Annotated in this window: 110 protein-coding genes, 1 tRNA gene, 10 pseudogenes and 15 other annotated features (1 of these 136 running past the window's edge); of the genes and pseudogenes, 70 read left to right on the top strand and 51 right to left on the bottom strand. The window is 49.8% G+C overall.

Annotation, left to right across the window (positions count from 1 at the left end):
* The first annotated feature begins 148 nt into the window (after positions 1-148).
* On the top strand, positions 149-622 hold the full coding sequence (gene ykfE, locus SF0270; RefSeq protein NP_706223.1) for a C-lysozyme inhibitor: 474 nt from the start codon (positions 149-151) through the stop codon (positions 620-622).
* A gap of 42 nt (positions 623-664) precedes the next feature.
* Here the strand turns inward: ykfE and yafH are convergent, their stop codons facing one another.
* Positions 665-3,145, bottom strand: a complete 2,481-nt coding sequence (gene yafH, locus SF0271) for an acyl-CoA dehydrogenase (protein NP_706224.4) — start codon at positions 3,143-3,145, stop codon at positions 665-667.
* Between the two features lie 203 nt (positions 3,146-3,348).
* Between yafH and gmhA the strand changes: the two genes are divergently transcribed.
* Together gmhA and yafJ are read left to right on the top strand one after the other, a co-directional pair.
* Entirely contained in the window at positions 3,349-3,927 is a 579-nt protein-coding gene (gene gmhA, locus SF0272) for a phosphoheptose isomerase (protein ID NP_706225.2), read from the top strand.
* 205 nt (positions 3,928-4,132) lie between these two features.
* On the top strand, positions 4,133-4,900 hold the full coding sequence (yafJ, locus tag SF0273) for an amidotransferase (protein NP_706226.2): 768 nt from the start codon (positions 4,133-4,135) through the stop codon (positions 4,898-4,900).
* Here the strand turns inward: yafJ and yafK are convergent.
* Positions 4,871-5,611, bottom strand: coding sequence for a hypothetical protein (yafK, locus tag SF0274; RefSeq protein ID NP_706227.1), 741 nt, complete (start codon positions 5,609-5,611; stop codon positions 4,871-4,873). The genes yafJ and yafK overlap by 30 nt on opposite strands.
* 350 nt (positions 5,612-5,961) lie before the next feature.
* Positions 5,962-6,516, top strand: a sequence feature (Similar to Escherichia coli K12 lipoprotein gi: 1786421 (250 aa). BLAST with identity of 93% in 176 aa. This CDS has been truncated. The sequence has been checked and is believed to be correct.).
* Between yafK and yafL the strand changes: the two are divergent.
* Positions 5,962-6,516: pseudogene (gene yafL / locus SF0275) on the top strand. Its footprint overlaps the feature before it by 555 nt.
* A 175-nt stretch (positions 6,517-6,691) precedes the next feature.
* Positions 6,692-7,189 (top strand): hypothetical protein, encoded by a 498-nt coding sequence (yafM, locus tag SF0276; RefSeq protein ID NP_706228.1) that lies wholly within the window; start codon positions 6,692-6,694, stop codon positions 7,187-7,189.
* A 216-nt stretch (positions 7,190-7,405) separates the two neighbouring features.
* On the opposite strand, the gene fhiA is transcribed toward yafM, so the two are convergent.
* Entirely contained in the window at positions 7,406-9,145 is a 1,740-nt protein-coding gene (gene fhiA / locus SF0278; RefSeq protein ID NP_706229.1) for a flagellar biosynthetic protein FlhA, read from the bottom strand.
* Here fhiA and mbhA point away from each other — a divergent pair.
* From mbhA to SF0284, 7 genes and pseudogenes are all read left to right on the top strand, one after another.
* Positions 9,090-9,875 carry a hypothetical protein gene (gene mbhA, locus SF0277; RefSeq protein NP_706230.2) on the top strand — a complete coding sequence of 262 codons (786 nt, stop codon included), beginning with the start codon at positions 9,090-9,092 and terminating at the stop codon, positions 9,873-9,875. The two genes, fhiA and mbhA, sit on opposite strands and share 56 nt — an antisense overlap.
* 70 nt (positions 9,876-9,945) lie before the next feature.
* A complete protein-coding gene (gene dinP / locus SF0279) occupies positions 9,946-11,001 on the top strand; it encodes a DNA polymerase IV (protein NP_706231.1) in 1,056 nt (351 codons plus the stop codon).
* A gap of 51 nt (positions 11,002-11,052) precedes the next feature.
* On the top strand, positions 11,053-11,346 hold the full coding sequence (yafN, locus tag SF0280; RefSeq protein ID NP_706232.1) for an antitoxin of the YafO-YafN toxin-antitoxin system: 294 nt from the start codon (positions 11,053-11,055) through the stop codon (positions 11,344-11,346).
* Between the two features lie 2 nt (positions 11,347-11,348).
* Complete coding sequence (yafO, locus tag SF0281; protein NP_706233.1) at positions 11,349-11,747, top strand: toxin YafO; 399 nt, start codon at positions 11,349-11,351, stop codon at positions 11,745-11,747.
* A 9-nt stretch (positions 11,748-11,756) separates the two neighbouring features.
* The gene (gene yafP, locus SF0282; protein NP_706234.1) at positions 11,757-12,209 is read left to right on the top strand and encodes an acyltransferase; all 453 of its coding nucleotides are present in this window, start codon (positions 11,757-11,759) and stop codon (positions 12,207-12,209) included.
* Positions 12,210-12,454: 245 nt separating this feature from the next.
* On the top strand, positions 12,455-13,498 hold the full coding sequence (locus tag SF0283) for a hypothetical protein (protein NP_706235.2): 1,044 nt from the start codon (positions 12,455-12,457) through the stop codon (positions 13,496-13,498).
* Positions 13,499-13,559: 61 nt separating this feature from the next.
* Positions 13,560-14,174 (top strand): annotated as a pseudogene (locus SF0284).
* Positions 14,175-14,230: 56 nt separating this feature from the next.
* Here the strand turns inward: SF0284 and pepD are convergent.
* Positions 14,231-15,688 carry an aminoacyl-histidine dipeptidase gene (pepD, locus tag SF0285; RefSeq protein ID NP_706237.1) on the bottom strand — a complete coding sequence of 486 codons (1,458 nt, stop codon included), beginning with the start codon at positions 15,686-15,688 and terminating at the stop codon, positions 14,231-14,233.
* A 261-nt stretch (positions 15,689-15,949) separates the two neighbouring features.
* On the opposite strand from pepD, the gene gpt reads away from it, so the two are divergent.
* From gpt to crl, 3 genes are all read left to right on the top strand, one after another.
* Positions 15,950-16,408, top strand: coding sequence for a xanthine-guanine phosphoribosyltransferase (gene gpt / locus SF0286; RefSeq protein NP_706238.1), 459 nt, complete (start codon positions 15,950-15,952; stop codon positions 16,406-16,408).
* 91 nt (positions 16,409-16,499) lie between these two features.
* Positions 16,500-17,744 (top strand): fermentation/respiration switch protein, encoded by a 1,245-nt coding sequence (gene frsA / locus SF0287; protein NP_706239.1) that lies wholly within the window; start codon positions 16,500-16,502, stop codon positions 17,742-17,744.
* 57 nt (positions 17,745-17,801) lie between these two features.
* Positions 17,802-18,203 (top strand): DNA-binding transcriptional regulator Crl, encoded by a 402-nt coding sequence (gene crl / locus SF0288; RefSeq protein NP_706240.1) that lies wholly within the window; start codon positions 17,802-17,804, stop codon positions 18,201-18,203.
* Between the two features lie 38 nt (positions 18,204-18,241).
* Here the strand turns inward: crl and phoE are convergent, their stop codons facing one another.
* Positions 18,242-19,297, bottom strand: coding sequence for an outer membrane phosphoporin protein E (gene phoE / locus SF0289; RefSeq protein ID NP_706241.2), 1,056 nt, complete (start codon positions 19,295-19,297; stop codon positions 18,242-18,244).
* A 120-nt stretch (positions 19,298-19,417) separates the two neighbouring features.
* Positions 19,418-20,185 (top strand) — a mobile genetic element.
* Here phoE and insA point away from each other — a divergent pair.
* The 5 genes from insA (at position 19,473) to SF4443 (ending at position 22,919) form a co-directional block, all read left to right on the top strand.
* A complete protein-coding gene (gene insA, locus SF0290; protein NP_706242.1) occupies positions 19,473-19,748 on the top strand; it encodes an insertion element IS1 protein InsA in 276 nt (91 codons plus the stop codon). Its footprint overlaps the feature before it by 276 nt.
* A complete protein-coding gene (insB, locus tag SF0291; protein ID NP_706243.1) occupies positions 19,775-20,170 on the top strand; it encodes an insertion element IS1 protein InsB in 396 nt (131 codons plus the stop codon). (Lies within the feature at positions 19,418-20,185.)
* Positions 20,186-20,360: 175 nt before the next feature.
* Entirely contained in the window at positions 20,361-21,464 is a 1,104-nt protein-coding gene (proB, locus tag SF0292) for a gamma-glutamyl kinase (RefSeq protein NP_706244.2), read from the top strand.
* Positions 21,465-21,475: 11 nt separating this feature from the next.
* On the top strand, positions 21,476-22,729 hold the full coding sequence (gene proA / locus SF0293; RefSeq protein ID NP_706245.1) for a gamma-glutamyl phosphate reductase: 1,254 nt from the start codon (positions 21,476-21,478) through the stop codon (positions 22,727-22,729).
* A gap of 114 nt (positions 22,730-22,843) precedes the next feature.
* Positions 22,844-22,919 (top strand) — tRNA-Thr (locus tag SF4443).
* A 14-nt stretch (positions 22,920-22,933) separates the two neighbouring features.
* Here SF4443 and SF0294 read toward each other — a convergent pair.
* The 8 genes and pseudogenes from SF0294 to SF0301 all read right to left on the bottom strand — a co-directional run bounded on the left by SF0294 (position 22,934) and on the right by SF0301 (position 27,447).
* Complete coding sequence (locus SF0294; protein ID NP_706246.1) at positions 22,934-23,398, bottom strand: phage integrase; 465 nt, start codon at positions 23,396-23,398, stop codon at positions 22,934-22,936.
* Positions 23,383-24,645, bottom strand: a mobile genetic element. (Overlaps the previous gene by 16 nt.)
* A complete protein-coding gene (locus SF0295) occupies positions 23,425-24,243 on the bottom strand; it encodes an insertion sequence element IS600 protein (RefSeq protein ID NP_706247.1) in 819 nt (272 codons plus the stop codon). (Overlaps the previous feature by 819 nt.)
* Positions 24,279-24,581, bottom strand: coding sequence for an insertion sequence element IS600 transposase (locus SF0296; protein NP_706248.1), 303 nt, complete (start codon positions 24,579-24,581; stop codon positions 24,279-24,281). (Lies within the feature at positions 23,383-24,645.)
* On the bottom strand, positions 24,638-25,363 hold the full coding sequence (locus tag SF0297; RefSeq protein NP_706249.1) for a phage integrase: 726 nt from the start codon (positions 25,361-25,363) through the stop codon (positions 24,638-24,640).
* Before the next feature lie 226 nt (positions 25,364-25,589).
* Positions 25,590-25,895 carry a hypothetical protein gene (gene yfdT, locus SF0298; protein ID NP_706250.1) on the bottom strand — a complete coding sequence of 102 codons (306 nt, stop codon included), beginning with the start codon at positions 25,893-25,895 and terminating at the stop codon, positions 25,590-25,592.
* Positions 25,895-26,272 carry a bacteriophage protein gene (locus SF0299; protein ID NP_706251.1) on the bottom strand — a complete coding sequence of 126 codons (378 nt, stop codon included), beginning with the start codon at positions 26,270-26,272 and terminating at the stop codon, positions 25,895-25,897. The genes yfdT and SF0299 overlap by 1 nt, the downstream gene beginning before the upstream one ends.
* Positions 26,196-27,501 (bottom strand) — a mobile genetic element. Its footprint overlaps the gene before it by 77 nt.
* Positions 26,238-27,121 (bottom strand): annotated as a pseudogene (locus SF0300). Its footprint overlaps the feature before it by 884 nt. Before SF0300 ends, SF0299 begins: the two are co-directional and overlap by 35 nt.
* Complete coding sequence (locus SF0301; RefSeq protein ID NP_706253.1) at positions 27,121-27,447, bottom strand: insertion sequence element IS629 protein; 327 nt, start codon at positions 27,445-27,447, stop codon at positions 27,121-27,123. Its footprint lies within the feature at positions 26,196-27,501. Before SF0301 ends, SF0300 begins: the two are co-directional and overlap by 1 nt.
* A gap of 124 nt (positions 27,502-27,625) precedes the next feature.
* Positions 27,626-28,889 (top strand) — a mobile genetic element.
* On the opposite strand from SF0301, the gene SF0302 reads away from it, so the two are divergent.
* The 5 genes from SF0302 to gtrII all read left to right on the top strand — a co-directional run bounded on the left by SF0302 (position 27,690) and on the right by gtrII (position 32,255).
* Positions 27,690-27,992 carry an insertion sequence element IS600 transposase gene (locus tag SF0302; RefSeq protein NP_706254.1) on the top strand — a complete coding sequence of 101 codons (303 nt, stop codon included), beginning with the start codon at positions 27,690-27,692 and terminating at the stop codon, positions 27,990-27,992. It overlaps the preceding feature by 303 nt.
* Positions 28,028-28,846, top strand: a complete 819-nt coding sequence (locus SF0303; RefSeq protein ID NP_706255.1) for an insertion sequence element IS600 protein — start codon at positions 28,028-28,030, stop codon at positions 28,844-28,846. Its footprint lies within the feature at positions 27,626-28,889.
* A 620-nt stretch (positions 28,890-29,509) precedes the next feature.
* Positions 29,510-29,872, top strand: coding sequence for a flippase (gtrAI, locus tag SF0305; protein ID NP_706257.1), 363 nt, complete (start codon positions 29,510-29,512; stop codon positions 29,870-29,872).
* On the top strand, positions 29,869-30,798 hold the full coding sequence (gene gtrBI / locus SF0306) for a bactoprenol glucosyl transferase (RefSeq protein ID NP_706258.1): 930 nt from the start codon (positions 29,869-29,871) through the stop codon (positions 30,796-30,798). Before gtrAI ends, gtrBI begins: the two co-directional genes overlap by 4 nt.
* Positions 30,795-32,255 carry a glucosyl transferase II gene (gene gtrII / locus SF0307; protein ID NP_706259.1) on the top strand — a complete coding sequence of 487 codons (1,461 nt, stop codon included), beginning with the start codon at positions 30,795-30,797 and terminating at the stop codon, positions 32,253-32,255. The genes gtrBI and gtrII overlap by 4 nt, the downstream gene beginning before the upstream one ends.
* 389 nt (positions 32,256-32,644) lie before the next feature.
* Here the strand turns inward: gtrII and SF0308 are convergent, their stop codons facing one another.
* Complete coding sequence (locus SF0308; protein NP_706260.1) at positions 32,645-33,835, bottom strand: hypothetical protein; 1,191 nt, start codon at positions 33,833-33,835, stop codon at positions 32,645-32,647.
* Positions 33,801-33,917 (top strand) — a mobile genetic element (partial). It overlaps the preceding gene by 35 nt.
* A 368-nt stretch (positions 33,918-34,285) precedes the next feature.
* Between SF0308 and SF0309 the strand changes: the two genes are divergently transcribed.
* Positions 34,286-35,335: a hypothetical protein gene (locus tag SF0309; RefSeq protein NP_706261.1), complete on the top strand. Its 1,050-nt coding sequence runs from the start codon at positions 34,286-34,288 to the stop codon at positions 35,333-35,335.
* Positions 35,336-36,107: 772 nt separating this feature from the next.
* Here the strand turns inward: SF0309 and SF0310 are convergent.
* The 4 genes from SF0310 to SF0313 form a co-directional block, all read right to left on the bottom strand.
* A complete protein-coding gene (locus SF0310; protein NP_706262.1) occupies positions 36,108-36,542 on the bottom strand; it encodes a phage tail fiber protein in 435 nt (144 codons plus the stop codon).
* Positions 36,514-37,164 (bottom strand): bacteriophage protein, encoded by a 651-nt coding sequence (locus SF0311; protein NP_706263.1) that lies wholly within the window; start codon positions 37,162-37,164, stop codon positions 36,514-36,516. Before SF0311 ends, SF0310 begins: the two co-directional genes overlap by 29 nt.
* Before the next feature lie 9 nt (positions 37,165-37,173).
* Positions 37,174-38,437, bottom strand: a mobile genetic element.
* Complete coding sequence (locus SF0312) at positions 37,217-38,035, bottom strand: insertion sequence element IS600 protein (RefSeq protein ID NP_706264.1); 819 nt, start codon at positions 38,033-38,035, stop codon at positions 37,217-37,219. (Overlaps the previous feature by 819 nt.)
* A complete protein-coding gene (locus SF0313) occupies positions 38,071-38,373 on the bottom strand; it encodes an insertion sequence element IS600 transposase (RefSeq protein NP_706265.1) in 303 nt (100 codons plus the stop codon). (Lies within the feature at positions 37,174-38,437.)
* Positions 38,438-38,558: 121 nt before the next feature.
* On the opposite strand from SF0313, the gene SF0314 reads away from it, so the two are divergent.
* Together SF0314 and SF0315 are read left to right on the top strand one after the other, a co-directional pair.
* Positions 38,559-39,722, top strand: a complete 1,164-nt coding sequence (locus tag SF0314; RefSeq protein ID NP_706266.1) for a phage integrase — start codon at positions 38,559-38,561, stop codon at positions 39,720-39,722.
* A 348-nt stretch (positions 39,723-40,070) separates the two neighbouring features.
* Positions 40,071-41,243: an acyltransferase gene (locus tag SF0315; RefSeq protein NP_706267.1), complete on the top strand. Its 1,173-nt coding sequence runs from the start codon at positions 40,071-40,073 to the stop codon at positions 41,241-41,243.
* A gap of 761 nt (positions 41,244-42,004) precedes the next feature.
* Positions 42,005-43,188: a mobile genetic element (partial), on the bottom strand.
* Here the strand turns inward: SF0315 and SF0317 are convergent.
* The 4 genes and pseudogenes from SF0317 to SF0320 all read right to left on the bottom strand — a co-directional run bounded on the left by SF0317 (position 42,047) and on the right by SF0320 (position 44,438).
* Positions 42,047-42,865 carry an insertion sequence element IS600 protein gene (locus SF0317; protein NP_706269.1) on the bottom strand — a complete coding sequence of 273 codons (819 nt, stop codon included), beginning with the start codon at positions 42,863-42,865 and terminating at the stop codon, positions 42,047-42,049. (Overlaps the previous feature by 819 nt.)
* A complete protein-coding gene (locus tag SF0318; RefSeq protein ID NP_706270.1) occupies positions 42,901-43,263 on the bottom strand; it encodes an insertion sequence element IS600 transposase in 363 nt (120 codons plus the stop codon).
* Positions 43,187-44,492: a mobile genetic element, on the bottom strand. It overlaps the preceding gene by 77 nt.
* A pseudogene (locus tag SF0319) lies at positions 43,229-44,112 on the bottom strand. (Overlaps the previous feature by 884 nt.) The gene SF0318 and the pseudogene SF0319 overlap by 35 nt, the downstream one beginning before the upstream one ends.
* Positions 44,112-44,438, bottom strand: coding sequence for an insertion sequence element IS629 protein (locus tag SF0320; protein NP_706272.1), 327 nt, complete (start codon positions 44,436-44,438; stop codon positions 44,112-44,114). (Lies within the feature at positions 43,187-44,492.) Before SF0320 ends, SF0319 begins: the two are co-directional and overlap by 1 nt.
* Positions 44,493-44,588: 96 nt before the next feature.
* Here SF0320 and adrA point away from each other — a divergent pair.
* Entirely contained in the window at positions 44,589-45,704 is a 1,116-nt protein-coding gene (gene adrA, locus SF0321) for a diguanylate cyclase AdrA (protein ID NP_706273.1), read from the top strand.
* 16 nt (positions 45,705-45,720) lie between these two features.
* Here adrA and proC read toward each other — a convergent pair whose 3' ends face one another.
* Positions 45,721-46,530 (bottom strand): pyrroline-5-carboxylate reductase, encoded by an 810-nt coding sequence (proC, locus tag SF0322; protein NP_706274.1) that lies wholly within the window; start codon positions 46,528-46,530, stop codon positions 45,721-45,723.
* 119 nt (positions 46,531-46,649) lie between these two features.
* On the opposite strand from proC, the gene yaiI reads away from it, so the two are divergent.
* From yaiI to SF0329, 7 genes are all read left to right on the top strand, one after another.
* Positions 46,650-47,108: a hypothetical protein gene (gene yaiI / locus SF0323; RefSeq protein ID NP_706275.4), complete on the top strand. Its 459-nt coding sequence runs from the start codon at positions 46,650-46,652 to the stop codon at positions 47,106-47,108.
* A 182-nt stretch (positions 47,109-47,290) separates the two neighbouring features.
* Positions 47,291-47,815, top strand: coding sequence for a shikimate kinase II (aroL, locus tag SF0324; protein ID NP_706276.2), 525 nt, complete (start codon positions 47,291-47,293; stop codon positions 47,813-47,815).
* A 49-nt stretch (positions 47,816-47,864) separates the two neighbouring features.
* Positions 47,865-48,056, top strand: a complete 192-nt coding sequence (yaiA, locus tag SF0325; RefSeq protein NP_706277.1) for a hypothetical protein — start codon at positions 47,865-47,867, stop codon at positions 48,054-48,056.
* A gap of 257 nt (positions 48,057-48,313) precedes the next feature.
* Complete coding sequence (aroM, locus tag SF0326; RefSeq protein ID NP_706278.1) at positions 48,314-48,991, top strand: hypothetical protein; 678 nt, start codon at positions 48,314-48,316, stop codon at positions 48,989-48,991.
* Positions 48,992-49,062: 71 nt separating this feature from the next.
* Entirely contained in the window at positions 49,063-49,347 is a 285-nt protein-coding gene (yaiE, locus tag SF0327) for a hypothetical protein (RefSeq protein NP_706279.1), read from the top strand.
* A gap of 208 nt (positions 49,348-49,555) precedes the next feature.
* Positions 49,556-49,837: a hypothetical protein gene (locus tag SF0328; RefSeq protein ID NP_706280.1), complete on the top strand. Its 282-nt coding sequence runs from the start codon at positions 49,556-49,558 to the stop codon at positions 49,835-49,837.
* Positions 49,834-50,289, top strand: a complete 456-nt coding sequence (locus tag SF0329) for a hypothetical protein (RefSeq protein ID NP_706281.1) — start codon at positions 49,834-49,836, stop codon at positions 50,287-50,289. Before SF0328 ends, SF0329 begins: the two co-directional genes overlap by 4 nt.
* Positions 50,290-50,366: 77 nt before the next feature.
* Here the strand turns inward: SF0329 and rdgC are convergent, their stop codons facing one another.
* Positions 50,367-51,278, bottom strand: coding sequence for a recombination associated protein (gene rdgC, locus SF0331; RefSeq protein ID NP_706282.2), 912 nt, complete (start codon positions 51,276-51,278; stop codon positions 50,367-50,369).
* Between rdgC and yajF the strand changes: the two genes are divergently transcribed.
* Together yajF and SF0332 are read left to right on the top strand one after the other, a co-directional pair.
* Positions 51,265-52,311, top strand: a complete 1,047-nt coding sequence (gene yajF / locus SF0330; RefSeq protein NP_706283.3) for a NagC-like transcriptional regulator — start codon at positions 51,265-51,267, stop codon at positions 52,309-52,311. The genes rdgC and yajF overlap by 14 nt on opposite strands.
* Positions 52,290-52,431 (top strand) — a sequence feature (Similar to Escherichia coli K12 conserved hypothetical protein gi: 1786594 (81 aa). BLAST with identity of 97% in 47 aa. This CDS has been truncated. The sequence has been checked and is believed to be correct.). (Overlaps the previous gene by 22 nt.)
* Positions 52,290-52,431 (top strand): annotated as a pseudogene (locus SF0332). (Overlaps the previous feature by 142 nt.) The gene yajF and the pseudogene SF0332 overlap by 22 nt, the downstream one beginning before the upstream one ends.
* Before the next feature lie 22 nt (positions 52,432-52,453).
* Here the strand turns inward: SF0332 and araJ are convergent.
* The 3 genes from araJ to sbcD all read right to left on the bottom strand — a co-directional run bounded on the left by araJ (position 52,454) and on the right by sbcD (position 58,103).
* A complete protein-coding gene (gene araJ / locus SF0333) occupies positions 52,454-53,635 on the bottom strand; it encodes an MFS transport protein AraJ (protein NP_706284.2) in 1,182 nt (393 codons plus the stop codon).
* 125 nt (positions 53,636-53,760) lie between these two features.
* Positions 53,761-56,904, bottom strand: coding sequence for an exonuclease SbcC (gene sbcC / locus SF0334; protein ID NP_706285.1), 3,144 nt, complete (start codon positions 56,902-56,904; stop codon positions 53,761-53,763).
* Positions 56,901-58,103: an exonuclease SbcD gene (gene sbcD / locus SF0335; RefSeq protein NP_706286.1), complete on the bottom strand. Its 1,203-nt coding sequence runs from the start codon at positions 58,101-58,103 to the stop codon at positions 56,901-56,903. Before sbcD ends, sbcC begins: the two co-directional genes overlap by 4 nt.
* A 189-nt stretch (positions 58,104-58,292) precedes the next feature.
* On the opposite strand from sbcD, the gene phoB reads away from it, so the two are divergent.
* The 5 genes from phoB (at position 58,293) to malZ (ending at position 65,482) form a co-directional block, all read left to right on the top strand.
* Positions 58,293-58,982, top strand: coding sequence for a transcriptional regulator PhoB (gene phoB, locus SF0336; protein ID NP_706287.1), 690 nt, complete (start codon positions 58,293-58,295; stop codon positions 58,980-58,982).
* 57 nt (positions 58,983-59,039) lie between these two features.
* Positions 59,040-60,335, top strand: a complete 1,296-nt coding sequence (gene phoR / locus SF0337; protein ID NP_706288.1) for a phosphate regulon sensor protein — start codon at positions 59,040-59,042, stop codon at positions 60,333-60,335.
* Positions 60,336-60,741: 406 nt separating this feature from the next.
* A complete protein-coding gene (gene brnQ, locus SF0338; RefSeq protein ID NP_706289.1) occupies positions 60,742-62,061 on the top strand; it encodes a branched-chain amino acid ABC transporter in 1,320 nt (439 codons plus the stop codon).
* A 75-nt stretch (positions 62,062-62,136) separates the two neighbouring features.
* Positions 62,137-63,510 carry a permease gene (proY, locus tag SF0339; RefSeq protein ID NP_706290.2) on the top strand — a complete coding sequence of 458 codons (1,374 nt, stop codon included), beginning with the start codon at positions 62,137-62,139 and terminating at the stop codon, positions 63,508-63,510.
* A 154-nt stretch (positions 63,511-63,664) separates the two neighbouring features.
* A complete protein-coding gene (gene malZ, locus SF0340; RefSeq protein ID NP_706291.1) occupies positions 63,665-65,482 on the top strand; it encodes a maltodextrin glucosidase in 1,818 nt (605 codons plus the stop codon).
* A gap of 4 nt (positions 65,483-65,486) precedes the next feature.
* Here the strand turns inward: malZ and SF0341 are convergent.
* Positions 65,487-66,060 (bottom strand): annotated as a pseudogene (locus SF0341).
* Positions 66,061-66,152: 92 nt separating this feature from the next.
* Here SF0341 and queA point away from each other — a divergent pair.
* The 6 genes from queA (at position 66,153) to yajD (ending at position 72,093) form a co-directional block, all read left to right on the top strand.
* Positions 66,153-67,223: an S-adenosylmethionine:tRNA ribosyltransferase-isomerase gene (gene queA, locus SF0342; RefSeq protein ID NP_706293.1), complete on the top strand. Its 1,071-nt coding sequence runs from the start codon at positions 66,153-66,155 to the stop codon at positions 67,221-67,223.
* Positions 67,224-67,277: 54 nt separating this feature from the next.
* Positions 67,278-68,405 (top strand): queuine tRNA-ribosyltransferase, encoded by a 1,128-nt coding sequence (gene tgt / locus SF0343; RefSeq protein NP_706294.1) that lies wholly within the window; start codon positions 67,278-67,280, stop codon positions 68,403-68,405.
* Positions 68,406-68,427: 22 nt separating this feature from the next.
* The gene (gene yajC, locus SF0344; protein NP_706295.1) at positions 68,428-68,760 is read left to right on the top strand and encodes a preprotein translocase subunit YajC; all 333 of its coding nucleotides are present in this window, start codon (positions 68,428-68,430) and stop codon (positions 68,758-68,760) included.
* A gap of 27 nt (positions 68,761-68,787) precedes the next feature.
* Positions 68,788-70,635, top strand: coding sequence for a preprotein translocase subunit SecD (gene secD, locus SF0345; protein ID NP_706296.1), 1,848 nt, complete (start codon positions 68,788-68,790; stop codon positions 70,633-70,635).
* Between the two features lie 10 nt (positions 70,636-70,645).
* On the top strand, positions 70,646-71,617 hold the full coding sequence (secF, locus tag SF0346) for a preprotein translocase subunit SecF (RefSeq protein ID NP_706297.2): 972 nt from the start codon (positions 70,646-70,648) through the stop codon (positions 71,615-71,617).
* 128 nt (positions 71,618-71,745) lie between these two features.
* On the top strand, positions 71,746-72,093 hold the full coding sequence (gene yajD, locus SF0347; RefSeq protein NP_706298.1) for a hypothetical protein: 348 nt from the start codon (positions 71,746-71,748) through the stop codon (positions 72,091-72,093).
* 176 nt (positions 72,094-72,269) lie between these two features.
* Here the strand turns inward: yajD and tsx are convergent, their stop codons facing one another.
* Together tsx and yajI are read right to left on the bottom strand one after the other, a co-directional pair.
* Positions 72,270-73,154, bottom strand: a complete 885-nt coding sequence (tsx, locus tag SF0348; RefSeq protein NP_706299.2) for a nucleoside-specific channel-forming protein Tsx — start codon at positions 73,152-73,154, stop codon at positions 72,270-72,272.
* A gap of 297 nt (positions 73,155-73,451) precedes the next feature.
* On the bottom strand, positions 73,452-74,051 hold the full coding sequence (gene yajI, locus SF0349) for a hypothetical protein (RefSeq protein ID NP_706300.3): 600 nt from the start codon (positions 74,049-74,051) through the stop codon (positions 73,452-73,454).
* Between the two features lie 90 nt (positions 74,052-74,141).
* On the opposite strand from yajI, the gene nrdR reads away from it, so the two are divergent.
* From nrdR to pgpA, 6 genes are all read left to right on the top strand, one after another.
* On the top strand, positions 74,142-74,591 hold the full coding sequence (gene nrdR, locus SF0350) for a transcriptional regulator NrdR (protein ID NP_706301.1): 450 nt from the start codon (positions 74,142-74,144) through the stop codon (positions 74,589-74,591).
* Positions 74,592-74,594: 3 nt separating this feature from the next.
* Positions 74,595-75,698: a bifunctional diaminohydroxyphosphoribosylaminopyrimidine deaminase/5-amino-6-(5-phosphoribosylamino)uracil reductase gene (ribD, locus tag SF0351; protein ID NP_706302.1), complete on the top strand. Its 1,104-nt coding sequence runs from the start codon at positions 74,595-74,597 to the stop codon at positions 75,696-75,698.
* Between the two features lie 88 nt (positions 75,699-75,786).
* The gene (ribH, locus tag SF0352; protein NP_706303.2) at positions 75,787-76,257 is read left to right on the top strand and encodes a 6,7-dimethyl-8-ribityllumazine synthase; all 471 of its coding nucleotides are present in this window, start codon (positions 75,787-75,789) and stop codon (positions 76,255-76,257) included.
* A 19-nt stretch (positions 76,258-76,276) separates the two neighbouring features.
* The gene (nusB, locus tag SF0353) at positions 76,277-76,696 is read left to right on the top strand and encodes a transcription antitermination protein NusB (RefSeq protein NP_706304.1); all 420 of its coding nucleotides are present in this window, start codon (positions 76,277-76,279) and stop codon (positions 76,694-76,696) included.
* A 77-nt stretch (positions 76,697-76,773) separates the two neighbouring features.
* A complete protein-coding gene (gene thiL, locus SF0354; RefSeq protein ID NP_706305.1) occupies positions 76,774-77,751 on the top strand; it encodes a thiamine monophosphate kinase in 978 nt (325 codons plus the stop codon).
* Positions 77,729-78,247, top strand: coding sequence for a phosphatidylglycerophosphatase A (gene pgpA / locus SF0355; RefSeq protein ID NP_706306.2), 519 nt, complete (start codon positions 77,729-77,731; stop codon positions 78,245-78,247). Before thiL ends, pgpA begins: the two co-directional genes overlap by 23 nt.
* Before the next feature lie 110 nt (positions 78,248-78,357).
* On the opposite strand, the gene SF0356 is transcribed toward pgpA, so the two are convergent.
* Genes SF0356 through xseB form a run of 4 tightly spaced genes read right to left on the bottom strand, consistent with a single transcriptional unit; the run spans position 78,358 to position 82,358 of the window.
* Positions 78,358-79,275 carry a reductase gene (locus SF0356; RefSeq protein ID NP_706307.1) on the bottom strand — a complete coding sequence of 306 codons (918 nt, stop codon included), beginning with the start codon at positions 79,273-79,275 and terminating at the stop codon, positions 78,358-78,360.
* A 54-nt stretch (positions 79,276-79,329) separates the two neighbouring features.
* Entirely contained in the window at positions 79,330-81,192 is a 1,863-nt protein-coding gene (dxs, locus tag SF0357) for a 1-deoxy-D-xylulose-5-phosphate synthase (protein ID NP_706308.1), read from the bottom strand.
* 24 nt (positions 81,193-81,216) lie between these two features.
* Entirely contained in the window at positions 81,217-82,116 is a 900-nt protein-coding gene (ispA, locus tag SF0358; RefSeq protein ID NP_706309.1) for a geranyltranstransferase, read from the bottom strand.
* A complete protein-coding gene (gene xseB, locus SF0359; protein NP_706310.1) occupies positions 82,116-82,358 on the bottom strand; it encodes an exodeoxyribonuclease VII small subunit in 243 nt (80 codons plus the stop codon). Before xseB ends, ispA begins: the two co-directional genes overlap by 1 nt.
* Before the next feature lie 205 nt (positions 82,359-82,563).
* On the opposite strand from xseB, the pseudogene SF0360 reads away from it, so the two are divergent.
* Positions 82,564-84,013 (top strand): annotated as a pseudogene (locus tag SF0360).
* A gap of 53 nt (positions 84,014-84,066) precedes the next feature.
* On the opposite strand, the gene thiJ reads toward SF0360, so the two are convergent.
* Both thiJ and apbA read right to left on the bottom strand, forming a co-directional pair.
* Positions 84,067-84,663, bottom strand: a complete 597-nt coding sequence (gene thiJ, locus SF0361; protein ID NP_706312.1) for an oxidative-stress-resistance chaperone — start codon at positions 84,661-84,663, stop codon at positions 84,067-84,069.
* A complete protein-coding gene (gene apbA, locus SF0362; protein NP_706313.1) occupies positions 84,620-85,531 on the bottom strand; it encodes a 2-dehydropantoate 2-reductase in 912 nt (303 codons plus the stop codon). The genes thiJ and apbA overlap by 44 nt, the downstream gene beginning before the upstream one ends.
* 167 nt (positions 85,532-85,698) lie before the next feature.
* Between apbA and yajQ the strand changes: the two genes are divergently transcribed.
* Entirely contained in the window at positions 85,699-86,190 is a 492-nt protein-coding gene (gene yajQ / locus SF0363) for a nucleotide-binding protein (RefSeq protein ID NP_706314.2), read from the top strand.
* 59 nt (positions 86,191-86,249) lie between these two features.
* Here the strand turns inward: yajQ and SF0364 are convergent, their stop codons facing one another.
* Together SF0364 and SF0365 are read right to left on the bottom strand one after the other, a co-directional pair.
* Complete coding sequence (locus SF0364) at positions 86,250-87,980, bottom strand: hypothetical protein (RefSeq protein ID NP_706315.1); 1,731 nt, start codon at positions 87,978-87,980, stop codon at positions 86,250-86,252.
* A 52-nt stretch (positions 87,981-88,032) separates the two neighbouring features.
* Entirely contained in the window at positions 88,033-90,186 is a 2,154-nt protein-coding gene (locus tag SF0365) for a hypothetical protein (RefSeq protein NP_706316.2), read from the bottom strand.
* A gap of 95 nt (positions 90,187-90,281) precedes the next feature.
* Positions 90,282-91,049 (top strand) — a mobile genetic element.
* On the opposite strand from SF0365, the gene insB (SF0366) reads away from it, so the two are divergent.
* On the top strand, positions 90,531-91,034 hold the full coding sequence (gene insB, locus SF0366) for an insertion element IS1 protein InsB (protein ID NP_706317.1): 504 nt from the start codon (positions 90,531-90,533) through the stop codon (positions 91,032-91,034). Its footprint overlaps the feature before it by 504 nt.
* On the opposite strand, the pseudogene SF0367 reads toward insB (SF0366), so the two are convergent.
* The 11 genes and pseudogenes from SF0367 to yajG all read right to left on the bottom strand — a co-directional run bounded on the left by SF0367 (position 91,045) and on the right by yajG (position 101,011).
* Positions 91,045-91,631 (bottom strand): annotated as a pseudogene (locus tag SF0367).
* Entirely contained in the window at positions 91,615-91,926 is a 312-nt protein-coding gene (locus SF0368; RefSeq protein ID NP_706319.2) for a hypothetical protein, read from the bottom strand. Before SF0368 ends, SF0367 begins: the two are co-directional and overlap by 17 nt.
* A 183-nt stretch (positions 91,927-92,109) precedes the next feature.
* Entirely contained in the window at positions 92,110-92,997 is an 888-nt protein-coding gene (cyoE, locus tag SF0369) for a protoheme IX farnesyltransferase (RefSeq protein NP_706320.2), read from the bottom strand.
* Between the two features lie 14 nt (positions 92,998-93,011).
* Entirely contained in the window at positions 93,012-93,341 is a 330-nt protein-coding gene (gene cyoD / locus SF0370; protein NP_706321.1) for a cytochrome o ubiquinol oxidase subunit IV, read from the bottom strand.
* Positions 93,341-93,955, bottom strand: a complete 615-nt coding sequence (cyoC, locus tag SF0371; protein ID NP_706322.1) for a cytochrome o ubiquinol oxidase subunit III — start codon at positions 93,953-93,955, stop codon at positions 93,341-93,343. The genes cyoD and cyoC overlap by 1 nt, the downstream gene beginning before the upstream one ends.
* Positions 93,945-95,936 (bottom strand) — a sequence feature (Similar to Escherichia coli K12 cytochrome o ubiquinol oxidase subunit I gi: 1786634 (664 aa). BLAST with identity of 99% in 663 aa. This CDS contains an in-frame stop codon. The sequence has been checked and is believed to be correct.). (Overlaps the previous gene by 11 nt.)
* Positions 93,945-95,936 (bottom strand): annotated as a pseudogene (gene cyoB, locus SF0372). (Overlaps the previous feature by 1,992 nt.) The gene cyoC and the pseudogene cyoB overlap by 11 nt, the downstream one beginning before the upstream one ends.
* A gap of 21 nt (positions 95,937-95,957) precedes the next feature.
* Positions 95,958-96,455, bottom strand: a sequence feature (Similar to Escherichia coli K12 cytochrome o ubiquinol oxidase subunit II gi: 1786635 (316 aa). BLAST with identity of 98% in 165 aa. This CDS has been truncated. The sequence has been checked and is believed to be correct.).
* Positions 95,958-96,455: pseudogene (gene cyoA / locus SF0373) on the bottom strand. Its footprint overlaps the feature before it by 498 nt.
* Positions 96,456-97,303 (top strand) — a mobile genetic element (partial).
* Positions 97,296-98,524 (top strand) — a mobile genetic element (partial). (Overlaps the previous feature by 8 nt.)
* Positions 97,424-97,771: an insertion sequence element ISSfl4 ORF2 gene (locus SF0375; RefSeq protein ID NP_706324.1), complete on the bottom strand. Its 348-nt coding sequence runs from the start codon at positions 97,769-97,771 to the stop codon at positions 97,424-97,426. (Overlaps the previous feature by 348 nt.)
* Complete coding sequence (locus tag SF0376; protein ID NP_706325.1) at positions 97,768-98,442, bottom strand: insertion sequence element ISSfl4 transposase; 675 nt, start codon at positions 98,440-98,442, stop codon at positions 97,768-97,770. It lies within the feature at positions 97,296-98,524. The genes SF0375 and SF0376 overlap by 4 nt, the downstream gene beginning before the upstream one ends.
* A 287-nt stretch (positions 98,525-98,811) precedes the next feature.
* Positions 98,812-100,287 (bottom strand): muropeptide transporter, encoded by a 1,476-nt coding sequence (gene ampG / locus SF0377; RefSeq protein NP_706326.1) that lies wholly within the window; start codon positions 100,285-100,287, stop codon positions 98,812-98,814.
* Positions 100,288-100,330: 43 nt separating this feature from the next.
* A complete protein-coding gene (gene yajG / locus SF0378; RefSeq protein NP_706327.4) occupies positions 100,331-101,011 on the bottom strand; it encodes a polymerase/proteinase in 681 nt (226 codons plus the stop codon).
* Positions 101,012-101,180: 169 nt separating this feature from the next.
* On the opposite strand from yajG, the gene bolA reads away from it, so the two are divergent.
* From bolA to ybaW, 10 genes are all read left to right on the top strand, one after another.
* Positions 101,181-101,531 carry a murein genes regulator gene (gene bolA / locus SF0379; RefSeq protein ID NP_706328.3) on the top strand — a complete coding sequence of 117 codons (351 nt, stop codon included), beginning with the start codon at positions 101,181-101,183 and terminating at the stop codon, positions 101,529-101,531.
* Between the two features lie 8 nt (positions 101,532-101,539).
* Positions 101,540-101,728 (top strand): hypothetical protein, encoded by a 189-nt coding sequence (locus tag SF0380; RefSeq protein NP_706329.2) that lies wholly within the window; start codon positions 101,540-101,542, stop codon positions 101,726-101,728.
* Positions 101,729-101,874: 146 nt separating this feature from the next.
* The gene (gene tig, locus SF0381) at positions 101,875-103,173 is read left to right on the top strand and encodes a trigger factor (protein NP_706330.1); all 1,299 of its coding nucleotides are present in this window, start codon (positions 101,875-101,877) and stop codon (positions 103,171-103,173) included.
* Between the two features lie 246 nt (positions 103,174-103,419).
* Positions 103,420-104,043 (top strand): ATP-dependent Clp protease proteolytic subunit, encoded by a 624-nt coding sequence (gene clpP / locus SF0382; RefSeq protein NP_706331.2) that lies wholly within the window; start codon positions 103,420-103,422, stop codon positions 104,041-104,043.
* Positions 104,044-104,168: 125 nt separating this feature from the next.
* The gene (clpX, locus tag SF0383) at positions 104,169-105,443 is read left to right on the top strand and encodes an ATP-dependent protease ATP-binding subunit ClpX (protein ID NP_706332.1); all 1,275 of its coding nucleotides are present in this window, start codon (positions 104,169-104,171) and stop codon (positions 105,441-105,443) included.
* Between the two features lie 187 nt (positions 105,444-105,630).
* On the top strand, positions 105,631-107,985 hold the full coding sequence (gene lon, locus SF0384) for a DNA-binding ATP-dependent protease La (RefSeq protein NP_706333.2): 2,355 nt from the start codon (positions 105,631-105,633) through the stop codon (positions 107,983-107,985).
* A gap of 208 nt (positions 107,986-108,193) precedes the next feature.
* The gene (gene hupB / locus SF0385) at positions 108,194-108,466 is read left to right on the top strand and encodes a transcriptional regulator HU subunit beta (protein NP_706334.1); all 273 of its coding nucleotides are present in this window, start codon (positions 108,194-108,196) and stop codon (positions 108,464-108,466) included.
* 191 nt (positions 108,467-108,657) lie between these two features.
* Complete coding sequence (gene ybaU / locus SF0386; RefSeq protein NP_706335.1) at positions 108,658-110,529, top strand: periplasmic folding chaperone; 1,872 nt, start codon at positions 108,658-108,660, stop codon at positions 110,527-110,529.
* A 150-nt stretch (positions 110,530-110,679) separates the two neighbouring features.
* Entirely contained in the window at positions 110,680-111,051 is a 372-nt protein-coding gene (gene ybaV / locus SF0387) for a hypothetical protein (protein NP_706336.1), read from the top strand.
* Positions 111,052-111,144: 93 nt separating this feature from the next.
* Complete coding sequence (gene ybaW, locus SF0388; RefSeq protein ID NP_706337.1) at positions 111,145-111,543, top strand: hypothetical protein; 399 nt, start codon at positions 111,145-111,147, stop codon at positions 111,541-111,543.
* Between the two features lie 51 nt (positions 111,544-111,594).
* Here the strand turns inward: ybaW and ybaX are convergent, their stop codons facing one another.
* Entirely contained in the window at positions 111,595-112,290 is a 696-nt protein-coding gene (gene ybaX, locus SF0389; protein NP_706338.1) for a 7-cyano-7-deazaguanine synthase QueC, read from the bottom strand.
* Positions 112,291-112,354: 64 nt separating this feature from the next.
* Positions 112,355-113,779 (bottom strand): transporter, encoded by a 1,425-nt coding sequence (locus SF0390; protein NP_706339.3) that lies wholly within the window; start codon positions 113,777-113,779, stop codon positions 112,355-112,357.
* Positions 113,780-114,134: 355 nt separating this feature from the next.
* On the opposite strand from SF0390, the gene cof reads away from it, so the two are divergent.
* Complete coding sequence (cof, locus tag SF0391) at positions 114,135-114,965, top strand: thiamin pyrimidine pyrophosphate hydrolase (protein ID NP_706340.1); 831 nt, start codon at positions 114,135-114,137, stop codon at positions 114,963-114,965.
* 66 nt (positions 114,966-115,031) lie between these two features.
* Positions 115,032-115,343 carry the 5' portion of an LRP-like transcriptional regulator gene (ybaO, locus tag SF0392; RefSeq protein ID NP_706341.2) on the top strand. Its footprint extends 234 nt past the window's final position, so 312 of the gene's 546 nt are visible here — the first part of the coding sequence; the start codon lies at positions 115,032-115,034; the stop codon falls past the right edge of the window.

Raw genomic sequence — 115,343 nt, forward strand, 5'->3', positions numbered from 1 at the left:
ACAACTCCTTTATGCGAAGGGTTTTATAACTTTAACACCTTATCAGGCAGTTGCCTTAGCGCAGAATAAATTGATAACAAATGCTGATATTGGAAATATCTGATTTGCAAATTATCGTGTTATCGCCAGGCTTTAGGAGGTTAATAACATGGGCAGGATAAGCTCGGGAGGAATGATGTTTAAGGCAATAACGACAGTCGCCGCACTGGTCATCGCCACCAGTGCAATGGCGCAGGATGATTTAACCATTAGCAGCCTTGCAAAGGGCGAAACCACCAAAGCTGCGTTTAATCAGATGGTGCAAGGGCATAAGCTACCTGCATGGGTGATGAAAGGCGGTACTTATACTCCCGCACAAACCGTAACGTTGGGAGATGAGACGTATCAGGTGATGAGCGCGTGCAAACCGCATGACTGTGGCTCGCAACGTATCGCTGTGATGTGGTCCGAGAAATCTAATCAGATGACGGGGCTGTTCTCGGCTATTGATGAGAAAACGTCGCAAGAGAAACTCACCTGGCTGAATGTGAACGATGCGCTTTCGATTGATGGTAAAACGGTGCTGTTCGCGGCGTTGACCGGCAGCCTGGAAAACCATCCGGATGGCTTTAATTTTAAATAATTAGCGGATAAAGAAACGGAGCCTTTCGGCTCCGTTATTCAATTACGCGGCTTCAACTTTCCGCACTTTCTCCGGCAACTTTACCGGCTTCGTCGCCAGCTCTTCCGGATCAAAGTCATCAACGTTAATACTGCGCAGACGGCTTTCTTCCGCTTTCACCAGAATAGCGGCTTCATCTTTATCAATCAGCCCCTTCGTCAGCGCGTTGTGCGCCAGTTCATCCAGACGGGTAAATGGCAGATTTTTACCCAGCTCTTTACAGATCCGCTGATGAATCGGGTCGGCGGCAATCACATCCACCAACGCCTCTTCCAGTAAACCAACCGGGTTATGCTCGCTTGGCGTCAGGTACTGACCGCGACCAATACGTGAACGAGTGGCGTTCGGCACTTGTAAAATCTTCGCCATTTTATGATCCAGCTTGTCAGACGGTGCCAGATAATGACGTCCGGTCGGGAAGATCACCACATTCAGCAGCCCGGCAACCACGCGGTTCGGGAAGTTTTGCAGTAAATTGTCCATTGCCTGTTCTGCCTGATACAGCGCATCCTGTACGCCCCAGTGCACCAGCGGCAGATCGGCTTCATTACGGCCTTCGTCGTCATAACGCTTCAGAACGGCAGAGGCGAGGTAAAGCTGGCTTAAAATATCCCCCAGACGTGCCGAGATACGCTCACGACGTTTCAGGCTGCCGCCCAGCAGTGCCATCGAGACATCAGAAAGCAGGGCGAGGTTGGCGCTCAGGCGGTTCAGGTGCTGATAGTAGCGTTTAGTGGCATCGCCGGTTGGCGTGCTGCTGGTTAAACCGCGCGTCAGGCCCAGCCAGAAGCTGCGAACTTTGTTGCTACCGACGTGACCGATATGTTTGAACAACAGTTTATCGAACGCGTTGACGTCATTGTTCTTCGCCGCTTCCATCTCTTCCAGCACGTACGGATGGCAACGAATCGCTCCTTGTCCGAAGATCATCATGCTGCGGGTCAGAATGTTAGCCCCTTCAACGGTGATGGCAATCGGTGCGCCCTGGTAAGCACGCGCCAGGAAGTTGCTTTGCCCGAGCATAATGCCTTTACCGCCGGTAATATCCATCGCATCAATAATCGACTGCTGCCCGCGGTGGGTACAGTGATACTTAACGATAGCCGACAGCACGGCAGGTTTTTCGCCGAGCATAATGCCGTAGGTAATCAGCGATGCCGCAGCATCCATTACATAAGCGTTCCCGGCAATACGCGCCAGCGGCTCTTCAATCCCTTCCATCTTACCGATAGAGATTTTGAACTGACGGCGAATGTGAGAATACGCGCCCGTTGCCAGCGCTACCGATTTCACGCCGCCGGTTGAGTTGGAAGGCAGGGTGATGCCGCGGCCTACCGAGAGGCACTCCACCAGCATCCGCCAGCCTTGCCCGGCCATTTTCGGCCCGCCGATGATGTAATCGATCGGCACGAAGACATCTTTACCGCGCGTCGGTCCGTTCTGGAACGGTACGTTCAGCGGGAAGTGGCGACGACCAATTTCCACGCCCGGCGTGGTGGTTGGGATCAGCGCACAGGTAATGCCTAAATCTTCTGCACCGCCGAGTAATTTTTCCGGGTCGGAGAGTTTAAACGCCAGCCCAAGCACGGTCGCAATCGGTGCCAGCGTAATGTAGCGTTTGTTCCAGGTCAGACGCATCCCCAGCACCTGCTGGCCCTGCCATTCGCCCATGCAGACAATCCCGGTGTCCGGAATCGCGCCCGCATCGGAACCCGCTTCCGGGCTGGTCAGTGCAAAGCAGGGGATCTCCTGACCACGCGCCAGACGCGGCAGATAGTGATCTTTCTGCTCGTCAGTGCCGTAATGTTGCAACAGTTCGCCCGGGCCTAATGAGTTTGGCACGCCGACGGTAATCGCCAGGATCCCGCTCACGCCAGAGAGTTTTTGCAGCACACGAGACTGGGCATAAGCTGAGAACTCCAGTCCGCCGTACTCTTTTTTGATAATCATCGCGAAGAAGCGATGCTCTTTAAGGTACGCCCACAACTCCGGTGGCAGATCCGCCAGCTCATGAGTAATCTGGAAATCATTCGCCATCCGGCAGGCTTCTTCTACCGGGCCGTCGAGAAACGCTTGCTCTTCAGCGGTCAGGCGCGGCTGCGGATAGTTATGCAGCTTTTTCCAGTCCGGCTTGCCCTGGAACAAGTCGCCCTCCCACCAGGTGGTGCCCGCATCAATCGCTTCTTTCTCAGTGCGCGACATCGGCGGCATCACCTTACGGAAACCGCGAAATACCGGCGCGGAAATCATCGACTTACGCATAGGCGCAAAGTTAAATGGCACGAGGATAATGGTCAGAGGCACCAGTACCCACGCCGACCACAGACCAGCAACGCCGAGGGCGGCTGTCCAGGCGAGCAAAATCAGACTGCTGATAAATAAGCTCACGCGGTGATAGAACAACGCGCCGAGCAGGACAACCGTAGCGAGAATACTCAAAATCATCATAACGAAAAGCCCCTTACTTGTAGGAGGTCTGACCACTTGTGATGATATGGTTGTAGTGGATGTAAAAACATTAAGCAATGTGTTTACAATATAATTACAACAAAGCTCACATTGTTGCTGTTTTTATCCGCACTTCAGGTCAAAAAGTCCTGGTCATAGCACCTGCCCGTACTTCTCGCTTTTGGCGGTATCCGGTACACTGCATTTTGTCTATTACATTTATGCTGAAGGATATCCTCATGTACCAGGATCTTATTCGTAACGAACTGAACGAAGCGGCGGAAACGCTGGCTAACTTTTTAAAAGATGACGCCAATATTCACGCCATTCAGCGCGCGGCGGTCCTGTTAGCAGACAGCTTTAAAGCCGGTGGCAAAGTGCTTTCCTGCGGCAACGGCGGTTCCCATTGCGACGCTATGCACTTTGCCGAAGAGTTGACCGGTCGCTACCGTGAAAACCGTCCGGGCTACCCGGCGATTGCTATTTCTGACGTTAGTCATATTTCCTGCGTCGGTAATGATTTCGGTTTCAATGATATTTTCTCCCGCTACGTTGAAGCGGTAGGTCGCGAAGGCGATGTACTGCTGGGGATCTCCACCTCCGGTAACTCTGCAAACGTGATCAAAGCGATCGCAGCGGCGCGTGAGAAGGGGATGAAAGTGATCACCCTGACCGGTAAAGACGGCGGTAAAATGGCTGGCACGGCGGATATCGAAATTCGCGTTCCGCACTTTGGTTATGCCGACCGCATTCAGGAGATTCACATTAAAGTGATCCATATCCTGATCCAGTTAATTGAAAAAGAGATGGTTAAGTAAGTCTGGCGTAGGCCGGATAAGGCGTTTACGCCGCATCCGGCACTTGTGCGCTGATGCCTGATGCGATGCTGACGCGTCTTATCATGCCTACAAATCTGTACCCGAACCGTAGGCCGAATAATTCGTTTACGCCGCATCCGACCTGAAAATTCTTAAATCAATCTTCGCCGGGGTCCATGCGCTCCCGCTGTTGTGGAGGTTACCCATGTGCGAATTGCTCGGGATGAGCGCCAACGTCCCTACCGATATCTGCTTTAGTTTCACCGGACTTGTACAGCGTGGTGGTGGAACCGGGCCACATAAAGATGGCTGGGGCATTACCTTTTACGAAGGTAAAGGCTGTCGCACATTTAAAGATCCACAACCCAGCTTTAATTCCCCCATCGCCAAACTTGTCCAGGACTACCCGATAAAATCCTGTTCGGTGGTGGCTCATATTCGCCAGGCTAATCGGGGCGAGGTGGCGCTGGAAAATACTCACCCATTTACCCGCGAGTTATGGGGGCGTAACTGGACTTATGCCCATAACGGACAACTGACGGGCTACAAATCACTGGAAACCGGCAACTTCCGCCCGGTCGGTGAAACCGACAGCGAAAAAGCCTTTTGCTGGCTGCTGCATAAATTAACGCAGCGTTACCCGCGCACGCCGGGCAACATGGCGGCAGTGTTTAAATATATCGCCTCACTGGCGGATGAACTGCGGGCGAAGGGCGTTTTCAACATGCTGCTTTCGGACGGGCGCTATGTAATGGCGTATTGCTCGACTAATTTACACTGGATCACCCGCCGCGCGCCGTTTGGCGTGGCAACGTTGCTGGATCAGGATGTGGAAATCGACTTCAGCTCGCAGACCACACCGAATGATGTGGTCACGGTGATTGCGACACAGCCGCTGACGGGCAATGAAACCTGGCAAAAAATTATGCCAGGCGAATGGCGCTTATTTTGCCTCGGGGAGCGTGTAGTTTGATGCCAGTTGTGGCTGCACCACTTCGTGGCTTAACGGCTTGCTGACCACGTAACGGCCATTGGCCACAGAAACGGTCGGTGGCTTACGGGTTTGCTCAAAGTAGTCGTAGCCCGGCTTCAGCTGCTCCCAGAAGTCCTTAAAGTTGGAATATTTATGGCGCTTCATATTGGCGTCGGTCATGCGGAATGGGTAAATACTCACCTGCACGCTCGGCTGACCAAACACCAGCGCACCAGTAACGAACTGGAAGATCTCATCAATACCCTGATTGGTCATTGCGTAGCAGCCGATGGATACACAATCGCCGTGGATCATCAGGTATTTCCCTTCATAACCATGCGCACGGTCATAAGCATTGGGGAATCCAATATTAATCGCTTTGTAGTAACGGCTGTCTGGTTTTAACTGATTACGCTGGACGCTATAAAACCCTTCCGGGCTTTTGAAATCGCCCTGACGCTGTTTTGGCCCTAAGCCGCCGGAATATTTACAGATTTTATAACTGTCGAGCAGTTGATATTGCTCGCCCATTTTGACGTAAAGATCGAGCGTACGTTCTTCCTTGAAGATCTGGATGTAGACAGGGGATCCCATCAACTGCTGCTTATACTCTTTGCTCACTGGCGTGGTCGAGCTACTGCTGCCCAGCAAACCGGCAAACGAAACGCACGGGATCAACAACATCGCAAGAATTAATGCGATTTTACGCATACTGCTTATTCCTTGATAAAACGGTTACACACGCCAGGACGGCAAAATGGATCCCAAATCGGAATAGTCTGGATTTGGAAGGCTCACATTATCACCAAAAGAGTTTTACGCAAGCCTGTCGGCGCTGGGTTTACAAATTTAGCACAGGGGCAGTTTTCAATAGTCCGAAAAGCGCATGTATCATTTATTTCCTAATATTATGAAATCTCAATAGTAATATGCAAATAAGCAATTAATAATCCCGTTTACTCCTCCGGTCTTTTAAAATTCTCACCTTCATTCAGCCGGTTTATGTCTTTCATGTCTTCGTTCTTGCTCGGCAGATTTTTGCATCCAGGCGTGTTTTCGTTATGCGTTTTGCTCCCTTTACTCGCCAGCGCCACCACAACCGGGAGCAGATAAAACAGCATCCAGAATGGTTTCCTGCGCCGCTCAAGGCGAGTGACAGACGCTGGCAGGCGCTGGCGGAAAACAACCACTTTTTAAGCAGCGATCACCTGCATAACATCACCGAAGTGGCGATTCACCGCCTGGAGCAGCAGCTTGGCAAGCCTTACGTCTGGGGCGGCACGCGGCCCGATCAAGGCTTCGATTGTAGTGGGTTAGTTTTTTATGCCTACAACAAGATCCTTGAGGCGAAACTCCCGCGCACGGCCAATGAGATGTACCACTACCGTCGGGCAACGATTGTGGCGAATAACGACCTGCGCCGGGGAGATTTGCTATTTTTCCATATCCACAGCCGCGAGATTGCCGACCATATGGGGGTGTATCTGGGCGACGGTCAGTTTATTGAGTCACTGCGCACCGGGGAAACCATTCGGGTAAGCCGGTTAGCCGAACCTTTCTGGCAGGACCATTTTTTAGGCGCGCGCAGGATTTTGACGGAAGAGATGATTTTGTAGGCCGGATAAGGCGTTTACGCCGCATCCGGCGGTTGTGCACGGATGCCTGATGCGACGCTGACGCGTCTTATCATGCCTACAAATCTGTGCGTTTTTGCGAGCCGCTTTCCCGATATAACACAGCGTCATTGTCGGCCTTTCCTTTTCCTCTTACCGTTGAGAAAAAGGAGTCGCTATGTCGGAATATCGTCGTTATTACATCAAGGGGGGAACATGGTTTTTCACGGTAAATTTACGCAATCGTCGAAGCCATCTTCTGACCACCCAGTTCCAGACGCTCCGTAACGCCATTATTAACGTTAAGCGAGACAGACCTTTTGAAATTAACGCCTGGGTCGTTTTGCCGGAGCATATGCATTGCATATGGACATTACCCGAAAGCGATGATGATTTTTCCTCTCGCTGGCGGGAGATTAAAAAGCAGTTCACCCATGCTTGCGGATTGAAAAATATCTGGCAACCGCGTTTTTGGGAGCATGCCATTCGCAATACAAAAGATTATCGCCATCATGTTGATTATATTTATATAAATCCAGAGAAACATGGCTGGGTAAAGCAGGTGAGTGATTGGCCATTCTCAACGTTCCATCGCGATGTCGCGCGAGGGTTATATCCCATCGATTGGGCGGGAGACATAACGGATTTAAGTGCCGGGGAGCGTATCATTTTATAACTGTGCGCTGGTGCCGGATGCGCTTACGCTTATCCGGCCTACAAATCGTGCTTTAACGGTAGGCCGGATAAGGCGTTCACGCCGCATCCGGCAGTTATGCGCAGATGCCTGATGCGACGCTGGCGCGTCTTATCATGCCTAAAAACTTGTGCCTGAACGGTAGGCCGGATAAGGCGTTTACGCCGCATCCGGCAATTGTGCACCGATGCCGGATTCTTACATCAACGCCCCCATAATCTTCAACTCCAGCTCATCCGGCACTTCGTTATACGACAGCACATGCAGCCCCGGCGCAAACAACCTTGCATAACGCGGCAGCAAAGGGCGTAGCTGCGGCGGCACCAGCAGCACCGGATCTTTCCCCGCCGCTTTCATCTGCTCTTTCACCTGTGGCATCGTGCTCTGGAACTGGTTGAGCATATTCGGGTCAACCGGCACGCTGTCGAGCATCACTTTGCCGGCCTGTTGCGCCTGATTCACTACGTTGGTCAGCAGATTTTCCAGCTCATTATTCAGCGTATACACCGTCAGCTCCTGCTTGCGAACGAACGGATGAGTAATGCTGCGCCGCAGCGCCAGGCGCACATCGGCCGCCAGCAGAATATGATCTTTAGTCACCGTGCTACTGGCGACCAGCACGGTGGCGATGGTGACGATATCGCGCAGGGAAACGCCTTCGGTCAGCAGCGCCCGGTACACTTTCAGCAATTGGCTGTAATTGAGCGCCGCGCTTAAATCCTCCGCCAGGCGCGGTGCCATCGACGACAAACGGTTATGCAACTGCGTGATGTCATCATAGTTAAACAAATCAGGAATATAGCTGCGCACAATCTTGTTCACATGGGTGGCAATCACACTGGCGCTGTCGATCACCTGATACCCCATATTCAGAGCCTTCGCTTTCTGCGCAGGCTGGATCCAGGTGACCGGTATCCCGTACGCCGGGTCGTTCCCCAGCACGCCGTCAATCTCGCCGTAGGTTTCGCTGGAGGGCAGCGCCATCAGTTTATCCGCCGGAATATCCGCTTCATCAGCCTCAATGCCGTTGATGAAAATAGCGTACTGGCTGGGCTTGAGGCGGAAGTTTTCCCGAATGCGGATCTCCGGCAGCAGCACGCCGTTACCGTCGGAAATCACCTGCCGAACGCCGCGAATCCGCTGGGTGAGCGGGTTGCCCTGCGCTTTGTCCACCAGCGCCACCAGCTTGTAGCCGAGGCTTAAGCTGATGGGCTCGATCAGCGGAATAGTTTCCCAACTGACCTGTTGTTCGCTGGTTTCAGTGATGGTGCGGGTCAGCGTTTCGAGGCTTTTCTCTTCCGCCTCCGCCGCCTGCGGGCGTTTGCTCATCCGCCAGCCGGTAAAGCCAAGCAGGGCGCTGAACAGCAAAAACGGCAGATGCGGCATCCCCGGCACCACCGCCAGCACGAACATGATCCCGGTGGCGGTGTAGAGCACCGACGGGCTTGCCAGCAACTGGTGGCGCACGTCATGGGCGATATCGCCGTTGTCGCTGACGCGGGTGACGATAATCGCCGCCGCGGTGGAGAGCAGCAGGGAAGGGATCTGCGCCACCAGGCCGTCGCCGATGGTCATCAGCACGTATTGCTGGAAGGCGGCGTCGGCGCTCAGGTTGTATTTGAAGATGCCGATACAGACGCCGCCGCTCAGGTTGATCGCCAGAATCATCATCCCGGCGATGGCGTCTCCGCGTACAAACTTCGATGCCCCGTCCATCGCGCCGTAGAAATCGGCCTCGCTGGCAACATCTTTACGCCGGGTTTGCGCCTGCGCCTGGTTGATCAATCCGGCGTTAAGATCGGCGTCAATCGCCATCTGTTTGCCGGGCATCGCGTCCAGGGTAAAGCGGGCAGAAACCTCGGAAATACGCTCGGCCTCTTTGGTGACGACGATAAAGTTGATTGTCAACAGCGTCAGTAAATCCGAGCGTGAAAGCATTATCGCCGCGCTGCACGGGCAGTCGATTTTTAACGGTGGTGGGCTGTCGCCGTTAAATAAAATCAGCCCGTCTCATCCGCCAAAACCTGCCACCGTGGCGGTGCCGGAAGAGACGGAGAAAAAAGCGCGTGATGTGAATGAGAAAACGGCGCTGCTGAAGAAGAAATCCGCCACCGAGCTTGGCGAGTTGGCAACCAGTATCAACACCATTGCCCGTGATGCGCATATGGAAGCGAATCTGGAGATGGAGATTGTTCCCCAGGGATTACGCGTGCTGATTAAAGACGACCAGAATCGCAATATGTTCGAACGCGGCAGCGCGCAGATTATGCCGTTCTTTAAAACTTTGCTGGTGGAGCTCGCGCCAGTGTTCGACTCGCTCTATAACAAAATTATTATTACCGGGCATACCGATGCGATGGCCTACAAAAACAATATCTACAACAACTGGAACCTTTCGGGCGATCGCGCGCTTTCAGCTCGTCGGGTGCTGGAAGAGGCCGGAATGCCGGAAGATAAAGTGATGCAGGTAAGCGCAATGGCGGACCAGATGCTGCTGGACGCGAAGAATCCGCAAAGCGCGGGCAATCGGCGTATTGAGATTATGGTGCTGACCAAAAGTGCGTCCGATACGCTGTATCAATACTTTGGTCAGCATGGGGATAAAGTGGTGCAGCCGCTGGTGCAAAAGCTGGATAAGCAGCAGGTGCTTTCGCAGCGAATGCGCTAAATGCTGAATCTTTACGCATTTCTCAAAACCTGAAATCACTGTATACTTTACCAGTGTTGAGAGGTGAGCAATGCGTAAAATCATTCATGTGGATATGGACTGCTTTTTCGCAGCGGTGGAGATGCGCGACAATCCCGCTCTGCGCGATATCCCTATTGCTATTGGCGGCAGCCGCGAACGTCGGGGGGTGATCAGCACCGCCAATTATCCCGCGCGTAAATTTGGCGTACGTAGCGCTATGCCTACTGGGATGGCGCTCAAATTATGCCCACATCTCACCTTGCTTCCGGGGCGCTTTGACGCCTACAAAGAAGCCTCAAATCATATCCGTGAAATCTTCTCGCGCTACACCTCGCGCATTGAACCGTTGTCACTGGATGAGGCTTATCTCGATGTCACCGATAGCGTCCATTGCCACGGTTCTGCGACCCTCATCGCCCAGGAAATCCGCCAGACGATCTTCAACGAGCTGCAACTGACGGCATCTGCGGGCGTGGCACCAGTAAAGTTTCTCGCCAAAATCGCCTCCGACATGAATAAACCCAACGGTCAGTTTGTGATTACGCCGGCAGAAGTTCCGGCATTTTTACAAACCTTACCACTGGAAAAAATCCCCGGCGTCGGCAAAGTCTCGGCGGCAAAACTGGAAGCGATGGGGCTGCGGACCTGCGGTGATGTACAAAAGTGTGATCTGGTGATTCTGCTTAAACGCTTTGGCAAATTTGGCCGCATTTTGTGGGAGCGTAGTCAGGGGATTGACGAGCGCGACGTTAACAGCGAACGGTTACGAAAATCCGTCGGCGTGGAACGCACGATGGCGGAAGATATTCATCACTGGTCTGAATGTGAAGCGATTATCGAGCGGCTGTATCCGGAACTTGAACGCCGTCTGGCAAAGGTAAAACCTGATTTACTGATTGCTCGCCAGGGGGTGAAATTAAAGTTCGACGATTTTCAGCAGACCACCCAGGAGCACGTCTGGCCGCGGCTGAATAAAGCTGACTTAATCGCCACCGCGCGTAAAACCTGGGATGAACGCCGCGGCGGGCGCGGTGTGCGTCTGGTGGGGCTGCATGTGACGTTGCTTGACCCGCAAATGGAAAGACAACTGGTGCTGGGATTATGATGTATACTATTATGTATATTCTGGTGTGCATTATTATGAGGGTATCACTGTATGCATCGAATTCTCGCTGAAAAATCGGTCAATATCACTGAGTTACGTAAAAACCCAGCTAAATACTTTATTGATCAACCAGTTGCGGTTCTTTCTAATAATCGCCCCGCAGGATATCTCTTAAGTGCCAGCGCATTCGAAGCGTTAATGGACATGCTTGCTGAACAAGAGGAGAAAAAGCCCATAAAGGCGCGCTTTCGTCCAAGTGCTGCAAGATTAGAGGAAATTACACGCCGCGCTAAACAATATCTTAATGATATGACGGATGATGATTTCAATGACTTTAAGGAATAAGGATGCGGGTATTCAAAACAAAACTTATTCGCCTGCAACTTACAGCAGAGGAACTTGATGCGTTAACGGCGGATTTTATTTCCTATAAGCGTGACGGTGTTTTGCCAGATATATTTGGTCGCGATGCACTCTACGACGACTCGTTTACCTGGCCATTAATCAAATTTGAGCGAGTTGCTCATATTCATCTGGCAAATGTGAATAATCCATTTCCGCCACAGTTGCGCCAATTCAGCAGAACGAATGACGAAGCGCATTTGGTATATTGTCAGGGTGCGTTTGATGAGCAAGCATGGTTGCTCATTGCCATTCTGAAGCCTGAACCTCATAAACTGGCTCGAGATAACAACCAAATGCATAAAATTGGAAAAATGGCAGAAGCGTTTCGCATGCGTTTTTGAATTTATATTATGAATAACATACAAATAAGAGATTATCAGCCTGGCGATTTTCAGCAACTATGCGCTATTTTCATTAGAGCGGTTACGATGACCGTCAGTCAGCATTATTCACTACAACAAATTGCCGCCTGGGCGCAGATTGACGAATCTCGCTGGAAGGAGAAACTCGCGAAATCACAAGTGCGGGTTGCAGTTATTAATGCAAAACTGGTCGGCTTTATTACCTGCGTTGAACACTATATCGATATGTTATTTGTTGACCCTGAATACACCCGCCGTGGGGTTGCCAGCGCTTTGTTAAAACCTTTTATTAAGTCTGAATCCGAACTTACGGTGGACGCAAGCATAACCGCAAAACCCTTTTTTGAACGTTATGGTTTTCAGACAGTTAAGCAGCAGCGCGTTGAATGCCGGGGAGCGTGGTTTATTAATTTTTATATGCGTTATAAACCGCAACATTAAATCCAGCTTGCAATGAAAATAACGCCCGCCTAGTATGTGCGCGTTTTCTTATTCCACAAACTGCAAGGAGGTAAATCATGACAAATCCTTTATCAATGACTCTTTGCAGACCTTTCCAGGATTAATTCTTTTTTTCTTGCCCTGGATTCGTCTGCCATTTCCTGATTTTTTAATTGTTACTCTCAATAATTCAAGTCGCAGCACATGCAACTTGAAGTATGACGAGTCTATTTACGGAATGGTATATGGGCAATTATATTCGTCCCTTATCCGATGCGGTATTTACCATCGCATCTGATGACCTGTGGATCGAGAGTTTAGCGATCCAACAATTACACACCACGGCAAATTTACCCAACATGCAGCGCGTAGTGGGGATGCCAGATTTACACCCCGGACGCGGCTACCCGATTGGCGCAGCGTTCTTCTCCGCAGGCCGTTTTTACCCAGCACTGGTCGGCAATGATATCGGCTGTGGCATGGCGCTATGGCAAACAGATATTCTCGCTCGCAAATACAACGCCGATAAGTTTGAAAAGCGATTATCAGCTTTGGATGACGTTGCTGAAGAAAGCTGGCTGGAGGAAAACCTGCCGTCAGCATTTGCACAGCATCCGTGGCGCAGCTCGCTTGGCTCTATCGGTGGTGGCAATCATTTCGCTGAACTGCAACAAGTTGATCAAATCATCAACGCTGAACTGTTTGCACTGGCAGGTCTGGATGCGCAGCATCTGCAACTGCTGGTTCATAGCGGCTCGAGGGGGCTAGGGCAGTCTATTTTACAGCGGCATATTGCCTCGTTTTCGCATCATGGTTTGCCTGAAGGCAGTGACGACGCGCTGGCGTTTGCGCGTTTTAATCGCCACCTGATCGCTTTGCGCATAATGCAACAGGTTAAGGCCACCGGAAGTCCGGTTCTGGATGTGGCGCATAACTTTGTTAGCGCGTGTCGAATCGGTGATCAACAAGGGGTCTTACATCGTAAAGGTGCCACGCCTGATGACTGTGGTCTGGTGGTTATTCCCGGTTCACGCGGTGATTACTCCAGGCTGGTTCAGCCCGTCAGGAGTGAGGAAACATTGCATTCGCTGGCGCATGGGGCTGGGCGTAAATGGGGGCGCACCGAGTGTAAAGGGCGTCTGGCAGCGAAATACACAGCGACGCAACTCTCGCGTACTGAACTTGGCAGTCGGGTAATTTGTCGCGATAAACAACTCATCTTCGAAGAAGCGCCACAAGCCTATAAATCGGCTGAAAGTGTGGTGCAATGTCAGGGCAGGCCGGATTAATTATTCCTGTCGCGCGGCTGCGTCCGGTGCTAACGCTCAAAAACAGTGGAGGGAAAAAAGGATGATCTTGCTATAACTCTCCTCAGCGCAGGGGCCGGAAGAATGTTGTCTCGCAGTGAAAAAGGCGCTGGACAGGCTAATTAAAGAAGCTGCCCGACAAGACGTCGCGGTAACGGTGCTGGAAACAGAAACAGGCCGCTACTCTGACACGCTGCGTTCGGCGCTGATTTCTCTGGATGGCGACAACGCATGGGCGTTAAGCGAAAGCTGGTGTGGCACTATTCAGTGGATTTGCCCGAGCCCGTATCGCCCACATCACGGGCGTAAAAACTGGTTTCTGGGCATTGGGCGTTTTACCGCTGATGAGCAGGAGCAATCCGATGCGATCCGGTATGAGACGCTGCGTTCGTCGGGGCCGGGCGGTCAACATGTCAATAAAACCGACTCGGCGGTACGCGCCACGCATTTGGCATCCGGTATTAGCGTGAAGGTTCAGTCAGAGCGCAGCCAGCATGCTAACAAACGGCTGGCGCGATTGCTGATTGCCTGGAAGCTGGATCAGCAGCAATAGGAAAATAGCGCGGTGCTGAAATCACAGCGGCGAATGTTCCATCACCAGATTGAACGTGGCAACCCGCGACGAACGTTTACAGGGATGGCTTTTATCGAAGGATAATGAAGGATGAAACTGCCGGAAGGCGATTAAACGCCATCCGGCAGCAAATCAAATAATTACTTCGCCGGAATTTCTTTCAGCAGTTCAGTCAGCAGTGTCCAGTAATGACCTACGCTTTCGATGTGAACTTGCTCATCCGGAGAGTGTGGACCGGTGATAGTTGGCCCGATAGAAACCATGTCCATTTCCGGATACGGTTTTTTGAACAGACCACATTCCAGGCCCGCGTGGATAATCTGGATGTTCGGCGTCTTGTTGAACAGGCGCTGATAGGTTTCACGTACCAGATGCATCACCGGAGAATTAGCGTCCGGCTGCCAGCCAGGATATGCGCCTTTCGCTTCGGTTTTCGCGCCAGCCAGTTTACCCAGCGAATCCAGCATGCTCACCACGTAGTCTTTACCGCTGTCGATTAGTGAACGGATCAGGCAGTGAATTTCTACGTTATTGTCAGTCATGGTCACCACACCGACGTTCAGGGAGGTTTCGACCACACCTTTTGCCACGTCGGAATTGCGGATCACACCGTTCGGGGTGGCGTTCAGCAGACGAATAAAGGTATCGCGAGATTTCGCAATCAGGGCAGCTTTATCGTTCGCTACAGAGTCCAGCAACAAGGCCAGATTTTTCTCTTTCTCTGCCAGCTCGTTTTTCAGGATCTCCTGATAGGTATTCACCAGAGATTTCAGTGCGTCGACTTTATCAGCTGCGACAGCAATGGTCGCAAAGGCTTCACGCGGGATGGCGTTACGCAGTGTGCCGCCGTTGAAATCGATAAGGCGCAGGTCCAGTTCTTCTGCATGACCCGCCAGGAAGCGCACCAGCAGTTTGTTGGCATTACCCAGGCCAACGTGGATTTCACCGCCGGAGTGACCGCCTTTCAGACCTTTTAAGGTTAACTTGAAGGTTTCAAAACCAGCTGGAACCGCTTCACGATCTAAATGCAGGTTGGAGGTGAAGTCGATACCCCCCGCACAACCCATGTAGATTTCACCTTCTTCTTCGGAGTCGGTGTTAATCAGAATATCAGCCTGCAACCAGTTGCTCTGTAAGCCGAACGCACCGTCCATACCGGCTTCTTCGGTCATGGTCAGCAGCACTTCCAGCGGGCCGTGAACCACGTTTTCGTCAGCCAGAACCGCCAGTGCAGAGGCCATACCAATGCCGTTATCCGCACCCAGCGTGGTGCCGCGCGCTTTAACCCATTCGCCATCAATATAAGGCTGGATAGGATCTTTCGTGAAGTCATGCACGGTGTCGTTATTTTTCTGCGGCACCATATCGAGGTGGGCCTGTAAGACGACCGGTTTACGATTTTCCATACCTGCGGTAGCAGGTTGACGAATCAGGATATTACCTACCTGATCGCGTTCGACATGGAAACCTTTCTCTTTTGCCCAACCAACAATGTATTCAGCGAGTTGCTCTTCATGATAGGACGGGTGAGGAATAGAACAGATTTTGGCAAAAATATCCCACAGCGGCTGTGGAGATAATTGAGACAGTTCAGACACGTTAAGTCTCCTTGTCGATCACCCGCAAAACAGTATTGCAGGTCACAGGGTTAGCAGAAAATGTTGTCAACACAAGACAGGCTTGCGAGATATGTATTGAGAATACCACTTTATCCCGCGTCAGGGAGAGGCAGTGCGTAAAAAGACGCGGACTCATGTGAAATACTGGTTTTTAGTGCGCCAGATCTCTATAATCTCGCGCAACCTATTTTCCCCTCGAACACTTTTTAAGCCGTAGATAAACAGGCTGGGACACTTCACATGAGCGAAAAATACATCGTCACCTGGGACATGTTGCAGATCCATGCACGTAAACTCGCAAGCCGACTGATGCCTTCTGAACAATGGAAAGGCATTATTGCCGTAAGCCGTGGCGGTCTGGTACCGGGGGCGTTACTGGCGCGTGAACTGGGTATTCGTCATGTCGATACCGTTTGTATTTCCAGCTACGATCACGACAACCAGCGCGAGCTTAAAGTGCTGAAACGCGCAGAAGGCGATGGCGAAGGCTTCATCGTTATTGATGACCTGGTGGATACCGGTGGTACTGCTGTTGCGATTCGTGAAATGTATCCAAAAGCGCACTTTGTCACCATCTTCGCAAAACCGGCTGGTCGTCCGCTGGTTGATGACTATGTTGTTGATATCCCGCAAGATACCTGGATCGAACAGCCGTGGGATATGGGCGTCGTATTCGTCCCGCCAATCTCCGGTCGCTAATCTTTTCAACGCCTGGCATTGCCGGGCGTTGTTCTTTTTAACTTCAGGCAGGTTACAATAGTTTCCAGTAAGTATTCTGGAGGCTGCATCCATGACACAGGCAAACCTGAGCGAAACCCTGTTCAAACCCCGCTTTAAACATCCTGAAACCTCGACGCTAGTCCGCCGCTTTAATCACGGCGCACAACCGCCTGTGCAGTCGGCTCTTGATGGTAAAACCATCCCTCACTGGTATCGCATGATTAACCGTCTGATGTGGATCTGGCGCGGTATTGACCCACGTGAAATCCTCGACGTCCAGGCACGTATTGTGATGAGCGATGCTGAACGTACCGACGATGATTTATACGATACCGTGATTGGCTACCGTGGTGGCAACTGGATTTATGAGTGGGCCACCCAGGCGATGGTGTGGCAACAAAAAGCCTGTACGGAAGAAGATCCGCAACTCAGTGGTCGACACTGGCTGCATGCGGCTACGTTGTACAACATTGCCGCCTATCCTCATCTGAAAGGAGATGACCTGGCCGAGCAAGCGCAGGCTTTATCAAACCGCGCCTATGAAGAGGCCGCCCAGCGTCTGCCGGGCACGATGCGGCAGATGGAGTTTACCGTACCCGGCGGTGCGCCCATCACCGGCTTTTTGCATATGCCGAAAGGCGATGGCCCGTTCCCGACAGTATTAATGTGTGGTGGTCTGGATGCGATGCAGACGGACTATTACAGCCTGTATGAACGTTATTTTGCGCCGCGCGGCATTGCGATGCTGACTATTGATATGCCGTCGGTGGGCTTTTCTTCAAAATGGAAGCTCACCCAGGACTCCAGCCTGTTGCATCAGCACGTCTTAAAGGCGCTGCCTAACGTACCGTGGGTGGATCACACTCGCGTCGCGGCCTTTGGTTTCCGTTTCGGCGCTAACGTTGCCGTGCGTCTGGCATACCTTGAATCGCCGCGTCTGAAAGCGGTTGCCTGTCTTGGTCCGGTAGTTCATACCCTGTTGAGTGATTTTAAGTGCCAGCAACAGGTGCCGGAAATGTATCTTGACGTTCTGGCGAGTCGTTTGGGGATGCATGATGCTTCCGACGAAGCGTTACGCGTGGAGCTGAATCGCTATTCATTAAAAGTGCAAGGATTGCTGGGGCGTCGCTGCCCAACGCCAATGTTATCAGGCTACTGGAAGAACGATCCGTTCAGCCCGGAAGAGGACTCACGCTTAATCACCTCATCATCTGCTGACGGTAAATTATTAGAGATCCCATTTAACCCGGTGTATCGGAATTTTGACAAAGGTCTTCAGGAAATCACCGGCTGGATCGAAAAACGCTTGTGTTAAAAATTTGCTAAATTTTGCCAATTTGGTAAAACAGTTGCATCACAACAGGAGATAGCAATGACGTTACCGAGTGGACACCCGAAGAGCAGATTGATCAAAAAATTTACCGCACTAGGCCCGTATATTCGTGAAGGTAAGTGCGAAGATAATCGATTCTTTTTCGATTGTCTGGCTGTATGCGTCAACGTGAAACCGGCACCGGAAGTGCGTGAATTCTGGGGCTGGTGGATGGAGCTGGAAGCGCAGGAATCCCGTTTTACCTACAGCTACCAGTTTGGTCTGTTCGATAAAGCAGGCGACTGGAAGAGTGTTCCGGTAAAAGATACTGAAGTGGTTGAACGACTGGAGCACACCCTGCGTGAGTTTCACGAGAAGCTGCGTGAACTGCTGACGACGCTGAATCTGAAGCTGGAACCGGCGAATGATTTTCGTGATGAACCGGTGAAGTTAACGGCGTGAGTGAAATGTGCCGGATGCATCACATCCGGCAATATTCATTAAAACTGATACGTCATCCCAACCGCGACAGTATCATCATTATTAATATTCAGCTTATTATCGCTATCCAGTTGGTTGATTTTATAATCAACAAACGCTGACATATTTTTGTTGAAATAATACGTAGCACCGACGTCGATATAATTGACCAGATCTTCATCACCGATGCCCTCAATATCTTTCCCTTTCGATAAGACATAACCCAGCGATGGACGCAGACCAAAGTCAAACTGGTATTGAGCGACCGCTTCAAAGTTCTGTGTCTTATTGGCAAAGCCGCCAGTTATTGGCGTCATTTTGCGTGTTTCAGAATAGAAAGTTGCCAGATAAATATTATTGGCATCGTATTTCAGACCTGTTGCCCATGCTTCTGCACGCTTGCCTGTGCCACGGCTTTGCAGGTTCTGCTCGTTGGTGCGATCTGAGTTGGTATAGGCCCCACTAATGGCGAAATCGCTGCCGCCAAAGTCATATGTCAATGACGTGCCGAAGCCATCGCCGTTTTGCTTTTTAACGTCGCGGTTTTCGTTTTTCCCTTGATATTGCAGGGTTAAGTTCAGGCCATCGATAACGCCGAAGAAGTCGGTGTTCCGATACGTCGCCAGACCGCTGGCGCGTTTGGTCATAAAGTTGTCGGTCTGCGCCGAGGAATCGCCACCAAATTCCGGGAACATATCGGTCCAGGCTTCCACGTCATACAACGCGCCCAGGTTACGACCATAATCGAAAGAACCCAAATCTTTATATTTCAACCCGGCAAAAGCGAGACGCGTTTTTTGCTGTGCAGTATCACTCTCCGCTTTATTTCCGGCAAACTCCGCTTCCCACCGACCATAACCAGTCAGTTGATCGTTAATTTGAGTTTCACCTTTAAAACCAAAACGGATATAACTCTGGTCGCCATCTTTACTGGCGTTATCACTCATATAATGCATGGCTTTAACTTTGCCATAGACATCCAGTTTATTACCGTCTTTATTATATATTTCTGCAGCCTGTACAGATGCAGATGCCACAATGCCCATCACCACTAATGCCAGAGTGCTCTTTTTCATTTTCATTCCTGATTTTAATTAACGCGCGAATATTCAGCGGGAGAGCCCCGTTGAAAACAGGAAAGTTTTTAACCTGAGATTGTTAAAGATATATTACAGATTAATGATATTCTGAAAATGGGTAATGCTGCCAACTTACTGATTTAGTGTATGATGGTGATTTTAAGGTGCTTGCGTGGCTTCCATTTCCATCAGATGTCCTTCCTGCTCCGCTACTGAAGGCGTGGTGCGTAACGGCAAAAGCACTGCCGGACATCAGCGCTATCTCTGCTCTCATTGCCGTAAAACATGGCAACTACAGTTCACTTACACCGTCTCTCAGCCCGGTACGCACCAGAAAATCATTGATATGGCCATGAATGGCGTCGGATGTCGCGCCAGTGCACGCATTATGGGCGTTGGCCTCAACACGGTTTTACGTCACTTAAAAAACTCAGGCCGCAGTCGGTAACCTCGCGCATACAACCGGGCAGTGATGTGATTGTCTGCGCTGAAATGGACGAACATTGGGGCTACGTCGGTGCTAAATCACGTCAGCGCTGGCTGTTTTACGCGTATGACAGGATACGGAGGACGGTTGTGGCGCACGTCTTCGGTGAACGCACTCTGGCCACACTGGAGCGTCTTCTGAGCCTGCTGTCGGCCTTTGAGGTCGTGGTATGGATGACGGATGGCTGGCCGCTGTATGAATCACGCCTGAAGGGAAAGCTGCACGTTATCAGCAAGCGTTACACTCAGCGCATTGAGCGACATAATCTGAATCTGAGACAACATCTGGCAAGGCTGGGACGGAAGTCACTGTCGTTCTCAAAATCGGTGGAGCTGCATGACAAGGTCATCGGGCATTATCTGAACATAAAACACTATCAGTAAGTTGGAGTCATTACCTGAAAATGTGGTAATTTATTAAATCTGTAATAAAAGCGTAAACAACTGCCGCTACGCTTGCTGATCCCGCGCAACAAAACGCCATGCTTTGCTCGCAGATGGTTGGCAACCGACGACAGTCCTGCTAAAACGTTCGTTTGATATCATTTTTCCTAAAATTGAATGGCAGAGAATCATGAGTGACAGCCAGACGCTGGTGGTAAAACTCGGCACCAGTGTGCTAACAGGCGGATCGCGCCGTCTGAACCGTGCCCATATCGTTGAACTTGTTCGCCAGTGCGCGCAGTTACATGCCGCCGGGCATCGGATTGTTATTGTGACGTCGGGCGCGATCGCCGCCGGACGTGAGCACCTGGGTTACCCGGAACTGCCAGCGACTATCGCCTCGAAACAACTGCTGGCGGCGGTAGGGCAGAGTCGACTGATTCAACTGTGGGAACAGCTGTTTTCGATTTATGGCATTCACGTCGGGCAAATGCTGCTGACCCGTGCTGATATGGAAGACCGTGAACGCTTCCTGAACGCCCGCGACACCCTGCGTGCGTTGCTCGATAACAATATCGTTCCGGTAATCAATGAGAACGATGCTGTCGCTACGGCAGAGATTAAGGTCGGCGATAACGATAACCTTTCTGCGCTGGCGGCGATTCTGGCGGGTGCCGATAAACTGTTGCTGCTGACCGATCAAAAAGGTTTGTATACCGCTGATCCGCGCAGAAATCCGCAGGCAGAACTGATTAAAGATGTTTACGGCATTGATGACGCACTGCGCGCGATTGCCGGTGACAGCGTTTCAGGCCTCGGAACTGGCGGCATGAGTACTAAATTGCAGGCCGCTGACGTGGCTTGCCGTGCGGGTATCGACACCATTATTGCCGCGGGCAGCAAGCCGGGCGTTATTGGTGATGTGATGGAAGGCATTTCCGTCGGTACGCTGTTCCATGCCCAGGCGACTCCGCTTGAAAACCGTAAACGCTGGATTTTCGGTGCGCCGCCGGCGGGTGAAATCACGGTAGATGAAGGGGCAACTGCCGCCATTCTGGAACGCGGCAGCTCCCTGTTGCCGAAAGGCATTAAAAGCGTGACTGGCAATTTCTCGCGTGGTGAAGTCATCCGCATTTGCAACCTCGAAGGTCGCGATATCGCCCACGGTGTCAGTCGTTACAACAGCGATGCATTACGCCGTATTGCCGGACACCACTCGCAAGAAATTGATGCAATACTGGGATATGAATACGGCCCGGTTGCCGTTCACCGTGATGACATGATTACCCGTTAAGGAGCTGGCCGATGCTGGAACAAATGGGCATTGCCGCGAAGCAAGCCTCGTATAAATTAGCGCAACTCTCCAGCCGCGAAAAAAATCGCGTGCTGGAAAAAATCGCCGATGAACTGGAAGCACAAAGCGAAATCATCCTCAACGCTAACGCCCAGGATGTTGCTGACGCGCGAGCCAATGGCCTTAGCGAAGCGATGCTTGACCGTCTGGCACTGACGCCCGCACGGCTGAAAGGCATTGCCGACGATGTACGTCAGGTGTGCAACCTCGCCGATCCGGTGGGGCAGGTAATCGATGGCGGCGTACTGGACAGCGGCCTGCGTCTTGAGCGTCGTCGCGTACCGCTGGGGGTTATTGGCGTGATTTATGAAGCGCGCCCGAACGTGACGGTTGATGTCGCTTCGCTGTGCCTGAAAACCGGTAATGCGGTGATCCTGCGTGGTGGTAAAGAAACCTGTCGCACTAACGCGGCAACGGTGGCGGTGATTCAGGACGCCCTGAAATCCTGTGGCTTACCGGCGGGTGCCGTGCAGGCGATTGATAATCCTGACCGTGCGCTGGTCAGTGAAATGCTGCGTATGGATAAATACATCGACATGCTGATCCCGCGTGGTGGCGCTGGTTTGCATAAACTGTGCCGTGAACAGTCGACAATCCCGGTGATCACAGGTGGTATAGGCGTATGCCATATTTACGTTGATGAAAGTGCAGAGATCGCTGAAGCATTAAAAGTGATCGTCAACGCGAAAACTCAGCGTCCGAGCACATGTAATACGGTTGAAACGTTGCTGGTGAATAAAAACATCGCCGATAGCTTCCTGCCCGCATTAAGCAAACAAATGGCGGAAAGCGGCGTGACATTACACGCAGATGCAGCTGCGCTGACACAGTTGCAGGCAGGCCCTGCGAAGGTGGTGGCGGTTAAAGCCGAAGAGTATGACGATGAGTTTCTGTCATTAGATTTGAACGTCAAAATCGTCAGCGATCTTGACGATGCCATCGCCCATATTCGTGAACACGGCACACAACACTCCGATGCGATCCTGACCCGCGATATGCGCAACGCCCAGCGTTTTGTTAACGAAGTGGATTCGTCCGCTGTTTACGTTAACGCCTCTACGCGTTTTACCGACGGCGGCCAGTTTGGTCTGGGTGCGGAAGTGGCGGTAAGCACACAAAAACTCCACGCGCGTGGCCCAATGGGGCTGGAAGCACTGACCACTTACAAGTGGATCGGCATTGGTGATTACACCATTCGTGCGTAAATAAAACCGGGTGATGCAAAAGTAGCCATTTGATTCACAAGGCCATTGACGCATCGCCCGGTTAGTTTTAACCTTGTCCACCGTGATTCACGTTCGTGAACATGTCCTTTCAGGGCCGATATAGCTCAGTTGGTAGAGCAGCGCATTCGTAATGCGAAGGTCGTAGGTTCGACTCCTATTATCGGCACCATTTAAATCAATAAGTTACACATCATTAGTACCTTCCTTATTTCTTGACTGGGACAAATTTGGGACCGATGGGTTCAGAATCAAGTCTATTTGCCGTGCGTGTTCGGTAAGGTGATTAGGTGCGAGGTGAGCATATCGACGAACCATTTCGATAGACTCCCAGCCTCCCATTTCCTGTAACACTGATAACGGGACTCCGGCTTGAACCAGCCAACTTGCCCAGGTGTGTCTCAAGTCGTGAAATCTGAAATCATCAATACCAGCCCGTCTCAGCGCCGCTTTCCAGGCTGTGTTTGCGTCATACCGCATCTTCCTTACTGTTGGCGCTTTCGTTCCGTCTGGTTTGGTACAGCTTTCCTTGTACACAAATACCCAACGGTGATGATTTCCGATTTGTTTTTTCAATACGCGACATGCAGTATCATTCAGCGCAACGCCAATTGCGCGGTTTGATTTACTCTCTTTGAGGTGTACTGGCAATAGCGGACACTACCATTTGTTCTTTTTTAAGCAGCCATCTGATGATATTTTTCCCTGAAGGCTGCCGGGGAGATATTCCCCAGACGAGAGTGACGACGCTGACGATTGTAGAAAATCTCAATGTATTCCCGTATTACTGAGATGGCTTCATCCCGGTTATTAAAACGATAGTGGCTCAGGCTCTCATTTTTCAGCGTTCCCCAGAAGCTTTCCATCGGAGCGTTGTCGTAACAGTTACCTTTACGCGACATTGATGTTTTCAGACCAGACTGCTCCTGTATGACCCGGTAATCGTATGCGCAGTACTGTGAACCTCGATCAGAGTGGTGGATTAGCCCGGCAGGTGGGCGCTGGCTCCTGAGCGCCATAAACAGGGCTTTACCTGTCAGCTCTTTTGTCATGCGCTCTCCCATGGCGTAGCCGACAATTTCGCACGTATAAACATCTTTGATGCCAGCGAGGTACAACCATCCCTCCTGTGTGGCAACATACGTCAGGTCCGCCACCCAGACCTGATTTGGTGCTGTAGGAGCGAACGTCTGGTTCAGCAGATTTGGCGCAACTGGCAGATTGTGGTTCGGGTTCGTAGTCGCTCTGAACTTGCGTTTCTGCTTACAGCGTAGCCTTAGCTCCTTACGAAGACGTGCCAGTCGGTCACGACCAACGATGATGCCATTCTCTGCCAGCTCCGTCTGGAGCCGCCGGGTTCCATATGTTTCGCGAGTGCGGATATGTGCCACCTTAATCTCCAGTTTTAGCCGCTCATCACTTTGTTTTCTGTCTGAGGGTTCATGCTGTACCCAGTTGTAATAACCGCTCCTGGATACACCAAATACCTGACACATCGCTTCAATGGGAAATTGTTGTCGCCATTGTTCGATTAACGCGTATTTTTCAGCGACTCCTGTGCAAAATACGCTGTTGCTTTTTTTAATATATCTCGCTCAAGGCGAGCTTCATTTAACGCCTTACGCAGTTGCAGAATTTCAGATTCCAGTTCAGCCACCGTGCGGGAACCAGGAGTACCGAGCCCTTTTCTGGCGGCGGTAACCCATTGTCCTAAAGTGCCTTCAGGAAGGGATAATCGGGAAGCGCCTTCACTGATCGAAAGTTGATTTTCAAGAACCGTTCTGACAGCTTCGGCTTTGAACTCTTTAGAGTAACGTTGGGTTTTTCTGCTCATTATTAGCTCCTTCTGATGCCATTCTATTTCAGGAAGGAGTGTCCGTTAAACTCAGGCTACCTCACTTCCGGGTTTATCCATGCCACCCGGCGCTGCATATTTATTTGTTGCCATTCAAGGTTGATGATGTTCGAGCGTCTTAAGCCTGTTGCCAGTGCAAATTCAACAACAGACTTTAATGGCTCCGGACATTCATCAATCAGCCTTTGTGCTTCATGGGGCTCCAGCCAGCGGATCCGTTTATTCTTTGGTTGAGGCACTTTAATAATTGGTGCCTTATCCAGCATTTTCCATTCACGCTCTGCGGCTCTTAGTAGGGCCTTTATAAATGAAAGATGCGTAGCCTTCGTTGCAACGGACGCTGGTTTTGGCGTGTATTCTGGAACAGGTTTCCCTTTTTTTCTGCATGATTCTGCCCTGAGTTTCCAGTTTTCCTCATGACGCCGGTTCGTCATTTTCTGCATTGCTGAATAAATTTTTGATTCAGTAATGTCTCTTAGTTGTATTCCTGCGAAATGTTGAAGCCAGAATCCGATCCGGCTTTTGTCATCGTCCAGTGATTTTTTATGTGCTTTCTCTTCAAGCCACCTGACACACGCTTCCTCGAACGTTATATCAGGTATTTCACCAAGTTTGCTGACCCGCCATGCTTCAGCCTTTAGCTTGTCATGGAGTTCTGTCGCCTGCCTTTTGTCCTTTGTTCCAAGAGACTGTTTAAATCTTTTACCGTTCGGCAATGTGAAACTGGCGTACCATATTTCACCTCTGCGGAAGAGTGACATTTTCTTTCCTCTGTTATGCCATCACCCGCGCTCACCTGGACAGTATGCAGCGGAGACTGAAGAGCCGCAATGCAGGCTTGTCGTGTTGTGAGGTAAGGAGATTTATTCTTAGTGGGATCTTTGCGTGTTGCCTGAAGACGCCCTGTGCGTATCCAGTTAATGGCAGTCGGTCTGGATATCTTGAGAAAATGACAGGCCTCATCGAGTGTGAGGCTGTATGGCTCCATTATTTCACCTCTTGCTGTGACATTGTTGAGAAATGGATACCAGCTCGTTGCTGCCAGACGATCCAACCGAGAGTCATATCCCATGCCATGTATTCGTTATCGCCGTTTTTTGCTCTCCGACGATCTACTAAGTCACCAAAACGCTTTTCCATGAATAATTCATAAGCTTCGCGTTCATCTGGTTCTACTTCCAGAGATAGGAGTGCGATTTCATAAGCACGGCGCTCAATATCGTCTCGCACGTCAAGGCTGCTGATACGCTCTTTAATTTCTTTAATCAGTTCTTTGTCGGTAAAAGTGGTCATTATGCTCCAGCCTCCGGTGCTTTTGGCATTACTGCCCAGTGAGTGATATTGACGTTTTCAAGGTCCCCGACCTGAAATGTCCACTGCCATTCTCCGGTTTCTTTTTGTCCCCAGGTGTACCAGAGAGAACGCCAGCCAATTAGCCAGCCTTCTCCGTTAGCATCGAATAACAAAACACTTTCATTTGCTGGTGGCAGTTCAGTTGACACTGGTATTACTTTGTTTTCCTGTGCTGCACATTTAGCTTCAAGCTCATCGAATTTACGCACCAGGTATTCAGCATCTGTTTCATTTACTTTCTGAACCGCCCCGGGTTTCCTGGAGAGTGTTTTATCTGTGAACTCAGGCTGACAGATCATCGTTTCCGATGGAAGCATAATAAGCTTTTTCTGCTTCTGCCGGAGGGATGTGGCCCAGCCTTTCCGGCAATCGTCGATTGTTATACCAGTCCACCCACGTTAGTGTGGCCAGTTCCACTTCTGCACAGTTTTTCCAGCTCTTACGGTGTATTACCTCCGCTTTGTAAAGACCATTGATGCTCTCCGCCATCGCGTTGTCATACGAGTCGCCTGTACTTCCTGTTGATGCCAGTAATCCGGCTTCCTTAAGCCGCTGTGTGTAGGCCAGCGATACATACTGAGAACCTTTATCACTGTGATGGACCGTGCCGGACGGTCGACGGGCCCATAACGCCTGCTCCAGTGCATCCAGCACGAATGTCGTTTCCATGGACGATGAGACCCGCCACCCCACGATGTATCCGGCAAACACATCAATGATGAACGCCACATAGACGAAGCCCCGCCATGTGCTGACGTAAGTAAAATCAGCCACCCACAGCTGGTCAGGTCGTTCTGCCACGAACTGACGGTTTACGCGGTCGCCTGCGGCAACGGCTTTCCGGCCGATGGTCGTACGGACCTTTTTACCCCGGAGAACACCGGCAAGTCCCATAACCGCCATGAGACGTGCCACAGTGCATCTGGCCACTCTGATACCTTCCCGTAACAACTGACGCCAGACTTTACACCGTATACCTTGTGATTTTCATCGTATACGCGCTGTATCTCTTTCTTCAGCCAGTCATCGCGCTGCGCACGGGCACTGCATTTATCCGGATGATGTCGCTGTTGCTGACAGTGGTAATACGTTGACGGGGCAATATGCAGTTCGCTGCATAGCGGTCCGCCCCCGTACTGCTCACGCAGCTTATCCAGCAGTGGCATCATTTTTTCCAGAGGCGGTCGAACTCCGCCTTCGCAAAATAAGCGGAAGCCTGGCGAAGGATATCGTTACTGCGGCGCAGTTCACGATTTTCACGCTCCGGCTCTTTCAGACGCTGACGTTCAGCGGTGGTGAGCCCTCCATCACCGCCCCCGGTATCCCGCTCATGCTGGCGACCCCAGACACGCAGAGTCTCCGGCGTACAGCCAATCTTTGGAGCAATGGAACAAATTGTCGCCCATTGTGAGTCATATTCGCCCTGACTTTCCAGAACCATACGGACTGCCCGTTGACGGACTTCGGGGGAAAAACGAGTATTTTTAGTCATCCTGTTTACCTCTTTCTCAGGAAGTTTAGTCTCCAGGATTCCCGGGGCGGTTCATAAGCGACAGTAATCGATTCTTTGTGAACATCTAACCCGACGTACAATGTGTTATTGTTGTTCATGCTGGCCTCCGTGGTGGAAATACCGGGGTGTAGCAACAGCTCACCCATGCGGCTCTGACTGAGGTAGCCTGAGTTTAACGGACACTCCTTCCTGAAATAGAATGGCATCAGAAGGAGCTAATAATGAGCAGAAAAACCCAACGTTACTCTAAAGAGTTCAAAGCCGAAGCTGTCAGAACGGTTCTTGAAAATCAACTTTCGATCAGTGAAGGCGCTTCCCGATTATCTCTTCCTGAAGGCACTTTAGGACAATGGGTTACCGCCGCCAGAAAAGGGCTCGGTACTCCTGGTTCCCGCACGCTGGCTGAACTGGAATCTGAAATTCTGCAACTGCGTAAGGCGTTAAATGAAGCTCGCCTTGAGCGAGATATATTAAAAAAAGCAACAGCGTATTTTGCACAGGAGTCGCTGAAAAATACGCGTTAATCGAACAATGGCGACAACAATTTCCCATTGAAGCGATGTGTCAGGTATTTGGTGTATCCAGGAGCGGTTATTACAACTGGGTACAGCATGAACCCTCAGACAGAAAACAAAGTGATGAGCGGCTAAAACCGGAGATTAAGGTGGCACATATCCGCACTCGCGAAACATATGGAACCCGGCGGCTCCAGACGGAGCTGGCAGAGAATGGCATCATCGTTGGTCGTGACCGACTGGCACGTCTTCGTAAGGAGCTGAGGCTACGCTGTAAGCAGAAACGCAAGTTCAGAGCGACTACGAACCCGAACCACAATCTGCCAGTTGCGCCAAATCTGCTGAACCAGACGTTCGCTCCTACAGCACCAAATCAGGTCTGGGTGGCGGACCTGACGTATGTTGCCACACAGGAGGGATGGTTGTACCTCGCTGGCATCAAAGATGTTTATACGTGCGAAATTGTCGGCTACGCCATGGGAGAGCGCATGACAAAAGAGCTGACAGGTAAAGCCCTGTTTATGGCGCTCAGGAGCCAGCGCCCACCTGCCGGGCTAATCCACCACTCTGATCGAGGTTCACAGTACTGCGCATACGATTACCGGGTCATACAGGAGCAGTTTGGTCTGAAAACATCAATGTCGCGTAAAGGTAACTGTTACGACAACGCTCCGATGGAAAGCTTCTGGGGAACGCTGAAAAATGAGAGCCTGAGCCACTATCGTTTTAATAACCGGGATGAAGCCATCTCAGTAATACGGGAATACATTGAGATTTTCTACAATCGTCAGCGTCGTCACTCTCGTCTGGGGAATATCTCCCCGGCAGCCTTCAGGGAAAAATATCATCAGATGGCTGCTTAAAAAAAGAACAAATGGTAGTGTCCGCTATTGCCAGTACACCTCAGGGTGTTTGTCCACACCAAACCTGCCTACCGAAGCGACGGAACAAAAACAGCAGCGGTAAGGAAGATGAGAACCGACAGCAACAAGGCATGGAAGGGAGCGTTAAAGCGGGCAGGCATTAGCAACTTCCGCTTCCATGACCTGAGGCATACCTGGGCAAGCTGGCTGGTTCAGTCCGGTGTCTCTCTTCTTGCGCTTAAAGAGATGGGAGGATGGGAAACTCTCGAAATGGTTCAAAGATACGCCCACCTTTCAGCCGGGCATCTTACCGAGCACGCGAGCAAAATCGATGCGATTATAAGTCGCAATGGCACAAATACGGCACAAGAGGAGAACGTAGTTTACTTAAATGCGAGGTAACTTATTGATTTAAATGGTGCCGATAATAGGAGTCGAACCTACGACCTTCGCATTACGAATTATAAGAATCCGCTTGTAATTCAAAGGATTATCCCATCAACACTGCGCTCACACGTCCCACCACATCAAAACATGTAAAGCCTTGCAAGCCATTGTGAGGCCTTATGTGTCTCAGTTTTGTCTCATCAGACATAGCAAGTATCGATCAATTGAGACTTGGATGATAGACTTCATGCCTTTCAGAGCTCATTGATTAAATAAATGTTAAAGTTATTTGTAAAGTACACATCTATAGGTGTGCTGAACACACTTATACACTGGGTGGTTTTTGGTGTATGTATCTATGCCGCACATACCAGTCAGGCTCTGGCAAACTTCACAGGTTTCGTAGTGGCTGTGAGCTTTAGCTTCTTCGCGAATGCAAGATTCACATTCAAAGCATTGACTACAGCGATGCGCTACATGTTATACGTGGGATTTATGGGAATATTGAGTGTGATTGTTGGTTGGGCAGCTGATAAATGCTCACTTCCTCCAATAGTCACTCTTATCACCTTCTCCGCCATCAGTCTGGTGTGCGGTTTCGTCTATTCAAAGTTCATTGTCTTTAGGGATGCGAAATGAAAATATCTCTTGTCGTTCCTGTCTTCAATGAAGAAGAAGCGATACCTGTTTTCTATAAAACGGTACGTGAATTCCAAGAGTTGAAGCCATATGAAGTAGAAATTGTATTCATAAATGACGGAAGTAAAGATGCCACAGAGTCAATTATTAACGCGCTGGCTGTTTCAGACCCGCTAGTTGTTCCGCTGTCATTTACACGCAACTTTGGTAAAGAACCAGCCTTATTTGCAGGGTTAGACCATGCAAGCGGCGATGCTGTAATTCCTATTGATGTCGACCTGCAAGACCCAATTGAGGTTATCCCTCATCTTATTGAAAAGTGGCAGGCAGGTGCTGACATGGTGCTTGCTAAACGTTCAGACCGCTCAACTGATGGACGACTGAAACGTAAGACAGCTGAGTGGTTCTATAAATTACACAACAAAATAAGCACCCCAAAGATCGAGGAAAATGTCGGAGATTTTCGACTCATGTCTCGTGAGGTTGTGGAGAACATTAAACTGTTGCCTGAGCGCAATCTTTTCATGAAAGGCATACTGAGCTGGGTGGGTGGTCAGACGGATGTCGTTGAATATGTACGCGCAGAGCGTGTTGCTGGCATCTCAAAATTTAATGGCTGGAAATTATGGAATCTGGCACTGGAAGGTATCACAAGTTTTTCAACCTTTCCTCTTCGCGTATGGACTTATATAGGCTTGTTTGTTGCAAGCATTTCATTTTTATATGGTGCATGGATGATTATAGACACCCTTGTCTTTGGTAACCCAGTACGCGGGTATCCCTCCCTGCTTGTATCAATACTTTTCTTGGGTGGAGTGCAACTGATCGGGATTGGTGTTCTCGGAGAATATATAGGTAGAATCTATATTGAAGTAAAAAATAGACCCAAATACATCATAAAAAAATCTCATCGAGGTAACCCATGATTAAAATTAATTTATTAAAAAATGCAAATCTCCTTGCCTTCATATCATGTTTTGCAATATCAATTTATTGTTATTGGGGGTGGTTGTACGATGGAACACTTAATATTGATGGCGAGTTTACAAATAATTTTTATCAAACAATCACGCTTGGGCGGTGGTTTCACACTTTTTTGCGACATTACTTTCTCCCTGAGCCTTTTTCACTTTATATAACACCATTAATAGCCTTATCTTTTATCATCATTTCAGCATTTATAATCTGCAGATCGCTAAAGCTAGAATCTTATGAATTATTGATAGGTATGTTAGTATTTATTACCTTCCCTCAGATCTCCTATCAATTAGAGTTTCTTAACCAAGCTGATACTGTGGGAATTGCTTTTCTACTGGCAGCGATATCAGCAATTATTTTTCACTCGCAAAAAAATAGGATTGTGATATTTTCTGGTATAGTACTGTCCATTCTTTCAATGGCAATCTACCAAACATTCGTAACATATATTATTGCATTCGTCATTGGGTTGCAGATAAATTCGATAATACGAAATGAGAAAAATATTCGTGAATCTTTTTATAGTTCATGTTTATCTCTATCCCTCATAGCTTTATCTACCTTAATTTACCTGCTATTAACCAAAGCTATCAAGCATTATTTTTCGCTTGAATCGAACGAGTACATCTCAAATTATATACAAAATGCAAGCGATATTAAATGGCTTGTTAAATCAGCCATAGATAATATATATAACTTCTATAACAATCCTCCCACTGGTTTAAACCTATACAAGTGGTTACTGATTCCTTTATTAATTCTGATGTTTACCCTAACATATAAATTAAAAACAAGATCAATTTATTTGATTTCATCAATCATTTTCATTTATATACTTCCGGTTATATTTATCGTTGTTGTTGGCTCAGGGGCGCCACCTCGCCTGTTTGTTTTAATGCCTATAGTAGCAGTAATTTTGTTTTCTTGCTTAAGCAATTTTCGCTCTATAAAATACCTAAACTGCATGTTTTTTTTATTTATTATATTTAATGGCGTTTCAACATCCAAAAATCTATTTTTGAATGATACTCTCGCAAGACAGAAAGATATCTCTTTAGCTAAAGAAATATCATACACATCTCAAACAAAAGGCATTTCCCTTAACGGAAAATATATATATATATATGGTTCAAACGACTCAGGAAATATGCTCTCCATGAGCGCAGACACTTTTGGAAAATCTTTTTTTTGGTGGGATGGTGGCAACTATTTTAGGATGGTTGCATTTATGAATTACTATGGAATCTGTAATTGCAAACCAGCAAATAAAGAACAAATAGAGAAGATTTATCCAATTGTGAAGAGTTTACCTTCCTGGCCGAATCCAGATTCGATAGCTGAAATAAATGGTTTGGTGATAATAAAACTATCAGAGAAAAAAGGGTGGCTTCCATTTAATATTTAGCTTTGATAGATTTATTTATTATTAAAGAGCGCCTCCCTTTTTCAAGCTCAAAATAATACACACATCAATGGATGCAATCACAAATAGACGGAGGGGCTGAATGCCCCTTTAAATACCTTACACTCAAATATCTATATACAATCACACTAACCGTTTCTAATATTAGTCAATTAAAAAATTAGCAATACCATTTACAAGCGTTTACCCAAACTTAACACTGAGAATTGAAGTTTAACCGCCTAATTACATAACACTAGCGACTCTGCTTTTGGGAGGCATGGGTCACTCAGGCCAAATGACATCCGACGGTTTCACGATGAACTACGGCAAAAGAATATCAGAGCCCTCATTCCTCCCCGAAAGGCTGAGGGATCCCCAGAAAATTTTCATCAGTAAGCCAGCACCATACTTCGGTAAGTGCTGGCCAACCGGCACAATATCTTTTCAGGTTGTGCTCGTCGTAGAAGTTCAGGGTTAAATCTCAGGACGTTTTCAGCCAGCGTCAGAAAAGACAATACTCTTCGTTTTTTGAGACTATTAGCCTGATACTTTAAATGAAATCCTTTATTTTCAAAATGATAACCAAGTAGCCAGAGTACGATACTGGCCAGTGTAACCAGTAGACTTAATACCAGAAAACGCTCTCCCCTCCGACTTCTGCTCGCCCGAAGGCCAAAACCAAAGCGTTCACTTTTTTCATCCCGAAAGTTTTGCTCTATCTGCATTCTTCGACTGTACAGTTTCATGATTTTTTTGGCATTAAACTCAGCTGTATTGCTGAATATTAACCATGGTTCTCTGCCTGCGGCTTTTTGTTCTTTTTCCGTTGTTGGTAAGCCCGGCCTCCCTCTGGCACGCCTGCTTTTTCTGCCTTTAGGTGAATGTTTATAAAGATAAAAATGTCCTTCACACTGCGAGCGTTTTTTCCGGGCCAGGGTTCCCGTCCCCAGGTATTTTGCCTCTGAACTCCCCCTGCACATTTTTATGTCCAGCCACTTATCTTTGTCACTATCCAGCCTGAACTTCACTACCCCCCTGATACGACCAATAAAATCCCATCCCTGTGATTTGATATGACGGAACCATGCACTTTGAAAACCAGCATCAGTAACAATAACAACACGAGTCCGGGGAGAAATGGCCCCGGAAAGCGCATCCAGAAAAGCGATTTCCACCGCCTCGTTATTTTTTTTTGACGGGAAGACCTGACTCATCAGGGGGATAGAGCGACCGTCGCAGAGGAGGCTGGCACGAAGGACATGATATTCCTGAAAAGGGTAACCGCTCCAGTCAACAGCGATAACACACCACGACAGTTTATTTGTCATCATGGATGTAATATTTTTGAATATCAGAGGGATATCATTATGAAGTCGTTTATTACCCAACAGACAGTCAACGCGTTTTATTTTATCTTTCACGCGAGCAGGACCGGGTAAATGCCGGCCAATGCTGGTAAGAGAAAGAGATGCGCCACCGACTAAAGCAGCAGCAGAATCAATAATGGCATTTTGTCGATACTGATGCGTGGAAGCTAAAGCATTACGGAAAAAAGTCTGGCATACTTTACGGGCAGGCATAGAGGTGATCTCATTGAATTTGTTAGCGCAATCAGTAGATCACAAAACTCTATGCCTGTCTTCTTTTCTGGGGATTCCTCAGCCTAAAAGGGAGCGGGCTCTGGTCTGGTGAGTATGCAGATCGTAAAGGCTATGACCATGGTGCGAGAGTGGCAGGTATGCCAGAAAGAGGATGTATTGCCTGAAACTCTAACCTGATGCAGAGACGATTATCTTGAACCTGATTTATTCAACAAAGCCGCTGGCAGAATGTTACGAAAGTTATCGCGGCCGCAGGCTGATTTGATATCGATACTATCGGTGGTACTGCGGAAGTAAATGCCTATATAGTGCGACTTTGAAAAATAATAAATTAATATTGAACTCGTTGATTAATAATCATAAACTTTCAGGCATTCATATTTGCAATGAGTGTTTAAAAATCACACAAAACTGGAGAGCCTACTTTAAATGTATAATAACAAAATCGACAGCAACAGAAAAATAAGACATGATTGGGTTGATGCTTTAAAATTTCTCGGTATTTTTGCTATATATTTAGGTCACCTTGGGTTGGGGGCTGGCAAATTGTATCCTTTTGTTTTTAGTTATCACGTCCCACTATTCTTTTTCGCTGCTGGTTTTTTTACTATCAAAAAAAATGACTTATCTGTTTTCGATTATATCAAGTCAAAGTTTTACAGATTAATGATTCCATATTTCACTTTTGCATTTTCTATATTAATAATAAACACAATTAACTCAGGTGAGACGATTGATTATATATACAACCACATTTATGATATAATATATGGTGTTAGAAATAACCAATTCGTAGGAACAATATGGTTTATAAACTGCCTTTTTGTTATAATAGCAATTGATGCAATCTTTAGAGAAATAGTCAAGAACAATATAGTGATTTTAATCATATCACTGTTATCGTTCATGTTGTCACAAACAGTGCTCAATCATAACCCATTACTAGATCCTCAATGGTTTTGGAACATAGACTCCGCTATGGCATACTGGTGGTTATTGCCTCTCGGTAGATGTATGTTTTTAGAATTAACACGTGACAGGTTTTTTGGAAAATCTAAAATTGGTTTCATTGTCTTCTCAATTACCGCTATAATGAGTGCGTATCAACTACTTAACCAGAAACCTTTACTTTTTAAGATTATCTCAATATTCAATGCAGACATAATATCAAGTAGTTATATTCAAGCTATTAATACTATTATCACCACGGTAGGCTTGATAATCTTTAATATTTTCATAGCAAAAATAATTTGTGGAAATGACTTTATTGTAAGAGCTGGAAGAAATACTCTTAACATATGTGGAATGGAGTATATCACCAAATTATTTATCCCTATGGCTTTAGCAATTATAGGCTTCAGCGTGACTATTCCAAATCCTATCTGCGCAATCATATATACCTGTATTTGTGTATATGTATCAGATAAAATTGGCCATTGGCTATCGAGGACAGTCGGTGGGCCATTTTTGATAAAATGATAAAAAGGCGCAATTAATTGCGCCTTTTTATAGATATATAGCGCATATTTATGCTCAGATTATACTGTTAAAATTAATGCGCAAATGTTACGGTTTTCTTTCCTAGCAACTGAAGGGAATGTTCGAAGTGCAAACATAAAATTACCCCTTCACTGAACAGATATTCAGTCGACCAACACATGAGAAAGAAATACACCAGATGAATTAAAATATCATATACTTATTAATCAAAGAAATAAAAGCATAAACAGTAGGTGGTGACGCTGATAAACTGGCTATAAACAACCTGGAAGGTGATGAGCTATCGCAATATAATTTATTGGCGAATTATTTGAAGCCAATTGATAACACCAGTGCTCAAAAGACTCCCCCCGGTAACCATAAGTAGCTAATATCTAGTACAGTTTCGATATCTATTATCGTTACTGCGTCGATATAGTCTAAATAGCTGCACCTAATTCTGCCACACTTGTCGTTTACAGATGGGTAATGTGTTGCGTATGGGCAACAAAACTCAAGCCAGATATAACACAACCTAGCTGAGAACGCCTTCCTGATGCTTCGCCCAGCAAGGGCTGAGCGAAAGTGGAGCACTTTTCTGCGCAGCTATTTAGGACAGTATTGAGTCATATTGTTTATGTATGAGTTAAGTTTCGTAATATCAATTAAATAAAATAAGTTGAAATCATTGTAGAAGTGAGCATTATACCCAGGCTACCTGAACCTACTGAAAAACGAGTATTATTCCAACAATTATCCTAGATTAACAAGTCTATTTATTTGGATGCATAGGCCACTCGGGTTTTACTACATTAACACGCATAAGCAGCACCCGATATTTTTTCCATGCCAGTAACAGTTTCGTTTCATCATCTGTTGCCATACCTAAATCAACCGCATCCTGAAGCGGAGCTATTACATTCGTTGCCTCTGCTATCAGTGCAGATTTCTTTTCATCATTTATTAAGGCTAATTGTTCTGGTGTTGGAGAAGGACGGTCAACAATGACAGGATGACCGTTCTCACCACAGGTAATCATTTTTGTTACACTCTGTGCATTAATCAGTGTTTTCCACTCTGATTCCGAGATTTCCACTGCATCATCAGGAATATTGGTGCCGTGAAATTCAGTCGAATAAAATCCGTTTGTCGATGCAGAATAAAAATATGACATTTTGTTAATATCCCATTGCAATGTAATACGCATCAGCAGATGAACCGTATCCTGAACCGGGCGACACAGTAATATTAAATCCAGTGTTCTGGACACTTGTCGCCGATACAGTCGGCTGCCCAGCCGCGCCAGTAACGTTCAATGTAACTACGACAGCAATTACTCTTGAGAACGTCATCGGGAACCTCATCCCGTATGTTGAAGATACATTCGGGGCACCATTCAACTGACCGCACTGTAAAATTAATCCAGACGGAAATTTTTGCGCAGCAGCCGTTACGGTATTAATTGACGCGAACAGGCTCATATCAGGTATCTGATTCGCCCCTGTACCTACATTCCTTTTAGCTGCTTCTCCCAAACCAAGGTTTTCGAGAGCCGTTTTCACCGTGCCATCCGATTTGATATCGCCAAACGGATTCTTGCGGCTTAACAGCAGCGCGCGAAGTGCGGTAAGCAACTGATCGTGCCGCCCCTTCTCCAGGCTGGCACCGGATGCCTCCACCACGCTGCAAAGCTCCTCCTGCAACATGTCAAAGTAGTCATCATCCAGATCGGTGGCAGGCGTGCCAGTCTGGGGGTTACCACGGGTAAAACCGTTCTTACCCGCGCCGAACTTATCCTTCTTCGCGGTTTTCGTGTCTATACGATGCATGGATTACTCTGAGGTGTACTGGCAATAGCGGACACTACCATTTGTTCTTTTTTTAAGCAGCCATCTGATGATATTTTTCCCTGAAGGCTGCCGGGGAGATATTCCCCAGACGAGAGTGACGACGCTGACGATTGTAGAAAATCTCAATGTATTCCCGTATTACTGAGATGGCTTCATCCCGGTTATTAAAACGATAGTGGCTCAGGCTCTCATTTTTCAGCGTTCCCCAGAAGCTTTCCATCGGAGCGTTGTCGTAACAGTTACCTTTACGCGACATTGATGTTTTCAGACCAAACTGCTCCTGTATGACCCGGTAATCGTATGCGCAGTACTGTGAACCTCGATCAGAGTGGTGGATTAGCCCGGCAGGTGGGCGCTGGCTCCTGAGCGCCATAAACAGGGCTTTACCTGTCAGCTCTTTTGTCATGCGCTCTCCCATGGCGTAGCCGACAATTTCGCACGTATAAACATCTTTGATGCCAGCGAGGTACAACCATCCCTCCTGTGTGGCAACATACGTCAGGTCCGCCACCCAGACCTGATTTGGTGCTGTAGGAGCGAACGTCTGGTTCAGCAGATTTGGCGCAACTGGCAGATTGTGGTTCGGGTTCGTAGTCGCTCTGAACTTGCGTTTCTGCTTACAGCGTAGCCTCAGCTCCTTACGAAGACGTGCCAGTCGGTCACGACCAACGATGATGCCATTCTCTGCCAGCTCCGTCTGGAGCCGCCGGGTTCCATATGTTTCGCGAGTGCGGATATGTGCCACCTTAATCTCCAGTTTTAGCCGCTCATCACTTTGTTTTCTGTCTGAGGGTTCATGCTGTACCCAGTTGTAATAACCGCTCCTGGATACACCAAATACCTGACACATCGCTTCAATGGGAAATTGTTGTCGCCATTGTTCGATTAACGCGTATTTTTCAGCGACTCCTGTGCAAAATACACTGTTGCTTTTTTTAATATATCTCGCTCAAGGCGAGCTTCATTTAACGCCTTACGCAGTTGCAGAATTTCAGATTCCAGTTCAGCCACCGTGCGGGAACCAGGAGTACCGAGCCCTTTTCTGGCGGCGGTAACCCATTGTCCTAAAGTGCCTTCAGGAAGAGATAATCGGGAAGCGCCTTCACTGATCGAAAGTTGATTTTCAAGAACCGTTCTGACAGCTTCGGCTTTGAACTCTTTAGAGTAACGTTGGGTTTTTCTGCTCATTATTAGCTCCTTCTGATGCCATTCTATTTCAGGAAGGAGTGTCCGTTAAACTCAGGCTACCTCAAAGATCCCACTAAGAATAAATCTCCTTACCTCACAACACGACAAGCCTGCATTGCGGCTCTTCAGTCTCCGCTGCATACTGTCCAGGTGAGCGCGGGTGATGGCATAACAGAGGAAAGAAAATGTCACTCTTCCGCAGAGGTGAAATATGGTACGCCAGTTTCACATTGCCGAACGGTAAAAGATTTAAACAGTCTCTTGGAACAAAGGACAAAAGGCAGGCGACAGAACTCCATGACAAGCTAAAGGCTGAAGCATGGCGGGTCAGCAAACTTGGTGAAATACCTGATATAACGTTCGAGGAAGCGTGTGTCAGGTGGCTTGAAGAGAAAGCACATAAAAAATCACTGGACGATGACAAAAGCCGGATCGGATTCTGGCTTCAACATTTCGCAGGAATGCAACTAAGAGACATTACTGAATCAAAAATTTATTCAGCAATGCAGAAAATGACGAACCGGCGTCATGAGGAAAACTGGAGACTCAGGGCAGAAGCATGCAGAAAAAAAGGGAAACCTGTTCCAGAATACACGCCAAAACCAGCGTCCGTTGCAACGAAGGCTACGCATCTTTCATTTATAAAGGCCCTACTAAGAGCCGCAGAGCGTGAATGGAAAATGCTGGATAAGGCACCAATTATTAAAGTGCCTCAACCAAAGAATAAACGGATCCGCTGGCTGGAGCCCCATGAAGCACAAAGGCTGATTGATGAATGTCCGGAGCCATTAAAGTCTGTTGTTGAATTTGCACTGGCAACAGGCTTAAGACGCTCGAACATCATCAACCTTGAATGGCAACAAATAGATATGCAGCGCCGGGTGGCATGGATAAACCCGGAAGAGAGTAAATCAAACCGCGCAATTGGCGTTGCGCTGAATGATACTGCATGTCGCGTATTGAAAAAACAAATCGGGAATCATCACCGTTGGGTATTTGTGTACAAGGAAAGCTGTACCAAACCAGACGGAACGAAAGCGCCAACGGTCAGGAAGATGCGGTATGACGCAAACACAGCCTGGAAAGCGGCGCTGAGACGAGCAGGTATTGATGATTTCAGATTTCACGACTTGAGACACACCTGGGCAAGTTGGCTGGTTCAAGCCGGAGTCCCGTTGTCAGTGTTACAGGAAATGGGAGGCTGGGAGTCTATCGAAATGGTTCGTCGATATGCTCACCTTGCACCTAATCACCTTACCGAACACGCACGGCAAATAGACTCGATCCTGAACCCATCGGTCCCAAATTCGTCCCAGTCAAAAAATAAGGAAGGTACTAATGATGTGTAACTTATTGATTTAAATGGTGCCGATAATAGGAGTCGAACCTACGACCTTCGCATTACGAATCTGTAGCACCAATCATAACTATCTGTTTTAGCAAGCATTAACCGCATTCACTAAGCTATAGTTGATGACACAAACAGAAAGTTGATGCATGATGTTGCCATATATATGTCACAAATACGGCACAACGATCTTCAAACATATAGCCACACATTCACAGAAGAGCACAAAGCCTTGCAATCCAGTGCAAAGCTTGGTGTGTCTCCGTTTTGTTTCATCAGTTACACATAACTATATGATCATTAACTAAAAGTCAGTATACTTGGAGAAATTTTAATTGCGTAATAGAGCATGCATATGATTGAAATTAACAGTTTATTATTAATAACATCCGTGATATTGATGTCGTTATTAGCTGTGGGGTTATTTGATAAAATTTCCCCAATAAATCTTGTTGAGCACGGCAGGAATAATCAAATAGATGGAATGCGGGGGTTCTTAGCAATTTTCGTGCTTATTCATCACGCAGCAATTTGGAATGGATACTTGTCATCTGGAGTATGGGAAGCACCTTCATCAAATCTGTTAGCAAATTTAGGCCAAGTTGGTGTGTCATTCTTTTTTATGATTACTGGTTATCTGTTCTTTTCAAAGATTATCTCTGGAGATCAGGACTGGACAAGGCTTTATGTATCAAGATTACTACGATTAACCCCAATGTTCATAGTTAGCCTATGTCTCATTTTTATCATTGTAGGTTTTAAGTCTGGATGGAGAATGCAGGTATCCACAGAAGAGCTTTTTGTGTCAATAATGAAGTGGTTGCCATTCACTGCGCTAGGTATGCCGAACATTAATGACGTAAAAGATTCATTTACTATCAATGCCGCTGTAACATGGACACTTGTATATGAATGGTTCTTTTATTTTTCTCTTCCGGTAATTTCCGCGCTCATAAAAAGAAAAGTCAGTATTTACATGGTTATGATTAGCGCAATATCGCTATTTGTTTTCATTTTATTTTTCAGTAAAATACACATAGCATCATTTCTTTTTGGGCTCCTGGCATTTTTGCTAAATAAATCAAAGATAGTCAATGGAATTGCCAAAGCAAAAGTAACACCAATTATAATAACTGCGATAATGGTTTTTGAAATGACGTATTTCAAAACAACTTACGCACCGCTACCACTGATTCTTTGTGGAATAACATTTATCATTATCGCATCAGGTTGTGATTTGTATGGAATATTAAGATTAAATATAACCAGAAAGCTAGGAGAAACTACCTACAGCGTTTACCTTCTGCATGGGATATTCCTTTATTGCCTAATGACGTGGATTATTCCTAATAATTACACTGAAAATACATTTATCATACTGGTAAGCACAACTGCATTTCTTATTACGTTCACATCATGCCTAACTTTTAAATTAATAGAGACGCCATTCATCAAATTAACAAAACAAACCACAACTTTAGTAAAAGAATTAATACCCACATTAACAAACAACAATCAATAAACAATAAACATAAGCCGCCCTACATATATGTCCAAATGGGGCGGCGAATGTATTTATATTAGTCTGGTAATGCTAAATGCAAACGAACTGGAGATTCCTGCCCCGCTAAGCGTATTGCGCAGGGTCACCCTAAATGTATCTACGCCAATATAAGTAACATCACAACTAACTGAATCAGGCGCAGATATAGGTGTTATCTGCACAATATAACCGCTAGCAACTGCTGCGAGCGGATGAGAAAAGCTAACATCATACACACCTGTAGAAACCACGTTAACCGATGAAACACCAGTAGCAACGTCGATACTACCATTGGCGTTAATTTTTCCCGAGCGTGTGACTGACAATGCAGAAGCCGATGTTACCTTACTGGTTGTTTCTGTAAAAACACACCCAATGTCAACTACCTCGCAATTAGCTCCTGTTATCCAGTATGGTCGTTCTGCACTTGGCTGATAATCCCCTGCGCTCTGGAACGTTGTGCCGTTGAGTATGACTGTAACTTTTCCCCCACCTGAGCTTGTTACTTGAATATTCGTGTGCGTGTATCTTGCACTGCTCACGCGATGAAAATTTCCACCGTTTATAACCACAGTTACAGGGCGCGTCCCAGTATTATCTATAGCAAGGTCTGCCCCCCCGGCATTAGCCTCAAAGTATGGGTTGTTTAATACCAAAGCGCACGAACCGTTAAGGCCATTTATAGCTAATTGCGCACCACCTGTACTGGAATCCCCCTGAGTACCATTTCCTTCACAAGTTGAGGTGTACTGGCAATAGCGGACACTACCATTTGTTCTTTTTTAAGCAGCCATCTGATGATATTTTTCCCTGAAGGCTGCCGGGGAGATATTCCCCAGACGAGAGTGACGACGCTGACGATTGTAGAAAATCTCAATGTATTCCCGTATTACTGAGATGGCTTCATCCCGGTTATTAAAACGATAGTGGCTCAGGCTCTCATTTTTCAGCGTTCCCCAGAAGCTTTCCATCGGAGCGTTGTCGTAACAGTTACCTTTACGCGACATTGATGTTTTCAGACCAAACTGCTCCTGTATGACCCGGTAATCGTATGCGCAGTACTGTGAACCTCGATCAGAGTGGTGGATTAGCCCGGCAGGTGGGCGCTGGCTCCTGAGCGCCATAAACAGGGCTTTACCTGTCAGCTCTTTTGTCATGCGCTCTCCCATGGCGTAGCCGACAATTTCGCACGTATAAACATCTTTGATGCCAGCGAGGTACAACCATCCCTCCTGTGTGGCAACATACGTCAGGTCCGCCACCCAGACCTGATTTGGTGCTGTAGGAGCGAACGTCTGGTTCAGCAGATTTGGCGCAACTGGCAGATTGTGGTTCGGGTTCGTAGTCGCTCTGAACTTGCGTTTCTGCTTACAGCGTAGCCTCAGCTCCTTACGAAGACGTGCCAGTCGGTCACGACCAACGATGATGCCATTCTCTGCCAGCTCCGTCTGGAGCCGCCGGGTTCCATATGTTTCGCGAGTGCGGATATGTGCCACCTTAATCTCCGGTTTTAGCCGCTCATCACTTTGTTTTCTGTCTGAGGGTTCATGCTGTACCCAGTTGTAATAACCGCTCCTGGATACACCAAATACCTGACACATCGCTTCAATGGGAAATTGTTGTCGCCATTGTTCGATTAACGCGTATTTTTCAGCGACTCCTGTGCAAAATACGCTGTTGCTTTTTTTAATATATCTCGCTCAAGGCGAGCTTCATTTAACGCCTTACGCAGTTGCAGAATTTCAGATTCCAGTTCAGCCAGCGTGCGGGAACCAGGAGTACCGAGCCCTTTTCTGGCGGCGGTAACCCATTGTCCTAAAGTGCCTTCAGGAAGAGATAATCGGGAAGCGCCTTCACTGATCGAAAGTTGATTTTCAAGAACCGTTCTGACAGCTTCGGCTTTGAACTCTTTAGAGTAACGTTGAACCGCCCCGGGTTTCCTGGAGAGTGTTTTATCTGTGAACTCAGGCTGCCAGATCATCGTTTCCGATGGAAGCATAATAAGCTTTTTCTGCTTCTGCCGGAGGGATGTGGCCCAGCCTTTCCAGCAATCGTCGATTGTTATACCAGTCCACCCACGTTAGTGTGGCCAGTTCCACTTCTGCACGGTTTTTCCAGCTCTTACGGTGTATTACCTCCGCTTTGTAAAGACCATTGATGCTCTCCGCCATCGCGTTGTCATACGAGTCGCCTGTACTTCCTGTTGATGCCAGTAATCCGGCTTCCTTAAGCCGCTGTGTGTAGGCCAGCGATACATACTGAGAACCTTTATCACTGTGATGGACCGTGCCGGACGGTCGACGGGCCCATAACGCCTGCTCCAGTGCATCCAGCACGAATGTCGTTTCCATGGACGATGAGACCCGCCACCCCACGATGTATCCGGCAAACACATCAATGATGAACGCCACATAGACGAAGCCCCGCCATGTGCTGACGTAAGTAAAATCAGCCACCCACAGCTGGTCAGGTCGTTCTGCCACGAACTGACGGTTTACGCGGTCGCCTGCGGCAACGGCTTTCCGGCTGATGGTCGTACGGACCTTTTTACCCCGGAGAACACCGGCAAGTCCCATAACCGCCATGAGACGTGCCACAGTGCATCTGGCCACTCTGATACCTTCCCGTAACAACTGACGCCAGACTTTACACCGTATACCTTGTGATTTTCATCGTATACGCGCTGTATCTCTTTCTTCAGCCAGTCATCGCGCTGCGCACGGGCACTGCGTTTATCCGGATGATGTCGCTGTTGCTGACAGTGGTAATACGTTGACGGGGCAATATGCAGTTCGCTGCATACCGGTCCGACCCCGTACTGCTCACGCAGCTTATCCAGCAGTGGCATTATTTTTTCCAGAGGCGGTCGAACTCCGCCTTTGCAAAATAAGCGGAAGCCAGGCGAAGGATATTGTTACTGCGGCGCAGTTCACGATTTTCACGTTCCGGCTCTTTCAGACGCTGACGTTCAGCGGTGATGAGCCCTCCATCACCGCCCCCGGTATCCCGCTCATGCTGGCGACCCCAGACACGCAGAGTCTCCGGCGTACAGCCAATCTTTGGAGCAATGGAACAAATTGTCGCCCATTGTGAGTCATATTCGCCCTGACTTTCCAGAACCATACGGACTGCCCGTTGACGGACTTCGGGGGAAAAACGAGTATTTTTAGTCATCCTGTTTACCTCTTTCTCAGGAAGTTTAGTCTCCAGGATTCCCGGGGCGGTTCAGATAGTGCTAACGGGTGAGCTACGAAAGTGGCTCACCCGAAATTTCATACTTCTGCCTTTAGCCCCGTCTCTATAATTTGGGAAAATTGTTTCTGAATGTTCCCAAAAATAATGAATGATGAAAACTTTTTCAAAAAAGCGGCGGCGCATGGGGAGGAACCTCCTTTAACTCCTCAAAACGAACATCAGCGGTCCGGGCTGCGCTTCGCCCGTCGCGTCAGACTACCCCGTGCGGTTGGCCTGGCTGGCATGTTCTTACCGATTGCTTCAACGCTGGTTTCGCACCCGCCGCCGGGCTGGTGGTGGCTGGTGTTGGTCGGCTGGGCGTTCGTCTGGCCGCATTTAGCCTGGCAGATAGCGAGCAGGGCCGTCGATCCGCTTAGCCGGGAAATTTACAACTTAAAAACCGATGCAGTATTAGCGGGAATGTGGGTAGGCGTAATGGGCGTAAACGTGCTGCCTTCCACCGCTATGTTGATGATTCTGTGTCTGAATTTGATGGGGGCAGGCGGCCCCCGTCTGTTTGTCGCGGGTCTGGTGTTGATGGTGGTTTCCTGCCTTGTCACCCTCGAGCTTACGGGCATTACCGTGTCGTTCAATAGTGCTCCGCTGGAATGGTGGCTCTCCCTTCCCATTATTGTCGTTTATCCTCTGATGTTTGGCTGGGTCAGCTACCAGACGGCAACCAAACTGGCGGAACATAAACGCAGGTTGCAGGTCATGAGTACTCGCGACGGCATGACGGGCGTGTATAACCGACGTCATTGGGAAACTATGTTACGCAATGAATTTGATAACTGTCGGCGGCATAATCGCGATGCAACGTTACTGATTATCGATATCGACCATTTCAAGAGCATCAACGATACCTGGGGTCATGATGTGGGCGATGAAGCGATTGTGGCGCTTACCCGACAGTTACAAATTACCCTGCGCGGTAGCGATGTGATTGGTCGGTTTGGCGGCGATGAGTTTGCAGTAATCATGTCCGGTACGCCAGCTGAGAGCGCCATTACCGCCATGTTACGGGTGCGTGAAGGGCTAAACACGTTACGCTTGCCGAATACGCCACAGGTAACTTTACGGATTAGTGTGGGGGTTGCGCCGCTGAACCCACAAATGAGTCACTATCGTGAGTGGTTGAAATCGGCAGATTTGGCGCTTTACAAAGCAAAGAAAGCCGGACGTAACCGCACCGAAGTGGCGGCCTGACGTCCGGCGAAAGTCATCAGGATTTGCTGAGTTTTTCTGATTTTTCCATACACTTCGTCATCGCTTCGATCACTGCGGCACGGAAGCCTTTCTCTTCCAGTACGCGTACCGCTTCAATGGTGGTGCCTCCCGGTGAGCAGACCATATCTTTCAGTGCCCCCGGATGTTCTCCCGTTTCCAGCACCATTTTTGCGGAACCCATTACCGCCTGAGCGGCAAATTTATACGCCTGGGCGCGTGGCATCCCGCCCAGCACGGCGGCGTCGGCCATCGCTTCGATAAACATAAATACGTAGGCTGGCGAAGAACCGCTCACACCGACCACCGGGTGGATCATCGGCTCAGCAATTACTTCCGCTTCGCCAAAGCAGCGGAAAATATTCAGCACATCAGCGGTATCTTCTGGGGTTACCAGCGCGTTTGGCGTTACGGAGGTCATCCCGGCATTAACCAGCGCGGGAGTGTTCGGCATGGCGCGGATAATTTTCCGGTCATGGCCCAGCGCGCGGGCAAGCTGGTCGAGCGTGACACCTGCAGCAATAGAAACGACCAGAGAGTCTTTATTCAGGCTGGAGGTGATTTCGCTAAGCACTTTAATCATGATGCCAGGTTTAACGGCAGCAAAAATGATGTCGGCGATTTGCGCCACTTCTTGCGCCGATTCTGCGGCGTTGATGCCGAACTGGTCATGCAGGGCGGCGACTTTATCCGGGGAGGGGGTGTATACCCAGATTTGCCCTGGAAGCACCTGACCGCTGGCAATCAGACCGCCGAGAATGGCTTTTCCCATATTGCCGCAGCCAATAAAACCGATTTTCTTTTCCATTGCCTCACTCCTGCCGTGAAATTCATTGTTTTGATAATCGCTGGCAGAAGCATAAACAGAACTATGCCGGAAGGCAAAAGCGCGACACAATAGAGGATTACCTAACAAAGGATGACTTTATGACAATTTGGGTGGATGCCGACGCGTGTCCCAATGTAATTAAAGAGATTTTGTATCGCGCGGCGGAACGTATGCAGATGCCGCTGGTACTGGTAGCAAACCAGAGTTTACGCGTGCCGCCATCGCGATTTATTCGTACGCTGCGCGTCGCGGCAGGTTTCGACGTTGCCGATAACGAAATTGTCCGGCAGTGTGAAGCGGGCGATTTGGTGATCACCGCAGATATACCTTTGGCTGCTGAAGCCATCGAGAAAGGCGCAGCGGCGCTTAATTCGCGCGGCGAACGTTACACGCCAGCGACCATTCGTGAGCGCCTGACGATGCGCGATTTTATGGATACCTTACGTGCCAGTGGGATCCAGACCGGCGGACCAGATAGCCTTTCACAACGTGACCGCCAGGCCTTTGCCGCGGAGCTGGAGAAGTGGTGGCTGGAAGTGCAACGTAGTCGTGGCTAAATGTAATTTATTATTTACACTTCATTCTTGAATATTTATTGGTATAGTAAGGGATGTATTGAGATTTTTACTTTAAGTGGAATTTTTTCTTTACAATCGAAATTGTACTAGTTTGATGGTATGATCGCTATTCTCATGACACCGGCTTTCGCCGTATTGCGACCTATTGGGGAAAACCCACGATGACACAACCTCTTTTTCTGATCGGGCCTCGGGGCTGTGGTAAAACAACGGTCGGAATGGCCCTTGCCGATTCGCTTAACCGTCGGTTTGTCGATACCGATCAGTGGTTGCAATCACAGCTCAATATGACGGTCGCGGAGATCGTCGAAAGGGAAGAGTGGGCGGGATTTCGCGCCAGAGAAACGGCGGCGCTGGAAGCGGTAACTGCGGCATCCACCGTTATCGCTACAGGCGGCGGCATTATTCTGACGGAATTTAATCGTCACTTCATGCAAAATAACGGGATCGTGGTTTATTTGTGTGCGCCAGTATCAGTCCTGGTTAACCGACTGCAAGCTGCACCGGAAGAAGATTTACGGCCAACCTTAACGGGAAAACCGCTGAGCGAAGAAGTTCAGGAAGTGCTGGAAGAACGCGATGCGCTATATCGCGAAGTTGCGCATATTATCATCGACGCAACAAACGAACCCAGCCAGGTGATTTCTGAAATTCGTAGCGCCCTGGCACAGACGATCAATTGTTGATTTTAGAGCGCCTATACTTAACGTTCATCCCGTGAAATAAGGAAGAACGATGCCAACGAAACCGCCTTATCCTCGTGAAGCATATATAGTGACGATTGAAAAAGGAAAGCCAGGACAGACGGTAACCTGGTACCAACTCAGAGCCGATCATCCTAAACCAGACTCGTTGATCAGTGAACATCCGACGGCTCAGGAAGCGATGGATGCGAAAAAACGCTATGAGGACCCTGACAAAGAGTGACCGCATCAGACTGCTCGGAAGGGATTCTGAGTGCCACTACAAGGGATCTGCGTCACATTTTTCATAATTTATGTTTTTCTAATAATTAGAATATTAAACAATAACATTCCATTACTGGAATCATTTGGAATCTTTACATTATGCCGTGCACGTCTGCTGCTACGCTTTTTGTCATTTGTAGCACAAGTAAGTGTCAGCAGTGGTGCTTCACACTTGCCCGGTAATTAACGACGAAAGAAAAGTAAGGTGGATGAACAATGAGTGCGTCGTTGGCGATCCTGACCATCGGCATTGTACCTATGCAGGAGGTTTTGCCGCTCCTGACGGAATACATTGACGAAGATAATATTTCCCATCATAGCCTGCTGGGGAAGTTAAGTCGTGAAGAAGTGATGGCGGAGTACGCGCCAGAAGCAGGCGAAGACACCATTCTCACATTATTAAATGACAACCAGCTGGCCCATGTTTCGCGTCGTAAAGTGGAGCGAGATCTGCAAGGTGTGGTTGAAGTGCTCGATAATCAGGGTTATGACGTCATTTTATTAATGAGTACAGCAAACATTAGTAGTATGACTGCGCGTAATACGATCTTTCTTGAGCCGTCGCGAATATTGCCTCCACTGGTTTCCTCTATTGTTGAAGATCATCAGGTGGGGGTTATCGTTCCGGTTGAGGAGATGCTGCCCGTTCAGGCGCAAAAATGGCAAATTTTGCAGAAATCGCCGGTATTTTCATTGGGTAACCCCATTCATGATTCAGAACAAAAAATCATTGATGCTGGGAAAGAATTACTGGCAAAAGGGGCTGATGTCATCATGCTGGATTGTTTAGGATTTCACCAACGTCATCGCGATTTACTGCAAAAACAGCTCGATGTTCCTGTCTTGCTCTCTAACGTATTGATTGCACGGCTGGCTGCGGAATTACTGGTGTAATTTTGCGTGACAGCCAGCGCCTCTGGCCCCTATAGTGAAGTAGATGTTCAACTACCAGACAGGGCCAGTTTATGCTTCAAAGTAATGAGTACTTTTCCGGCAAAGTGAAATCGATCGGCTTTTCCAGCAGCAGCACTGGTCGCGCCAGCGTGGGTGTTATGGTTGAAGGCGAATACACCTTCAGCACCGCTGAGCCGGAAGAGATGACGGTAATCAGTGGCGCGCTGAATGTGTTACTGCCTGACGCGACCGACTGGCAAGTGTATGAAGCCGGTTCGGTGTTTAATGTTCCCGGTCACAGTGAGTTTCATCTTCAAGTTGCCGAACCTACCTCTTATCTGTGCCGCTATCTGTAATTCCTCGCCTTCCCCTTGAACGGGAGGGCATTTTTCTGAAATATCCTCTCTTTAACCCATAATAATATTTCCTTTGCTGCGATTTTTTCAATTTCCGATATATTCATAATTCATCAAGGTTGATATAAATATCAGTGAAGATCTCCAGGTATTTTTTGCGGAACTGGCTACGATAAAAGATAAATCAGATGATGAATGGTGGCGTGCATTGCTGCAAAGTCGCAATGATCATTTGCGCCAAACGGCATTACGCAACGCACATACCCCGGCGTCGTTGTTAACGACATTGACTGAGCCTCAGGATCGGTCGCTGGCTATTAATAATCCACAGCTGGCTGCCGATGTGAAAACGGCGTGGTTAAAAGAGGATCCATCATTACTCTTATTTGTCGAACAACCCGATCTTTCGCAGTTACGTGATTTAGTGAAAACCGGGGCAACGCGGAAAATTCGCAGTGAAGCGCGTCACCGGCTTGAGGAAAAACAATGACACAACGTCCATGGAGCAAGTTACAGCGGGAGATCTATGACTTACTGACGCCAACGATCAACCTGCAAATTCACTGTACCCGTTATCCCATGCGCAGCCAAAATGGTGGAAGTACCGATTTACCGCGTTATTGGATCACGTTGGATAAAAACGTGATCTGGGATTACCCGAAAGACTTTATTGCAGGTAACGCTGGAGTGCGTAATTTTCACGGTGAAACTTGCTGGTATCCTTACCTGACGGATATTTGTTCAATTTCTGATTTATTGCGTGAATATATTGATACCCCAAAAGCGGAGCTGTTAACAAAACAATTTACCAGCGATAAATGGGGGTTAGTGAATATTCTGCGTGCTGCTGACAGGCGAATAGGGATGAGGCGATTAGATCAGTTACGGCGTAAAACGCATAATATTGCTGCGCTAAAAATTATTGCTCGCCGTAGCGAATAATTATATGCCTGGTGTGGCTTCGTACGCCGGATAAGACGCGGCAGGCGTCGCATCCGGCATTAAAGGAAAATCAGCAATTAACGTTGTGCTTCGCCACCTAATCCTTCAATCAGGTTTTGAATTAACGCTGCCAGTTCACCAGTCATCAGGATGAAATCGGCATCAAAACGCTGGGCGAAATCTTCACGGTCGATATCTTCGTTTTGATCGCGCAGCTCGTCGCAGAACTTAAGACGCTTGAGCGAACCATCGTCGCACATCACAAACTGAATGCGCTGCTGCCAGTCGAGCGCCAGTTTAGTCACCACTTTTCCGGCTTCAATGTGATTGGTGATCTCTTCGCTGGTCAGATCTTGTTTCTTCGCGCGGATCACGCCGCCATCTTCCAGCAACGATTTCAGCTCGGCTTCATCAAGCAGCTGGAAGCCCTGTGCCGCACTACCGGAGCGAACCCATTCGGTCAGCGTCAGTTCAATCGGGTTTTCCATGCTCAATGGTACAACCGGTAACGACCCCAGGCTTTTACGCAGTAATGCCAGCGTATCTTCCGCTTTTTTGGCACTGGCGCAGTCCACCATAATCAAACCGTTAACCGTGTCGAGCCACATCATTGTCTGGCTAAAACGGCTGAAAGCACGCGGCAGCAGAGAGTGCAGCACTTCGTCTTTCAGCGAATCTTTTTCGGTTTTCTTCAGCTTACGCGCCTGTTCCGCTTCCAGTTTGGCGATTTTCGCTTCCAGCGCCTGTTTAATCACCGGAGACGGGAGGATTTTTTCTTCTTTGCGCGCGCAGATAACAATTTGACCATTGGCAACGTGCGTTAACGCATCGCTGTGCGATCCCATCGGAGGAACCCAGCCCATCTTCGCCATGTCCTGGCTGCCGCATGGGGTAAATGCCATCGAGGCTAGCTGTTTTTCCATCTCTTCTGCACGCAGCGAAATCTCGCGGCTAAGACGGTAAACCATTAAATTTTTGAACCACAGCATGATAATTTCCACGGCCTTGTCGTTAAATTTAGCGGGCATGATAACGAATTGTCGGCGGCCTTGCATTGCCAATCCGGTTGTCCGTCTCTACGCTATTGATATTGAAAAAAATAAGGAGAGTACAGTGCGTATAGGTATCGATTTAGGCGGCACCAAAACTGAAGTGATTGCACTGGGCGATGCAGGGGAGCAGTTGTACCGCCATCGTCTGCCCACGCCGCGTGATGATTACCGGCAGACTATTGAAACGATCGCCACGTTGGTTGATATGGCGGAGCAGGCGACAGGGCAGCGCGGAACGGTAGGTATGGGCATTCCAGGTTCGATTTCGCCCTACACCGGTGTGGTGAAGAATGTCAATTCAACCTGGCTCAACGGTCAGCCATTCGATAAAGACTTAAGCGCGAGGTTGCAGCGGGAAGTGCGGCTGGCAAATGATGCCAACTGTCTGGCGGTTTCAGAAGCAGTAGATGGCGCGGCAGCGGGAGCGCAGACGGTATTTGCCGTGATTATCGGCACGGGATGCGGCGCGGGCGTGGCATTCAATGGGCGGACGCATATCGGCGGCAATGGCACGGCAGGTGAGTGGGGACACAATCCGCTACCGTGGATGGACGAAGACGAACTGCGTTATCGCGAGGAAGTCCCTTGTTATTGCGGTAAACAAGGTTGTATTGAAACCTTTATTTCGGGCACGGGATTCGCGACGGATTATCGTCGTTTGAGCGGACATGCGCTGAAAGGCAGTGAAATTATCCGCCTGGTTGAAGAAAGCGATCCGGTAGCGGAACTGGCATTGCGTCGCTACGAGCTGCGGCTGGCAAAATCGCTGGCACATGTCGTGAATATTCTCGATCCGGATGTGATTGTCCTGGGGGGCGGGATGAGCAATGTAGACCGTTTATATCAAACGGTTGGGCAGTTGATTAAACAATTTGTCTTCGGCGGCGAATGTGAAACGCCGGTGAGTAAGGCGAAGCACGGTGATTCCAGCGGCGTACGCGGCGCTGCGTGGTTATGGCCACAAGAGTAAAAAACGTAGGCAATTGGCGCATCATGCCTGATGCGACGCTTGCCGCGTCTTATCAGGCCTACAAAATGTGCCAGAACCGCGTAGGGCGGATAAGGCGTTCACGCCGCATCCGGCAATAAGCAACGCGCACCGTGACAGTAATCTACCCCAGTGGTTTCGCCAGCACCGGACTATCCGCCTCTTGCTGGCGCTTATAGCGACCATACAGCAGCAACGATGACATCGCAGCAAACGAAAGCAGGGCGGCAGGCAGCGCCACGTAATTATATGCCAGCCCCAGCGTCAGCATCATACCTCCGCAATATGCGCCGACGGCGCTACCGAGGTTAAACGCTATTTGCCCACCTGCGGCACCTAATAACTCTCCTCCTTTGGCATTTTGCAGTAACAATATTTGCAGAGGTGCTGAAAGGGCAAATAATCCCGCGCAACAAATAAAAGCAAAAATAAGCGACGTTGTTTTCATGCCGCCGCAGAAAAAGAGCATCAGCAGTGCCAGTACAATGATAAAGTCAGTCACTGCTGCAATGCGCAGTGGTGAATAACGTCCTGAAATCCTGCCACTTAGCATATTTCCCAGCACCATCCCTAGCCCAACTAACATCATAATAAAGGTCATCGCCGTTTCCGAAAAACCGGAAATAAACATCATGTATGGCTTTACGTAGCTGAACCAGGCAAACACACCTGCGTTGCCAAACATCGTGGCGGCGAAAATTAACCACGGGGCCGGGCTGCGCAAAAAGTGAAATTGTTCGCGCAGATTTCCTTTCGCCTCGTCGCGAATATCTGGCACCCAAAAATAGACCGATGCCATCACCGCAATATTAAAAACAGCGATCAATAAAAAGGTGTAACGCCAGCATTCCTGACTTAAATACGTTCCCAGCGGAATGCCCAGCAAATTGGCGACTGTCATCCCGGAAACCATCCCCGCCACGGCGGCGGTGACTTTTCCGGGTTTGATAATTTTTGATAACACGATCGCTCCGACGCCAAAAAATGCGCCATGCGGAAAGCCGGATACCAGCCGACCAATGGCGAGCATCAGGTAAGACGAAGAGAGCGTGAACATGGCGTTGCCAATGACGCACAACGCCACCAGAAACAACAAGATATGTTTGAGTGAGTAGCGGCTGGAAAAGAGTGCGATGATTGGCGCACCGACCACCACCACCAGTGCATAATACGAGATCATATGCCCGGCAGCAGGAATCGAAATTCCTACGTTATGCGCCAGCTCCGTGAGCACGCTCATAATGCCAAATTCGGCCATCCCCAAACCAAACGTGCCCAGAGCCAAAGATAAAATGACTTTTTTCATACCACCATCACAACCACCAGAACGGCTACCAATCACCGTAGCCAATAAAGTGATAGCTTGCAGGATAACGACCAGCAAGGCCAAGAGATAATTCACCCCTCTGTATTCATTATCCTGCTGAATAGTTATTTCACTGCAAACGTACTTTCCAGTTTGCTGTAGCCCAGGCCGTTGATCTTTTTCACTTTGATCTGCACCGGAATACGCTCTTTCATCGCTTCTACGTGGCTAATCACACCGATGGTTTTGCCACTGGCGTTCAGGGCATCCAGCGCATCAAGGGCGGTATCCAGCGTTTCGCTATCCAGCGTGCCAAAACCTTCATCAAGGAACAGCGAGTCAATACGTGTTTTATGGCTGACCAGATCCGAAAGCGCCAGCGCCAGCGCCAGACTAACGAGGAAACTTTCGCCGCCGGAAAGGGTACGGGTATCGCGTACCGCATCTGCCTGCCAGGTATCAACAACCTCGACTTCCAGCGCCTCGCTGGCTTTGCGCTGTAACAGATAGCGCACGTGCAGCCGGGTAAGTTGCTGATTAGCGAGATGGACTAAATTATCCAGCGTCAGCCCCTGGGCAAACTTGCGGAATTTATCGCCCTCTTTGGAACCTATTAGCGAATTCAGATATCCCCAGTCCTCAACCTGCTGCGTCATTTGAGCAATTTGCTGCATTAAGGTTTGTTGTTGCTGACGGTTATCTGCATCCTGCTTCAGCTGCTGGCGAATCTCGCCTTGACTCGTGGTGTTTTCACGCAACTTTTGGTGAGTTTGCGCTAACTCTTGCTGAATCTGCTCCACCGTCACAGTGAGAGCCAACCCGTCAGGTCGGTGTTGTTGATGCTGTGCCAGCGTTTCTGCTGTCTGAGTGACCAGCGTTTGCGCCTGACGGCGCTGGTTTTCCAGATTCTGCTTGAGCTGTTCCAGCTGCGTTAGTGTTTGTTCATCCATTAGCGCCGCAAGGAACGCCTGCTGATCGTCAAAGACGCTGGCCTGTAGCGCGGTGTCAAACTGCGCTTGGGCTTTTTGCAGACTTTGCGCCGCCAGAACATCCTGTTGCTGTAACGTCTGCTGCTGGCTGTGTAATGCGAGACATTGTTCATGAACCTGCCGCCAGTTATCCAGCGCCACAGTTTCTTCGCTGTGCGGGAGATCATCACTTTGCGGCAACGTTTCCAGAATCGGTGTCAGCTGCTGAATACGGTTTTGCAGCGCGGTTAATTCGTTCTGGCGTTGCTGCCAGCTCTGCGCTTCTTGCTGACGTGTCGCCAACCAGCTCTCTTCTTCATCTTCCTGTGGCAATGTCAGTGCATAACCCGCCAATGCCGTTAAGAGCTGCTGCTGACGTTGTTCAATTTGCTGTTGATACTGGATAATTTGCTGATTATGCGCGGCAATCTGCCCTTGTAATTCATGTCGTTGGCTGAGTAACCGCAGCTGGCGTTCGTGCTCATCTTGTGCATCCAGCCACGGTTGAATATCGTCCTGTGGCTGCAAGGTGATATTGAGGCTGGCCGTGACGGCTTGCCATTGTTGAGTAAGTGCTTGCTCATCTTGTCGGAGGCTTTGCGCTTCGTTTTCATCGCGCTGAAGCTGCTTCGTTAATGCATCCAGTTGCCCGCGCAGCGCCGCACCTTCTTCGCCGAGCTTTTTAACTTCGTTTTCCAGCGCCAGTAATCGAGACTGATTAACACCAGGCTCCAGCGCCTGATACGCCTCGACCGCCGGGTGGCTGGTGGAACCACAAAGTGGACAAGGCTGACCCGCCTGTAACTGTGCACGCTGGGCTTCCAGCGTTTTGATGCGCGCTTCCTGCTCGCAAATGGTTTTCACATCGGCAAGTTGCTGCGTCTTTTCTTTATAACGCTGGCGCATTTCGTTAAGTGCGACATTACGTTGCGTCTGTTCCAGAGTGACATTCTGGATAGTGACCATTAACTGCGCCAGACGTTTTTGTTGGGGAACAATCTGCCCATGCAGCGCGACCAGGCGCTGACGCAGTGGGCGTTGCTCGGCATGTTGCGCCAGGGCGGTAGCAACTTCATCGGCGGTTAACGTCAACGTGATCGCCGCAAGCGCATTAAGTTTTTGCTCAGCATGGGTTAACTGTTGCTGCCATTGCCGCAGATGCTCGCGATCGCTGGTTTGTTGGGAGAACTGCGCACGCCAACCCGCCAGTTCGTTGTTCCACTGACGGAAGCGGTCGTGTTCCTGTAACCAGGTATTCAGGCTTTGTTGCTGCTGCTGTAATTCTGCTGACTGCTTCGCCGCGTGGTGGCGAATGCTCGCGCGAAGCGCCATTGTGCTCTGTAAGCGAGTATTTACTTCTTCAATCTGCTGGCGAATATGCGCCAGCGCCGCGCTGTGTTCTGCGATGCGTTCCCAGTGTGGACGAAGATTTCGTGCCGGTTGTGCCAGACTAAGCGCCGCCAGTTGAGGTTGCGCTTTTTCTTCTTCGGCTAACGCCTGTTGCAAGGCCTGTTGACGGCGGCTGGCTTCTTGCTGCAATTCGTCCTGACGCGTTAACCAGTTTAGCGATTGTTGTTCTTGCTGCTGCGCGGTAATTAACTGTTTTTCTTCGTCAGTAAGTACCTGCAAACTCGCTGTCAGCGATTGCACTTGTTCCGGCGTGAGCAACGTGACGCCGCTGGCCTGCGCTTGCAGCTTCTCCAGCTCAGTGCGGGCCGATTTGTGCTGCTCAAAAACCATCGCCGAGATTTGCCCGTAGATTTCAGTGCCGGTTAACTCCTCGAGCAATTCCGCGCGTTCTTTGGGTTTGGCATTCAGGAAGGCAGCAAATTGCCCCTGCGAAAGCAGCATCGAACGGGTGAAGCGCCCGTAATCCAGCCCGGTTAACGTCGCTGTCAGTTCCAGCTTATCTTTCACTTTGTCGGCGAGAATTTTGCCGTCGGCGCAGCGCGCCAGCTCTACGCGAGGCACCTGCAAATTACCGTCCGGCTGGTTACGCGCCCGATTCTGGCTCCAGAACGCGCGATACGCTTCACCTTTCACTTCAAACTCCACCTCCGCCAGACATTCAGCGGTATCGCGGGTCATGAGATCATTTTGCGATTGTGAAACGTTAGAGAGACGCGGAGTTTCGTGATACAGCGCCAGACAAATGGCGTCCAGCAGGGTGGTTTTCCCCGCACCGGTTGGGCCGGTAATGGCAAACAGCCCGTTGCTGGCGAACGGCTCGCGGGTGAAATCAATCTTCCATTCGCCTTTTAATGAGTTCAGGTTTTTCAGGCGCAGGCTGAGAATTTTCATGCTTCGTGTTCTCCGGCGAGGGTACGCAACGTCGTGGTGAAAAGATGCTGCAGACGTTGCTGCTGCGATTCATCCAGGTCTTCCAGTGCCAGACGGCGATTGAACACCTCTTCGACGCTGAGTTCGCTGAGGGTTTCACGCTGTTGGCTGGCTAACACACGCTCGCGCTGTTCACGACTCCGACGTACCAGCAATACTTCGACAGGCAATGATTCGGTTAATGCCTGGATTTTGCGCTGAATATCATGCAGATACTCATCAGTAGTGATTTCGATATCCAGCCAGACAGGTGGCTCCTGCGATACATCGCGCCACTGTTCCAGCTGTGCGGTAATCGACGCCAGATCGCCTTTCAGCACCGCCATGGGTTGAGTTACCGGTACGTTCAGGTTTTCCACGCTCTCTAATTTGCCGTTTGAAAATGTCACCAGATGGACATATTTACTCTTACCGCATTCATCAAAACTCAGTGGAATGGGGGAACCGCAATAGCGAACATGTTCCATGCCGCCAATAATCTGTGCGCGGTGAATATGCCCGAGCGCGATGTAGTCGGCTGGTGGAAAGTTTTGTGCCGGAAACGCGTCCAGCGTGCCAATATAAATGTCACGCACGGCGTCACTTTTACTGGAACCCACGGTCGTTAAATGTCCCGTGGCGATGATGGGCAGAGGCTGATCGCCGCGCAGTTTGCAGGCATCGGCATAGTGTTGTTGGTAATAATCGGTAATCGCTGCCAGTAAATGCTGCTGTTTTTCAATACCGTTAAGCCCCGCCTGGCTGGAAATAATGTCACGCGGGCGTAAAAACGGAATGGGGCACAGCACTGCGCCTGGCGTCCCGTCGCGACGAGGCAAGATTTGCGGCGCATGTCCGGCGCTGGCGACCACGGTTGTATTGAGGAACGCCATGATATCGCGCGATTCATTCAGCGTGGCGACCGAGTCATGGTTTCCTGCCAGTACCACCAGATGACAGCCAGTTTGCTGTAAATTGACAACAAAACGGTTGTATAACGTGCGGGCGTAACTGGGCGGCGAGCCGGTATCGAAAACATCACCAGCAACAATAATCGCATCCACCTGATGGGTTTGTGCTGTCTCCAGCAGCCAGTCAAGAAAAGCCTGATGTTCAGCTTCGCGGCTTTTACTGTAGAAGTTCTGGCCGAGATGCCAGTCTGAGGTGTGAAGGATGCGCATAACGGTTCCCTGGCGAAAAAGCATGGTCGCGATTATACCCAAACAGATGTGCCATTTGCTTTTTTCTGCGCCACGGAAATCAATAACCTGAAGATATGTGCGACGAGCTTTTCATAAATCTGTCATAAATCTGACGCATAATGACGTCGCATTAATGATCGCAACCTATTTATTACAACAGGGCAAATCATGGCGAGACGTATTCTGGTCGTAGAAGATGAAGCTCCAATTCGCGAAATGGTCTGCTTCGTGCTCGAACAAAATGGCTTTCAGCCGGTCGAAGCGGAAGATTATGACAGTGCTGTGAATCAACTGAATGAACCCTGGCCGGATTTAATTCTCCTTGACTGGATGTTACCTGGCGGCTCCGGTATCCAGTTCATCAAACACCTCAAGCGCGAGTCGATGACCCGGGATATTCCAGTGGTGATGTTGACCGCCAGAGGGGAAGAAGAAGATCGCGTGCGCGGCCTTGAAACCGGCGCGGATGACTATATCACCAAGCCATTTTCGCCGAAGGAGCTGGTGGCGCGAATCAAAGCGGTAATGCGCCGTATTTCGCCAATGGCGGTGGAAGAGGTGATTAAGATGCAGGGATTAAGTCTCAACCCGACATCTCACCGAGTGATGGCGGGCGAAGAGCCGCTGGAGATGGGGCCGACAGAATTTAAACTGCTGCACTTTTTTATGACGCATCCTGAGCGCGTGTACAGCCGCGAGCAGCTGTTAAACCACGTCTGGGGAACTAACGTGTATGTGGAAGACCGCACGGTCGATGTCCACATTCGTCGCCTGCGTAAAGCACTGGAGCCCGGCGGGCATGACCGCATGGTGCAGACCGTGCGCGGTACAGGATATCGTTTTTCAACCCGCTTTTAACGCCTTGCTCATCGGACGCAGAGCAGGGCTTATGATTTCTTAACTGGAGTATCTTACGTGCTGGAACGGCTGTCGTGGAAAAGGCTGGTGCTGGAGCTGCTACTTTGCTGCCTCCCGGCTTTCATCCTGGGTGCATTTTTTGGTTACCTGCCCTGGTTTTTGCTGGCATCGGTAACAGGACTGCTTATCTGGCATTTCTGGAATTTATTGCGCCTTTCATGGTGGCTGTGGGTGGATCGCAGTATGACCCCGCCACCGGGGCGTGGTAGCTGGGAACCGCTACTATACGGCTTACACCAGATGCAGCTGCGAAATAAAAAACGCCGCCGTGAACTGGGCAATCTGATTAAACGCTTTCGTAGCGGCGCGGAGTCGCTGCCCGACGCGGTGGTGCTGACCACGGAAGAGGGCGGTATTTTCTGGTGTAACGGTCTGGCGCAACAAATTCTTGGTTTGCGCTGGCCGGAAGATAACGGGCAGAACATCCTTAACCTACTGCGTTACCCGGAGTTTACGCAATATCTGAAAACGCGTGATTTTTCTCGCCCGCTCAATCTGGTGCTCAACACCGGGCGGCATCTGGAAATTCGCGTCATGCCTTATACCCACAAACAGTTGCTGATGGTGGCGCGTGATGTCACGCAAATGCATCAACTGGAAGGGGCGCGGCGTAACTTTTTTGCCAACGTGAGCCATGAGTTACGTACGCCATTGACCGTGTTACAGGGTTACCTGGAGATGATGGATGAGCAGCCGCTGGAAGGCGCGGTACGCGAAAAAGCGTTGCACACCATGCGCGAGCAGACCCAGCGGATGGAAGGGCTGGTGAAGCAGTTGCTAACGCTGTCGAAAATTGAAGCCGCGCCGACGCAATTGCTCAATGAAAAGGTTGATGTGCCGATGATGCTGCGCGTTGTTGAGCGCGAGGCTCAGACTCTGAGTCAGAAAAAACAGACATTTACCTTTGAGATAGATAACGGCCTCAAGGTGTCTGGCAACGAAGATCAGCTACGCAGTGCGATTTCGAACCTGGTCTATAACGCCGTGAATCATACGCCGGAAGGCACGCATATCACCGTACGCTGGCAGCGAGTGCCGCACGGTGCCGAATTTAGCGTTGAAGATAACGGACCGGGCATTGCACCGGAGCATATTCCGCGCCTGACCGAGCGTTTTTATCGCGTTGATAAAGCGCGTTCCCGGCAAACCGGCGGTAGCGGATTAGGGTTAGCGATCGTGAAACATGCGGTGAATCATCACGAAAGTCGCCTGAATATTGAGAGTACAGTAGGAAAAGGAACACGTTTCAGTTTTGTTATCCCGGAACGTTTAATTGCCAAAAACAGCGATTAATCCGCCTTTGTCATCTTTTATTGCCATAAGCCAGCCGATGCTGGCTTATTTTCTTTGCAGTCAAAATACGGGCGTTAGATTTTACAACGGTTGGTGATTTTTTGTTCGCATGATTAGCCATGTCTTTTTCACGGAAATAGTGTTTTATACTGGTTGGTGATTTCTTATCGCTATATACCTCTGGTTTTTAGATCCCTCCTTGCTTTAAAACGTTATAAGCGTTTAAATTGCGCTTCAGGTGCTGTCATACTGACTGCATTAACGCGGTAAATCGAAAAACTATTCTTCGCCGCGCCTGGTTGGGAGTATTTCCCGCTAAAATTGTTTAAATATACCGCTGTATCATCCCCAGGGATTGGCACAAAAATTTAACGTTACAACACCACATCCACAGGCAGTATGATTTATGACCCATCAATTAAGATCGCGCGATATCATCGCTCTGGGCTTTATGACATTTGCGTTGTTCGTCGGCGCAGGTAACATTATTTTCCCTCCAATGGTCGGCTTACAGGCAGGCGAACACGTCTGGACTGCGGCATTCGGCTTCCTCATTACTGCCGTTGGCCTGCCGGTATTAACGGTAGTGGCGCTGGCAAAAGTTGGCGGCGGTGTTGACAGCCTCAGCACGCCAATCGGTAAAGTCGCTGGCGTACTGCTGGCAACGGTTTGTTACCTGGCGGTGGGGCCGCTTTTCGCTACGCCGCGTACAGCTACCGTTTCCTTTGAAGTGGGGATTGCGCCGCTGACGGGTGATTCCGCGCTGCCGCTGTTTATCTACAGCCTGGTCTATTTCGCTATCGTTATTCTGGTTTCGCTCTATCCGGGCAAGCTGCTGGATACCGTGGGCAACTTCCTTGCGCCGCTGAAAATTATCGCGCTGGTCATCCTGTCTGTTGTCGCGATTGTCTGGCCGGCGGGTTCTATCAGCACGGCGACTGAGGCTTATCAAAACGCTGCATTTTCTAACGGCTTCGTTAACGGCTATCTGACCATGGATACGCTGGGCGCAATGGTGTTTGGTATCGTTATTGTTAACGCGGCGCGTTCTCGTGGCGTTACCGAAGCGCGTCTGCTGACCCGTTATACCGTCTGGGCTGGCCTGATGGCGGGTGTTGGTCTGACTTTGCTGTACCTGGCGCTGTTCTGTCTGGGTTCAGACAGCGCGTCGCTGGTCGATCAGTCTGCAAACGGCGCTGCTATTCTGCATGCTTACGTTCAGCACACCTTTGGCGGCGGCGGTAGCTTCCTGCTGGCGGCGTTAATCTTCATCGCCTGTCTGGTCACGGCGGTTGGCCTGACCTGTGCTTGTGCAGAATTCTTTGCCCAGTACGTACCGCTCTCTTATCGTACGCTGGTGTTTATCCTCGGCGGCTTCTCGATGGTGGTGTCTAACCTCGGCTTAAGCCAGCTGATCCAGATCTCCGTACCGGTGCTGACCGCTATTTATCCGCCGTGTATCGCACTGGTTGTATTAAGTTTTACACGCTCATGGTGGCATAATTCGTCCCGCGTGATTGCTCCGCCGATGTTTATCAGCCTGCTTTTTGGTATTCTCGACGGGATCAAAGCATCTGCATTCAGCGATATCTTACCGTCCTGGGCGCAGCGTTTACCGCTGGCCGAACAAGGTCTGGCGTGGTTAATGCCAACAGTGGTGATGGTGGTTCTGGCCATTATCTGGGATCGCGCGGCAGGTCGTCAGGTGACCTCCAGCGCTCACTAAATCACTGAACATTTGTTTTAACCACGGGGCTGCGATGCCCCGTGGTTTTTTATTGTGTTGATGGGTTAGGAATTGATGGAAAGTAAGAATAAGCTAAAGCGTGGGCTAAGTACCCGCCACATACGCTTTATGGCACTGGGTTCAGCAATTGGCACCGGGCTGTTTTACGGTTCGGCAGACGCCATCAAAATGGCCGGTCCGAGCGTGTTGTTGGCCTATATTATCGGTGGTATCGCGGCGTATATCATTATGCGTGCGCTGGGGGAAATGTCGGTACATAACCCGGCCGCCAGCTCTTTCTCGCGTTATGCGCAGGAAAACCTTGGCCCGCTGGCAGGTTACATTACCGGATGGACCTACTGTTTTGAAATCCTTATTGTCGCCATCGCCGATGTGACCGCTTTTGGTATCTATATGGGTGTCTTGTTCCCGACGGTGCCGCACTGGATTTGGGTACTGAGCGTGGTGCTGATCATTTGCGCCGTAAACCTGATGAGCGTGAAGGTCTTCGGTGAGCTGGAATTCTGGTTCTCGTTCTTTAAAGTCGCCACCATCATCATCATGATTGTCGCCGGTTTCGGCATCATCATCTGGGGGATTGGCAACGGCGGGCAACCGACCGGTATTCATAACCTGTGGAGCAACGGCGGCTTCTTCAGTAACGGCTGGCTTGGCATGGTAATGTCGTTGCAAATGGTGATGTTTGCTTACGGTGGGATCGAAATTATCGGGATTACCGCCGGTGAAGCGAAAGATCCTGAGAAATCGATTCCGCGTGCGATTAACTCCGTGCCGATGCGTATTCTGGTGTTCTACGTCGGTACGCTGTTCGTCATTATGTCTATCTACCCGTGGAATCAGGTTGGCACTGCCGGTAGCCCGTTCGTACTGACGTTCCAGCATATGGGCATTACCTTTGCCGCCAGCATTCTTAACTTTGTTGTGCTGACCGCTTCGCTGTCGGCAATTAACAGTGACGTATTTGGCGTAGGCCGTATGCTCCACGGTATGGCAGAGCAGGGCAGCGCACCGAAAATTTTCAGCAAAACGTCGCGTCGCGGTATTCCGTGGGTTACGGTGCTGGTGATGACTACCGCGCTGCTGTTTGCGGTGTATCTGAACTACATCATGCCGGAAAACGTCTTCCTGGTGATCGCTTCGCTGGCAACCTTCGCCACGGTATGGGTGTGGATTATGATCCTGCTGTCGCAAATCGCCTTCCGTCGCCGTTTGCCGCCAGAAGAAGTTAAGGCGCTGAAATTTAAAGTGCCGGGTGGGGTAGCAACGACCATCGGCGGGCTGATTTTCCTGCTCTTTATTATCGGGTTGATTGGTTATCACCCGGATACGCGTATCTCGCTGTATGTCGGTTTCGCGTGGATTGTTGTGCTGTTGATTGGCTGGATGTTTAAACGCCGCCACGATCGTCAGCTGGCTGAAAACCAATAATACTTGCGTTCTGTAAGCCGGTTCAGGAGGAAATCCTGATCCGGCTATTCCGAAAGTATCCGCCCCCGTCCTCCTCCCCCAAATATCCTTCAGATGATGAGTGATCCTGCATTAGGCTATGGCAAGGTGATCAGATTTTCATCACAGGGGAATTATGATGTTAAATGCATGGCACCTGCCGGTGCCCCCATTTGTTAAACAAAGCAAAGATCAACTGCTCATTACACTGTGGCTGACGGGCGAAGACCCACCGCAGCGCATTATGCTGCGTACAGAACACGATAACGAAGAAATGTCAGTACCAATGCATAAGCAGCGCAGTCAGCCGCAGCCAGGCGTCACCGCATGGCGTGCGGCGATTGATCTCTCCAGCGGACAACCCCGGCGGCGTTACAGTTTCAAACTGCTGTGGCACGATCGCCAGCGTTGGTTTACACCGCAGGGCTTCAGCCGAATGCCGCCGGCACGACTGGAGCAGTTTGCCGTCGATGTACCTGATATCGGCCCACAATGGGCTGCGGATCAGATTTTTTATCAGATCTTCCCTGATCGTTTTGCGCGTAGTCTTCCTCGTGAAGCTGAACAGGATCATGTCTATTACCATCATGCAGCCGGACAAGAGATCATCTTGCGTGACTGGGATGAACCGGTCACGGCGCAGGCGGGCGGATCAACGTTCTATGGCGGCGATCTGGACGGGATAAGCGAAAAACTGCCGTATCTGAAAAAGCTTGGCGTGACAGCGCTGTATCTCAATCCGGTGTTTAAAGCTCCCAGCGTACATAAATACGATACCGAGGATTATCGCCATGTCGATCCGCAGTTTGGCGGTGATGGGGCGTTGCTGCGTTTGCGACACAATACGCAGCAGCTGGGAATGCGGCTGGTGCTGGACGGCGTGTTTAACCACAGTGGCGATTCCCATGCCTGGTTTGACAGGCACAATCTTGGCACGGGGGGAGCTTGTCACAACTCTGAATCGCCCTGGCGCGACTGGTACTCGTTTAGTGATGATGGCACGGCGCTCGACTGGCTTGGCTATGCCAGCTTGACGAAGCTGGATTATCAGTCGGAAAGTCTGGTGAATGAAATTTATCGCGGGGAAGACAGTATTGTCCGCCACTGGCTGAAAGCGCCGTGGAATATGGACGGCTGGCGGCTGGATGTGGTGCATATGCTGGGGGAGGCGGGTGGGGCGCGCAATAATATGCAGCACGTTGCAGGGATCACCGAAGCGGCGAAAGAAACCCAGCCGGAAGCGTATATTGTCGGCGAACATTTTGGCGATGCACGGCAATGGTTACAGGCCGATGTGGAAGATGCTGCCATGAACTATCGTGGCTTCACATTCCCGTTGTGGGGATTTCTTGCCAATACCGACATCTCTTATGATCCGCAGCAAATTGACGCCCAAACCTGTATGGCCTGGATGGATAATTACCGCGCAGGGCTTTCTCATCAACAACAATTACGTATGTTTAATCAGCTCGATAGCCACGATACTGCGCGATTTAAAACGCTGCTCGGTCGGGATATTGCGCGCCTGCCGCTGGCGGTGGTCTGGCTGTTCACCTGGCCTGGTGTACCGTGCATTTATTACGGTGATGAAGTGGGACTGGATGGTAAAAACGATCCGTTTTGCCGTAAACCGTTCCCCTGGCAGGTGGAAAAGCAGGATACGGCGTTATTCGCGCTGTACCGGCGAATGATTGTGCTGCGTAAGAAAAGTCAGGCGCTGCGTCGTGGCGGCTGTCAGGTGCTGTATGCGGAAGATAACGTAGTGGTATTTGTCCGCGTGCTGAATCAGCAACGTGTACTGGTGGCAATCAACCGTGGCGAGGCCAGTGAAGTGGTGCTACCCGCGTCACCGTTTCTCAATGCCGTGCAATGGCAATGCAAAGAAGGGCATGGGCAACTGACTGACGGGATTCTGGCTTTGCCTGCCATTTCGGCTACGGTATGGATGAACTAACGTTTTATAACGCCTTGTGTGACGCCTGCGCCATCATCCGCGGATAAAACTGCCAGAAGCGGGTTTCGAGGGCGTCATAATGAGCGTCTAAATCGTACCAGGAGTCACGCAGGGCATCCAGACGTGGGCGGCGGCTTGCCATGCCGTTTAACACGTTCTGGATGAAATCCATATCGCGATAGCGCACCAGCCACTGCTCTGACCACAAGTAATTGTTCAGATTGATAAAACGTGGCGGTGAGTCCGGCAAAATCGTCATCACTTGCTCGCGGGCATAACAGACAAATTCCTGTAGCGGAAAGTCCGGCGACAGCTGCGACCAGTGGCGGGAAAGAAAGTGATCCCACATGACATCCAGCGTAATAGGCGCAACGCGGCGCGTTTCACTACGAAACCACTCCTGTGCTTCGCGGACTTCCGGCAGATTGTCAGTCAATACGTCGATGCATATGAATGCCAGCCACGACGTCGGGCGGAAAACTTTCTTCAGGATTTCCGCGTACGAAATCAGCCAGTAAATTGCCAGAAAGCGAGCTTTCCGCGAGATGGGCTAAATGCAGGTGAGCTAAAAAATTCATCGATTATATTCTATCCAAAGGGGGGTAAAGGTTGCAGGGAGAGCGCCCCGGCACTAGACTACCCGACTCTTATTTTAGTCTGAGTCAGTGTCATGCGCGTTACCGATTTCTCCTTTGAATTGCCCGAATCCCTGATTGCCCACTATCCCATGCCTGAACGCAGTAGCTGTCGTTTACTGTCGCTGGACGGGCCGACGGGCGCGCTGACGCACGGTACTTTCACCGATTTACTCGATAAGCTCAACCCCGGCGATCTTCTGGTTTTTAATAATACCCGCGTGATCCCGGCGCGTCTGTTTGGGCGTAAAGCCAGCGGCGGCAAGATTGAAGTGCTGGTTGAGCGGATGCTCGACGACAAACGCATTCTTGCGCATATTCGCGCCTCGAAAGCGCCAAAACCTGGCGCAGAACTGTTGCTGGGCGATGACGAAAGTATCAACGCAACAATGACCGCGCGCCACGGCGCACTGTTTGAAGTCGAATTTAATGATGAACGCTCGGTACTGGATATCCTCAACAGCATCGGCCATATGCCGCTGCCGCCGTATATCGATCGTCCGGACGAAGACGCTGACCGCGAACTTTATCAAACCGTTTATAGCGAAAAACCGGGCGCGGTTGCAGCCCCGACCGCTGGTCTGCATTTTGACGAGCCTTTGCTGGAAAAATTACGCGCCAAAGGCGTGGAGATGGCGTTTGTGACGTTGCACGTTGGTGCGGGCACCTTCCAGCCGGTGCGCGTCGACACCATTGAAGATCACATCATGCACTCGGAATACGCTGAAGTACCGCAGGATGTGGTAGACGCGGTACTGGCGGCGAAAGCGCGCGGTAACCGGGTGATTGCGGTTGGCACCACTTCAGTACGTTCGCTGGAAAGCGCGGCACAGGCGGCAAAAAACGATCTTATCGAACCGTTCTTTGACGATACCCAAATCTTTATCTATCCGGGCTTCCAGTACAAAGTGGTCGATGCGCTGGTGACGAACTTCCACTTGCCAGAGTCGACGCTGATTATGCTGGTTTCGGCCTTTGCCGGTTATCAACACACCATGAATGCCTATAAAGCGGCGGTAGAAGAGAAATATCGCTTTTTTAGTTACGGTGATGCGATGTTTATCACGTACAATCCGCAGGCAATTAATGAGCGCGTCGGGGAGTAATTCCGCGGCGCTGGTTTAAACGTTGGACTGTTTTTCTGACGTAGTGGAGAAAAAATGAAATTTGAACTGGACACCACCGACGGTCGCGCACGCCGTGGCCGCCTGGTCTTTGATCGTGGCGTAGTGGAAACGCCTTGTTTTATGCCTGTTGGCACCTACGGCACCGTAAAAGGGATGACGCCGGAAGAAGTTGAAGCCACTGGCGCGCAAATTATCCTCGGCAACACCTTCCACCTGTGGCTGCGCCCGGGCCAGGAAATCATGAAACTGCACGGCGATCTGCACGATTTTATGCAGTGGAAAGGACCGATTCTTACCGACTCCGGCGGCTTCCAGGTCTTCAGCCTTGGTGATATTCGTAAAATCACCGAACAGGGCGTTCACTTCCGTAACCCGATCAACGGCGACCCGATTTTCCTCGACCCGGAAAAGTCGATGGAGATTCAGTACGATCTTGGTTCGGATATCGTCATGATCTTTGATGAGTGTACGCCGTATCCTGCTGACTGGGATTACGCAAAACGCTCTATGGAGATGTCTCTGCGTTGGGCGAAGCGTAGCCGTGAGCGTTTTGACAGTCTTGGTAACAAAAATGCGTTATTTGGTATAATTCAGGGCAGTATTTACGAAGATTTACGTGATATATCTGTTAAAGGTCTGGTAGATATCGGCTTTGATGGCTACGCTGTCGGCGGTCTGGCTGTGGGTGAGCCGAAAGCAGATATGCACCGTATTCTGGAGCATGTGTGTCCGCAAATTCCGGCAGACAAACCGCGTTACCTGATGGGCGTTGGTAAACCGGAAGACCTGGTTGAAGGCGTACGTCGCGGTATCGATATGTTTGACTGCGTAATGCCAACCCGCAACGCCCGAAATGGTCATTTGTTCGTGACCGATGGCGTGGTGAAAATCCGCAATGCGAAATATAAGAGCGATACTGGCCCACTCGATCCTGAGTGTGATTGCTACACCTGTCGCAATTATTCACGCGCTTACTTGCATCATCTCGACCGTTGCAACGAAATATTAGGCGCGCGACTCAACACCATTCATAACCTTCGTTACTACCAGCGTTTGATGGCGGGTTTACGCAAGGCTATTGAAGAGGGTAAATTAGAGAGCTTCGTAACTGATTTTTACCAGCGTCAGGGGCGAGAAGTACCACCTTTGAACGTTGATTAATATTAATAATGAGGGAAATTTAATGAGCTTTTTTATTTCTGATGCGGTAGCGGCAACGGGTGCACCGGCGCAAGGTAGCCCGATGTCTTTGATTTTGATGCTGGTGGTATTCGGTCTGATTTTCTATTTCATGATCCTGCGTCCACAGCAGAAGCGCACCAAAGAACACAAAAAGCTGATGGACTCCATTGCCAAAGGTGATGAAGTTCTGACGAACGGTGGCCTGGTTGGTCGCGTAACCAAAGTAGCGGAAAACGGCTACATTGCTATCGCGCTGAATGACACCACTGAAGTAGTTATTAAACGTGACTTCGTAGCTGCCGTCCTGCCGAAAGGCACCATGAAGGCGCTGTAATTAAAATTTTTCCCTAAGGGAATTGCCGTGTTAAACCGTTATCCTTTGTGGAAGTACGTCATGCTGATCGTGGTGATTGTCATCGGTCTGCTGTATGCGCTTCCCAACCTGTTTGGTGAGGATCCGGCTGTTCAGATCACTGGTGCGCGCGGAGTCGCCGCCAGTGAGCAAACGCTGATCCAGGTCCAGAAAACGTTACAAGAAGAAAAAATAACTGCTAAGTCTGTGGCACTGGAAGAGGGCGCTATTCTTGCGCGCTTCGACTCCACTGACACCCAGTTGCGCGCTCGTGAAGCATTAATGGGCGTTATGGGTGACAAATACGTCGTGGCGCTTAACCTTGCCCCGGCAACGCCGCGCTGGCTGGCAGCTATTCATGCTGAGCCGATGAAGCTCGGCCTTGACCTGCGTGGCGGCGTTCACTTCCTGATGGAAGTGGATATGGACACCGCGCTTGGCAAACTCCAGGAACAAAATATCGATAGCCTACGCAGTGACCTGCGCGAAAAGGGCATCCCGTATACCACTGTTCGTAAAGAAAACAACTACGGCCTGAGCATCACTTTCCGCGATGCTAAAGCTCGTGATGAAGCCATTGCGTATCTGAGCAAGCGCCATCCGGACCTGGTGATTAGCAGCCAGGGCAGCAACCAGCTGCGTGCGGTAATGAGCGATGCTCGTCTGAGTGAAGCGCGTGAATATGCGGTGCAGCAGAACATTAATATCCTGCGTAACCGTGTAAACCAACTTGGCGTGGCGGAGCCGGTGGTTCAGCGTCAGGGTGCTGACCGTATCGTTGTTGAACTGCCCGGTATTCAGGACACTGCGCGTGCGAAAGAGATTCTGGGCGCGACGGCAACGCTGGAATTCCGTCTGGTAAACACCAATGTTGATCAGGCCGCTGCGGCATCCGGTCGCGTACCGGGCGACTCTGAAGTGAAACAGACCCGCGAAGGTCAGCCGGTTGTGCTGTACAAACGCGTAATTCTGACTGGTGACCATATCACCGACTCCACTTCCAGCCAGGACGAATACAACCAGCCGCAGGTTAACATCTCGCTCGATAGCGCTGGTGGCAACATTATGTCTAACTTCACCAAGGACAACATCGGCAAACCGATGGCAACCCTGTTTGTGGAGTACAAAGACAGCGGTAAGAAAGATGCAAATGGTCGTGCGGTTCTGGTGAAACAGGAAGAGGTGATTAACATCGCCAACATCCAGTCTCGTCTGGGTAACAGCTTCCGTATCACCGGCATCAACAACCCGAACGAAGCCCGTCAGCTGTCACTGCTGCTGCGTGCCGGTGCGTTGATCGCGCCGATTCAGATTGTTGAAGAACGTACAATTGGCCCGACCCTGGGTATGCAGAACATTGAGCAGGGGCTGGAGGCTTGCCTTGCCGGTCTGCTGGTTTCTATTCTGTTCATGATCATCTTCTATAAGAAGTTTGGTCTGATTGCGACCAGTGCTCTGATTGCCAACTTGATCTTGATCGTCGGTATTATGTCGCTGTTGCCAGGCGCAACACTGAGTATGCCAGGTATCGCGGGTATCGTCTTAACCCTTGCGGTAGCGGTCGATGCGAACGTACTGATCAACGAACGTATTAAAGAAGAGTTGAGCAACGGACGTACTGTTCAACAGGCAATTGATGAAGGTTATCGTGGCGCATTCAGTTCTATCTTCGATGCGAACATCACCACGCTGATTAAAGTCATCATCCTGTACGCAGTGGGTACCGGGGCAATTAAAGGGTTCGCGATTACTACCGGTATCGGTGTGGCGACGTCGATGTTTACCGCGATTGTCGGTACGCGTGCCATCGTAAACCTGCTATATGGCGGCAAGCGCGTCAAGAAGCTGTCAATCTGAGGAGTGCGATGTGGCACAGGAATATACTGTTGAACAACTAAACCACGGCCGTAAAGTCTATGACTTTATGCGCTGGGACTACTGGGCTTTCGGCATCTCTGGTCTGCTGTTAATCGCTGCTATCGTTATTATGGGCGTGCGCGGCTTTAACTGGGGGCTGGATTTCACCGGTGGTACGGTTATCGAAATTACGCTCGAAAAACCGGCTGAAATTGACGTAATGCGTGATGCATTGCAAAAAGCCGGTTTTGAAGAGCCAATGCTGCAAAACTTTGGTAGCAGCCACGACATCATGGTCCGTATGCCGCCTGCTGAAGGCGAAACCGGCGGTCAGGTGCTGGGCAGCCAAGTTCTGAAGGTGATTAACGAATCCACCAATCAGAATGCAGCAGTGAAGCGTATTGAGTTCGTCGGTCCGAGCGTGGGGGCTGACCTTGCGCAAACCGGTGCGATGGCGTTGATGGCAGCGCTGCTGTCTATCCTCGTGTACGTAGGTTTCCGCTTTGAGTGGCGACTGGCGGCAGGGGTGGTTATTGCGCTGACGCACGACGTTATCATTACGCTGGGTATTTTGTCGTTATTCCATATCGAGATTGACCTGACCATTGTGGCATCGTTGATGTCGGTTATCGGTTACTCGCTTAACGACAGTATCGTGGTATCGGACCGAATTCGTGAAAACTTCCGCAAGATCCGTCGCGGTACGCCTTACGAAATCTTTAACGTGTCCTTGACCCAGACGCTGCACCGTACCTTGATCACATCCGGTACTACCTTGATGGTTATCCTGATGCTGTATCTCTTCGGTGGTCCGGTACTGGAAGGCTTCTCGCTGACCATGCTTATCGGTGTTTCCATCGGCACTGCATCTTCCATCTACGTAGCATCTGCGTTGGCTCTGAAACTGGGTATGAAGCGCGAACACATGTTGCAGCAGAAAGTGGAAAAAGAAGGGGCGGATCAGCCGTCAATTCTGCCTTAATCAAGTTCCCGTTGATGTTGAAAATCCCGGTCAGAAGATCGGGATTTTTTTTGATGTATGGAGATTGCGAAAATCCCCGCATCTTGGGTAACTGCGCGTAACCATACATTTCATCCAGGTAACTTTTCATGGCTATCATCCCAAAAAACTATGCACGGTTAGAAAGCGGCTATCGCGAAAAAGCATTAAAAATCTATCCGTGGGTCTGCGGTCGCTGTTCCCGCGAGTTTGTTTATTCTAACCTGCGTGAACTTACCGTTCACCACATTGATCACGACCATACCAATAACCCGGAAGATGGCAGTAACTGGGAATTGTTGTGTCTCTATTGCCACGATCATGAGCATTCGAAATATACCGAAGCGGATCAGTATGGTACGACCGTTATCGCAGGGGAAGATGCGCAGAAAGATGTCGGTGAAGCGAAGTACAACCCATTCGCTGACCTGAAAGCGATGATGAACAAGAAGAAGTGATTAAAACGTAAAATTGCCTGATGCGCTACGCTTATCAGGCCTACGTTATTTCAGCAATATATTGAATTTACGTGCTTTTGTGGGCCGGACAAAGCGTTTACGCCGCATCCGGCATGAACAAAGCACACGTTGTTAACAATCAGAAATGCCGGGAATAAATCCCGGCATTTTCATAATCAGAAGTTGTAACCTACTACCAGGTAACCACCCCAGCCGGTAGAGCGAACGTTGAAGTTGCCGTTGCCGAAGTTCAGTTCTGCATCGTCGTTCCACTGACCACCGTCGTGCCAGTAACGAGCTACGACAGAGTAGTGCCAGTGATCGTAGTTCAGAGCCAGAATATGGCTGGAAGCGATAGAGTTATTAGTACGGGTCTTAATACCGTTGATTGCGTTACCGCTGTCATCCCCTAAATCGGAACCCCAGTCGAAGTTGGTGAAGCCGATGTAGCTCAGCTGACCGCCCCACAGATCGGTAATCGGCACAAAGTATTTAATTTTGAAACGGTAACCGTCCCACTCGTTTTCGTTCGCTGCGCCATAGTTCTGCCACTGGTATTTCGCATAGACGTTCATGGACAGGCTCATCGGCAGGCCAGTGTCGATATCGGTACCCAGACCCATGTACCAGGTGCTCTGGCGACCATCTTTATTACGACCCATGTCGTAAATGTAGTTGTTCGCGAAGTACCACTCTTTGAACGGACCGAAGCTAAGGTCAGTATTGGTCAGCTTGTCGATGGAGAAACGTGGTTCGATTTCCATAAACAGCGGAGAACCGTGGTTCCAGATACCTTTAGCATCGGAGTTACCGCCGAAGAATACCGGCGCATCCGCATAACCATAGAAGTCGAACCAGTCTTTTTTAGCGAATGCTTCGTACTCAAGGTAGGTATCGTTGCGGATCTGCGGTCCGAAACGGGTGTGATAGCTTCCGACAACGTTAACGCTCTGGTGCCACCAGTCGGAAAGATACTGCGGTTTGTCGTTTTCAGCTGCGTTGACAGTAAAAGACGAAGAGAGCGCCAGTACCGCACCGGCTGCCAGTAATGTTTTTTTCATATGTATGCCACTGTTTGAAAATCCCTTGCGGGAGTGAAAAAGGCGCAAATTGCGTTTCTAAATATTTCGTATACAGAGGAGCCTATTATAAAAATCATTGCTCACAAAAATATGTTTCGTTTCACAGTTCTATCATTTACGTAATCGATTGCGTTCACGTTTACACACATTCGGGCGGGGATTGTACTGACTTTCGCCCTTGTTGCAAACTTTTACTATCAATCCAGGTGATGTAAGCAGAGTAACAAAATGACGGGGAAGATGTTGCGGGACGCACAAAATCGTCCCGAAATACGTTTACTGCATAACAGGTTGAATGTCGTGGATACGTACAAAGCCTAACTGATCCACAGAAATCCCCTTTAATTGTAACGGAATATCAACATCGCTGGGGGCGAGGACGCTGGCAGGGGCATTAATCAATTGATTCTGCACATTGATTTCCTGAAAGTTGTCTATTGTTCCCTGAATTTGCCCATATTCAACAGTTCCGCTGAATGCGGGCAAGGGATCATTCGACTCACCCTGAATACGTAGTGTAAGGGTGGTGCCATCTGTATCAGGCGTAATATTCACCAGCGACATACGTAAAGTACCGATCTGGCTTTCCAGTCTTGCCGGTGTTTTCGCTCCAGGCAGAAGGTAAACCCCACTGCTGGATTTTGCATTCAGCCTGTTTTGCTGAGTGATTTTGACTGTTTCTTGATTGAGTTGCGTCATCTCCTGGTTCAGCGTGCTGACGCTGTGTTTCATCTGTCGCACTTCACTTTGCTGCACACAGGCGCTAAGGCTGAACAGGCTTCCCAGCAGGAGCAGTCGAAAAACGTTAGTATTCATAGGTCGTCCCTTTCTCGTCGCAATTAGCCTAATGGTAGAGGGTAAAAGCAGCGAAAGCATCGATCCTTTATCTCAAAAGCGTTGCGCCTTTGGTGTATCGTCAGGTCACGGTAAAATAGATTTCCGTTTACCACCTGGTCAGTACGCTGTATGCATTGCCCATTCTGTTTCGCCGTGGACACTAAGGTAATTGACTCTCGTCTCGTGGGCGAGGGTTCATCCGTACGCCGCCGTCGGCAGTGTCTGGTGTGTAATGAACGTTTCACCACCTTTGAAGTGGCGGAGCTGGTTATGCCGCGTGTTGTAAAAAGCAACGACGTGCGTGAACCGTTTAATGAAGAGAAATTGCGTAGCGGAATGCTGCGGGCGCTGGAAAAACGTCCGGTGAGTTCCGATTACGTTGAAATGGCAATCAATCATATTAAATCGCAGCTGCGCGCCACCGGTGAGCGCGAAGTACCGAGCAAGATGATTGGCAATCTGGTGATGGAGCAATTGAAAAAGCTCGATAAAGTCGCCTATATCCGTTTTGCCTCTGTCTACCGCAGTTTCGAAGATATCAAAGAATTTGGCGAAGAGATCGCGCGCCTGGAGGACTAAGCCGTGCAGGACGAGTATTACATGGCGCGGGCGCTAAAGCTGGCGCAACGAGGACGTTTTACCACCCACCCCAACCCGAATGTCGGGTGCGTCATTGTCAAAGATGGCGAAATTGTCGGTGAAGGTTACCACCAACGAGCGGGTGAACCACATGCCGAAGTACACGCGTTGCGTATGGCGGGTGAAAAAGCCAAAGGCGCAACGGCGTATGTGACACTCGAACCCTGTAGCCATCATGGCCGTACGCCACCGTGCTGTGACGCACTCATCGCCGCTGGCGTAGCGCGCGTGGTCGCAGCGATGCAAGATCCTAACCCGCAGGTCGCTGGGCGTGGACTTTACCGTCTGCAACAGGCTGGCATTGACGTCAGCCACGGGCTGATGATGAGTGAAGCCGAGCAATTGAATAAAGGCTTTCTCAAGCGGATGCGCACCGGCTTTCCTTATATTCAGTTAAAACTTGGCGCATCGCTTGATGGCCGCACGGCGATGGCGAGCGGCGAAAGCCAGTGGATCACTTCGCCTCAGGCGCGGCGCGACGTACAACGACAGCGCGCACAAAGTCATGCCATTTTAACCAGCAGCGCCACGGTGCTGGCGGATGATCCAGCCTTAACAGTGCGTTGGTCTGAACTGGATGAACAAACTCAGGCGCTCTACCCGCAACAAAATCTCCGCCAGCCAGTACGTATTGTGATTGATAGCCAAAATCGCGTGACGCCGGAACATCGCATTGTGCAGCAGCCCGGCGAAACCTGGTTCGCGCGTACGCAGGAAGATTCTCGTGAGTGGCCGGAAACGGTGCGTACCTTGCTGATTCCAGAGCATAAAGGTCATCTGGATCTGGTTGTACTGATGATGCAACTGGGTAAACAGCAGATTAACAGCATCTGGGTGGAAGCGGGGCCAACGCTCGCTGGCGTATTGCTACAGGCGGGTTTAGTCGATGAGCTGATTGTCTATATCGCACCTAAACTATTAGGCAGCGACGCCCGTGGATTATGCTCGCTGCCAGGGCTTGAGAAATTAGCCGACGCCCCCCAATTTAAATTCAAAGAGATACGTCATGTAGGCCCGGATGTTTGCCTGCATTTAGTGGGTGCATGATCTCCCGGCTCGAAAGGGAAGCAGCGCACGAAATATTATGCTAAAATCCGCCCCCCTGCGGGGCCATACTCGAACCCGAAGGAAGAAAATGAACATTATTGAAGCTAACGTTGCTACCCCGGACGCTCGCGTCGCCATCACCATCGCGCGTTTCAACAACTTTATCAATGACAGCCTGCTGGAAGGTGCAATTGACGCACTGAAACGTATCGGTCAGGTAAAAGATGAAAACATTACCGTTGTTTGGGTGCCTGGTGCCTATGAGCTGCCGCTGGCGGCGGGTGCACTGGCTAAAACCGGTAAATACGACGCGGTGATTGCGCTGGGTACGGTTATTCGTGGTGGCACTGCCCACTTTGAATATGTCGCTGGTGGTGCAAGCAACGGCCTGGCGCATGTTGCCCAGGACAGCGAAATTCCGGTTGCTTTTGGGGTTCTGACCACTGAAAGCATTGAACAAGCGATCGAACGTGCTGGCACCAAAGCTGGCAACAAAGGTGCAGAAGCTGCACTGACCGCGCTTGAAATGATTAATGTATTGAAAGCCATCAAGGCCTGAAATTAGTAAGGGGAAATCCGTGAAACCTGCTGCTCGTCGCCGCGCTCGTGAGTGTGCCGTCCAGGCGCTCTACTCCTGGCAGTTGTCCCAGAACGACATCGCTGATGTTGAATACCAGTTCCTGGCTGAACAGGATGTAAAAGACGTTGACGTCCTGTACTTCCGTGAGCTGCTGGCCGGGGTGGCGACTAACACCGCATACCTCGACGGACTGATGAAGCCCTACCTGTCCCGCCTGCTGGAAGAACTGGGCCAGGTAGAAAAAGCAGTACTGCGCATTGCGCTGTACGAACTGTCTAAACGTAGTGATGTGCCATACAAAGTGGCCATTAACGAAGCGATCGAACTGGCGAAATCGTTCGGCGCAGAAGACAGCCATAAGTTCGTCAACGGCGTACTCGATAAAGCAGCACCTGTGATTCGCCCTAACAAAAAGTAATATCCAGGCCGGTAGATTCACGGAAGACTGTTCCATGATCGCCGGCCTTTTCTTTTTTACCTGCTGAGGCATAACGTATGGCATGTGGCGAGTTCTCCCTGATTGCCCGTTATTTTGACCGTGTAAGAAGTTCTCGTCTTGATGTCGAACTGGGCATCGGCGACGATTGCGCTCTTCTCAATATCCCCGAGAAACAGACCCTGGCGATCAGCACTGATACGCTGGTGGCGGGCAACCATTTCCTCCCTGATATCGATCCTGCTGATCTGGCTTATAAAGCACTGGCGGTGAACCTAAGCGATCTGGCAGCGATGGGGGCCGATCCGGCCTGGCTGACGCTGGCATTAACCTTACCGGACGTAGACGAAGCGTGGCTTGAGTCCTTCAGCGACAGTTTGTTTGATCTTCTCAATTATTACGATATGCAACTCATTGGCGGCGATACCACGCGTGGGCCATTATCAATGACGTTGGGTATCCACGGCTTTGTTCCGATGGGACGAGCCTTAACGCGCTCTGGGGCGAAACCGGGTGACTGGATCTATGTGACCGGTACACCGGGCGATAGCGCCGCCGGGCTGGCGATTTTGCAAAACCGTTTGCAGGTTGCCGATGCTAAAGATGCTGACTACTTGATCAAACGTCATCTCCGTCCATCGCCGCGTATTTTACAGGGGCAGGCACTGCGCGATCTGGCAAATTCAGCTATCGATCTCTCTGACGGTCTGATTTCCGATCTCGGGCATATCGTGAAAGCCAGCGACTGCGGCGCACGTATTGACCTGGCATTGCTGCCGTTTTCTGATGCGCTTTCTCGCCATGTTGAACCGGAACAGGCGCTGCGCTGGGCGCTCTCTGGCGGTGAAGATTACGAGTTGTGTTTCACGGTGCCGGAACTGAACCGTGGCGCGCTGGATGTTGCTCTCGGACACCTTGGCGTACCGTTTACCTGTATCGGGCAAATGACCGCCGATATCGAAGGGCTTTGTTTTATTCGTGACGGCGAACCTGTCACGTTTGACTGGAAAGGATATGACCATTTTGTCACGCCATAAAGATGTCGCGAAAAGTCGCCTGAAGATGAGTAATCCGTGGCATCTGCTTGCTGTCGGATTCGGAAGTGGATTAAGCCCAATCGTTCCTGGCTCGATGGGATCGCTGGCGGCGATCCCTTTCTGGTATCTGATGACCTTTTTACCCTGGCAGCTCTACTCGCTGGTGGTGATGTTGGGGATCTGTATCGGCGTCTATCTTTGTCATCAAACGGCGAAAGATATGGGCGTGCACGATCACGGCAGCATTGTCTGGGACGAATTTATTGGTATGTGGATCACGCTCATGGCGCTGCCGACCAATGACTGGCAGTGGGTTGCCGCCGGGTTTGTGATTTTCCGTATTCTGGATATGTGGAAGCCGTGGCCGATCCGCTGGTTTGATCGCAATGTACATGGCGGCATGGGGATCATGATCGACGATATTGTCGCCGGGGTGATTTCCGCAGGCATCCTGTACTTTATCGGTCATCACTGGCCGCTGGGTATTCTGTCGTAGTTGTGCACCGATGCCTGATGTGACGCTTGTCACGTCTCATCAGGCCTGGACTCTTATTTAAATCCTACGACCGCATGCGGTTTATACGGCGTTTCCAGCTCGGCAATCTGTTATGGCTTCAAAGTGATATCCACCGCGTTCAGCAGCTCATCAAGCTGTTCTTCCCGCGAAGTTCCGATAATCGGTGCGGCAATGCCCGGTTTACTTAACAACCAGGCCAGCGCAACTTGTGCTCGTGTTGCACCGAGTTCTTCACTGACGCCCGTTAACCGCTCTGCGATCTGCGCGTCATTTTCATCGCTTTCTTTATAGAGATTTTTCCCCACCTCATCAGACACCAGTCGTGCGGTAGTTTCTCCCCATGGACGCGTCAGTCGCCCCCGCGCCAGCGGGCTCCACGGAATCACCGCCACGCCCTCCTGATAACACAGAGGCAGCATCTCGCGCTCTTCTTCGCGATAAATCAGATTATAGTGATCCTGCATACTGACAAACTGCGCCCAGCAGTGCTGTTTTTGTAGTTCCAGCGCCTGAGCAAACTGCGAAGCGTGCATGGATGACGCGCCGATATAACGCGCTTTCCCGGCTTTTACCACGTCGTTCAGGGCTTCCAGCGTCTCTTCGATCGGCGTGTTGTAATCCCAGCGATGAATTTGCAGGATATCGACATAATCCATGCCGAGACGTCGCAGGCTGTCGTTGATAGAGCGCAAAATTTGTGCACGGGATAATCCTTCCGGTAAATCACCAACGCGATGGAACACTTTGGTGGCAACGACTACGTCTTCACGACGGGCGAAATCCCGCAGTGCGCGACCAACGATCTCTTCGCTGCTACCATCGGAATAGCTATTGGCGGTATCAAAGAAATTTATGCCACCTTCCAGCGCGCGTTTAATTATGGGACGGCTGCTCTCTTCCGGCAGTGTCCATGCGTGATTACCGCGATCTGGCTCGCCAAAGGTCATACAGCCGAGGCAAAGTCGGGAAACGCGAAGGTCGGTTTTTCCTAAGGGGTTGTATTGCATGCTGCCACTCCTGCCATGAATAATTTCTTAAGCATAGCAGGAGTGGAGTAGGGATTATGCCAGCCAGGCCTTGATTTTGGCTTCCATACCGGCGGCATCGAGGCCGAGTTCGGCGCGCATTTCTTCCTGAGTTCCTTGCGGAATAAAGAAGTCCGGCAGGCCAATGTTCAGCACGGGTACTGGTTTACGATGGGCCATCAGCACTTCGTTCACTCCGCTACCTGCGCCGCCCATAATGGCGTTTTCTTCTACGGTGACCAGCGCTTCATGGCTGGCGGCCATTTCCAGAATTAACGCTTCATCAAGTGGTTTCACAAAACGCATATCGACCAGCGTAGCGTTCAGCGATTCGGCGACTTTGGCCGTTTCTGGCATCAGCGTACCAAAGTTAAGGATCACCAGTTTCTCGCCACGACGCTTCACAATGCCTTTGCCAATTGGTAGTTTTTCCAGCGGCGTCAGTTCCACGCCAACCGCGTTGCCGCGCGGGTAGCGCACCGCGGACGGGCCATCGTTATAGTGATAGCCGGTATAGAGCATCTGGCGACATTCGTTTTCATCGCTCGGGGTCATAATGACCATTTCTGGTATGCAGCGCAGGTAAGAGAGATCAAAAGCGCCCTGGTGAGTTTGACCGTCAGCACCAACAATGCCCGCGCGGTCAATGGCGAACAGGACCGGTAGCTTTTGAATTGCCACGTCATGCAGCACCTGATCATAGGCGCGTTGCAGGAAGGTGGAGTAGATCGCGACAATGGGTTTGTATCCACCAATCGCCAGACCGGCGGCAAAGGTCACTGCGTGTTGCTCGGCAATAGCCACGTCGAAGTAACGATCCGGGAATTTACGTGAAAACTCGACCATGCCGGAACCTTCACGCATCGCCGGAGTAATCGCCATCAGCTTGTTGTCTTTCGCTGCCGTTTCGCACAACCAGTCGCCAAAGATTTTTGAATAGCTCGGCAAACCGCCGCTACTTTTCGGCAAACAACCGCTGGAGGGATCAAATTTAGGCACGGCGTGGAAAGTGATCGGGTCTTTTTCTGCCGGTTCATAACCACGACCTTTTTTGGTCATGATATGCAGGAACTGCGGGCCTTTCAGGTCGCGCATGTTCTTTAGCGTGGTGATAAGCCCCAGCACATCGTGACCGTCCACCGGGCCGATGTAGTTAAATCCCAGCTCTTCAAACAACGTGCCAGGCACCACCATGCCTTTAATATGTTCTTCGGTACGTTTGAGCAGCTCTTTAATGGGCGGCACGCCAGAGAAAACTTTTTTCCCGCCTTCGCGCAGTGAAGAGTAAAGCTTACCGGAAAGCAGCTGAGCCAGATGGTTGTTAAGCGCGCCAACATTTTCGGAAATCGACATTTCATTGTCGTTGAGGACCACCAGCATATCAGGACGAATATCGCCCGCGTGATTCATCGCTTCAAACGCCATGCCAGCGGTAATCGCGCCGTCGCCAATCACACAGACGGTGCGGCGATTTTTGCCTTCTTTCTCGGCAGCAACCGCAATACCAATTCCGGCACTGATGGAGGTTGATGAATGCCCGACGCTTAATACGTCATATTCGCTTTCGCCGCGCCACGGGAACGGGTGCAGACCGCCTTTCTGACGGATGGTGCCGATTTTGTCGCGGCGTCCGGTCAAAATTTTATGCGGATAAGCCTGATGTCCCACATCCCAAATCAATTGGTCAAATGGGGTGTTGTAGACATAGTGCAGCGCCACGGTCAGTTCGACCGTGCCCAGCCCGGAGGCGAAGTGCCCGCTGGAACGGCTCACGCTGTCGAGTAAATAGCGGCGCAGTTCGTCGCAGAGTTTCGGTAAACTCTCGTTCGGCAACAGTCGTAACTCCTGGGTGGAGTCGACCAGTGCCAGGGTCGGGTATTTGGCAATATCAAAACTCATCAGGGGCCTATTAATACTTATTGTTTATTTATTACGCTGGATGATGTAGTCCGCTAGCGCTTCCAGTGCCGAGGTATCGAGTGACTGTTCAGCCAGTTGTTTCAGCGCCTGACGGGCATCGTCGATCAGATCCCGGGCTTTCTTCCGGGCTTGCTCAAGACCCAGAAGTGCAGGGTAGGTACTTTTACCAAGTTGCTGGTCGGCACCCTGGCGTTTTCCCAACGTTGCAGTATCTCCTACCACATCCAGGATGTCATCCTGAACCTGGAAGGCAAGGCCGATGCTCTCTGCGTACTTGTCGAGTACTGGCAGAGCACGACGCCCTTTATCTCCGGCGCTTAATGCACCAAGGCGAACGGCGGCGCGAATCAATGCGCCGGTTTTATGACGATGAATACGCTCAAGCGCGTCCAGAGGTACGTGTTTGCCTTCCGCGTCTAAATCTAATGCCTGACCACCGCACATTCCGGCAATACCGCTGGCGCTCGCCAGTTCAGAAATCATCGAAATTCTGTCGCGATCCGACACTTCCGGCATATTGGCATCGCTTAGAATCGAGAACGCCAGCGTTTGTAAAGCGTCGCCAGCGAGAATCGCGTTTGCTTCGCCAAACTTCACATGGCAGGTCGGCAAACCGCGACGCAGATCGTCATCATCCATCGCCGGTAAATCATCATGAATTAATGAGTAAGCGTGGATACACTCTACGGCAGCAGCGGGTGCGTCCAGCGTGTTTGTGCTAACGCCAAACATATGACCGGTGGCATAAACCAGGAAAGGTCGCAGGCGCTTACCACCTAATAATGCGCCATACTGCATGGTTTCGACCACGGGAGTGTTCTGAAAGGGCAGTGGGGCGATAAAACGGCTCAGCGCCTGGTTGGCCTGCTTAACGCAGGCTTCGAGTTGCTGCGGAAAGTCCATTACTCATTGTCCGGTGTAAAAGGGGTTAGAGAGGCGTCTTCATTGTCAGACAGCAGAATTTGTACGCGCTGTTCGGCTTGTTGTAATTTGGCCTGCCCCTGACGTGCCAGCTGCACGCCGCGTTCGAACTCGTTCAGCGCCTCTTCCAGCGGCAGGTCGCCACTTTCCAGACGGGTTACAATCTGTTCCAGCTCGCTCAGCGCCTTTTCAAAGCTGGCGGGCGCCTCATTTTTCTTCGGCATAATGAATGTCTGACTCTCAATATTTTTCGCCCCGTCATGGTAACGGACTCAGGGCAAATAGCAAATAACGCGCAATGGTAAGGTGATGTGCGCAGCAAAGCGATGTTAGTGGTATACTTCCGCGCCTGGATGCAGCCGCAGGTGTGGGCTGCTGTATTTTTCCCTATACAAGTCGCTTAAGGCTTGCCAACGAACCATTGCCGCCATGAAGTTTATCATTAAATTGTTCCCGGAAATCACCATCAAAAGCCAATCTGTGCGCTTGCGCTTTATAAAAATCCTTACCGGGAACATTCGTAACGTTTTAAAGCACTATGATGAGACGCTCGCTGTCGTCCGCCACTGGGATAACATCGAAGTTCGCGCGAAAGATGAAAACCAGCGTCTGACTATTCGCGACGCCCTGACCCGTATTCCGGGTATCCACCATATTCTCGAAGTCGAAGACGTGCCGTTTACCGACATGCACGATATTTTTGAGAAAGCGTTGGTTCAGTATCGCGATCAGCTGGAAGGCAAAACCTTCTGCGTACGCGTGAAGCGCCGTGGCAAACATGATTTTAGCTCGATTGATGTGGAACGTTACGTCGGCGGCGGTTTAAATCAGCATATTGAATCCGCGCGCGTGAAGCTGACTAACCCGGATGTAACTGTTCATCTGGAAGTGGAAGACGATCGCCTCCTGCTGATTAAAGGTCGCTACGAAGGTATTGGTGGTTTCCCGATTGGCACCCAGGAAGATGTGCTGTCGCTCATTTCCGGTGGTTTCGACTCCGGTGTTTCCAGTTATATGTTGATGCGTCGCGGCTGCCGCGTGCATTACTGCTTCTTTAACCTCGGCGGCGCAGCGCATGAAATTGGCGTGCGTCAGGTGGCGCATTATCTGTGGAACCGCTTTGGCAGCTCCCACCGCGTGCGTTTTGTCGCCATTAATTTCGAACCGGTTGTCGGGGAAATTCTCGAGAAAATCGACGACGGTCAGATGGGCGTTATCCTCAAACGTATGATGGTGCGTGCCGCATCTAAAGTGGCTGAACGTTACGGCGTACAGGCGCTGGTCACCGGCGAAGCGCTCGGCCAGGTGTCCAGTCAGACGCTGACCAACCTGCGCCTGATTGATAACGTCTCTGACACGCTGATCCTGCGTCCGCTGATTTCTTACGACAAAGAGCACATCATCAACCTGGCTCGCCAGATTGGCACCGAAGACTTTGCTCGCACGATGCCGGAATATTGTGGCGTGATCTCCAAAAGCCCGACGGTGAAAGCGGTTAAATCGAAGATTGAAGCGGAAGAAGAGAAGTTCGACTTCAGTATTCTCGATAAAGTGGTTGAGGAAGCGAATAACGTTGATATCCGCGAAATCGCCCAGCAGACCGAGCAGGAAGTGGTGGAAGTGGAAACCGTCAACGGCTTCGGCCCGAACGACGTGATTCTCGATATCCGTTCTGTCGATGAACAGGAAGATAAGCCACTGAAAGTCGAAGGGATTGATGTGGTTTCTCTGCCGTTCTATAAACTGAGCACCAAATTTGGCGATCTCGCACCAGAACAAAACCTGGCTGCTGTGGTGTGAGCGCGGGGTGATGAGCCGTCTGCAGGCGCTCTATCTGCGCGAGCAAGGCTTTAACAATGTGAAGGTATATCGCCCGTAATTTGTAGTTTTTACGTCGCATCTGGTCAGATGCGACGTTTGCCGCATCCGACACTACTCGTAATAATTATAAATCCCTGCCGCCATCACCAGTTGTGATGCCACTTCATGGGCTTTCTCGCGCCCAACCAGCAGGTCGATAATTTTCAGACCAAAGTCGATAGCTGTACCCGGCCCCTGGCTGGTCAGCAATTTTACCCGTGCATCCCAGACGACGCGCTTGTCCTGCCATTGTTCAGCGGGAATTTTGTCTTTCAGCGTCGGGAAGCCGGTCATATTGCCAATCGGAAAGATATCGTGCGGCACCAGCACGGTGGCTGGCGCGGCGCAAATAGCCGCGACGATACGCCCGGAACGGTGGAACTGTTTAACGGTTTCAACCAGCAGAGTGCTATCGCGAAAACACTCCGTGCCTTTAATGCCACCAGGCAGCACGATCACGTCATATTCGCCATCAGCCACTTCGACCAGCGGCGCATCCGCCAGCAGCTTCACGCCGCGCGAGCAGGTAATTGCCAGGTTGCCATCGCTGTCGACGCTGGCAGTGGTGACTTTGATACCGCCGCGAACCAAGAGGTTGATCGTGGTGACGGCTTCAGTCTCTTCACTACCAGGGGCGAGGCAAACCAGTGCCGATGCGCTCATATTCACTCTCCTTTCTTTTTACCATTTCAAACAGGCGGGTGTTTTCCGGTACGGCAATCCCATGCGCGCGGGCGCGGCGTAAGAGAAAACCATTGATATAGTCGATTTCGGTGTGGCGCAGCGCGCGGATATCCTGCAACATCGACGAGATATTTTCTGCTGTGGCATCAATCACCTGCATCACGTAATCACGCAAATCTTCCGCTGAAGTATGATGCCCTTCGCGTTCGATCACTGCCGCGACTTCTTCGCATATTTGCATAATTTCTTGCGGATGATGACGTAATTCACCGTTCGGGCAATTCCAGATGGCAGTCAGTGGATTAATCACGCAGTTGACGGCCAGCTTGCGCCACAGCTCGGCGCGAATATTGTTATGCCAGGCAACGTCAGGCAACACGGTTTGCAAAATATCCGCCAGATAACTGTAATCGCCATCCTGTTGCCGTGCCGGACCGATATGCGTGATTCCGTTTGCCACATGAATAATGACATTGCCGTCGCGGCGGGCGGCATGGGTGGTGGTGCCCATCAGTAATGGCTGCTGAATGTTTTGCAATTCTTCGATGGTGCCCATGCCGTTGTGAATTAACAGTATTGGCGTAGTTACAGGCAGTGTGGATGCGAGGCTTTTGACGGCATCGGAAACCTGCCATGCTTTCAGCGTCACCAGGAGCAGATCGCTGGTGGCGAGAAAATCGGGATCGTTGGCGGTCAGCGATTCGTTAAATATCGAACCATCTGTCTCAACCAGATTCACACTACAATAAGGTTGCGGTACACGCAGCCAGCCCTGAACTTCATGACCCTGTTTACAAAGTGCTGTAAGCCATAATTGCCCTAAGGCACCGCATCCCAATACGGTAATTTTCATTGTTCCTCCTCACCCGCAACCACTCCGGGTGTTCAATAAGGCTATCCCTTAATTGTGCATGCTGTTGCGACTATGCACAATTAAGGGATACGTCCTGGTGCAGGACTGTTGGTTATTTAACTTTGCAGGTATTATGCTTCGCATCAAAAATGAAGGGAGAGGAAAAGATGCCATCTTTCGATATTGTCTCTGAAGTTGATCTTCAGGAAGCACGTAACGCGGTCGATAACGCGAGTCGCGAAGTGGAGTCCCGTTTTGACTTCCGTAACGTTGAATACTCATTTGAGCTGAACGACGCCAGCAAAACCATCAAAGTGTTGAGCGAGTCCGACTTCCAGGTCAATCAGTTGCTGGATATTCTGCGTGCCAAGCTGCTGAAGCGCGGCATTGAAGGCAGTTCACTGGATGTACCGGAAAATATCGTTCATAGCGGTAAAACCTGGTTTGTGGAAGCGAAACTGAAACAGGGCATTGAGAGCGCCACTCAGAAAAAAATCGTCAAGATGATCAAAGACAGCAAACTGAAAGTGCAGGCGCAAATTCAGGGCGATGAGATCCGCGTGACTGGCAAATCTCGTGATGATTTGCAGGCTGTCATGGCGATGGTGCGCGGTGGCGATCTCGGTCAGCCGTTCCAGTTCAAAAACTTCCGCGATTAACTTTCTGGATATAGCTACTGATTGTCAGGGCCACCGTGGTGGCCCTTTTGACCATGCATTTATTGAGTTGCAGAGGCGCTTCCTGATGCCCGGTCATAAAGCGACTGAATTAAAACCTGTTGCTCTGGCTCAGGTTTAATTTCCAACTTATGGTAGATTTTGCCAATCTGATAAAGTTGCTCATTACCCACGCTATCTATTTTTGTTATTGCTGGTTGTGTTGTTAATTTATTAAGCGTAAAGGTAATGTGTGCCATGCATTCTGCATTTTTTTGCATACAAATATTCTCCAACAATATCAGATTATGCATACCCAACATTTCCTCTTTTATCAATAATTCCCTGGCATTGTTCCATTCTTTGGCATTTATAAAATATTGAATCATATGATCTGTATTGAAGGCAGGGACATGCTGATGGAACACTCGGTTTGCGCTGGCAGTATCATTACCAAAACTATATAATTCGGCAAGTGATGAAAATAGTCCTCTCATTTCACTTTCAGAATGTGATTTTTGCTCTTTTATATAAAATTCTTCAGCGAAAGATGCGAGATGTTGAGCATATTTGGTTAGACCCACTTCACTAAATTTTTCACCAGTATTACTTATTATTATATCCCAGTCTTCTAATGGTTGATTACTGATCTCTTTAAGAAGAGTCGTGAAATATTTGTCCATTAGCTCATTGTCATGATGACGATACAGGATTTTTAATGCGCTGACTTTGTCTTCATAACAATACTGACTATTATAACAAGCGTATTCTGGTGCTGTCATCAGAAACGCCAGACGTTTTCTCATCAATTCCACCTCATTTAATGAATTTAATAAATTAATGAGGCTTAATTCACTTCTTGTTGATGGGGAAAAGGCAAAAATTTTATCGATAAATACTATGTAATTTGAAAGGCTGTTTTGATAGTCTTGCTGCATATCATTATTTCTATAAAACAATAAAATTCCTTCCAGAGTACTTAAGTAATTCGATTGAGATTCGGTAATGGCTTTGTGTAGACGTTGAGATAAAACCACCGCTTTTTCTTTGTTGCCATTGGCGGCGTAGATATTCATGAGTTTCAAATACTCATCACTATAATGGGATTCACGACTGCTATCTACAGCAATAGCTTTATCAAACATATTCAGCGCCTTATCGGCATAATGAATGGCGTTTTTTATATCGCCTTTTGTTTGATAACCCTCCGCAACTGTAAGTAACATGGTGACTTGCTGATAGGGTATAACAACATTATCTCCATATACAGAATTATAAATACTTATTGCCTTATCAGGAACGATCTGATATGCGACTAACACAGTCGGTAAATAATAATTCAGGGCATTCTCATCGAGGCTGAGAAGCTGCATAGCCTTTTCGGGTTGTTTGCTTTTTATCCAGCTATTGATATAGCTCTCAAAGGATGTAAGAGTAGCCGGTTTATTTAACCCAATTTTTGATAAAAAAGTTAAGGCTGTCTCTGGTGCTTCTTCTTCAGCGACTCTGGAGGCAGTTAAATCCAGATAATATTTAGCGTTTTTCGATTCTGTCTCAAGTTTGCTCAGTAAATTGTAAGCACGTTCAGGGTAGCCAGATACTAATAATTCATATTGCAAATTAAACCATTCAGCCTGCGATCTGAAGGTGGTATTTTCTTCCAGAGGTAAAGCAGAGTTTAGTTTTTTCTCGACGACAGAATAAACATCCGGCTGAGTGGGTTCGCTGGATAAAACCTGATGAGAATAAAAAACAGATAAAATCATTAATAACAAAGTAGATTTCGCTTTCATCGCAAACTATATCCTTTTCTGTTTGATGAACCTTACGTGGTCCCTGAGCGCTTTATTTTGTTTGATGTTCAAGTTCATTTAATGCTTTAAGCGCAGGTTCTATTCCACCTTCTGCCGCATTAGATAGATGAAACCTGGCTTTTTCCATATTTCTCTCAACGCCGTCACCATTCTGATACATCCTTCCCAGATAGAAATGTGCGGCAAAATTACCTTGTGCAGCTGCTTTTTTGAACCAGACACCAGCATCAGGAAGATTCTGTGGTAGTTCTTTTCCGATGAGATATAAATAGCCAATTTCCGCCTGGGCATTACTACTGCCCAGTGTTGCAGCTTGTTGCAGATATGCTAGGTATTTTTCATTGTTTGCAGGTATACCATTGCCTTTGTAGGCTGTAGCTAAAAAGTATATCGCATCAGTGTTTTTTTGCTCTGCAGATTTGGTTAACCATTTAATCCCTTCATCTATATTTGCACAGATGAATTCGTATTTCCCTAATGCAAATTGAGCACTGGAATCGCCTGTTGTTGCATTATCTTTTATTTGTGTTGGATTGTCTAAAGACGATAATTTCTGATCATTTTGATAGCATGTAATATATTTTATTCCGTTTTGATCATAAGTTTCCTCCGTACCATGTCTTTTATTATTAACATATTGCGTGGAGGTTAATAGTTTACCTGTGCGATCGTTAAACTCTTTTTCCACTCCCTGTCTGATACCATTGACGTACAGGGTTTCTTTGGTTAGTTTACCTGTGTTTTTGCTCCAGTTACGATATGCCCCATTCTCTACGCCATTTTTGTATTCGATTGAATAGGTTAATTTACCATACTTATTCCATGATTTGGCAATGCCGTCGGTTTTTCCATTCTTATAAGGGTACAAACTTTCAGGGATGCCATTTTCGTACCACTCTTCACTGTTACCATCGAGTATGTCATGTTTATAGTTTTGTGATTTTGCAAGATTACCATTTTTATACCATTGCTTAACCAGACCATTTAATTGGCCTTGCTCATCAAAATGTTTCTCCTCTTCTTTCTGCCCATTTTCATACCAGGTTTGAACAGAAATTTGTTTTCCGTCTTTATAGACGGATTTAGACAGTAACTTACCCTCTTCACTATAACGTTCGTTAGCTCCATCATACTGACCACGGGAATTTCTATTGTGTATAGAGCTTATTTTTCCGGATTGGTAGTAACTGGTATCGTTTCCAATCAACACACTTTGCTGATAGAAATTTTCCTGCATGAGTTTGCCATCAGGATAATATTCATATGCAGGACCATCGAGTTTACTATTCAGATAGCTATGTTGCTGTTTGATTTTCCCATCTTCATAAAAATGAGGGCATTCACCATCTTTAATTTTGTCGTTATTAAAATGACGTTTACTTTCAATGGCCCCATTTTCATAATATGTAATAAACTCACCGTTGATAAGACCATTAGAAAAACTTAGAGATTCATAGACGTTACCATTGCTATTGTAATAACTTTCGTATTTTCCATCTCTTTCTCCTTTTGGATTATAGTTAGCAATGTTTTTTATCTTTCCACTTTCAAACCAGGATTTAAATGAAGAAATAAATTTAGAATCGGAGAGGTTATCTGTGTCTGTATATCCTTCAAATGCAATCTGTTTAGTTGAAGACTGATTATCAGTTGATGAGATATACCATCCGGTGACTTTCCATTGTTTTTTCTCCTCGTCATAGGGTAAAGGAGATTGAATAAAATAAATTGCCAGACGTTTAGCAGTTGGTTTTAAAGTTTCATCGAGCCATACAGTAGACATTTTCTTTGTATATTCAGCACCACATAATTCTGTTGTACATACTTTTATGTCTGTCAGCATGGGAGTGCCATTACCGTCACACTGATTGATGGTCATAAAGAAATAGCGATCATCAAGAAAAGGAGTTTCTAATTTTTTTAATTTGTCGGCATAGGCTTTGTCAGTAATATCCATTGATTCTGGTCGAGCAGAAATTGAATTTGTTTCGCAAGGATTACTGGTTTTGAAATAAAAACGATCGGCAAGAACGAGTTTCATATCATGAGATAATGCTGTTTTATTTAGCTCAACATGATCGATTTGTGCAATGAAAGTTATAGTGCTTGCGGGAGGGGATTCGCTTTTTGCATATGAACTGGCGCTATACAGTAGAATGATAATAGTAAATAATGATTTGTACATGATGTATTTTCCATGTGAATAATTTATCCCTGATATTTCATAAAAAGTATAGTTTACTTCTAATGTAATCGTCCAGTTATATGGAATTAAGCGAAGGTAATGCTGCCAACTTATTGATTTAGTGTATGATGGTGATTTTAAGGTGCTTGCGTGGCTTCCATTTCCATCAGATGTCCTTCCTGCTCCGCTACTGAAGGCGTGGTGCGTAACGGCAAAAGCACTGCCGGACATCAGCGCTATCTCTGCTCTCATTGCCGTAAAACATGGCAACTACAGTTCACTTACACCGCCTCTCAGCCCGGTACGCACCAGAAAATCATTGATATGGCCATGAATGGCGTCGGATGTCGCGCCAGTGCACGCATTATGGGCGTTGGCCTCAACACGGTTTTACGTCACTTAAAAAACTCAGGCCGCAGTCGGTAACCTCGCGCATACAACCGGGCAGTGATGTGATTGTCTGCGCTGAAATGGACGAACATTGGGGCTACGTCGGTGCTAAATCACGTCAGCGCTGGCTGTTTTACGCGTATGACAGGATACGGAGGACGGTTGTGGCGCACGTCTTCGGTGAACGCACTCTGGCCACACTGGAGCGTCTTCTGAGCCTGCTGTCGGCCTTTGAGGTCGTGGTATGGATGACGGATGGCTGGCCGCTGTATGAATCACGCCTGAAGGGAAAGCTGCACGTTATCAGCAAGCGTTACACTCAGCGCATTGAGCGACATAATCTGAATCTGAGACAACATCTGGCAAGGCTGGGACGGAAGTCACTGTCGTTCTCAAAATCGGTGGAGCTGCATGACAAGGTCATCGGGCATTATCTGAACATAAAACACTATCAGTAAGTTGGAGTCATTACCCAAAACTTGCCCTGGCGGGTGGCGATAATAATCTAAGCCGCGAGAATATGCTGAATCGCCAAAAACATAGGTACAGCACCAAAAGCATTTGGTGTCGCTGAAAGCTGAACAAAGCCGAGACGAGCATAAAAGTTAATGGCGGCAGGGTCAGCATCAAGATAAACCCCTTTAATTGGTAATGCCGGGTGAATTTTTTTTACATGTTCAAAAAAATCACATAGTAGGTCCTGACCAAAGCCCCGCTTTTGATACTTCCGCGCTCCCCCCAACATGACTAATCTGACAACACCAATTTCTGAAGGTTGTGAACCCTGAAGGACGCCAGAAACGCGTTGTCTTTCCAGCGAATATGCCGTAAAAGTACAGATGCCAATCAGTTCACCACTTTGTCTGTCAATAAGTGCTTTAGCCGCACAGTCGCTATTACGCACACTTTTCTTTAGCGATGCGCGTAGCGCGTACAAATTTATCGATAACAGGGTTACCGCAATCAAACTGTTTTTGCCCAGGATAAGTAATATCAGACTGATAATTACAGGAGAGGACTATGGGCAGAGTAATCTCTTCATGCTTGTCGACCATCGCTGTTTTTCCTTTTCATTAACGCCTTGAGGGCGAGCGTCGGTTGAGCAGGTTCAGCGATGAGTTGGTTCATCAGTTCCCAGCTTTGATTCGAAAGCTCACGGCGACGTTGGTTATCAAGCACACTTTCGGCGCGTTCCATAGCAGCGCTCAAAATAAAAGCGCTTAAATCTACCCCAACGGCTTGCGCAGCTTCACGAAGTTTGTTTTTGGCGTCGGGACTAGTTTTGAGTTCGACCCGCGCATTTTTCAGCGTTTTATCGACATCGTATAGAGCGGCTGTTTTTCCAGGCATTATGACTTCTTTGATTAACTGAATGAAATCGTAGGGAGTCGATCTCATACATAATACGGCTATCAACCGTATGATTAATTTATGTGCATCTGCTCACTCTGTCAAGAGATACGGTTATTAGCCGTATCTCTGATCTCAGACAATAAAAAGGTGCCGTAGCACCTTTTTAATAGAGAGGTTTTGTTACCACACAGCAGCCAGCAGCGTATGCGAGTCCGGTACCATAAAATCAACGGACATCATCACCGAGAGGGCAGTGATGGCGATGATAGAGAAGCCGAACAGCTTGCGCGCCCAGATTCTGTCATCAGCAACTTTATAACCGCGCAGAGCCATACCTAACCACCAGACGCTAACCGCCGCGGCGACCACCAGATATTTATACCCAGCGTAACCGCCAAGAGAGAGCATCAGCGTGGCAACGGCAAAGGCGATGATATACAGCGTGATGTGATTCTTCGCCACCGAAATGCCTTTTACCACTGGCAATACCGGAATGTTTGCCGCCTGGTAATCCTTAAAGCGGAAAATGGCGATGGCATAGGAGTGAGGCATCTGCCACAGGCTGAAGATAGCCAGCAGGATCGCTGCGCCGCTATCAAACTCGCCGGTTACTGCACAGTAGCCAATCACCGACGGCGCAGCGCCGGAGAGCGAACCAATCAATGTGCCGTAGACTGAGTGGCGTTTCATGTACAGGCTATAGACGCCGACATAAACCACAAAGCCCATCACCCCCAGCCAGCAGGCCAGCGGATTCGCGCCAAACCACAGCAGCATAAAGCCAGCAATACCCAGCAAGGTGGCGTACACCAGCGAGACAGCAGGAGAGATCAGGCCTTTAACCAGCACCCGATTCTTCGTCCTTTCCATCTTTCTGTCGATATCCCTGTCGATGTAGTTGTTAAACACACAACCCGACGCCACAACCAGTGACACCCCAACCAGCGTGTAGATAAACAGGGGATAATCAATGCTGCCCTTTGAGGCCAGCAGGAATCCCCCAATCACCGAGATCAGGTTGCCAAAGATGATGCCTGGTTTCGTTACTTGCAGGTATTGCTTAAACATCATAACCGCCGCTCTTAGTGCATCATCATGTTGTAGTTGAGGTTCCACATAATCCAGATGGAGCCTACAACCAGGATAGCGATGATTAGCACGGTGAAGACAAACGCCGTCATGTTCCAGCCTTCATCTGATTTGGTATTCATGTGCAGGAAGCACACCAGATGCACCAGAACCTGTACCACTGCCATTGCCAGGATTGTTCCCAGAATTACGGCCGGAGAGGCAGCCCCTGTCATCACCATCCAGAACGGAATCACCGTCAGAATGATCGACAGGATAAAGCCTGTCATGTAGGTTTTTACGCTGCCATGGGACGCGCCGCTGTGATCGGTAGAATGACTCATTACATCGCCCCCATCAGATAAACAACAGTGAACACACAGATCCAAACCACATCCAGGAAGTGCCAGAACAGGCTCAGGCACATGATGCGGGTACGGTTAGTGCTGGTCAGGCCGCGACGGGCGATTTGCACCATCAGCACCGCCATCCAGATAAGACCAGAAGTGACGTGCAGACCGTGCGTGCCGACCAGCGCAAAGAACGCTGACAGGAAGCCGCTGCGATCCGGCCCCATGCCGTTAACAATCAGGTGATGGAATTCATAGATTTCCATCCCGATAAATCCGGCACCAAACAACCAGGTCAACGCCAGCCAGGAGATAACCTGGCTTTTGTTGTTTTTGTACATGGCGATAGCCGCCATGCCGTAGGTGATGGAGCTGAACAACAGCAAGAAAGTTTCAACCAGAACGAACGGCAGTTCGAAAATGTCCTTACCTGTCGGGCCGCCTGCGGTGCCGTTCACCAGAACGGCATAGGTAGCAAACAAGATTGAGAACAGAATGCAGTCGCTCATCAGGTAGATCCAAAATCCGAAGATTTTGGTTCCGCCTGCATCGTGGTGCCCGTGTTCGTGCGCGTGGGCAGTCGCGTGCGTCAAAGTATCAGTTGCCATTTTTCAGCCCTGCCTTAGTAATCTCATCGAAATGCTGGTTTTCCAGTTTTTCGATTTCTGCCACCGGCACGTAGTAATCCACGTCCTCGTCGAAGCTTTTCACGATCCAGGTGATGATCATGCCTGCGAAGCCAACAATCGCCAGCCACCAGATATGCCAGATCATGGCGAAACCGAAGATGGTGGAGAAAGCTGCAATGACGATACCTGCACCGCTGTTTTTCGGCATATGAATTTCTTCATAGTGGTCAGGCTTTTTATACGCTTCGCCTTTCTCTTTCATTTCCCAGAATGCATCACGTTCGTGAACGTGCGGCACTACGGCAAAGTTATAGAACGGAGGCGGGGAAGAGGTTGCCCACTCCAGCGTACGGCCACCCCACGGGTCGCCAGTCAGGTCACGGTTCTGGTCGCGGTCGCGAATAGAAACGTACATCTGAATAACGAGGCAGAGAATACCCAGCGCAATCAGTACTGCACCGCTGGCTGCAATCATCAGCATGGTGTGGAACTGCGGGTCAATCTGCTGGCTCAAACGACGGGTCATGCCCATGAAGCCCAGCGCATACAGCGGCATAAAGGCAACGAAGAAGCCGATGATCCAGAACCAGAACGCGCGTTTACCCCAGGTTTCGTTCAGTTTGAAACCGAACGCTTTAGGCCACCAGTAGGTCATCCCTGCGAAGCAGCCGAAGACCACGCCGCCGATGATCACGTTATGGAAGTGCGCAATCAGGAACAGGCTGTTATGCAGAACGAAGTCCGCGCCCGGTACTGCCAGCAGCACGCCAGTCATACCGCCCACCGAGAAGGTGACGATAAAACCGATAGTCCACAGCATCGCAGAATGGAACACGATGCGGCCCTGATACATGGTGAACAGCCAGTTGAAGATCTTCACCCCGGTCGGGATGGCGATAATCATTGTGGTGATACCAAAGAAGGCGTTTACGTTCGCGCCCGCACCCATCGTAAAGAAGTGGTGCAGCCAAACGATGAACGACAGCACGGTGATGCAGACGGTTGCCCATACCAGCGAGGTATAACCAAACAGACGTTTACGCGAGAAGGTTGCCGCAATTTCGGAGAACACACCGAAAACAGGCAGGATCAGGATGTAAACTTCCGGGTGGCCCCAGGCCCAAATCAGGTTGATGTACATCATCATGTTGCCACCCATATCGTTGGTAAAGAAATGGGTGCCCAGATAGCGATCCAGGGTCAACAACGCGACGGTAACCGTCAGAATTGGGAAGGAAGCAATAATCAGTACGTTCGCGCACAGTGATGCCTAGGTAAATACTGGTATCTTGAACATGGTCATGCCCGGTGCGCGCATCTTCAGAATGGTAACGAAGAAGTTGATACCGGTAAGCGTCGTACCTATACCGGATAGCTGGAGACTCCATATCCAGTAATCAACACCGACTCCCGGACTGTACTCTATTCCCGATAGCGGTGGATAGGCCAGCCAGCCGGTCTGCGCAAATTCGCCCACGCCGAGAGAAACGTTAACCAGAATCACGCCAACAACAGTAAACCAGAAGCTTAAGTTGTTGAGGAACGGGAACGCAACGTCACGCGCGCCGATCTGCAGCGGAACCACCAGGTTCATCAGACCGATAACGAAAGGCATCGCCACGAAGAAGATCATAATCACGCCGTGCGCGGTGAAGATCTGATCGTAGTGGTGAGGTGGCAGGAAGCCCGCTTCACCCGCCGAGGCAAGAGCCTGCTGGCTACGCATCATAATGGCGTCAGCAAAACCACGCAGCAACATCACAATCGCCACGATGATATACATGATACCGAGGCGTTTATGGTCGACGGAGGTCAGCCACTCTTTCCACAGGTAGGTCCACTTACCGAAGTAAGTGATCAGGCCAACGAGCGCCAGACCTCCCAAAATAATGCCAGCGATCGTAACCATGACGATAGGTTCATGGAACGGGACTGCATCAAGTGATAATTTTCCGAACATCTTTATTCTTCCTCAACCCCTTTAATGGGCGGATTCCGCGTGGCTCATGTCCATGCCTTCCATACCTTCGTGTGCACTGTGCTCACCTTCTGGCTGGGTCATGTCCATGCTCTTACCGTGAGCCATAAACTTGTTAATCACATCGGCAAACAAGTCTGGTTTCACGTTGGAGAAATATTCCACCTGGTTGTATTCGCTAGGCGCGGCCAGTTTTTCGAACGCAGCCATGTCAGACATGGTGTTCGGCGACTGTTTCGCTTTTGCGACCCATTGGTCGAATTCGGCGCGATCCGGTGTTGCAATAGCTTTGAACTTCATGCCTGAGAAGCCCGGCCCGCTGTAGCTGGCGGAGATACCGTCATAAGTACCGGGTTCGTTGGCGATCAGATGCAGGCGAGTCTGCATACCGGCCATGGCATAAATCTGGCTACCCAGACGCGGAATGAAGAAGGAGTTCATCACGGAGTTGGAGGTCACTTTGAAGTACACCGGAGTGTTCGCCGGGAAAGCGATTTCATTGTAAGCGCCCCGAGAAGTACGTAGCGTAAGGATTATTTTACAGACGAGAAGTTCCAGGGCAGCAGTTCATGCACTTGGTTCGACGGCCAGTCATTGAGCTTCTCGATCACTTCGCGCAACCAGTCCTCCGGCTCCACTTCGTTCTGTTTGCAGGTGACCAGCAGACTGTAGATGATCGCCGCACTTTCTCCTCCCTTGTCTGAGCCGAAAAAGAGATAATTTTTTCTTCCAACCGCCACCGATCGTAACGCGTTTTCACCGATGTTGTTGTCTATTTCCACCCGGCCGTCACGACAGAACTCGTTCAGCGCATTCCAGTGATTCAGGATATAGTCGAACGCCTTCGCCATCTCCGCATGTTTCGACAGCGTTTTCCTCTGCAACTGTATCCAGTCGTACAACGACTGCATCAACTGGACGCTTCTGGCTTTTCTGACTGCAAGCCGTTCCTCTGCCGGACTGCCACGTATCTCCGCTTCTATGTCGTATAACTCTGCTATCCGTCTGAGCGCTTCCTGAGTCATTTCTGTCGGACGGCGCACATCCTCGTCATGGATTTTTCGGCGGGCGTGGGCCAGGCACCCGGCTTCCTTCACCCGGCCCGTTTCGTACAGTACGTTATAACCTGCATAGGCATCAGCCTGCAGTACGCCCTGATACTTTGCCAGGTGGAGCTGCGGATGTTCTCCTTTGCGATCTGCCGAATACGCGAACCAGACGGCTGCCGGCAGGGATGAACCCGCATTACGATCATCCCTGACGTATACCCACAGACGACCCGTTTTCGTCTTTCCGTTCCCCGGGGCCAGTACTTTCACCGGAGTGTCATCTGCGTGCACCTTTCCTGCTCATAGCCCGCGACCTGACAGGCATACTGTCGAAGCCGACTCTGTTGCTTACGCAACATGGCTTTAAGCAGCTCAATATCATCGGGGAGTTCATTGTTCATTCCCTTGTTTTATCACGGGTTATATCCGGATGCCAGGCCGTTCTGTCCGTTTGGGATGTTGCCACGCGATCCCCTCCAGTAGCATGGATAACTGAGCTGGCGTCAGGTGCACTTTCCCTTCCCGGGTCACCGGCCAGACGAAGCGGCCCCGTTCCAGGCGTTTGGCGAACAGGCATAACCCGTCACGATCGGCCCACAGTATTTTCACCATTTTGCCACTGCGGCCCCGGAAGACGAAGATATGCCCGGAGAACGGGTCATCTTTCAGCGTGTTCTGCACCTTCGAAGCCAGGCCATTGAAGCCACAACGCATATCTGTGATGCCAGCGATGATCCAGATTTTGGTACCGGTCGGCAGCGTTATCATCGGATACCCCCTTTCATTTCGCGGATTAGCGCCCGTAACAGTTCCGGAGTGAGAGGGTCAAACAGTTTTACCACACCTGATTTAAGATGCAGCTCGCACCGTGGGACGTTTCCGGGAGCCCCCTCAGGGCGCTCATCATGCTTGTTACGCCAGAAGGGATTTGTAACTGGTCTGGTCGGCTCCGGCGTATCAGTCAGTGCCACCGGGACAGGCATGCATTCCTGTATGTCATCATCGCTCAGTAAGCCGTCCTCGTACTGGCTTTTCCATTTAAACAGCAGGTTATTATTGATATCGTGTTCTCTGGCGATCCGGGCAACAACAGCCCCAGGCTGTAACGCCTGCTTAGCCAGACGGACCTTAAATTCACGGCTATAGCTGGTTCGCCGTTCTTTTCGCCATGAGCCTTCTCTGATTTGAGGCTCTGTTAATTCCTTCTTTCTGTTGGCATAAAGGATGGCGTCAAGTTGAGCGAATGAAACTGAATCGGGCAATGGCCATGCGATACCGGATGCAAGAAATCGCTGAAAAAGCGTATGTATTGTGGAATGACTGAGACCCAGACGCTGAGCGATGGCCCGGATGGTCAGTTTATCTTCAAATCTTAAACGCAGGGCATCAGGCAAATAAGAACGGAAGCAGGGAATATCTTTTGTTGTCTGGGAATTCATCGTTCGTGTCCATCAATATAGATGGGCGCGATTGTTGCCAGACAGGACAATTTTCACAAGACGTCGCTGATGGGGCGCTTACTTATAACAAAAGGGGAGTGCAGAAGGAGTCTTGGTGGGCAATTGGTATAACCAATGCGAAATAAAACAATTATTTAACAAATAATTATCATTAAAGTGACAACTGGGTGGTGAGAAAATAAAGACTCATTAGCTGAATCGTGTAAGAAAAATAGAATTTATAAATGGCGTCAATAATTTCCAAACGCTAAGCCGCACAAAAGAACAAATATTAATAAGCGATGCTGATGTTTATTTAGCCGTAATAATTACGGCGAGTGATTACTACAGCTAAATAATATTTACAGATTACGTCAGATGCGTTTTTCGTAGCGCCAGATAATCCAGCAAACCACCAAGCACGACGCCAGAAAGGGCGACTAAAACCCCGACTTCCAGCAGAGCAGGCAGGAAAGAGAAGTGCGTCAAATCCAGCGCGTCCATCGTCAACAGAAGTAACCACACGGCCAACAGGCTGACGCCCGCCGCCAGTGTCCACATGGCAAAGGCATAACCTGCCGGATATTCGGTACGGGAGATAAAGTTGTCATTTACTCGTGTATATTCAAGCGTCTGGCGGCAAACCAGCAGCAAAATAAGCCCCGGTACGGCAGCGGCGACGGAGAATAGATAGAATGTCGACCAGCCGTGTGCTTCAACAAACCAACCCGCCACGGGGCCGACATAAACTCGCCCTACAGCGGAAAGCGCTGAGAGCAGGGCAAATTGAGTAGCGGAAAATGACTTATTACACAGCGTCATTAACAGCGCGACAAAGGCTGATGTGCCCATCCCGCCACAGAGGTTTTCGAAAAAGACGGCTGCGCCCATGCTGTAGAGATGCTTATCAGTAATCGACAGCAGCCAGTAACCAGCGTTAGACGCACCTTGTAAAATGCCGAAAATCAGCAGCGCCCGGAACAGCGACAGGCGCTGCATCAAAATCCCACCGTACAATGCGCCAACAATGGTCGCCAGTAAGCCAAGCGTTTTGTTTACCACGCCTACTTCACCCGCATCAAACCCGACGCCGCGAATCAAAAACGTGGTTGTCAGGCTCATGGCGAATGCGTCGCCCAGCTTATACAGCACGATAAGAAGCAAAATAAGCCAGGCATTATTGCGACCAAAGAAATCTCGCAGAGGTGCAACAACCGCTTGTTCCAGCGTTTTGGGCACAGGAATGGTGTCGGTTGGTTCTGGTGCAAGCAACGTCGCGATAATACAGGGGATCAACAGCGCCGCCATCAACCAGTACATGCCCTGCCAGCCCAACCATTTATCTGCCAGCCACAGGGCTAGGCCGCCGGAAACCAGCATCCCTAAACGGTAACCCAGCACGCTGATTGCCGCGCCCGCACCACGTTCTTCTGCCGGGAGCACATCGGTTTTCCACGCATCGAAGACAATATCCTGGGAGGCAGAGCAAAAAGCGATCACCACCGCCAGCGCCGCCATCCAGCGGAGTTGGGTGCCTGGTTCGAGAAAACCCATCGCCGCAATGGCGACTAATAACAGGATTTGCGTGGCGAGCAGCCAACCGCGCCGCCGCCCAAAAAATGGGGGCGTGTAGCGGTCCATCAGCGGTGACCAGAGGAATTTAAAAACGTAAGCCTGGCCTACCAGAGAGAAGAAACCAATGGTTTTGAGATCGATATTTTCGACCGTCATCCAGGCCTGTAAGGTGCCGGATGTCAGGGCGAGCGGTAGCCCGGAAGCAAAACCCAGGATCAGCAATATGGCTGAACGCGGCTGTTGAAAAATACGTAAATATTGACTGGACATGGGCGTCTACAGGCCCGGCTTGCACCGGGCCAGAGGGCAGAAATTAACGCGCGTTCTGCTTGATGAATTCGTGAATGCTGGTGTCCTGAGACATATCAGCGATGGTATCGGTCAGCACACTGTTAACCGCATCGGCGATATTTTTGTTGGAGGCCTGGAACGCACCTTCAACGTTGTAGCTGGCACGATAGTTTTTGGTCATTTTGTTGCCATTCTGCGCGGTAGCGATGATGGCGATATCCGCTTTGGTAGCGATGTTGTAGCGCACGTTGCCCTGGGACACGTCAGCATACAGTTGGCTAACGATGATTTGCAGATTAACCGGGCCATTCGGACCAACCATGTAACCACGCGCGGTCATCTGTTTTTCCAGCACTTCTTGCAGCAGGAAACGCAGAGCGCGGGAGGCGGTCAGGGTAACGATTTGATTATCGCGGGTGACTTTTGCCAGCGCCTGATCGGTACGCTGATCGGCACCATTAATGCTTACGGTGACGCCCATCAGGCTTGGATCCTGCTGTGGCAGTGTAATCGTCGGGGAAACTTCAATAGTTGTTGGCGGTTTTGCGCATCCTGCAAGCATAAACAGAGCAACTAACGGGAAGAGGATTTTTTTGAACATGTTCGGGCTCTCAGAGACTCTTAAGCGTGTTTGGTAAAAATTCCCGCCATCATAACATTGCCAACGGCGAGGGGAAGTGGGTAAGGCATGTAAATTCATCATGTTGACGAAATAATCACCCCTGGTAAAAGAAACGCTGATGCGAGGCCTGTGTTTCAATCTTTAAATCAGTAAACTTCATACGCTTGACGGAAAAACCAGGACGAAACCTAAATATTTGTTGTTAAGCTGCAATGGAAACGGTAAAAGCGGCTAGTATTTAAAGGGATGGATGACATCTCAGCGGTGTCGGAGGAGATATTTCATGATGATACGTGAGCGGATAGAAGAAAAATTAAGGGCGGCGTTCCAACCCGTATTCCTCGAAGTAGTGGATGAAAGCTATCGTCACAATGTCCCAGCCGGCTCTGAAAGCCATTTTAAAGTTGTGCTGGTCAGCGATCGTTTTACGGGTGAACGTTTTCTGAATCGTCATCGAATGATTTACAGTACTTTAGCGGAGGAACTCTCTACTACCGTTCATGCGCTGGCTCTGCATACTTACACTATTAAGGAGTGGGAAGGGTTGCAGGACACCGTCTTTGCCTCTCCTCCCTGTCGTGGAGCAGGAAGCATCGCGTAAAAACGCATTTGCAACTGTCGGCGCTTTTCCAGTATGTTGCTAAAGATTTTATGAAAAACGGCCTGCGGGCCGTTTTGTTTTGTCTGGATTTTGCGCTTTTTGCCCAGCATTCAGACGAAAATTGCCCGGGAATTGTGAAAAAATACGCGACAGCGCGCAATAACCGTTCTCGACTCATAAAAGTGATGCCGCTATAATGCCGCGTCCTATTTGAATGCTTTCGGGATGATTCTGGTAACAGGGAATGTGATTGATTATAAGAACATCCCGGTTCCGCGAAGCCAACAACCTGTGCTTGCGGGGTAAGAGTTGACCGAGCACTGTGATTTTTTGAGGTAACAAGATGCAAGTTTCAGTTGAAACCACTCAAGGCCTTGGCCGCCGTGTAACGATTACTATCGCTGCTGACAGCATCGAGACCGCTGTTAAAAGCGAGCTGGTCAACGTTGCGAAAAAAGTACGTATTGACGGCTTCCGCAAAGGCAAAGTGCCAATGAATATCGTTGCTCAGCGTTATGGCGCGTCTGTACGCCAGGACGTTCTGGGTGACCTGATGAGCCGTAACTTCATTGACGCCATCATTAAAGAAAAAATCAATCCGGCTGGCGCACCGACTTATGTTCCGGGCGAATACAAGCTGGGTGAAGACTTCACTTACTCTGTAGAGTTTGAAGTTTATCCGGAAGTTGAACTGCAGGGTCTGGAAGCGATCGAAGTTGAAAAACCGATCGTTGAAGTGACCGACGCTGACGTTGACGGCATGCTGGATACTCTGCGTAAACAGCAGGCGACCTGGAAAGAAAAAGACGGCGCTGTTGAAGCAGAAGACCGCGTAACCATCGACTTCACCGGTTCTGTAGACGGCGAAGAGTTCGAAGGCGGTAAAGCGTCTGATTTCGTACTGGCGATGGGCCAGGGTCGTATGATCCCGGGCTTTGAAGACGGTATCAAAGGCCACAAAGCTGGCGAAGAGTTCACCATCGACGTGACCTTCCCGGAAGAATACCACGCAGAAAACCTGAAAGGTAAAGCAGCGAAATTCGCTATCAACCTGAAGAAAGTTGAAGAGCGTGAACTGCCGGAACTGACTGCAGAATTCATCAAACGTTTCGGCGTTGAAGATGGTTCCGTAGAAGGTCTGCGCGCTGAAGTGCGTAAAAACATGGAGCGCGAGCTGAAGAGCGCCATCCGTAACCGCGTTAAGTCTCAGGCGATCGAAGGTCTGGTAAAAGCTAACGACATCGACGTACCGGCTGCGCTGATCGACAGCGAAATCGACGTTCTGCGTCGCCAGGCTGCACAGCGTTTCGGTGGCAACGAAAAACAAGCTCTGGAACTGCCGCGCGAACTGTTCGAAGAACAGGCTAAACGCCGCGTAGTTGTTGGCCTGCTGCTGGGCGAAGTTATCCGCACCAACGAGCTGAAAGCTGACGAAGAGCGCGTGAAAGGCCTGATCGAAGAGATGGCTTCTGCGTACGAAGATCCGAAAGAAGTTATCGAGTTCTACAGCAAAAACAAAGAACTGATGGACAACATGCGCAATGTTGCTCTGGAAGAACAGGCTGTTGAAGCTGTACTGGCGAAAGCGAAAGTGACTGAAAAAGAAACCACTTTCAACGAGCTGATGAACCAGCAGGCGTAATTTACGCAGCATAACGCGCTAAATTCGCACAAAGGCCCGTCACCGCCAGGTGGTGGGCTTTTTTTTGTCATGAATTTTGCATGGAGCCGTGCGAAAAGCCTCTTTCGGTGTTAGCGTAACAACAAAAGATTGTTATGCTTGAAATATGGTGATGCCGTACCCATAACACAGGGACTAGCTGATAATCCGTCCATAAGGTTACAATCGGTACAGCAGGTTTTTTTCAATTTTATCCAGGAGACGGAAATGTCATACAGCGGCGAACGAGATAACTTTGCACCCCATATGGCGCTGGTGCCGATGGTCATTGAACAGACCTCACGCGGTGAGCGCTCTTTTGATATCTATTCTCGTCTACTTAAGGAACGCGTCATTTTTCTGACTGGCCAGGTTGAAGACCACATGGCTAACCTGATTGTGGCGCAGATGCTGTTCCTGGAAGCGGAAAACCCAGAAAAAGATATCTATCTGTACATTAACTCCCCAGGCGGGGTGATCACTGCCGGGATGTCTATCTATGACACCATGCAGTTTATCAAGCCTGATGTCAGCACCATCTGTATGGGCCAGGCGGCCTCGATGGGCGCTTTCTTGTTGACCGCAGGGGCAAAAGGTAAACGTTTTTGCCTGCCGAATTCGCGCGTGATGATTCACCAACCGTTGGGCGGCTACCAGGGCCAGGCGACCGATATCGAAATTCATGCCCGTGAAATTCTGAAAGTTAAAGGGCGCATGAATGAACTTATGGCGCTTCATACGGGTCAATCATTAGAACAGATTGAACGTGATACCGAGCGCGATCGCTTCCTTTCCGCCCCTGAAGCGGTGGAATACGGTCTGGTCGATTCGATTCTGACCCATCGTAATTGATGCCAGAGGCGCAACTGTGCCGCTATACTTATCTAGGGCGGCACAACGCTGTAAGCGGCTTGCGCCTGAGAATGGCATTTGCGTCGTCGTGTGCGGCACAAAGAACAAAGAAGAGGTTTTGACCCATGACAGATAAACGCAAAGATGGCTCAGGCAAATTGCTGTATTGCTCTTTTTGCGGCAAAAGCCAGCATGAAGTGCGCAAGCTGATTGCCGGTCCATCCGTGTATATCTGCGACGAATGTGTTGATTTATGTAACGACATCATTCGCGAAGAGATTAAAGAAGTTGCACCGCATCGTGAACGCAGTGCGCTACCGACGCCGCATGAAATTCGCAACCACCTGGACGATTACGTTATCGGCCAGGAACAGGCGAAAAAAGTGCTGGCGGTCGCGGTATACAACCATTACAAACGTCTGCGCAACGGCGATACCAGCAATGGTGTCGAGTTGGGCAAAAGTAACATTCTGCTGATCGGTCCGACCGGTTCCGGTAAAACGCTGCTGGCTGAAACGCTGGCGCGCCTGCTGGACGTCCCGTTCACCATGGCCGACGCAACCACGCTGACCGAAGCCGGTTATGTGGGCGAAGACGTTGAAAACATCATTCAGAAGCTGTTGCAAAAGTGCGATTACGACGTACAGAAAGCGCAGCGCGGGATTGTCTACATCGATGAAATCGACAAGATTTCTCGTAAGTCAGACAACCCGTCCATTACCCGAGACGTTTCCGGTGAAGGAGTACAGCAGGCACTGTTGAAACTGATCGAAGGTACGGTAGCTGCTGTTCCACCGCAAGGTGGGCGTAAACATCCGCAGCAGGAATTCTTGCAGGTTGATACCTCTAAGATCCTGTTTATTTGTGGCGGTGCGTTTGCCGGTCTGGATAAAGTGATTTCCCACCGTGTAGAAACCGGCTCCGGCATTGGTTTTGGCGCGACGGTAAAAGCGAAGTCCGACAAAGCAAGCGAAGGCGAGCTGCTGGCGCAGGTTGAACCGGAAGATCTGATCAAGTTTGGTCTTATCCCTGAGTTCATTGGTCGTCTGCCGGTTGTAGCAACGTTGAATGAACTGAGCGAAGAAGCTCTGATTCAGATCCTCAAAGAGCCGAAAAACGCCCTGACCAAGCAGTATCAGGCGCTGTTTAATCTGGAAGGCGTGGATCTGGAATTCCGTGACGAGGCGCTGGATGCTATCGCTAAGAAAGCGATGGCGCGTAAAACCGGTGCCCGTGGCCTGCGTTCCATCGTAGAAGCCGCACTGCTCGATACCATGTACGATCTGCCGTCCATGGAAGACGTCGAAAAAGTGGTTATCGACGAGTCGGTAATTGATGGTCAAAGCAAACCGTTGCTGATTTATGGTAAGCCGGAAGCGCAACAGGCATCTGGTGAATAATTAACCATTCCCATACAATTAGTTAACCAAAAAGGGGGGATTTTATCTCCCCTTTAATTTTTCCTCTATTCTCGGCGTTGAATGTGGGGGAAACATCCCCATATACTGACGTACATGTTAATAGATGGCGTGAAGCACAGTCGTGTCATCTGATTACCTGGCGGAAATTAAACTAAGAGAGAGCTCTATGAATCCTGAGCGTTCTGAACGCATTGAAATCCCCGTATTGCCGCTGCGCGATGTGGTGGTTTATCCGCACATGGTCATCCCCTTATTTGTCGGGCGGGAAAAATCTATCCGTTGTCTGGAAGCGGCGATGGACCATGATAAAAAAATTATGCTGGTCGCGCAGAAAGAAGCTTCAACGGATGAGCCGGGTGTAAACGATCTTTTCACCGTCGGGACCGTGGCCTCTATATTGCAGATGCTGAAACTGCCTGACGGCACCGTCAAAGTGCTGGTCGAGGGGTTACAGCGCGCGCGTATTTCTGCGCTCTCTGACAATGGCGAACACTTTTCTGCGAAGGCGGAGTATCTGGAGTCGCCGACCATTGATGAGCGGGAACAGGAAGTGCTGGTGCGTACTGCAATCAGCCAGTTCGAAGGCTACATCAAGCTGAACAAAAAAATCCCACCAGAAGTGCTGACGTCGCTGAATAGCATCGACGATCCGGCGCGTCTGGCGGATACCATTGCTGCACATATGCCGCTGAAACTGGCTGACAAACAGTCCGTTCTGGAGATGTCCGACGTTAACGAACGTCTGGAATATCTGATGGCAATGATGGAATCGGAAATCGATCTGCTGCAGGTTGAGAAACGCATTCGCAACCGCGTTAAAAAGCAGATGGAGAAATCCCAGCGTGAGTACTATCTGAACGAGCAAATGAAAGCTATTCAGAAAGAACTCGGTGAAATGGACGACGTGCCGGACGAAAACGAAGCCCTGAAGCGCAAAATCGACGCGGCGAAGATGCCGAAAGAGGCAAAAGAGAAAGCGGAAGCAGAGTTGCAGAAGCTGAAAATGATGTCTCCGATGTCGGCAGAAGCGACCGTAGTGCGTGGTTATATCGACTGGATGGTACAGGTACCGTGGAATGCGCGCAGCAAGGTCAAAAAAGACCTGCGTCAGGCGCAGGAAATCCTTGATACCGACCATTATGGTCTGGAGCGCGTGAAAGATCGCATCCTTGAGTACCTTGCGGTTCAAAGCCGTGTCAACAAAATCAAGGGACCGATCCTCTGCCTGGTAGGGCCGCCGGGGGTAGGTAAAACCTCTCTTGGTCAGTCCATTGCCAAAGCCACCGGGCGTAAATATGTCCGTATGGCGCTGGGCGGCGTGCGTGATGAAGCGGAAATCCGTGGTCACCGCCGTACTTACATCGGTTCTATGCCGGGTAAACTGATCCAGAAAATGGCGAAAGTGGGCGTGAAAAATCCGCTGTTCCTGCTCGATGAGATCGACAAAATGTCTTCTGACATGCGAGGCGATCCGGCCTCTGCACTGCTTGAAGTGCTGGATCCAGAGCAGAACGTAGCGTTCAGCGACCACTACCTGGAAGTGGATTACGATCTCAGCGACGTGATGTTTGTCGCGACGTCGAACTCCATGAACATTCCGGCACCGCTGCTGGATCGTATGGAAGTGATTCGCCTCTCCGGTTATACCGAAGATGAAAAACTGAACATCGCCAAACGTCACCTGCTGCCGAAGCAGATTGAACGTAATGCACTGAAAAAAGGTGAGCTGACCGTCGACGATAGCGCCATTATCGGCATTATTCGTTACTACACCCGTGAGGCGGGCGTGCGTGGTCTGGAGCGTGAAATCTCCAAACTGTGCCGCAAAGCGGTTAAGCAGTTACTGCTCGATAAGTCATTAAAACATATCGAAATTAACGGCGATAACCTGCATGACTACCTCGGTGTTCAGCGTTTCGACTATGGTCGCGCTGATAACGAAAACCGTGTCGGTCAGGTAATCGGTCTGGCGTGGACGGAAGTGGGCGGTGACTTGCTGACCATTGAAACCGCATGTGTTCCGGGTAAAGGCAAACTGACCTATACCGGTTCGCTCGGCGAAGTGATGCAGGAGTCTATTCAGGCGGCGTTAACGGTGGTTCGTGCGCGTGCGGAAAAACTGGGGATCAACCCTGATTTTTACGAAAAACGTGACATCCACGTCCACGTACCGGAAGGTGCGACGCCGAAAGATGGTCCGAGTGCCGGTATTGCTATGTGCACCGCGCTGGTTTCTTGCCTGACCGGTAACCCGGTTCGTGCCGATGTGGCAATGACCGGTGAGATCACTCTGCGTGGTCAGGTACTGCCGATCGGTGGTTTGAAAGAAAAACTCCTGGCAGCGCATCGCGGCGGGATTAAAACAGTGCTAATTCCGTTCGAAAATAAACGCGATCTGGAAGAGATTCCTGACAACGTAATTGCCGATCTGGACATTCATCCTGTGAAGCGCATTGAGGAAGTTCTGACTCTGGCGCTGCAAAATGAACCGTCTGGCATGCAGGTTGTGACTGCAAAATAGTGACCTCGCGCAAAATGCACTAATAAAAACAGGGCTGGCAGGCTAATTCGGGCTTGCCAGCCTTTTTTTGTCTCGCTAAGTTAGATAGCGGATCGGGCTTGCCCTTATTAAGGGGTGTTGTAAGGGGATGGCTGGCCTGATATAACTGCTGCGCGTTCGTACCTTGAAGGATTCAAGTGCGATATAAATTATAAAGAGGAAGAGAAGAGTGAATAAATCTCAATTGATCGACAAGATTGCTGCAGGGGCTGATATCTCTAAAGCTGCGGCTGGCCGTGCGTTAGATGCTATTATTGCTTCCGTAACTGAATCTCTGAAAGAAGGGGATGATGTAGCACTGGTAGGTTTTGGTACTTTTGCCGTTAAAGAGCGTGCTGCCCGTACTGGCCGCAACCCGCAGACCGGTAAAGAGATCACCATCGCTGCCGCTAAAGTACCGAGCTTCCGTGCAGGTAAAGCACTGAAAGACGCGGTAAACTAAGCGTTGTCCCCAGTGGGGATGTGACGAAGTTCAAGGGCGCATCTACTGATGTGCCTTTTTTATTTGTATTCGGTGACTTTCTGTGTCTTGTGGGCTGACAATTGCCCCCGTTTCTTGTCACAATAGGCCTTTGCGCGCATCGATACGTTGCGTGAGGTACACAGTCATCTACAGCGGAGTGTTGTTACACCATGATGGACAGCTTACGCACGGCTGCAAACAGTCTCGTGCTCAAGATTATTTTCGGTATCATTATCGTGTCGTTCATATTGACCGGCGTGAGTGGTTACCTGATTGGCGGAGGCAATAACTACGCCGCAAAAGTGAATGACCAGGAAATCAGCCGTGGGCAGTTCGAGAACGCCTTTAACAGCGAGCGTAATCGTATGCAGCAACAGCTGGGCGATCAATACTCCGAGCTGGCAGCGAACGAAGGCTATATGAAAACCCTGCGTCAACAGGTGCTGAATCGTCTGATCGACGAGGCGCTGTTGGATCAGTACGCTCGTGAGCTGAAACTGGGTATCAGTGATGAGCAGGTTAAACAGGCGATTTTCGCGACCCCAGCCTTCCAGGTTGACGGCAAATTTGATAACAGCCGCTATAACGGTATCCTCAACCAGATGGGGATGACCGCCGATCAGTACGCCCAGGCGCTGCGTAACCAGCTCACTACCCAACAGCTGATTAACGGCGTTGCCGGTACCGATTTTATGCTGAAAGGTGAAACCGACGAGCTGGCGGCACTGGTCGCGCAACAACGCGTGGTGCGTGAGGCGACTATCGATGTTAACGCGCTGGCGGCGAAGCAGCCTGTGACCGAACAGGAGATTGCCAGCTACTACGAACAAAACAAAAACAATTTCATGACGCCGGAACAATTCCGCGTGAGTTACATCAAGCTGGTTGCCGCAACGATGCAGCAACCGGTTAGCGATGCGGATATCCAGAGCTACTACGATCAGCATCAGGATCAATTCACCCAGCCGCAGCGTACCCGCTACAGCATCATCCAGACCAAAACTGAAGATGAAGCGAAAGCGGTACTTGATGAGCTGAATAAAGGCGGTGATTTTGCTGCATTAGCCAAAGAAAAATCTGCCGATATTATCTCTGCCCGTAACGGCGGCGATATGGGTTGGTTAGAAGATGCCACTATCCCCGACGAACTGAAAAATGCTGGTCTGAAAGAAAAAGGCCAACTGTCTGGTGTCATCAAATCTTCGGTCGGTTTCCTGATTGTACGTCTGGACGACATTCAGCCAGCGAAAGTGAAATCGTTAGACGAAGTACGTGACGACATTGCGGCGAAAGTGAAACACGAAAAAGCCCTCGATGCGTACTATGCGCTGCAGCAGAAAGTGAGCGATGCGGCAAGCAACGACACCGAGTCTCTGGCCGGTGCAGAGCAAGCTGCCGGCGTTAAAGCCACTCAGACGGGTTGGTTCAGCAAAGATAACCTGCCGGAAGAGTTGAACTTCAAGCCGGTTGCCGACGCTATCTTTAACGGCGGTCTGGTAGGTGAAAACGGCGCGTCGGGCATCAACTCTGACATCATCACCGTAGACGGCGACCGCGCATTCGTGCTGCGCGTCAGCGAGCACAAACCGGAAGCGGTGAAACCGTTGGCAGATGTTCAGGAACAAGTTAAGGCACTGGTTCAGCACAACAAAGCTGAACAACAGGCGAAAGTGGATGCTGAGAAACTGCTGGTTGATTTGAAAGCCGGCAAAGGTGCGGAAGCTATGCAGGCTGCCGGTCTGAAATTTGGCGAGCCGAAAACCTTAAGCCGTTCCGGTCGTGACCCGATTAGCCAGGCGGCGTTTGCACTGCCACTGCCAGCGAAAGACAAACCGAGCTACGGTATGGCGACCGATATGCAAGGTAATGTGGTTCTGCTGGCGCTGGATGAAGTGAAACAAGGTTCAATGCCGGAAGATCAGAAAAAAGCGATGGTGCAGGGTATCACCCAGAACAACGCACAAATCGTCTTTGAAGCTCTGATGAGTAACCTGCGTAAAGAGGCGAAAATCAAAATTGGCGATGCGCTGGAACAGCAATAATCCTGAAGCCGCCTCGCAAAAAAATGCGTTGCAGCTGTAACAAGAAAAGGTCGCTTTCGCGGCCTTTTCCATTTCTGAACATTGCCATTTGTTTACTGTTTTCACTCCCGTTAAGGTGATTCCACTGTTAACAAACAAGGAGAAAACAGTATGAAACACGGAATTAAAGCACTGCTCATTACACTGTCCCTGGCCTGTGCCGGAATGTCTCATAGCGCGCTGGCGGCAGCTTCTGTGGCGAAACCGACGGCGGTAGAAACCAAAGCGGAAGCTCCTGCAGCACAAAGTAAAGCAGCAGTACCGGCGAAAGCCAGTGACGAAGAAGGCACCCGGGTCAGCATTAATAATGCCAGCGCGGAAGAGCTAGCCCGCGCGATGAATGGCGTTGGCCTGAAGAAAGCGCAGGCGATTGTCAGTTATCGCGAAGAGTACGGTCCGTTTAAAACGGTGGAGGATCTAAAGCAGGTGCCGGGGATGGGCAATTCGCTGGTGGAACGTAATCTGGCGGTATTAACCCTGTAATTAATTTGCATAGTGGCAATTTTTTGCCAGACTGAAGAGGTCATACCAGTTATGACCTCTGTACTTATAACAACAACGTAAGGTTATTGCGCTATGCAAACACAAATCAAAGTTCGTGGATATCATCTCGACGTTTACCAGCACGTCAACAACGCCCGCTACCTTGAATTTCTCGAAGAAGCCCGCTGGGATGGGGTGGAAAATAGCGACAGTTTTCAGTGGATGACGGCCCATAACATCGCCTTCGTCGTGGTCAATATCAATATTAACTATCGTCGTCCAGCGGTATTAAGCGACCTGTTAACTATTACCAGTCAGTTGCAGCAATTAAACGGTAAAAGCGGCATCTTAAACCAGGTCATTACACTGGAGCCGGAAGGGCAGGTGGTAGCGGATGCGCTTATTACGTTTGTTTGTATTGATCTTAAAACGCAGAAAGCATTAGCTCTGGAAGGGGAATTGCGCGAAAAGCTGGAGCAGATGGTTAAGTAAACGTTTTGTGGTGCCGGATGCTCAAGCCGCATCCGGCGACACCCGGAATAATTACCTCAACCCGGTTTTCTGCTTCATCGCTGCCATCACCGTCGGTTTATCGGCCAGATAATGATTCAAACCGTTGGCGCGTAAATTACATGCCGCACAATGACCGCAACCGTCGCCTTTAATGCCGTTATAGCAGGTCAACGTTTCGTTACGGACTAAATCCAGTTTGCCGTAATAATCTGCCAGCGCCCAGGTTTCCGCTTTATCAATCCACATCAGCGGCGTTTCAAAACGAATATCTTTCGCCATGCCCAAACTGACGGCATGGTTTAGTGCTTTCACAAACTCATCGCGGCAATCCGGGTAGCCGGAGAAATCCGTTTCACAGACGCCGGTAATTACGGCTTCTGCTTTTACCTGATACGCATATATTGCCGCCAGCGTCAGGAACAAAATATTACGCCCTGGGACAAACGTATTCGGGATGCCATCGGCTTCAGGTTCATAATCAGGCACCGGAATGCTGTCACGTGTCAGGCTGCTGACCGCCAGCTCGTTGAGCAGCGTTACATCAAGAACCTTATGCGCGCGTGCTCCCAGTTTCAGCGCCAGTTCGCGTGCCACGTCGATTTCTGCGCGATGTCGCTGACCGTAATCGAACGTCACGCAATGGACTTCATCATATTGTTGTAATGCCTGCACCAGACAGGTGGTGGAATCCTGGCCTCCACTGAACACAACGACAGCACGTTTCATAGATAATCCTGCTTGAACAATAAAAGCGTTATGGTAACGCCTGCGATTAACCCGGACCAGCTATTCATTGCGACGGCGCGGGAAGCCAGGCTTCGGTAAATTCAAACCAGCCGCGCGGTGTCAGTCGCACACCGTTCACGCCGGGAGGGGCACTAATGCGATAGTGATAGTTGAACAGCGGCGTCAGCGTCGCGTCTGCCATTAACTGGCTAAAAACCGCTTTCAGGGCATTAAATCGGTTTTCCTCATCAGGCATTACTTGCACCGCGTCCAGCGTCGATTGCAGATGTGCATATGCTGGAGCGTCGAAAACATGTGGCCATAGTGGATCGCAACGTAGCCATTGCTCCAGAGTATATTCCGGTGCTTCGCCAATTAATCTGTCGCCCATCATGAGGTCTGCGTGTGCCAGTAGGGTCGTGTCGTCCCAGTTTTTTGCGTTATGAAAAATAATTGTGAGTTCACAGCCTTCCGCTGCCAGTGTCGCCTGTAGGCGTTCTGCCATGGTATGAAGTTCTATCGGTAGGTGATAAACCAGCGTCAAGGTTTTCGGTAGTTTGACTTCATCCGGTACTTGCCAGTGCGGAATAGTCCAGCCTGGCAGTAATGCATGACTGGCGGTGATCAGGTTTTCTCCGACTTCTAACGTTTGTAATAAACCGGATTGATGAATAATGGAGATCACTTTTCGCGCCTGCCAGAGGGAGAGTCGGGGACTTTTGCGCAACGTTAAATAGCAAAAACCTAAACTGATGCCACTACTGACTTGGCTGACCCGTTGCAGCTCCTCCGGTTTGCCGATGGTGATTTGCACGGGATGCCGACAACTGGTTCCCAAATCTTTTTCGAAAAGCGGCGGAGTTATCCAGTACTCAACCGCTTTAAGCAGCGGATGACGCAAATGGTAATAATCATGGCTCTCCAGGCGCACCAGCTCCGCTGTGAATTGTGTTAAGCGAAAAGGACCAGTGCCGATCAGTGGGAATTGCGGATGCGCCAGATGGCTGCAATAGCTCGCCAGCCGGTGCGCAAGCCAGTAATCGGGGCGATGTAAAAAGAAGGTCAGACACTGCGGATGGGTGACTTCAATACGCTTCACGCTAATAAATAATTGATCCAGTGCTGGCAGTTGTAACAGCATCAATAATCGCTGGTGTAAGTGTGAGGCTTTTACTGCATCGCCGTTATGCCAGTGTAGGGTTGAACGAAGATAAAAGTCCCAGCGTAACCTGTCAGTAGAGGTTTCCCAGTGATGCGCTAAATCGCCAATCGGGCGCTGAGTATTATTATCGAAGCGGGTCAGGCCGGAAAATATCTGCCCGGCGAGATGCTGCTCGGCACGGCCGGGCAAAAAGCCTGGTTGTAGCGGTTCGAGCGGGCGATAGTAGGGAATACGCAACGTGGGTGTATCGTTTTGCCATTGTCCGCCCATAAATGGCTGTAACAGAGTGCGCAGCTCACCTGGGGCCAGTTGCGCCAGCTCCAGCACATCTTGCTGCTTTCCGGTTTCCAGTGCCTGTTCCATCATCGCATTGCGTAGCGATTCCGGCGTGACCAGAAAGCGTAATTGTCCGCGCTTTCCGCGTCCTGACTGCGCCTGCCACTCCAGCCATCCCGCCTCCTGTGCCTGACGCAACAGCGTACGAACATGGCGTTCGCTGCAAAAACAGCGTTCGGCCAGTTCGCTGACGGTGACGGTTTGCGGCTGAAGGTTGCCACAGACGTTGATACTGGTTAAGACGGTTGAGCAATCGCATATAAACCCGGAACAATATTATTTAACTATTCACTATTACTTCCGTATATATCAGGTGATACTCAATCACCATTAACCGTGTCACAGAGTGGAGAAAGAAATGGCTCGTCTGGTAGCATTTGATATGGATGGCACTTTATTGATGCCTGACCATCATTTAGGTGAGAAAACCCTCTCTACTTTGGCGCGACTGCGTGAACGCGACATTACCCTCACTTTTGCCACGGGGCGTCATGCGCTGGAGATGCAGCATATTCTCGGGGCGCTATCGCTGGATGCATATTTGATTACCGGCAACGGAACGCGCGTGCATTCTCTGGAAGGTGAACTTTTACATCGTGATGATTTACCTGCGGATGTCGCGGAGCTGGTGCTGTATCAGCAATGGGATACCCGAGCCAGCATGCATATCTTCAATGACGACGGTTGGTTTACCGGGAAAGAGAGCCCTGCGTTGTTGCAGGTATTTGTCTATAGCGGTTTTCGTTATCAGATAATCGATGTCAAAAAAATGCCACTCGGCAGCGTCACCAAGATCTGCTTCTGTGGCGATCACGACGATCTTACACGCTTGCAGATCCAGCTATACGAAGCATTAGGCGAGCGTGCACATTTGTGTTTTTCCGCCACGGATTGCCTCGAAGTGCTGCCGGTGGGCTGCAATAAAGGCGCTGCATTGACGGTGCGGACCCAACATTTAGGTTTATCGTTGCGCGATTGCATGGCCTTTGGTGATGCGATGAACGATCGCGAAATGTTAGGCAGCGTCGGTAGCGGGTTTATTATGGGCAATGCGATGCCGCAACTGCGCGCGGAGCTCCCGCATTTACCGGTGATTGGACATTGCCGAAATCAGGCTGTCTCTCACTATTTGACGCACTGGCTGGACTATCCACATCTACCTTATTCCCCCGAATAACGAGATCCCTTCCAGCACCGGGCAATTGCCCGGTTTTTTTTTGCGTTGAATTTGTCATTTTGTGCCGTGGTGTTTAAACCGCACAGAATAAATTGTCGCGATTTCACCTTTAAAATAGAATTAAAAGAGAAAAAAATTCTCCGTGGAAGGGCTATGCTAGATAAAATTGACCGTAAGCTGCTGGCCTTACTGCAGCAGGATTGCACCCTCTCTTTGCAGGCACTGGCTGAAGCCGTTAATCTGACAACCACCCCCTGCTGGAAGCGCCTGAAACGGCTGGAGGACGACGGTATCCTTATCGGCAAAGTCGCCCTGCTGGATCCGGAAAAAATAGGCCTCGGCCTGACCGCCTTTGTGCTGATAAAAACGCAACATCAC

The organism is Shigella flexneri 2a str. 301 (assembly GCF_000006925.2).
Classification (GTDB): Bacteria; Pseudomonadota; Gammaproteobacteria; order Enterobacterales; family Enterobacteriaceae; genus ECMA0423.

Excerpts from the sequence above, each read along its gene's own strand:
- SF0299 (NP_706251.1), bottom strand. The coding sequence starts at position 26,272 with ATGCTTCCATCGGAAACGATGATCTGTCAGCCTGAGTTCACAGATAAA.
- SF0376 (NP_706325.1), bottom strand. The coding sequence starts at position 98,442 with ATGAATTCCCAGACAACAAAAGATATTCCCTGCTTCCGTTCTTATTTG.
- cyoD (NP_706321.1), bottom strand. The coding sequence starts at position 93,341 with ATGAGTCATTCTACCGATCACAGCGGCGCGTCCCATGGCAGCGTAAAA.
- gtrAI (NP_706257.1), top strand. The coding sequence starts at position 29,510 with ATGTTAAAGTTATTTGTAAAGTACACATCTATAGGTGTGCTGAACACA.
- proB (NP_706244.2), top strand. The coding sequence starts at position 20,361 with ATGAGTGACAGCCAGACGCTGGTGGTAAAACTCGGCACCAGTGTGCTA.
- gtrII (NP_706259.1), top strand. The coding sequence starts at position 30,795 with ATGATTAAAATTAATTTATTAAAAAATGCAAATCTCCTTGCCTTCATA.
- SF0318 (NP_706270.1), bottom strand. The coding sequence starts at position 43,263 with ATGCTTCCATCGGAAACGATGATCTGGCAGCCTGAGTTCACAGATAAA.
- SF0296 (NP_706248.1), bottom strand. The coding sequence starts at position 24,581 with ATGAGCAGAAAAACCCAACGTTACTCTAAAGAGTTCAAAGCCGAAGCT.
- ribH (NP_706303.2), top strand. The coding sequence starts at position 75,787 with ATGAACATTATTGAAGCTAACGTTGCTACCCCGGACGCTCGCGTCGCC.
- SF0320 (NP_706272.1), bottom strand. The coding sequence starts at position 44,438 with ATGACTAAAAATACTCGTTTTTCCCCCGAAGTCCGTCAACGGGCAGTC.
- cyoC (NP_706322.1), bottom strand. The coding sequence starts at position 93,955 with ATGGCAACTGATACTTTGACGCACGCGACTGCCCACGCGCACGAACAC.
- SF0295 (NP_706247.1), bottom strand. The coding sequence starts at position 24,243 with ATGTGTCAGGTATTTGGTGTATCCAGGAGCGGTTATTACAACTGGGTA.
- yafJ (NP_706226.2), top strand. The coding sequence starts at position 4,133 with ATGTGCGAATTGCTCGGGATGAGCGCCAACGTCCCTACCGATATCTGC.
- SF0312 (NP_706264.1), bottom strand. The coding sequence starts at position 38,035 with ATGTGTCAGGTATTTGGTGTATCCAGGAGCGGTTATTACAACTGGGTA.
- thiL (NP_706305.1), top strand. The coding sequence starts at position 76,774 with ATGGCATGTGGCGAGTTCTCCCTGATTGCCCGTTATTTTGACCGTGTA.
- yajG (NP_706327.4), bottom strand. The coding sequence starts at position 101,011 with ATGATGAATTTACATGCCTTACCCACTTCCCCTCGCCGTTGGCAATGT.
- tsx (NP_706299.2), bottom strand. The coding sequence starts at position 73,154 with ATGAAAAAAACATTACTGGCAGCCGGTGCGGTACTGGCGCTCTCTTCG.
- SF0302 (NP_706254.1), top strand. The coding sequence starts at position 27,690 with ATGAGCAGAAAAACCCAACGTTACTCTAAAGAGTTCAAAGCCGAAGCT.
- SF0315 (NP_706267.1), top strand. The coding sequence starts at position 40,071 with ATGCATATGATTGAAATTAACAGTTTATTATTAATAACATCCGTGATA.
- yafP (NP_706234.1), top strand. The coding sequence starts at position 11,757 with ATGAATAACATACAAATAAGAGATTATCAGCCTGGCGATTTTCAGCAA.
- SF0364 (NP_706315.1), bottom strand. The coding sequence starts at position 87,980 with ATGAAAGCGAAATCTACTTTGTTATTAATGATTTTATCTGTTTTTTAT.
- ykfE (NP_706223.1), top strand. The coding sequence starts at position 149 with ATGGGCAGGATAAGCTCGGGAGGAATGATGTTTAAGGCAATAACGACA.
- nrdR (NP_706301.1), top strand. The coding sequence starts at position 74,142 with ATGCATTGCCCATTCTGTTTCGCCGTGGACACTAAGGTAATTGACTCT.
- SF0308 (NP_706260.1), bottom strand. The coding sequence starts at position 33,835 with ATGCCTGCCCGTAAAGTATGCCAGACTTTTTTCCGTAATGCTTTAGCT.
- cyoE (NP_706320.2), bottom strand. The coding sequence starts at position 92,997 with ATGTTTAAGCAATACCTGCAAGTAACGAAACCAGGCATCATCTTTGGC.
- ybaU (NP_706335.1), top strand. The coding sequence starts at position 108,658 with ATGATGGACAGCTTACGCACGGCTGCAAACAGTCTCGTGCTCAAGATT.
- ispA (NP_706309.1), bottom strand. The coding sequence starts at position 82,116 with ATGGACTTTCCGCAGCAACTCGAAGCCTGCGTTAAGCAGGCCAACCAG.
- lon (NP_706333.2), top strand. The coding sequence starts at position 105,631 with ATGAATCCTGAGCGTTCTGAACGCATTGAAATCCCCGTATTGCCGCTG.
- sbcC (NP_706285.1), bottom strand. The coding sequence starts at position 56,904 with ATGAAAATTCTCAGCCTGCGCCTGAAAAACCTGAACTCATTAAAAGGC.
- apbA (NP_706313.1), bottom strand. The coding sequence starts at position 85,531 with ATGAAAATTACCGTATTGGGATGCGGTGCCTTAGGGCAATTATGGCTT.
- adrA (NP_706273.1), top strand. The coding sequence starts at position 44,589 with ATGTTCCCAAAAATAATGAATGATGAAAACTTTTTCAAAAAAGCGGCG.
- dxs (NP_706308.1), bottom strand. The coding sequence starts at position 81,192 with ATGAGTTTTGATATTGCCAAATACCCGACCCTGGCACTGGTCGACTCC.
- yajQ (NP_706314.2), top strand. The coding sequence starts at position 85,699 with ATGCCATCTTTCGATATTGTCTCTGAAGTTGATCTTCAGGAAGCACGT.
- clpX (NP_706332.1), top strand. The coding sequence starts at position 104,169 with ATGACAGATAAACGCAAAGATGGCTCAGGCAAATTGCTGTATTGCTCT.
- rdgC (NP_706282.2), bottom strand. The coding sequence starts at position 51,278 with ATGCTGTGGTTCAAAAATTTAATGGTTTACCGTCTTAGCCGCGAGATT.
- frsA (NP_706239.1), top strand. The coding sequence starts at position 16,500 with ATGACACAGGCAAACCTGAGCGAAACCCTGTTCAAACCCCGCTTTAAA.
- SF0375 (NP_706324.1), bottom strand. The coding sequence starts at position 97,771 with ATGATAACGCTGCCGACCGGTACCAAAATCTGGATCATCGCTGGCATC.
- gmhA (NP_706225.2), top strand. The coding sequence starts at position 3,349 with ATGTACCAGGATCTTATTCGTAACGAACTGAACGAAGCGGCGGAAACG.
- yajC (NP_706295.1), top strand. The coding sequence starts at position 68,428 with ATGAGCTTTTTTATTTCTGATGCGGTAGCGGCAACGGGTGCACCGGCG.
- yafM (NP_706228.1), top strand. The coding sequence starts at position 6,692 with ATGTCGGAATATCGTCGTTATTACATCAAGGGGGGAACATGGTTTTTC.
- araJ (NP_706284.2), bottom strand. The coding sequence starts at position 53,635 with ATGAAAAAAGTCATTTTATCTTTGGCTCTGGGCACGTTTGGTTTGGGG.
- SF0297 (NP_706249.1), bottom strand. The coding sequence starts at position 25,363 with ATGTCACTCTTCCGCAGAGGTGAAATATGGTACGCCAGTTTCACATTG.
- malZ (NP_706291.1), top strand. The coding sequence starts at position 63,665 with ATGATGTTAAATGCATGGCACCTGCCGGTGCCCCCATTTGTTAAACAA.
- tig (NP_706330.1), top strand. The coding sequence starts at position 101,875 with ATGCAAGTTTCAGTTGAAACCACTCAAGGCCTTGGCCGCCGTGTAACG.
- tgt (NP_706294.1), top strand. The coding sequence starts at position 67,278 with ATGAAATTTGAACTGGACACCACCGACGGTCGCGCACGCCGTGGCCGC.
- xseB (NP_706310.1), bottom strand. The coding sequence starts at position 82,358 with ATGCCGAAGAAAAATGAGGCGCCCGCCAGCTTTGAAAAGGCGCTGAGC.
- aroM (NP_706278.1), top strand. The coding sequence starts at position 48,314 with ATGAGTGCGTCGTTGGCGATCCTGACCATCGGCATTGTACCTATGCAG.
- yafN (NP_706232.1), top strand. The coding sequence starts at position 11,053 with ATGCATCGAATTCTCGCTGAAAAATCGGTCAATATCACTGAGTTACGT.
- queA (NP_706293.1), top strand. The coding sequence starts at position 66,153 with ATGCGCGTTACCGATTTCTCCTTTGAATTGCCCGAATCCCTGATTGCC.
- SF0301 (NP_706253.1), bottom strand. The coding sequence starts at position 27,447 with ATGACTAAAAATACTCGTTTTTCCCCCGAAGTCCGTCAACGGGCAGTC.
- clpP (NP_706331.2), top strand. The coding sequence starts at position 103,420 with ATGTCATACAGCGGCGAACGAGATAACTTTGCACCCCATATGGCGCTG.
- SF0329 (NP_706281.1), top strand. The coding sequence starts at position 49,834 with ATGACACAACGTCCATGGAGCAAGTTACAGCGGGAGATCTATGACTTA.
- gpt (NP_706238.1), top strand. The coding sequence starts at position 15,950 with ATGAGCGAAAAATACATCGTCACCTGGGACATGTTGCAGATCCATGCA.
- ybaX (NP_706338.1), bottom strand. The coding sequence starts at position 112,290 with ATGAAACGTGCTGTCGTTGTGTTCAGTGGAGGCCAGGATTCCACCACC.
- proC (NP_706274.1), bottom strand. The coding sequence starts at position 46,530 with ATGGAAAAGAAAATCGGTTTTATTGGCTGCGGCAATATGGGAAAAGCC.
- phoB (NP_706287.1), top strand. The coding sequence starts at position 58,293 with ATGGCGAGACGTATTCTGGTCGTAGAAGATGAAGCTCCAATTCGCGAA.
- gtrBI (NP_706258.1), top strand. The coding sequence starts at position 29,869 with ATGAAAATATCTCTTGTCGTTCCTGTCTTCAATGAAGAAGAAGCGATA.
- yafO (NP_706233.1), top strand. The coding sequence starts at position 11,349 with ATGCGGGTATTCAAAACAAAACTTATTCGCCTGCAACTTACAGCAGAG.
- proA (NP_706245.1), top strand. The coding sequence starts at position 21,476 with ATGCTGGAACAAATGGGCATTGCCGCGAAGCAAGCCTCGTATAAATTA.
- pgpA (NP_706306.2), top strand. The coding sequence starts at position 77,729 with ATGACCATTTTGTCACGCCATAAAGATGTCGCGAAAAGTCGCCTGAAG.
- SF0313 (NP_706265.1), bottom strand. The coding sequence starts at position 38,373 with ATGAGCAGAAAAACCCAACGTTACTCTAAAGAGTTCAAAGCCGAAGCT.
- aroL (NP_706276.2), top strand. The coding sequence starts at position 47,291 with ATGACACAACCTCTTTTTCTGATCGGGCCTCGGGGCTGTGGTAAAACA.
- brnQ (NP_706289.1), top strand. The coding sequence starts at position 60,742 with ATGACCCATCAATTAAGATCGCGCGATATCATCGCTCTGGGCTTTATG.
- SF0356 (NP_706307.1), bottom strand. The coding sequence starts at position 79,275 with ATGCAATACAACCCCTTAGGAAAAACCGACCTTCGCGTTTCCCGACTT.
- yaiI (NP_706275.4), top strand. The coding sequence starts at position 46,650 with ATGACAATTTGGGTGGATGCCGACGCGTGTCCCAATGTAATTAAAGAG.
- bolA (NP_706328.3), top strand. The coding sequence starts at position 101,181 with ATGACATCTCAGCGGTGTCGGAGGAGATATTTCATGATGATACGTGAG.
- SF0317 (NP_706269.1), bottom strand. The coding sequence starts at position 42,865 with ATGTGTCAGGTATTTGGTGTATCCAGGAGCGGTTATTACAACTGGGTA.
- SF0311 (NP_706263.1), bottom strand. The coding sequence starts at position 37,164 with ATGCATCGTATAGACACGAAAACCGCGAAGAAGGATAAGTTCGGCGCG.
- SF0365 (NP_706316.2), bottom strand. The coding sequence starts at position 90,186 with ATGTACAAATCATTATTTACTATTATCATTCTACTGTATAGCGCCAGT.
- yajI (NP_706300.3), bottom strand. The coding sequence starts at position 74,051 with ATGCTTTCGCTGCTTTTACCCTCTACCATTAGGCTAATTGCGACGAGA.
- SF0303 (NP_706255.1), top strand. The coding sequence starts at position 28,028 with ATGTGTCAGGTATTTGGTGTATCCAGGAGCGGTTATTACAACTGGGTA.
- yajD (NP_706298.1), top strand. The coding sequence starts at position 71,746 with ATGGCTATCATCCCAAAAAACTATGCACGGTTAGAAAGCGGCTATCGC.
- yafK (NP_706227.1), bottom strand. The coding sequence starts at position 5,611 with ATGCGTAAAATCGCATTAATTCTTGCGATGTTGTTGATCCCGTGCGTT.
- SF0283 (NP_706235.2), top strand. The coding sequence starts at position 12,455 with ATGGGCAATTATATTCGTCCCTTATCCGATGCGGTATTTACCATCGCA.
- proY (NP_706290.2), top strand. The coding sequence starts at position 62,137 with ATGGAAAGTAAGAATAAGCTAAAGCGTGGGCTAAGTACCCGCCACATA.
- yaiA (NP_706277.1), top strand. The coding sequence starts at position 47,865 with ATGCCAACGAAACCGCCTTATCCTCGTGAAGCATATATAGTGACGATT.
- crl (NP_706240.1), top strand. The coding sequence starts at position 17,802 with ATGACGTTACCGAGTGGACACCCGAAGAGCAGATTGATCAAAAAATTT.
- ampG (NP_706326.1), bottom strand. The coding sequence starts at position 100,287 with ATGTCCAGTCAATATTTACGTATTTTTCAACAGCCGCGTTCAGCCATA.
- insB (NP_706317.1), top strand. The coding sequence starts at position 90,531 with ATGTCGCGCCAGTGCACGCATTATGGGCGTTGGCCTCAACACGGTTTT.
- yfdT (NP_706250.1), bottom strand. The coding sequence starts at position 25,895 with ATGACCACTTTTACCGACAAAGAACTGATTAAAGAAATTAAAGAGCGT.
- fhiA (NP_706229.1), bottom strand. The coding sequence starts at position 9,145 with ATGCTTTCACGCTCGGATTTACTGACGCTGTTGACAATCAACTTTATC.
- sbcD (NP_706286.1), bottom strand. The coding sequence starts at position 58,103 with ATGCGCATCCTTCACACCTCAGACTGGCATCTCGGCCAGAACTTCTAC.
- ybaV (NP_706336.1), top strand. The coding sequence starts at position 110,680 with ATGAAACACGGAATTAAAGCACTGCTCATTACACTGTCCCTGGCCTGT.
- SF0314 (NP_706266.1), top strand. The coding sequence starts at position 38,559 with ATGTCACTCTTCCGCAGAGGTGAAATATGGTACGCCAGTTTCACATTG.
- SF0309 (NP_706261.1), top strand. The coding sequence starts at position 34,286 with ATGTATAATAACAAAATCGACAGCAACAGAAAAATAAGACATGATTGG.
- SF0368 (NP_706319.2), bottom strand. The coding sequence starts at position 91,926 with ATGCCTGGAAAAACAGCCGCTCTATACGATGTCGATAAAACGCTGAAA.
- dinP (NP_706231.1), top strand. The coding sequence starts at position 9,946 with ATGCGTAAAATCATTCATGTGGATATGGACTGCTTTTTCGCAGCGGTG.
- ybaW (NP_706337.1), top strand. The coding sequence starts at position 111,145 with ATGCAAACACAAATCAAAGTTCGTGGATATCATCTCGACGTTTACCAG.
- yaiE (NP_706279.1), top strand. The coding sequence starts at position 49,063 with ATGCTTCAAAGTAATGAGTACTTTTCCGGCAAAGTGAAATCGATCGGC.
- SF0310 (NP_706262.1), bottom strand. The coding sequence starts at position 36,542 with ATGCGTATTACATTGCAATGGGATATTAACAAAATGTCATATTTTTAT.
- phoE (NP_706241.2), bottom strand. The coding sequence starts at position 19,297 with ATGAAAAAGAGCACTCTGGCATTAGTGGTGATGGGCATTGTGGCATCT.